This is a genomic window from Pseudomonas sp. AOB-7 (assembly GCF_003696305.1).
Lineage (GTDB): Bacteria > Pseudomonadota > Gammaproteobacteria > Pseudomonadales > Pseudomonadaceae > Aquipseudomonas.
In genome coordinates this window covers 1-112,744 of the sequence record NZ_RFFK01000008.1, presented here as the reverse complement: position 1 = coordinate 112,744, position 112,744 = coordinate 1, and the positions used below count along the sequence as shown (strand labels likewise).

Annotated in this window: 99 protein-coding genes (1 of these 99 cut by a window edge); 53 read left to right on the top strand and 46 right to left on the bottom strand. The window is 67.5% G+C overall.

The window, feature by feature from the left end; all coding sequences use genetic code 11:
- The 3 genes in view from fdhF to EA796_RS16085 are tightly spaced (at most 15 nt apart) and all read right to left on the bottom strand, a layout consistent with a single transcriptional unit that may run on beyond the window.
- Positions 1 to 2,106, bottom strand: the 5' portion of a protein-coding gene (gene fdhF, locus EA796_RS16095) for a formate dehydrogenase subunit alpha (RefSeq protein ID WP_122109334.1). It extends 738 nt beyond the left edge of the window; the window shows 2,106 of its 2,844 coding nt (coding positions 1-2,106); the start codon lies at positions 2,104 to 2,106; its stop codon lies off the left edge, out of view.
- 15 nt (positions 2,107 to 2,121) lie between these two features.
- Positions 2,122 to 3,693, bottom strand: a complete 1,572-nt coding sequence (locus EA796_RS16090; protein ID WP_122109333.1) for an NADH-quinone oxidoreductase subunit NuoF — start codon at positions 3,691 to 3,693, stop codon at positions 2,122 to 2,124.
- On the bottom strand, positions 3,690 to 4,184 hold the full coding sequence (locus tag EA796_RS16085; RefSeq protein WP_122109332.1) for a formate dehydrogenase subunit gamma: 495 nt from the start codon (positions 4,182 to 4,184) through the stop codon (positions 3,690 to 3,692). The genes EA796_RS16090 and EA796_RS16085 overlap by 4 nt, the downstream gene beginning before the upstream one ends.
- Before the next feature lie 201 nt (positions 4,185 to 4,385).
- On the opposite strand from EA796_RS16085, the gene EA796_RS16080 reads away from it, so the two are divergent.
- Positions 4,386 to 5,474, top strand: coding sequence for a substrate-binding domain-containing protein (locus EA796_RS16080; RefSeq protein ID WP_122109331.1), 1,089 nt, complete (start codon positions 4,386 to 4,388; stop codon positions 5,472 to 5,474).
- Between the two features lie 145 nt (positions 5,475 to 5,619).
- Positions 5,620 to 6,075, top strand: a complete 456-nt coding sequence (locus tag EA796_RS16075; RefSeq protein WP_122109391.1) for a YMGG-like glycine zipper-containing protein — start codon at positions 5,620 to 5,622, stop codon at positions 6,073 to 6,075.
- On the opposite strand, the gene EA796_RS16070 is transcribed toward EA796_RS16075, so the two are convergent.
- The 6 genes from EA796_RS16070 to EA796_RS16045 all read right to left on the bottom strand — a co-directional run bounded on the left by EA796_RS16070 (position 6,069) and on the right by EA796_RS16045 (position 12,831).
- Positions 6,069 to 6,839 (bottom strand): DUF4824 family protein, encoded by a 771-nt coding sequence (locus EA796_RS16070; protein WP_122109330.1) that lies wholly within the window; start codon positions 6,837 to 6,839, stop codon positions 6,069 to 6,071. The genes EA796_RS16075 and EA796_RS16070 overlap by 7 nt on opposite strands.
- Positions 6,836 to 7,900, bottom strand: coding sequence for a DUF2157 domain-containing protein (locus EA796_RS16065; protein ID WP_122109329.1), 1,065 nt, complete (start codon positions 7,898 to 7,900; stop codon positions 6,836 to 6,838). Before EA796_RS16065 ends, EA796_RS16070 begins: the two co-directional genes overlap by 4 nt.
- A gap of 63 nt (positions 7,901 to 7,963) precedes the next feature.
- Positions 7,964 to 8,398, bottom strand: coding sequence for a thioesterase family protein (locus EA796_RS16060; protein WP_122109328.1), 435 nt, complete (start codon positions 8,396 to 8,398; stop codon positions 7,964 to 7,966).
- 85 nt (positions 8,399 to 8,483) lie between these two features.
- Positions 8,484 to 9,647: an iron-containing alcohol dehydrogenase gene (locus EA796_RS16055; RefSeq protein ID WP_122109327.1), complete on the bottom strand. Its 1,164-nt coding sequence runs from the start codon at positions 9,645 to 9,647 to the stop codon at positions 8,484 to 8,486.
- A 155-nt stretch (positions 9,648 to 9,802) separates the two neighbouring features.
- Positions 9,803 to 11,593, bottom strand: coding sequence for an acyl-CoA dehydrogenase C-terminal domain-containing protein (locus tag EA796_RS16050; protein WP_122109326.1), 1,791 nt, complete (start codon positions 11,591 to 11,593; stop codon positions 9,803 to 9,805).
- On the bottom strand, positions 11,590 to 12,831 hold the full coding sequence (locus EA796_RS16045) for a 3-hydroxyacyl-CoA dehydrogenase (RefSeq protein WP_122109325.1): 1,242 nt from the start codon (positions 12,829 to 12,831) through the stop codon (positions 11,590 to 11,592). The genes EA796_RS16050 and EA796_RS16045 overlap by 4 nt, the downstream gene beginning before the upstream one ends.
- A gap of 98 nt (positions 12,832 to 12,929) precedes the next feature.
- On the opposite strand from EA796_RS16045, the gene EA796_RS16040 reads away from it, so the two are divergent.
- Positions 12,930 to 13,829, top strand: a complete 900-nt coding sequence (locus EA796_RS16040) for a LysR family transcriptional regulator (RefSeq protein ID WP_122109324.1) — start codon at positions 12,930 to 12,932, stop codon at positions 13,827 to 13,829.
- A gap of 45 nt (positions 13,830 to 13,874) precedes the next feature.
- Here the strand turns inward: EA796_RS16040 and EA796_RS16035 are convergent, their stop codons facing one another.
- The 4 genes from EA796_RS16035 to EA796_RS16025 all read right to left on the bottom strand — a co-directional run bounded on the left by EA796_RS16035 (position 13,875) and on the right by EA796_RS16025 (position 18,941).
- Positions 13,875 to 15,176, bottom strand: a complete 1,302-nt coding sequence (locus EA796_RS16035) for an NTP/NDP exchange transporter (RefSeq protein WP_122109323.1) — start codon at positions 15,174 to 15,176, stop codon at positions 13,875 to 13,877.
- A 1-nt stretch (position 15,177) separates the two neighbouring features.
- On the bottom strand, positions 15,178 to 16,098 hold the full coding sequence (locus EA796_RS16030; protein WP_122109322.1) for an aldo/keto reductase: 921 nt from the start codon (positions 16,096 to 16,098) through the stop codon (positions 15,178 to 15,180).
- A 245-nt stretch (positions 16,099 to 16,343) separates the two neighbouring features.
- Positions 16,344 to 16,511, bottom strand: coding sequence for a hypothetical protein (locus EA796_RS23305; RefSeq protein ID WP_178082569.1), 168 nt, complete (start codon positions 16,509 to 16,511; stop codon positions 16,344 to 16,346).
- A gap of 363 nt (positions 16,512 to 16,874) precedes the next feature.
- Positions 16,875 to 18,941, bottom strand: a complete 2,067-nt coding sequence (locus EA796_RS16025; protein WP_122109321.1) for a multicopper oxidase family protein — start codon at positions 18,939 to 18,941, stop codon at positions 16,875 to 16,877.
- Between the two features lie 321 nt (positions 18,942 to 19,262).
- On the opposite strand from EA796_RS16025, the gene EA796_RS16020 reads away from it, so the two are divergent.
- Positions 19,263 to 19,844, top strand: coding sequence for a hypothetical protein (locus EA796_RS16020; RefSeq protein WP_218567638.1), 582 nt, complete (start codon positions 19,263 to 19,265; stop codon positions 19,842 to 19,844).
- Between the two features lie 712 nt (positions 19,845 to 20,556).
- Here the strand turns inward: EA796_RS16020 and EA796_RS16015 are convergent.
- Both EA796_RS16015 and EA796_RS16010 read right to left on the bottom strand, forming a co-directional pair.
- Positions 20,557 to 20,982, bottom strand: a complete 426-nt coding sequence (locus EA796_RS16015) for an HPF/RaiA family ribosome-associated protein (protein WP_122109320.1) — start codon at positions 20,980 to 20,982, stop codon at positions 20,557 to 20,559.
- Positions 20,983 to 21,168: 186 nt separating this feature from the next.
- Positions 21,169 to 21,510 carry a cupin domain-containing protein gene (locus EA796_RS16010; protein ID WP_122109319.1) on the bottom strand — a complete coding sequence of 114 codons (342 nt, stop codon included), beginning with the start codon at positions 21,508 to 21,510 and terminating at the stop codon, positions 21,169 to 21,171.
- 149 nt (positions 21,511 to 21,659) lie between these two features.
- Here EA796_RS16010 and EA796_RS16005 point away from each other — a divergent pair, with 149 nt between their 5' ends.
- The 4 genes from EA796_RS16005 to EA796_RS15990 are packed head-to-tail and all read left to right on the top strand — an operon-like array spanning position 21,660 to position 25,092.
- A complete protein-coding gene (locus EA796_RS16005; RefSeq protein ID WP_122109318.1) occupies positions 21,660 to 22,799 on the top strand; it encodes an ABC transporter permease in 1,140 nt (379 codons plus the stop codon).
- On the top strand, positions 22,796 to 23,581 hold the full coding sequence (locus EA796_RS16000; protein ID WP_122109317.1) for an ABC transporter ATP-binding protein: 786 nt from the start codon (positions 22,796 to 22,798) through the stop codon (positions 23,579 to 23,581). Before EA796_RS16005 ends, EA796_RS16000 begins: the two co-directional genes overlap by 4 nt.
- The gene (locus EA796_RS15995; protein ID WP_122109316.1) at positions 23,582 to 24,499 is read left to right on the top strand and encodes an MlaD family protein; all 918 of its coding nucleotides are present in this window, start codon (positions 23,582 to 23,584) and stop codon (positions 24,497 to 24,499) included. It begins immediately after the preceding gene.
- Positions 24,496 to 25,092 carry an ABC-type transport auxiliary lipoprotein family protein gene (locus tag EA796_RS15990; protein WP_122109315.1) on the top strand — a complete coding sequence of 199 codons (597 nt, stop codon included), beginning with the start codon at positions 24,496 to 24,498 and terminating at the stop codon, positions 25,090 to 25,092. Before EA796_RS15995 ends, EA796_RS15990 begins: the two co-directional genes overlap by 4 nt.
- A 73-nt stretch (positions 25,093 to 25,165) precedes the next feature.
- On the opposite strand, the gene EA796_RS15985 is transcribed toward EA796_RS15990, so the two are convergent.
- The 4 genes from EA796_RS15985 to EA796_RS15970 form a co-directional block, all read right to left on the bottom strand.
- Positions 25,166 to 27,091, bottom strand: a complete 1,926-nt coding sequence (locus EA796_RS15985; RefSeq protein WP_122109314.1) for an ATP-dependent DNA helicase RecQ — start codon at positions 27,089 to 27,091, stop codon at positions 25,166 to 25,168.
- Positions 27,092 to 27,253: 162 nt separating this feature from the next.
- Positions 27,254 to 28,795: a phosphoenolpyruvate carboxykinase gene (locus EA796_RS15980; protein ID WP_021443470.1), complete on the bottom strand. Its 1,542-nt coding sequence runs from the start codon at positions 28,793 to 28,795 to the stop codon at positions 27,254 to 27,256.
- A gap of 158 nt (positions 28,796 to 28,953) precedes the next feature.
- Positions 28,954 to 29,841, bottom strand: coding sequence for an Hsp33 family molecular chaperone HslO (hslO, locus tag EA796_RS15975; protein WP_122109313.1), 888 nt, complete (start codon positions 29,839 to 29,841; stop codon positions 28,954 to 28,956).
- A gap of 216 nt (positions 29,842 to 30,057) precedes the next feature.
- The gene (locus EA796_RS15970) at positions 30,058 to 30,486 is read right to left on the bottom strand and encodes an RNA-binding S4 domain-containing protein (RefSeq protein ID WP_122109312.1); all 429 of its coding nucleotides are present in this window, start codon (positions 30,484 to 30,486) and stop codon (positions 30,058 to 30,060) included.
- Between the two features lie 258 nt (positions 30,487 to 30,744).
- Between EA796_RS15970 and EA796_RS15965 the strand changes: the two genes are divergently transcribed.
- A complete protein-coding gene (locus EA796_RS15965; RefSeq protein WP_021443740.1) occupies positions 30,745 to 31,215 on the top strand; it encodes an ATP-dependent zinc protease in 471 nt (156 codons plus the stop codon).
- Entirely contained in the window at positions 31,212 to 32,117 is a 906-nt protein-coding gene (rimK, locus tag EA796_RS15960) for a 30S ribosomal protein S6--L-glutamate ligase (protein ID WP_021443741.1), read from the top strand. Before EA796_RS15965 ends, rimK begins: the two co-directional genes overlap by 4 nt.
- 68 nt (positions 32,118 to 32,185) lie before the next feature.
- Here rimK and EA796_RS15955 read toward each other — a convergent pair whose 3' ends face one another.
- From EA796_RS15955 to ompR, 3 genes are all read right to left on the bottom strand, one after another.
- Positions 32,186 to 35,941 (bottom strand): EAL domain-containing protein, encoded by a 3,756-nt coding sequence (locus EA796_RS15955; protein ID WP_122109311.1) that lies wholly within the window; start codon positions 35,939 to 35,941, stop codon positions 32,186 to 32,188.
- A 99-nt stretch (positions 35,942 to 36,040) separates the two neighbouring features.
- Entirely contained in the window at positions 36,041 to 37,357 is a 1,317-nt protein-coding gene (locus tag EA796_RS15950) for an ATP-binding protein (RefSeq protein WP_122109310.1), read from the bottom strand.
- A 112-nt stretch (positions 37,358 to 37,469) separates the two neighbouring features.
- Complete coding sequence (gene ompR, locus EA796_RS15945; RefSeq protein ID WP_021443583.1) at positions 37,470 to 38,204, bottom strand: two-component system response regulator OmpR; 735 nt, start codon at positions 38,202 to 38,204, stop codon at positions 37,470 to 37,472.
- A 306-nt stretch (positions 38,205 to 38,510) separates the two neighbouring features.
- Here ompR and EA796_RS15940 point away from each other — a divergent pair, with 306 nt between their 5' ends.
- From EA796_RS15940 to rmf, 4 genes are all read left to right on the top strand, one after another.
- Positions 38,511 to 40,838, top strand: coding sequence for a Tex family protein (locus EA796_RS15940; RefSeq protein WP_122109309.1), 2,328 nt, complete (start codon positions 38,511 to 38,513; stop codon positions 40,836 to 40,838).
- Positions 40,835 to 41,221, top strand: coding sequence for a PaaI family thioesterase (locus EA796_RS15935; RefSeq protein WP_021443581.1), 387 nt, complete (start codon positions 40,835 to 40,837; stop codon positions 41,219 to 41,221). Before EA796_RS15940 ends, EA796_RS15935 begins: the two co-directional genes overlap by 4 nt.
- 102 nt (positions 41,222 to 41,323) lie before the next feature.
- Positions 41,324 to 42,904 carry a glutamate--cysteine ligase gene (gene gshA, locus EA796_RS15930; protein ID WP_122109308.1) on the top strand — a complete coding sequence of 527 codons (1,581 nt, stop codon included), beginning with the start codon at positions 41,324 to 41,326 and terminating at the stop codon, positions 42,902 to 42,904.
- Between the two features lie 240 nt (positions 42,905 to 43,144).
- Positions 43,145 to 43,336: a ribosome modulation factor gene (rmf, locus tag EA796_RS15925; RefSeq protein ID WP_021444802.1), complete on the top strand. Its 192-nt coding sequence runs from the start codon at positions 43,145 to 43,147 to the stop codon at positions 43,334 to 43,336.
- 85 nt (positions 43,337 to 43,421) lie between these two features.
- Here rmf and argA read toward each other — a convergent pair whose 3' ends face one another.
- The 4 genes from argA to EA796_RS15900 all read right to left on the bottom strand — a co-directional run bounded on the left by argA (position 43,422) and on the right by EA796_RS15900 (position 48,159).
- Positions 43,422 to 44,720, bottom strand: coding sequence for an amino-acid N-acetyltransferase (gene argA / locus EA796_RS15920; RefSeq protein WP_122109307.1), 1,299 nt, complete (start codon positions 44,718 to 44,720; stop codon positions 43,422 to 43,424).
- 67 nt (positions 44,721 to 44,787) lie between these two features.
- A complete protein-coding gene (gene argE, locus EA796_RS15915; protein WP_122109306.1) occupies positions 44,788 to 45,954 on the bottom strand; it encodes an acetylornithine deacetylase in 1,167 nt (388 codons plus the stop codon).
- Positions 45,955 to 46,170: 216 nt separating this feature from the next.
- Complete coding sequence (locus EA796_RS15905) at positions 46,171 to 47,442, bottom strand: inorganic phosphate transporter (RefSeq protein WP_031303133.1); 1,272 nt, start codon at positions 47,440 to 47,442, stop codon at positions 46,171 to 46,173.
- 39 nt (positions 47,443 to 47,481) lie between these two features.
- The gene (locus tag EA796_RS15900; protein ID WP_031303132.1) at positions 47,482 to 48,159 is read right to left on the bottom strand and encodes a TIGR00153 family protein; all 678 of its coding nucleotides are present in this window, start codon (positions 48,157 to 48,159) and stop codon (positions 47,482 to 47,484) included.
- A 111-nt stretch (positions 48,160 to 48,270) separates the two neighbouring features.
- Between EA796_RS15900 and EA796_RS15895 the strand changes: the two genes are divergently transcribed.
- Complete coding sequence (locus EA796_RS15895; protein WP_122109305.1) at positions 48,271 to 49,635, top strand: inorganic triphosphatase; 1,365 nt, start codon at positions 48,271 to 48,273, stop codon at positions 49,633 to 49,635.
- Positions 49,636 to 49,695: 60 nt separating this feature from the next.
- Here the strand turns inward: EA796_RS15895 and EA796_RS15890 are convergent, their stop codons facing one another.
- The gene (locus EA796_RS15890; RefSeq protein WP_021444163.1) at positions 49,696 to 50,163 is read right to left on the bottom strand and encodes an Lrp/AsnC family transcriptional regulator; all 468 of its coding nucleotides are present in this window, start codon (positions 50,161 to 50,163) and stop codon (positions 49,696 to 49,698) included.
- Between the two features lie 127 nt (positions 50,164 to 50,290).
- On the opposite strand from EA796_RS15890, the gene EA796_RS15885 reads away from it, so the two are divergent.
- Together EA796_RS15885 and EA796_RS15880 are read left to right on the top strand one after the other, a co-directional pair.
- Entirely contained in the window at positions 50,291 to 50,626 is a 336-nt protein-coding gene (locus EA796_RS15885) for a hypothetical protein (protein WP_122109304.1), read from the top strand.
- Positions 50,627 to 50,714: 88 nt separating this feature from the next.
- A complete protein-coding gene (locus tag EA796_RS15880; protein ID WP_122109303.1) occupies positions 50,715 to 52,499 on the top strand; it encodes a GspE/PulE family protein in 1,785 nt (594 codons plus the stop codon).
- Positions 52,500 to 52,693: 194 nt separating this feature from the next.
- On the opposite strand, the gene EA796_RS15875 is transcribed toward EA796_RS15880, so the two are convergent.
- Entirely contained in the window at positions 52,694 to 53,398 is a 705-nt protein-coding gene (locus EA796_RS15875; RefSeq protein WP_122109302.1) for a murein L,D-transpeptidase catalytic domain family protein, read from the bottom strand.
- A 129-nt stretch (positions 53,399 to 53,527) separates the two neighbouring features.
- Here EA796_RS15875 and EA796_RS15870 point away from each other — a divergent pair, with 129 nt between their 5' ends.
- The 5 genes from EA796_RS15870 to EA796_RS15850 all read left to right on the top strand — a co-directional run bounded on the left by EA796_RS15870 (position 53,528) and on the right by EA796_RS15850 (position 57,627).
- Positions 53,528 to 55,132: a murein L,D-transpeptidase gene (locus EA796_RS15870; RefSeq protein WP_122109390.1), complete on the top strand. Its 1,605-nt coding sequence runs from the start codon at positions 53,528 to 53,530 to the stop codon at positions 55,130 to 55,132.
- Between the two features lie 104 nt (positions 55,133 to 55,236).
- Entirely contained in the window at positions 55,237 to 56,172 is a 936-nt protein-coding gene (locus tag EA796_RS15865; RefSeq protein ID WP_021444759.1) for an SPFH domain-containing protein, read from the top strand.
- Positions 56,173 to 56,176: 4 nt separating this feature from the next.
- Entirely contained in the window at positions 56,177 to 56,626 is a 450-nt protein-coding gene (locus EA796_RS15860; RefSeq protein ID WP_021444760.1) for an NfeD family protein, read from the top strand.
- A complete protein-coding gene (locus EA796_RS15855; protein WP_122109301.1) occupies positions 56,623 to 57,267 on the top strand; it encodes an N-acetyltransferase in 645 nt (214 codons plus the stop codon). Before EA796_RS15860 ends, EA796_RS15855 begins: the two co-directional genes overlap by 4 nt.
- Positions 57,268 to 57,291: 24 nt before the next feature.
- Positions 57,292 to 57,627, top strand: a complete 336-nt coding sequence (locus tag EA796_RS15850) for a DUF2388 domain-containing protein (RefSeq protein WP_031302941.1) — start codon at positions 57,292 to 57,294, stop codon at positions 57,625 to 57,627.
- Positions 57,628 to 57,734: 107 nt separating this feature from the next.
- On the opposite strand, the gene EA796_RS15845 is transcribed toward EA796_RS15850, so the two are convergent.
- The 3 genes from EA796_RS15845 to desA form a co-directional block, all read right to left on the bottom strand.
- Positions 57,735 to 59,006: an OprD family porin gene (locus tag EA796_RS15845; protein WP_122109300.1), complete on the bottom strand. Its 1,272-nt coding sequence runs from the start codon at positions 59,004 to 59,006 to the stop codon at positions 57,735 to 57,737.
- A 429-nt stretch (positions 59,007 to 59,435) separates the two neighbouring features.
- Complete coding sequence (locus EA796_RS15840; RefSeq protein WP_122109299.1) at positions 59,436 to 60,407, bottom strand: sensor domain-containing diguanylate cyclase; 972 nt, start codon at positions 60,405 to 60,407, stop codon at positions 59,436 to 59,438.
- 111 nt (positions 60,408 to 60,518) lie between these two features.
- Complete coding sequence (desA, locus tag EA796_RS15835; protein WP_021443335.1) at positions 60,519 to 61,709, bottom strand: delta-9 fatty acid desaturase DesA; 1,191 nt, start codon at positions 61,707 to 61,709, stop codon at positions 60,519 to 60,521.
- A gap of 169 nt (positions 61,710 to 61,878) precedes the next feature.
- On the opposite strand from desA, the gene dibA reads away from it, so the two are divergent.
- The 7 genes from dibA to EA796_RS15800 are packed head-to-tail and all read left to right on the top strand — an operon-like array spanning position 61,879 to position 75,553.
- Positions 61,879 to 64,173: a phosphodiesterase DibA gene (gene dibA / locus EA796_RS15830; protein WP_122109298.1), complete on the top strand. Its 2,295-nt coding sequence runs from the start codon at positions 61,879 to 61,881 to the stop codon at positions 64,171 to 64,173.
- A 2-nt stretch (positions 64,174 to 64,175) separates the two neighbouring features.
- Complete coding sequence (locus EA796_RS15825; protein WP_122109297.1) at positions 64,176 to 65,297, top strand: response regulator; 1,122 nt, start codon at positions 64,176 to 64,178, stop codon at positions 65,295 to 65,297.
- A gap of 9 nt (positions 65,298 to 65,306) precedes the next feature.
- The gene (locus EA796_RS23580; RefSeq protein ID WP_122109296.1) at positions 65,307 to 68,702 is read left to right on the top strand and encodes a PAS domain S-box protein; all 3,396 of its coding nucleotides are present in this window, start codon (positions 65,307 to 65,309) and stop codon (positions 68,700 to 68,702) included.
- Complete coding sequence (locus EA796_RS15815) at positions 68,699 to 70,624, top strand: ATP-binding protein (RefSeq protein WP_122109295.1); 1,926 nt, start codon at positions 68,699 to 68,701, stop codon at positions 70,622 to 70,624. The genes EA796_RS23580 and EA796_RS15815 overlap by 4 nt, the downstream gene beginning before the upstream one ends.
- A complete protein-coding gene (locus EA796_RS15810; RefSeq protein ID WP_122109294.1) occupies positions 70,617 to 73,520 on the top strand; it encodes a CHASE domain-containing protein in 2,904 nt (967 codons plus the stop codon). Before EA796_RS15815 ends, EA796_RS15810 begins: the two co-directional genes overlap by 8 nt.
- The gene (locus tag EA796_RS15805; protein WP_021445650.1) at positions 73,513 to 73,899 is read left to right on the top strand and encodes a response regulator; all 387 of its coding nucleotides are present in this window, start codon (positions 73,513 to 73,515) and stop codon (positions 73,897 to 73,899) included. The genes EA796_RS15810 and EA796_RS15805 overlap by 8 nt, the downstream gene beginning before the upstream one ends.
- Complete coding sequence (locus tag EA796_RS15800; RefSeq protein WP_122109293.1) at positions 73,892 to 75,553, top strand: diguanylate cyclase domain-containing protein; 1,662 nt, start codon at positions 73,892 to 73,894, stop codon at positions 75,551 to 75,553. Before EA796_RS15805 ends, EA796_RS15800 begins: the two co-directional genes overlap by 8 nt.
- Before the next feature lie 20 nt (positions 75,554 to 75,573).
- Here the strand turns inward: EA796_RS15800 and EA796_RS15795 are convergent, their stop codons facing one another.
- The 7 genes from EA796_RS15795 to EA796_RS15765 all read right to left on the bottom strand — a co-directional run bounded on the left by EA796_RS15795 (position 75,574) and on the right by EA796_RS15765 (position 81,038).
- Complete coding sequence (locus tag EA796_RS15795) at positions 75,574 to 75,789, bottom strand: molybdopterin-binding protein (RefSeq protein ID WP_003242436.1); 216 nt, start codon at positions 75,787 to 75,789, stop codon at positions 75,574 to 75,576.
- Between the two features lie 88 nt (positions 75,790 to 75,877).
- A complete protein-coding gene (gene ssuB / locus EA796_RS15790; protein WP_122109292.1) occupies positions 75,878 to 76,678 on the bottom strand; it encodes an aliphatic sulfonates ABC transporter ATP-binding protein in 801 nt (266 codons plus the stop codon).
- Entirely contained in the window at positions 76,675 to 77,469 is a 795-nt protein-coding gene (ssuC, locus tag EA796_RS15785) for an aliphatic sulfonate ABC transporter permease SsuC (RefSeq protein ID WP_122109291.1), read from the bottom strand. Before ssuC ends, ssuB begins: the two co-directional genes overlap by 4 nt.
- A 75-nt stretch (positions 77,470 to 77,544) precedes the next feature.
- Positions 77,545 to 78,693: an FMNH2-dependent alkanesulfonate monooxygenase gene (gene ssuD, locus EA796_RS15780; protein WP_021445965.1), complete on the bottom strand. Its 1,149-nt coding sequence runs from the start codon at positions 78,691 to 78,693 to the stop codon at positions 77,545 to 77,547.
- 61 nt (positions 78,694 to 78,754) lie between these two features.
- Positions 78,755 to 79,720 (bottom strand): sulfonate ABC transporter substrate-binding protein, encoded by a 966-nt coding sequence (locus EA796_RS15775; protein ID WP_122109290.1) that lies wholly within the window; start codon positions 79,718 to 79,720, stop codon positions 78,755 to 78,757.
- Between the two features lie 76 nt (positions 79,721 to 79,796).
- Positions 79,797 to 80,390, bottom strand: a complete 594-nt coding sequence (gene ssuE, locus EA796_RS15770) for an NADPH-dependent FMN reductase (RefSeq protein WP_122109289.1) — start codon at positions 80,388 to 80,390, stop codon at positions 79,797 to 79,799.
- Positions 80,391 to 80,399: 9 nt separating this feature from the next.
- Complete coding sequence (locus EA796_RS15765) at positions 80,400 to 81,038, bottom strand: peroxiredoxin (protein ID WP_122109288.1); 639 nt, start codon at positions 81,036 to 81,038, stop codon at positions 80,400 to 80,402.
- Between the two features lie 127 nt (positions 81,039 to 81,165).
- Between EA796_RS15765 and EA796_RS15760 the strand changes: the two genes are divergently transcribed.
- Complete coding sequence (locus tag EA796_RS15760; protein WP_122109287.1) at positions 81,166 to 81,621, top strand: GNAT family N-acetyltransferase; 456 nt, start codon at positions 81,166 to 81,168, stop codon at positions 81,619 to 81,621.
- On the opposite strand, the gene chrA is transcribed toward EA796_RS15760, so the two are convergent.
- Positions 81,616 to 82,953: a chromate efflux transporter gene (gene chrA, locus EA796_RS15755; protein WP_122109286.1), complete on the bottom strand. Its 1,338-nt coding sequence runs from the start codon at positions 82,951 to 82,953 to the stop codon at positions 81,616 to 81,618. The genes EA796_RS15760 and chrA overlap by 6 nt on opposite strands.
- A gap of 684 nt (positions 82,954 to 83,637) precedes the next feature.
- Here chrA and EA796_RS15750 point away from each other — a divergent pair.
- The 6 genes from EA796_RS15750 to EA796_RS15740 all read left to right on the top strand — a co-directional run bounded on the left by EA796_RS15750 (position 83,638) and on the right by EA796_RS15740 (position 88,334).
- Positions 83,638 to 84,144 carry a hypothetical protein gene (locus EA796_RS15750; RefSeq protein ID WP_122109285.1) on the top strand — a complete coding sequence of 169 codons (507 nt, stop codon included), beginning with the start codon at positions 83,638 to 83,640 and terminating at the stop codon, positions 84,142 to 84,144.
- 378 nt (positions 84,145 to 84,522) lie between these two features.
- Positions 84,523 to 85,107, top strand: coding sequence for a hypothetical protein (locus EA796_RS23100; RefSeq protein WP_147459051.1), 585 nt, complete (start codon positions 84,523 to 84,525; stop codon positions 85,105 to 85,107).
- A 115-nt stretch (positions 85,108 to 85,222) separates the two neighbouring features.
- Positions 85,223 to 85,798, top strand: coding sequence for a hypothetical protein (locus EA796_RS23095; protein ID WP_147459050.1), 576 nt, complete (start codon positions 85,223 to 85,225; stop codon positions 85,796 to 85,798).
- Positions 85,799 to 85,887: 89 nt separating this feature from the next.
- Complete coding sequence (locus tag EA796_RS23090) at positions 85,888 to 86,760, top strand: hypothetical protein (protein WP_147459049.1); 873 nt, start codon at positions 85,888 to 85,890, stop codon at positions 86,758 to 86,760.
- A gap of 95 nt (positions 86,761 to 86,855) precedes the next feature.
- Positions 86,856 to 87,686, top strand: a complete 831-nt coding sequence (locus tag EA796_RS15745; RefSeq protein WP_122109284.1) for an HNH endonuclease — start codon at positions 86,856 to 86,858, stop codon at positions 87,684 to 87,686.
- Positions 87,687 to 87,779: 93 nt separating this feature from the next.
- A complete protein-coding gene (locus tag EA796_RS15740; protein WP_122109283.1) occupies positions 87,780 to 88,334 on the top strand; it encodes an SH3 domain-containing protein in 555 nt (184 codons plus the stop codon).
- A 439-nt stretch (positions 88,335 to 88,773) separates the two neighbouring features.
- On the opposite strand, the gene EA796_RS15735 is transcribed toward EA796_RS15740, so the two are convergent.
- Complete coding sequence (locus EA796_RS15735; RefSeq protein ID WP_122109282.1) at positions 88,774 to 90,093, bottom strand: OprD family porin; 1,320 nt, start codon at positions 90,091 to 90,093, stop codon at positions 88,774 to 88,776.
- Positions 90,094 to 90,622: 529 nt separating this feature from the next.
- Here EA796_RS15735 and EA796_RS15730 point away from each other — a divergent pair.
- From EA796_RS15730 to EA796_RS15715, 4 genes are all read left to right on the top strand, one after another.
- Positions 90,623 to 91,582 (top strand): aliphatic sulfonate ABC transporter substrate-binding protein, encoded by a 960-nt coding sequence (locus tag EA796_RS15730; RefSeq protein ID WP_122109281.1) that lies wholly within the window; start codon positions 90,623 to 90,625, stop codon positions 91,580 to 91,582.
- On the top strand, positions 91,579 to 92,808 hold the full coding sequence (locus tag EA796_RS15725; protein ID WP_122109280.1) for an acyl-CoA dehydrogenase family protein: 1,230 nt from the start codon (positions 91,579 to 91,581) through the stop codon (positions 92,806 to 92,808). The genes EA796_RS15730 and EA796_RS15725 overlap by 4 nt, the downstream gene beginning before the upstream one ends.
- Positions 92,809 to 92,911: 103 nt before the next feature.
- The gene (locus tag EA796_RS15720; RefSeq protein WP_122109279.1) at positions 92,912 to 93,838 is read left to right on the top strand and encodes a sulfurtransferase; all 927 of its coding nucleotides are present in this window, start codon (positions 92,912 to 92,914) and stop codon (positions 93,836 to 93,838) included.
- Positions 93,839 to 94,200: 362 nt separating this feature from the next.
- Positions 94,201 to 95,385, top strand: a complete 1,185-nt coding sequence (locus EA796_RS15715; protein WP_122109278.1) for a YeeE/YedE thiosulfate transporter family protein — start codon at positions 94,201 to 94,203, stop codon at positions 95,383 to 95,385.
- 10 nt (positions 95,386 to 95,395) lie between these two features.
- Here the strand turns inward: EA796_RS15715 and EA796_RS15710 are convergent, their stop codons facing one another.
- On the bottom strand, positions 95,396 to 96,634 hold the full coding sequence (locus EA796_RS15710) for an MFS transporter (protein ID WP_122109277.1): 1,239 nt from the start codon (positions 96,632 to 96,634) through the stop codon (positions 95,396 to 95,398).
- Between the two features lie 292 nt (positions 96,635 to 96,926).
- Here EA796_RS15710 and EA796_RS15705 point away from each other — a divergent pair, with 292 nt between their 5' ends.
- The 4 genes from EA796_RS15705 (at position 96,927) to modC (ending at position 100,255) form a co-directional block, all read left to right on the top strand.
- The gene (locus tag EA796_RS15705; RefSeq protein ID WP_122109276.1) at positions 96,927 to 97,553 is read left to right on the top strand and encodes a class I SAM-dependent methyltransferase; all 627 of its coding nucleotides are present in this window, start codon (positions 96,927 to 96,929) and stop codon (positions 97,551 to 97,553) included.
- A 135-nt stretch (positions 97,554 to 97,688) separates the two neighbouring features.
- The gene (gene modA / locus EA796_RS15700; protein WP_021443763.1) at positions 97,689 to 98,438 is read left to right on the top strand and encodes a molybdate ABC transporter substrate-binding protein; all 750 of its coding nucleotides are present in this window, start codon (positions 97,689 to 97,691) and stop codon (positions 98,436 to 98,438) included.
- A gap of 12 nt (positions 98,439 to 98,450) precedes the next feature.
- Positions 98,451 to 99,131, top strand: coding sequence for a molybdate ABC transporter permease subunit (modB, locus tag EA796_RS15695; protein WP_122109275.1), 681 nt, complete (start codon positions 98,451 to 98,453; stop codon positions 99,129 to 99,131).
- Positions 99,131 to 100,255 carry a molybdenum ABC transporter ATP-binding protein gene (gene modC / locus EA796_RS15690; protein ID WP_122109274.1) on the top strand — a complete coding sequence of 375 codons (1,125 nt, stop codon included), beginning with the start codon at positions 99,131 to 99,133 and terminating at the stop codon, positions 100,253 to 100,255. Before modB ends, modC begins: the two co-directional genes overlap by 1 nt.
- Before the next feature lie 69 nt (positions 100,256 to 100,324).
- Here the strand turns inward: modC and EA796_RS15685 are convergent, their stop codons facing one another.
- Both EA796_RS15685 and EA796_RS15680 read right to left on the bottom strand, forming a co-directional pair.
- Positions 100,325 to 101,149: a sigma 54-interacting transcriptional regulator gene (locus tag EA796_RS15685; RefSeq protein WP_122109273.1), complete on the bottom strand. Its 825-nt coding sequence runs from the start codon at positions 101,147 to 101,149 to the stop codon at positions 100,325 to 100,327.
- Positions 101,150 to 101,261: 112 nt separating this feature from the next.
- Entirely contained in the window at positions 101,262 to 101,843 is a 582-nt protein-coding gene (locus EA796_RS15680) for an alpha/beta hydrolase (RefSeq protein ID WP_122109272.1), read from the bottom strand.
- A 221-nt stretch (positions 101,844 to 102,064) separates the two neighbouring features.
- Here EA796_RS15680 and oscA point away from each other — a divergent pair, with 221 nt between their 5' ends.
- The 5 genes from oscA to EA796_RS15655 all read left to right on the top strand — a co-directional run bounded on the left by oscA (position 102,065) and on the right by EA796_RS15655 (position 106,173).
- Positions 102,065 to 102,247, top strand: coding sequence for a sulfur starvation response protein OscA (gene oscA / locus EA796_RS15675; protein WP_021444048.1), 183 nt, complete (start codon positions 102,065 to 102,067; stop codon positions 102,245 to 102,247).
- Between the two features lie 153 nt (positions 102,248 to 102,400).
- The gene (locus EA796_RS15670) at positions 102,401 to 103,399 is read left to right on the top strand and encodes a sulfate ABC transporter substrate-binding protein (RefSeq protein WP_122109271.1); all 999 of its coding nucleotides are present in this window, start codon (positions 102,401 to 102,403) and stop codon (positions 103,397 to 103,399) included.
- A gap of 82 nt (positions 103,400 to 103,481) precedes the next feature.
- Positions 103,482 to 104,300 carry a sulfate ABC transporter permease subunit CysT gene (cysT, locus tag EA796_RS15665; protein WP_122109270.1) on the top strand — a complete coding sequence of 273 codons (819 nt, stop codon included), beginning with the start codon at positions 103,482 to 103,484 and terminating at the stop codon, positions 104,298 to 104,300.
- 10 nt (positions 104,301 to 104,310) lie between these two features.
- Positions 104,311 to 105,183, top strand: coding sequence for a sulfate ABC transporter permease subunit CysW (gene cysW / locus EA796_RS15660; protein ID WP_122109269.1), 873 nt, complete (start codon positions 104,311 to 104,313; stop codon positions 105,181 to 105,183).
- 3 nt (positions 105,184 to 105,186) lie between these two features.
- Positions 105,187 to 106,173: a sulfate/molybdate ABC transporter ATP-binding protein gene (locus EA796_RS15655; RefSeq protein ID WP_122109268.1), complete on the top strand. Its 987-nt coding sequence runs from the start codon at positions 105,187 to 105,189 to the stop codon at positions 106,171 to 106,173.
- 49 nt (positions 106,174 to 106,222) lie between these two features.
- On the opposite strand, the gene EA796_RS15650 is transcribed toward EA796_RS15655, so the two are convergent.
- Positions 106,223 to 106,624, bottom strand: coding sequence for a hypothetical protein (locus EA796_RS15650; protein ID WP_021444125.1), 402 nt, complete (start codon positions 106,622 to 106,624; stop codon positions 106,223 to 106,225).
- 124 nt (positions 106,625 to 106,748) lie between these two features.
- On the opposite strand from EA796_RS15650, the gene EA796_RS15645 reads away from it, so the two are divergent.
- Both EA796_RS15645 and EA796_RS15640 read left to right on the top strand, forming a co-directional pair.
- Positions 106,749 to 107,534, top strand: a complete 786-nt coding sequence (locus tag EA796_RS15645; RefSeq protein WP_122109267.1) for a helix-turn-helix domain-containing protein — start codon at positions 106,749 to 106,751, stop codon at positions 107,532 to 107,534.
- A gap of 164 nt (positions 107,535 to 107,698) precedes the next feature.
- Positions 107,699 to 108,445, top strand: coding sequence for a hypothetical protein (locus tag EA796_RS15640; protein ID WP_031303142.1), 747 nt, complete (start codon positions 107,699 to 107,701; stop codon positions 108,443 to 108,445).
- Between the two features lie 56 nt (positions 108,446 to 108,501).
- On the opposite strand, the gene EA796_RS15635 is transcribed toward EA796_RS15640, so the two are convergent.
- Complete coding sequence (locus tag EA796_RS15635; protein ID WP_122109266.1) at positions 108,502 to 109,026, bottom strand: DUF962 domain-containing protein; 525 nt, start codon at positions 109,024 to 109,026, stop codon at positions 108,502 to 108,504.
- Between the two features lie 95 nt (positions 109,027 to 109,121).
- Between EA796_RS15635 and EA796_RS15630 the strand changes: the two genes are divergently transcribed.
- Positions 109,122 to 109,805, top strand: a complete 684-nt coding sequence (locus EA796_RS15630) for a Crp/Fnr family transcriptional regulator (RefSeq protein ID WP_122109265.1) — start codon at positions 109,122 to 109,124, stop codon at positions 109,803 to 109,805.
- A 57-nt stretch (positions 109,806 to 109,862) separates the two neighbouring features.
- Positions 109,863 to 111,812: an alkaline phosphatase family protein gene (locus EA796_RS15625; RefSeq protein WP_122109264.1), complete on the top strand. Its 1,950-nt coding sequence runs from the start codon at positions 109,863 to 109,865 to the stop codon at positions 111,810 to 111,812.
- 4 nt (positions 111,813 to 111,816) lie between these two features.
- Here the strand turns inward: EA796_RS15625 and EA796_RS15620 are convergent, their stop codons facing one another.
- Positions 111,817 to 112,584 carry a 3-hydroxybutyrate dehydrogenase gene (locus tag EA796_RS15620; protein ID WP_122109263.1) on the bottom strand — a complete coding sequence of 256 codons (768 nt, stop codon included), beginning with the start codon at positions 112,582 to 112,584 and terminating at the stop codon, positions 111,817 to 111,819.
- Positions 112,585 to 112,744 lie beyond the last annotated feature (160 nt).

The window sequence follows — 112,744 nt, the reverse complement described above, 5'->3', positions numbered from 1 at the left end:
CACCGGCGAGATGCGCCGCTCGGCGTTGGTGAAGGTGCCGTTCTTCTCCAGGAAGGAGGCGCCGGGCAGGAACACGTGGGCGTACTTGGCGGTTTCGTTGAGGAACAGGTCCTGCACCACCACGCACTCCATGGCCTTGAGCGCATCGGTGACGTGCTGGGTGTCGGGGTCGGACTGCGCCGGGTCCTCGCCCTGGATGTAAATGCCCTTGAAGGTGCCGGCATGGGCCGCAGCGAACATGTTGGGGATGCGCAGGCCCGGCTCGTCGAGCAGCTTGACGCCCCAGGCGGCCTCGAACTGCGGCCGCGCCACCGGGTCGGAGACGTGGCGGTAGCCCGGCAGTTCGTGGGGGAAGGAACCCATGTCGCAGGAGCCCTGCACGTTGTTCTGTCCGCGCAGCGGGTTCACCCCCACCCCAGGCCGGCCGATATTGCCGGTGGCCATGGCCAGGTTGGCGATCGCCATCACGGTGGACGAGCCCTGGCTGTGCTCGGTGACGCCCAGGCCGTAGTAGATCGCCGCGTTGCCGCCGGTGGCATACAGGCGGGCGGCGGCGCGCACCGAGGCGGCCGGCACGCCGGTCAGGGCTTCCATGGCCTCGGGGCTGTTGCGCGGTTCGCTGACGAAGGCGCGCCACTGCGCGAAGGCTTCGGCCTCGCAGCGCTCGGCGACAAAGGCCTCGTTGATCAGGCCCTCGGTGGCGATCACGTGGCCCAGGCTATTGAGCAGGGCGACGTTGCTGCCCGGACGCAGCTGCAGGTGATGCTCGGCGCGGATGTGCGGGCTGCGCACCAGGTCGATGCCGCGCGGGTCGGCGACGATCAGCTTGGCGCCCTCGCGCAGGCGGCGCTTGAGCTGCGAGCCGAACACCGGGTGGCCGTCGGTGGGGTTGGCACCGATCACCAGCACCACGTCGGCGGCCAGCACCGAGTCGAAATCCTGGGTACCGGCCGATTCGCCGAGGGTGACCTTGAGGCCGTAGCCGGTCGGCGAATGGCAGACCCGCGCGCAGGTGTCGACGTTGTTGTTGCCGAAGGCGGCGCGCACCAGTTTCTGCACCAGGTAGGTTTCCTCGTTGGTGCAACGCGAGGAGGTCAGCCCGCCGACCGCGTGGCTGCCGTACTGCGCCTGGATCTCCTTGAAGCGCCGGGCGGCGTGGCCGATGGCCTCGTCCCAGCTCACCGGGCGCCAGGGCTGATGGATGCTGTCGCGGATCATCGGCGTCTTGATGCGGTCCGGGTGGGTCGCGTAACCCCAGGCGAAGCGGCCCTTGACGCAGGCGTGGCCGTGGTTGGCGTGGCCGTTCTTGTTCGGCACCATGCGCACCACGGTGTTGCCCTTGACCTCGGCGTTGAACGAGCAGCCGACGCCGCAGTAGGCGCAGGTGGTGGTCACGCTGCGCTCGGCCTGGCCCAGCTCGATCACCGACTTTTCCATCAGGGTAGCGGTCGGACAGGCGTTGACGCAGGCGCCGCAGGACACGCACTCGGAGTCGAGGAAGTCCTCGTCCTGGCCGGCGGCCACGCGCGAATCGAAGCCACGGCCGTCGATGGTCAGGGCGAAGGTGCCCTGCACTTCCTCGCAGGCGCGCACGCAGCGGTTGCAGACGATGCACTTGGCCGGGTCGTAGCTGAAATAGGGGTTGGACTCGTCCTTGGCCTCGGCCAGGTGGGTCTTCACCGGGTCGTAGCGCACCTCGCGCAGGCCGACCACGCCGGCCATGTCCTGCAGCTCGCAGTTGCCGTTGGCCGAGCAGGTCAGGCAGTCCAGCGGGTGGTCGGAGATGTACAGCTCCATGGTACCGCGACGCAGTTCGGCCAGTTTCGGGCTCTGCGTGCGCACCACCATGCCCGGCTCCACCGGGGTGGTGCAGGACGCCGGGAAGCCGCGGCGGCCTTCGATTTCCACCATGCACAGGCGGCACGAGCCGAAGGGTTCCAGGCTGTCGCTGGCGCACAGCTTGGGCACGGCGATGCCGGCCTCCTGAGCCGCACGCATCAGCGAGGTGCCGGCCGGCACGGTGATGGCGTTGCCGTCGATTTCCAGGGTTACCGGGGCGCCGCTGCGAGCAGGGGTGCCATAGTCGAGTTCACGATACAGGGCCATGGGGACGCCTCCGGATCAGCGGGCTTCGGCGCTGTCTTGCGACACGCCGAAGTCCTCGGGAAAGTGGTTGATGGCGCTCATCACCGGATAGGGGGTCATGCCGCCGAGGGCACAGAGCGAGGCGCCGAGCATGGTGTCGCAGAGGCTCTTGAGCAGCTCGATACGGCCCGGCTGCGGGCCTTCGGAGCGGGCGACTATGATCTGCGCCAGCAGCTCCTCGCCGCGGGTCGAGCCGATGCGGCAGGGTGTGCACTTGCCGCAGGACTCCACCGCGCAGAACTCCATGGCGTAACGGGCCATGTCGGCCATGTCCACCGTGTCGTCGAACACCACGATGCCGCCGTGGCCGAGCACCGCGCCGAGGGCGGCGAAGGCCTCGTAGTCCAGCGGCGTGTCGAACTGCGACTCGGGCAGGTAGGCGCCGAGCGGGCCGCCGACCTGTACCGCGCGGATCGGCCGGCCGCTGGCCGAGCCGCCGCCGTACTCGTAGAGCAGCTCGCGCAGGGTGATGCCGAAAGCCTTCTCGATCAGGCCGCCACGGGCGATGTTGCCAGTCAGCTGGATCGGCAGGGTGCCGAGCGAGCGGCCCATGCCGTAATCCCTGTAATAGGCGCCGCCCTTGTCGAGGATGATCGGCACCGAGGCCAGCGAGATCACGTTGTTGATCACCGTCGGCTGGCCGAACAGGCCCTCGATGGCCGGCAGCGGCGGCTTCGGCCGCACGGTGCCGCGCTTGCCCTCGATGCTTTCCAGCAGCGCGGTTTCCTCGCCGCAGATATAGGCCCCGGCGCCGCGGCGCAGCTCCAGATGGAAGGCCTTGCCGCTGCCGAGCAGGTCGTCGCCCAGGTAGCCGGCGGCCGTGGCGCGGGCGATGGCCTCGAGCAGCACTGCCTCGGCGTGCGGGTATTCCGAGCGCAGGTAGATGTAGCCCTTGGTAGCCCCAACGGCCAGGCCGGCGATGCACATGCCCTCGATCAGCACGTAGGGGTCGTCTTCCATCACCATGCGGTCGGAAAAGGTGCCCGAGTCGCCTTCGTCGGCGTTGCAGACGATGTACTTCTGCTGGGCCTGGCAGCCGAGCACGGTGCGCCACTTGATGCCGGTGGGGAAGGCCGCGCCGCCACGGCCGCGCAGGCCGGACTCGGTGACCTCGGCGACTATCGCCTCGGGCGTCATGCCGAGGGCGCGTTTGAGGCCACGGTAGCCATCGTGGGCAATGTAGTCCTCCAGCGACAGCGGGTCGGTGATGCCGATGCGGGCGAAGGTCAGGCGCTCCTGGCGCTTGAGGTAGTCGATTTCCTCGGTCAAGCCCTGGCCCAGCGCATGCGCCTTGCCTTCGAGGAAACCGGCGTCGAACAGCCCGGCGACGTCGCGGGCCTTGACCGGCCCATAAGCGACGCGGCCGGCCGGGGTGGCGACCTCGACCAGCGGCTCGAGCCAGAACAGCCCGCGCGAGCCGTTGCGCACCAGTTGCACCTCGATACCCCGCGCCGCGGCCTCGGCGACTATGGCCTGGGCCACCTTGTCGGCGCCCAGGCTGAGCGCGGTGGCGTCGCGCGGGACGAAGACCTTGATCGACTCGCTCATGCGCGTGCCTCCTGTTCGGCCAGCAGCGCCAGCAGTTCATCGGCATCGACACGGCCGTGCAGCTCGCCGCCCAGCATGGCGTTCGGCGCACAGGCGCAGTTGCCCAGGCAGTACACCGGCTCGAAGCTGAGGCTGCCGTCCGCGCGGGTCTCGCCCAGCGGCAGGCCGAGTTTCTCCTCGAGCTCGGCGGTCAGCGCCTTGACCCCCATCGACTGGCAGGCCTCGGCCTGGCACAGCTTGAGCACCTGGCGACCGGGCGGCGTGGCGCGAAAATCGTGGTAGAAGCTGACCACCCCATGTACCTCGGCGCGCGACAGGCAGAGGTCCTCGGCGATCAGCGGCAGCAGCTCGGGCGGTACGGCGCCGAGGCGGTCCTGGATGTCGTGGAGGATCGGCAACAGGGCGCCGGGCTGGCCGCGGTGGGCGGCCAGCACCTCGCGGGCGACGGCCTGGCACTGCTCGGGGGCGAAGCGCTGGGGAAGAACAGCCATATTCGATGCTCCAGCCGGCGGAGGTCGCCGGTACTGTCGGGGAGATAATCCGCGCCAGTCACGGCTGCTGGTCGGCTTATCCCAAGCGAAGCCTTTTGGCTCGCCATATATGAAGTAAAGTTCTTATACTCGGACGCAAAACGCCCATGCACGGCAAACTAACATGGGAAATTGGCCACACAAATATGAAGTATTGAACATATGATCCGTATCGATATCCAGCCGCGCTGGCGTTTCCACCAGCGCGACGGCAGCAGCCTCGACCCGCAGGGGCTGGAATTGCTGCAGGCGGTACACGACACCGGCAAGCTGACCGAGGCCGCCGCCCGCGTCGGCTATTCCTACCGCCATGCCTGGAACCTCTTGGGCAAGTGGCAGGCGTTCTTCGGCAGCCCGCTGATCGAGCTGGAACGCGGCAAGGGCGCGCGCCTGGCGCCGCTGGGGGAGAAGCTGCTGTGGGCCGACCAGCGCATCCGCGCGCGGCTGTCGCCGCAGCTGGACAACCTGGCCGGCGAGCTGGAGCTGGAGCTGAACCGGGTGCTGCAGGCCAGCAACCCCGGCCTGCGCATCCATGCCAGCCACGGTTTCGCCGTGGCGGCGCTGCGCGAGTGGCTGGAGCGCGACCCCAGCTGGCAGTGGGAGGTGCAGTTTCGCAGCGGCAGCGAGGCGATCATCGCCCTGCATCGCCACGACTGCGAGGTGGCCGGCCTGCACGTGCCGGCCGGGCCGCTCGGCGCGCTGAGCATGGCCCGCATCCAGCCCTGGCTGCGCCCCGACCAGCGGGTGATCACCTTCGTCGTGCGCACCCAGGGGCTGATGCTCGCCCCCGGCAACCCGCACGGCGTGCGCGGCCTGGCGGACCTGGCGCGCGGCGAGCTGCGCTTCGTCAACCGCGAGCCCGGTTCGGGCACCCGCCTGCTGCTGCAGGACCTGCTGCAGCGCGACGGCCTGGACAGCGCGGCGATCAGCGGTTTTCACAACGAGGAGTTCACCCACGCGGCGGTGGCCGCCTACGTCGCCAGCGGCATGGCCGACGCCGGCTTCGGCGTCGAGGCGGCGGCGCGCCGCTTCGGCCTGGATTTCATCCCCATGGCCCGCGAGCACTATTGCCTGCTGTGCCGCGAGGACAGCCTCGAGCTGCCGGCCATGGCCGCCCTGCTGCGGGTGCTGCAGAACCCGGAGTTCCAGGCGCGCATCGGCCAACTGCCCGGCTACGCCCTCAGCCGCCCCGGCGAGGTGCTGCCGCTGACCCAGGCGCTGGAGCAGTGGGGCCGCGAGAGCCTGCTGTGAGCGCCACCCCTGCGCCCGTTTGGCGAAACCGTGAACCAGTTCCACAACCAGACCAGTGGCCGACGGGAGGTCGGGAACCCGGCATGGGCGCCGCAGGTCAATGGAGCAACTCTCGCCGCAAGGCGGCTCTGTCATCGAGGTGTTCATGAAGTCACTGCAGTTGCTCCTCCTCTCCCTCGGCCTGACCAGCGGCAGTTTCGCCCTAGCCGGCAATACCGAAGCTGGTATTGGCGGCGCACTGGGCGGCGTCGTAGGTGCCATGGTCGGCCAACAGGTCGGCGGCAGCACCGGCGCGGCGGTCGGCGCCGGTATCGGCGGCGCGGCCGGCAGCGCGGTCGGCGCGGATCGGCGCAGCCGCACCGAAGCCGCCATCGGTGGCGCCCTGGGCGCGGCCGGCGGCAACGTGATCGGCCAGCAGGTCGGCGGCAACACCGGCGGCCTGGTCGGCGCGGCGGTGGGCGGCGGCGCCGGCGGCGCGCTGGGCAACCATTTGGGCAACACCAGCTACCGCGACGACCGCCACGGCTATCGCGACGTGCATCATCACCACCACTACCACGGCAAGCGGAAGCACAAGAAGCACTGGCATCGTCATCACTGACGAACGCTGAGCACCCAGGGCTCATGGCGACGGCCGAAGGCGACTTCGACCTGCACCTTGGGCCCTGTTTCGTCATGGCCCCGCGGCCAGCCGCGAAACAGCTCGCGGTAGGCGCGGGGCAGGCTCAAGCGAGCGCCGTCCAGGCGGATACTGGCACCGTAATCCGCCTGCGCGCCGTGCCGATAGGGCTCGATCCGCCCGGACAGCAGCACCAGGCGTCGCCGATCTGGCCAGCGCCGACGCAGCGCCTCGGCATCCACGCCCGCATCCACCAGCATCAGCCGACTGGCCTGCTGCTCCTCGTATTGCAGCTGGCGGCGGCGTTCGTCGCGCTGGCGCTGCAGCTCCTGGTTGTCCGGTGCCGCCTGCAGGGCGCTTTCGGCGGCCTGCAGGGCCTGGCGCGCGCCGTCCAGCTGGCGGCGATAAGCCGGGCCGTCCAACTCCAGCACCAGCCAGACCCTGCGCGGCAACTGACGGCTTAGCGGCCGCTCGAGGTCCTCGGCACTGAAGCCCAGTTCGTCCAGCTTGGCCGCGTCCAGCCAGGGCAGCCGCGCATTGCCGGCCGCATGGCGCCAGCTCAGCCGCAGACGCAGCCCGCTGTTCTCCTCGCCGCGCAACAGGGCATCGGACACCGGCTCCAGCTCGCGCGGGCTCAGCGTCAGGCGCGCCTCGGGCTCGCCGCTGCGGTTGTACCAGACGCCGCCGAGGGCGACCGCGTTGCTCAGCAGGATCAAGCCCAGGCCCAGCCACAGCGCGCGGTTCATGCCGCACCGTCCTGGGCGCTACGCCGCCAGCGTTGCAGCAGCACCAGCAACAGCAGGGCGATCAGCCCGAGCAGGAGGAAGAACAGGTAGCGCGGCAGCAGCTGCCACCACCAGTCGAACAGCTTGGCGAACAGCATGAGCAGGGCGAAGACCAGGCCGCCGTTGACCACCTCGCCCCAGCCGCGGCGGATGCCGAGCCAGACCGCCAGGCCCGCCAGGACGAAGCCCAGCACCTGGTAAAAGGCCTCGACGCCACGCACCGGCCAGTCGAGGTAGCTGGCCTCGCCCCAGTAGGACAGCAGCAATACCGGGCCGAGCAGGTAAAGCAGGCCCAGCGCCCGATAACAGGCGGCAAACCCCGGGTAGCGGCGCTGGTCGAGCCATTGCGGCAGCAACAGCAGCAGCGCCAGCGGCATGAAGTGCTCCGGCCGCTGGCCCAGCGCCCACCAGTGCCAGCCGGCCCAGTCGCTCAGCCGCGCGGCGACGAACAGCCCCAGGCACAGCAGCGCCGCCACCAGCAGCAGGCGCTGGCGCACCGAGTAGGCCAGCAGCAGGGCCAGCGCAGCCCAGGGCAGCAGGACATTGGGCGAGGGGGTGATATTGAAGATCTGCCCGAGCAGCGTCAGGTTGAGCACGAAGCAGACGAACGCCAGCACGGCCGCCAGTTTGGCGTAGTAACCCGAGGCGTCGCGGCGCTGCAGCCAGAAGCACAGCGCCAGGCTGCCCAGGCTGCTGCCGAGCAGGATGGCGACCTGGGCCGCGGCGTCGAACAGGCCCCAGAACTGGTAGAACAAAAAGAACAATCCGGCCGCCAGAGCCAGCGCGCCGAACAGCGAGGCCAGGCGCATGCCCAGCGACAGCTGGCGGGCGCGGACATCGGCGTCGATATCCAGGGTCTGCCGGTAATGCGTCAGCAATTGCCGATGATGGGCGGCGACCGCCTGTTCCTGCACCTCGCTCAGCTGCAGCACTTGCTCGCGACGCAGCTCGGCCAGCTCCTCGGCGAAGGCGGCGATGCGCGCGGCGCGTTGCTGCGCCTGCTCGCGCTCGAGATCGGACATGGACACTACCTGGCAGATGACTGCCCACAGCCTAGCAGGCTGCTCGATCCTGGCGAACCCGGACTAGGCCACCAGCAGGCGTTCCAGCGCCGCGCGCAGGGCCGGCGGAATCGGTACTGGGCGATTGCTCGCACGGTCGACGAACACATGGACGAAGCGCCCGGCGGCGCACGCCTGCTCCTCGCCAGCCTTGAAGATCGCCAACTCGTACTGCACCGAGCTGTTGCCCACCTTGCCGACGCGCAGGCCGACCTCGATGGCGTCGGGGAAGGCGATGGAGGCGAAGTAGTCGCAGCTGGAGCTGACAACGAAGCCCACCACCTCGCCGTCATGAATATCCAGGCCACCTTCGGCGATCAGGTAGGCATTCACCGCGCTGTCGAAGTAGCTGTAGTAGGTCACGTTGTTGACGTGGCCGTAGATGTCGTTGTCGTGCCAGCGCGTGGTGATCGGCTGGAAGTGGCGGTAGTCGCCACGCAGGTGTTGGGGTTGGTTCATCGATGATCCTTGGGTTGGAATCTCGGCTTAAGCCCCTCCCACAAAGCTTGCGGATCTGTGCGAGGGGCTTTAGCCGCGACCTGAATCAGTAAGCAGCCTGATAAATGGCCAGCGCCTGCTGCTCGTTCATCTCGCGCGGATTGTTCACCAGCAGACGCTGCTGCAGCATGGCGTCCGCCGCCAGCGTGGGCAACATGGCCTCGCTCACTCCGGCGTCGCGCAACCGGGTCGGCAGGCCGCTGCGCTGACTGAAGCCGGCCAGGGCCTCGATCAACTGCTCGGTCTGCGCCGCCGCACTGCCGGCCCGCAACTGCTCGCCCAGTACCAGCGGCGCCAGCTCGGCGTAAAGCGGCGCAGCCACCGGCGCATTGAAAGTCAGCACCTGCGGCAGCACCAGGGCATTGGACAGCCCATGAGGAATGTGGAAATGCCCGCCCAGGGGATAGGCCAGCGCATGCACCGCCGCCACCGGCGCGTTGGCGAAGGCCTGTCCGGCCAGGCAGGCGCCGAGCAGCATGGCCTGACGCGCCTCGCGGTTGCTGCCGTTGCGCACTACCTCATCGAGATTGGCTGCCAGCAGACGCAGGGCTTCGCGCGCCAGCAGGTCGGAAAGCGGGTTCTTCTTCAGCGCGCTGGTGTAGGCCTCGATGGCATGCACCATGGCGTCGATGCCGGTGGCGGCGGTGACCGCCGCTGGCAGACCAAGGGTCAGGTCGGCATCGAGCAAAGCCAGATCCGGCAGCAGCAGCGGCGAAACCACGCCCATCTTGGTGGTCTCGCCGGTGGTGACGATGGCGATCGGCGTCACCTCGGAGCCGGTTCCGGCGGTGGTCGGCACCTGGATCAGCGGCAAACGCCGACCGCGGGCATTGCCCACGCCATAGATCTCGTTCAGCGCCTGGCCGCAGTCGGGATGCGCCAACAAGGCCACCAGCTTGGCCACGTCCATCGAGCTGCCGCCGCCGAAACCGACCACCAGCTCCGCCTGCAGCTCACGGGCCTGGGCCACGGCGGCCAGCACCACGGCCTCGGGCGGGTCGGCCAGCACCTGGTCGAACACCTGCACGCCCATGCCGGCGCGGGCGAAGCCCGGCAGCAAGGGTTCCAGCATGCCGAGACGGGTGATGCCGGGATCGGTGACGATCAGCACGCGCTGTGCGCCGCGCTCGCGGCACAGTTCGGCCAGACGCAGGCTGGCGCCGGATTCGCAGAGGATCTGCGCGGTGGTGGCGAAGCTGAAGGGATGCATGGGGTGCTCCTCTTGTTGTAGCCCGGATCAAATCCGGGACCGGTCAGGCAAATTTCCCGGATTGCATCCGGGCTACGCCGCTGCGCCCGTAGGAGCCGGCTTGCCGGCGATCACAACCGGCATCGCCGGCAAGCCGGCTCCCACGGACGTCTGCGCTAAAAGGCGAAACTGCCTTCATCCATGGCCATCAAACAATCCGCCCCGCCCAGCAAAGCCTCGCGATGCGCACTGGCGCGCGGCAGCACACGGCGCAGATAGAAATCGGCGCTGTGCAGCTTGGCCTGGTAGAACGCCGCCTCGCCGCTGCCCGCCTCCAGCGCATCCTGCGCCCGCGCCGCGGCTTGCAGCCAGAAACCGGCGAGCAGCACATAAGCCGAGTACTGGAGGAAATCCACCGAAGTGGCGCCGATCTCCTGCGGGTCGCGCTGACAGGCGGCAATCACTTCTGTGCTTAGCTCGCGCCATTCGCCCAGGCGGGCCTGCACCACGCTAGCCATCTGAGCCAGGGCCGGTCGATCCGCCCCGGCATCGCACAGCTGGCTGAACTCGGCCTGCAGTGCGGACAACTCCGCACCACCGTCGCCGAGCAATTTACGGCGGATATAGTCCAGCGCCTGAATGCCGTTGGTGCCTTCATAGAGCTGGGTGATGCGACTGTCGCGCATCAGTTGCTCCATGCCCCACTCGCGGATGAAGCCATGCCCGCCATAGACCTGTACGCCATGGCTGGCCACTTCCTGGCCCATGTCGGTGAAGAACGCCTTGACGATAGGGATCAGCAGCGCCGCGCGCTTGCCGGCCGCCTGGCGCGCCTCGGCCGACTCGGCGCCATGCTCCAGGTCGAGCTGGCGCGCGGTGTAGGCGGCGAGCATGCGGCTGCCCTCGACCAGGGTCTTCTGCGTCAGCAGCATGCGCCGCACATCGGGGTGAACGATGATCGGATCGGCCACCTTGTCCGGCGCCTGCGCGCCCGCCAGACCACGCGACTGCAGGCGTTCACGGGCGTAGCGCAGCGCACCCTGGAAGGCTGCCTCGCCTATCCCCAAGCCCTGCAGGCCGACCTGAAAGCGCGCGTCGTTCATCATGGTGAACATGCAGGCCAGGCCCTGGTTGGCTTCGCCTACCAACCAGCCGGTGGCGCCGTCGAAGTTCATCACGCAGGTGGAGGCACCCCTGATGCCCATCTTGTGCTCGATAGCGCCACACGACAGCGTGTTGCGTTCACCCGGTGTGCCGTCGGCGGCAGCGATAAATTTCGGCACCAGCAGCAATGAAATGCCCTTCACGCCAGCAGGCGCATCCGGCAGGCGCGCCAGCACCAGATGGATGATGTTTTCGGAGATGTCCTGCTCGCCGCCGCTGATAAAGATCTTGCTGCCGCTGACGCGGTAGCTACCGTCGGCCTGCGGCTCGGCGCGGGTGCGCAGCAGCGCCAGGTCGGTGCCGGCCTGCGGCTCGGTCAGACACATGGTGCCAGTCCACTGGCCACTGACCAGCTTGCCCAGGTACTGCTGCTTCAGCGTTTCGCTGCCGTGCTTGTGCAGCGCCAGCACGGCGCCCTCGGTAAGCCCGGAGTAGACGCGGAAGGATAGCGAGGCGCCCATCAGCATTTCGTGGAAGGCAAAGGCCACCAGCTGCGGGAAGCCCTGGCCGCCATATTCCACCGGCCCGGTCATGCTCGCCCAGCCGTTGTCCACGTATTGCCGGTAGGCCTCGGCAAAGCCCTTGGGCGTGCTGACCTGGCCATTCTCCAGGTGGCAGCCCTCCTCATCGCTGTTGCGATTGAGCGGCGCGACCTCGCCTGCGGCGAAGGCCGCAGCTTCCTCCAGCACGCCGTCGATCAGCTCGCGATCCAGGCCGCTGCCCAGGCGCCCGCAGTGGCCGGCGGCGTCGAACAGTTCGTGCAGCACGAAGCGCATATCGCGCAATGGCGCCTGATAGCTCATACCCGGCCCTCCTGTACGTCGGAGAATCGCTTGTTCTGACTGACCAGCCGCTCGATCAGCGCCGCCGGCTGCCAGTGCGCGCCGAAACGCTCGGTCAGTTGCAGCAGGCGCCGATGAATCGCCGCGACACCCTCGCCGTCGGCCCACGCCATGGGGCCGCCGCGCTCGTCGGGAAAGCCGTAGCCGTTGAGGTACACCAGATCGATGTCGCGGCTGTTGGCGGCGATGTTCTCCTCGAGAATCTTCGCCCCCTCGTTGACCAGCGCCAGCAGGCAGCGCTCGAGAATTTCCTCGGTGCCGATATCGCGGCGGGTGAAGCCCAGGCGTACGGCCTCGGCCTGCACCAGCGCGTCCACCTCGGGATCGTGCTCGGCCTGGCGGCTGCCGGGTGCATAGCGGTAATAACCCTGGCCGCTCTTCTGGCCGAAGCGACCCAGCTCGCACAGGCGGTTGTCCACCTGCACCGCCGGGTCGTCCTGGCCCTGGCCGGCCAGCTCGCGGGCGCGCCATTCCAGGTCGATGCCGACCACGTCGTACATGCGAAACGGCCCCATGGCGAGGCCGAAGCCCTGCAGCGCCGCATCCACCTGCTGCGGCCAGGCGCCCTCGAGCAGCAGCATGCGCGCCTCGCGCACGTAGGTATGCAGCATGCGGTTGCCGATAAAGCCGTGGCAGTTGCCGGCCACCACCGCCACCTTGCCCATGCGCTCGCCCAGCTCCTGCGCGGCCTGCAGCACGGCCGGCGCGGTCTTGCCGCCACGCACGATCTCCAGCAGCTTCATGATGTGCGCCGGGCTGAAGAAGTGCAGGCCCAGCACGGCTTCCGGCCGCGCGGTGACGGCGGCGATGGCATCGATATCCAGCGCCGAGGTATTGCTGGCGAGGATGGCGCCGGGCTTCATCACCGCGTCCAGCTCGCGGAAAATGCGTTGCTTGAGCTCGAGATTCTCGTACACCGCCTCGATCACCAGATCGGCGTCGGCCAGCGCCGCGTAGCCGTCCACCGCCTCGACCCGCGCCCGCCGCGCTGCGGCCTCGGCCGCATCGATACGGCCCTTGGCGACGTTGTGCGCCCAGGTGTCCGCGGCCATCGCCAGGCCCTGCTCGACCATCTGCGGGTTGTTGTCCAGCCACAGCACACGCAGGCCGGCATTGGCCAGGCTGATGACGATGCCGCGGCCCATGGTGCCGGCGCCGATCACGGCGGCACAGCGAAGCGGCGAGACGACTTGAGTCATTGTTGTTCCTCTCGGGTACGCAGGAAAAAGCTTGGGTCACCATAAGCAAGCCGCTACTATTTTTGAAATTTAGTCTTGTGATACGACGTATTCAGTAGATGAATTTCACCAACTTCGATCTCAACCTGCTGCGCGTGCTCGACGCCCTGCTGCGCGAGCAGAACGTCTCGCGCGCCGCCGAACGCCTGGCGCTGAGCCAGCCGGCGGTGAGCAATGCCCTGGGGCGTCTGCGCGAACTGCTCGGCGACCCGCTGCTGGTGCGCGTCGGCCGGCGCATGCAGCCCACACCGCGGGCGCTGGCGCTGGAGGCGCCGATCCGCAGCGCACTGCGTCAGCTGGAGCAGAGCCTGAGCGCCGGCGAGACCTTCGAGCCAGGCGAGAGCCGCCAGCGCTTTCGCATTGCCGTCACCGATTACGTCGAGCTGGTGTGCATGCCGCGCCTGCTCGACCGCCTCAGCCAGAAGGCGCCGGGCATCGGCATCGACATCCGCCACCTCAGCCCCAGCCTGCCGATGGAGGCGTTGGACAAGGGCGAGCTGGACCTGGTGCTGGGCCGTTTCGACGAGATGCCGGCGCGTTTCGCCCGTCGCCACTGGATGAGCGAGACGCTCAAGCTGGCGGTGCGCCGCGAGCATCCGCGGCTGCGCCAGGGCAGCCTGGATCTGGAGACCTTCCTGCGCCTGCGCCACCTCTGGGTGCACGGCGGGCAGACCCGCGGCATGGTCGATCAGTGGCTGGGCGAGCAGGGCCTGTCGCGGCAGATCTTCTACACCACGCCGAACTACCTGCAGGCGGCGCACATAGTTGCCGGCAGCGAGCTGGCGGCGGTGCTGCCCACCGCCCTGGCCCGGCATTTCGCCACCCTGCTGCCGCTTGAGCTGTTCGACCTGCCCTTCGCCTTGGGCCCCTTCCACCTGGAGATCGTCAGCCTGGCGCAACGTCAGCGCGACGCCGCGCTGCAGTGGCTGATCGGGGAAATCCTCGCGGTGGCCGAGTAGGTTGGGCTGAGGAACCCGCGACCAAGCCCAACGGCGCCGGCGCCATCACCACCGCCCGCTGTGCTCGGCACCAACCTGGCGATCCGCGCGGCTGCCCAGGTACCAGCCGAGCGCGCTCCATAGCGCCGCACAGAGTGCGCCGACCAGCGCCACCAGCCAGGCGCCGTGGCCGAGCAGGTCCAGCCCGGCCTTGGCCCAGCCGCTCAGCGCATCGCCGCCGCGATAGACCACTGTGTCGATAAAGTTCTTCGCCTTGTACTTGCTCTCGGCGTCCAGCGGGGCGAAGAGCATCTCGCGCCCCGGCCGGACGAAGGCGTATTCGCCGATGCGCCGCACTATCATCAGCGCCGCCAGCACGGCGAAGGTCGGCACCAGCGCCAGGCCGAGAAAACCCAGGCAGACCAGCGCCGGCACGGCGGACAGCAGCACGCGCACGCCGAGCCGCTGCGCCACCCGCCCGGTGACGAACAGCTGCGCGGTCAGCGCGCCGGCCTGCACGAGGAAATCGATCACGCCGAATACCCGCACCTGCGCGGCGCGATCCGGGAACAATTCGGCCACCAGACGCGCCTGCTCGAAGTAGAGGAAGGTGCTGACCGAGGTCAGCAGCAGGACGAAGGCGGCGATGCCCAGCAGATAGCGCGAGCCCAGCACCCGGGTCAGACCGCTGAAGGGATTGCCCGGCACCGGCCGCCGCGGGCTTTCGCTGGGCGTCGCGCCGGGGCGGCCGGCGCCGGCGCGTGCGCGCCAGGCCATCAGGTAGCGCTTGAGCGCCATGGCCGCGCCGAGCAGCAGCGCGGCCAGCAGCATCAGCCCGGCCTCACCCAGCGCGCCGATCAGCAGCGCGCTCAGCAAAGGGCCGCACAGCCCGCCGACGCTGGCCCCGGCGGCGATAAAGGCGAACAGCCGGCGCGCCTGGGCGCCGTCGAACACGTCGGCCATCAGGCTCCAGGCCACCGAGATGACGAACAGGTTGTAGACCGAGATCCACACATAGAACACCCGCGCCAGCCAGACGCTGCCGTGATCGAGGCGAAACAGCAGGACGAAAACCAGCAGGTTGAGGCCGAAGAAGCCGTACACCCAGTCGATGAAATGGATGCGCGGCACCCTGGAGTTGAGCCAGGCCAGCAGCGGCACCGCCAGCAGCATGGCGACGAAGGTGGCGCTGAACAGCCACTGCAGGTTCTCTACCCCGCCGGCGATGCCCATGGCCTCGCGAATCGGCCGCAACATGAAGTAGCCGGCGAACAGGCAGAAGAACAAGGCGAAGCCGGCCAGCACCGCGACCAGCTCCTGCGCCTCGGCATTGATCGCCCGCGCCAGGCGCCGCTCGAGCGCCGTCATCTCAGGCGAACAGCTCGGCGATGCGCTTACGCTGCGCCGCGTCGGGCAGGCGGCCCTGGCCGGCCAGCAGGTTGTCGGCCATGTAGCGCGGGTTGGAGGTGGCCGGAATCACCGCGGTCACCGCCGGGTGGGCGAGGATGTACTTGAGCATCAGCTGCGCCCAGGAGCTGGCGTCCAGCTCCACCGCGGCCCAGTCCGGCAGCGCCTGGCCGCGCACCCGGTCGAACAGGGCGGCGCGCTGGAACGGCCGGTTGATCAGGGTGGCGATGCCCTTGTCGGCGCAGTAGGGCAGCAGCTCGCGCTCGGCGTTGCGCTCGCCGATGGAGTAGTTGAACTGAACGAAATCCACCGGTTCGCGGCGCAGCACCTCGAGCAGGCGCTCGTGGGCCGAGTCGAGATAGTGGGTGATGCCGATATAGCGCACCCGCCCCTGTTGCTTCAGCTCGCGCAGCAGGCCGAGCTGGGTGGCGGTGTCCTGCAGGTTGTGCACCTGCACCAGGTCGAGGATGTCGGTCTTGAGCGCGGCAAAGCTCTCCGCCAGCTGGCGCTCGCCGGCCGCGCGACCGCTCGACGATACCTTGGTGGCGAGAAACAGCTTGCTGCGCAGCTCGTCCTCGGCCGCCAGCGCGCCGCACACCGCCTCGGCGCGGCCGTAGCTGGGCGCGGTGTCGATCAGGCTGGCGCCGCCGTTGACCAGGGTTCGTAGCACCTCGCGCAGCGGCGCCAGCGCCGCCTCGTTCAGGGCCACGTCGTGGGTGCGCGAAGTGCCCAGGCCGATCACCGGCAGCAGCTCGCCGCTGCTGGGAATCTGGCGCTGCAACAGGCTGCCGGCGGCGAATGCACCGGCGGGCAGCCAGGGCGTCAACGCGGTCAGCGCGGCGAGGCTGGCGCTGTGCTGGAGAAAGCGGCGGCGACTGGGCATGGCGTGGCTCCTCTGTGACGGGACGAACGCAGTCCGTTCGTTATAGGCACAGACGCCGCGCAGACCAAGGCGTTGCCGGGCGCGGGAGGGCAGGTGCAGGGAAACGCAAAAGGGCTACAGGCCCCTGTTCAGGGAGGCGCAGAGGCGAACGGGCGGGCAGCGGATGCAATATCCGGTAACCAAAAGCCCCGCCGCGCCAAGGGGGGAAAGGCGGCGCAGCGGTTGGGAAAAATGCGCGGGACGGCTCAGGCGGCCCGGCTGGTGGACTCGCTGATCAGCATGCCGTGGGATACCGGGTAGCAGCGGTGACCGTTCTGCAGGGTCAGCGGGCTGCGGCTGGCAATGACCCAGCCCTTGTTCAGCAGTTGCTCGATATGGGCCCGCAGGGCGGGCAGGTGACGCTGTTCCTTCATGGCCGAGTCCTTCTCAGGCGGGTTTGGCGCAAGGCAAAGTGCCATGACGCCAAGGGATTCATCCGTGACACAGTCGGCAAAAGTGTAGTGGCGCAGTGCCAGGCCGTTAAGCCGCGAAACGGCGTCAATCGCTGTAGGAAAATCGCCATGGACGGCGCCGTTCAGGAGGTCGCCAGCGCCTCGTCCTGCGCGGCGCTCGGCTGGGAAAACTGCAGGTAGCCGTCCTCCAGCTTGCCGTAGCGCAGCAGCGCCTGGCTCGCGAAGCCATCGCCGGGGAAGCGCGCAAGCGCGCCTGAACCTGGTCGGCCAGCGCGGGCGAGGCCCGGGCCGGCGTCCCCAGCGCATCGACCCGCCCGCGCCTGCCTAATCCGGCTGTCCCGGCTGCAGCGGGCCGATGCGGTAGGGGCGCATCATCTCGTTGTCCTCGTGTTCGACGATGTGGCAGTGCCAGACGAACTGGCCCGGCGTGTTGAACTGCGCCCGCAGGCGGGTGACCTGGCCGGGATAGGCAATCACGGTGTCCTTGAAACCGGTCTCCCAGGGCTCGGCCGGGGTCGGCAGCGAGCCGGGGGCGAGCTGGATCGTCTCGGCCTGCTCGTCGACGAAGATATCCTGCCGATCGATGACTTCGAACGCGACCTCGTGGATATGCATCGGGTGGGCGTCGCCGGTGGCGTTGTACAGCTCCCAGACCTCGGTCGCGCCCAGGGCCGGGTTCTCGCTGACCGGCTCCATCCACAGGCGCTTGTTCCAGGCGGCCGGGGCCTCGCCCGGATCGCCCGCCAGGGTGCCGAGCAACGCTTCGGCCGGCGCGTCGGCGAAGAACGCCGACATCTCCTCGAGCAGCACCAGTGGGCGGGTGACGCTTGCCTCTGGCAGCGGCATGATCGCCGGCAACTGCAGGAACTGCGGTGGCGTGCTCGGATCGACCGCCAGCGCCGGCACCACGCGCAACTGCATGATCTGGCCGGTGCTGTCCGGGTCGGCGATATCGAAGTCGACATCCGGCTCGCCGCCGCCGAAGGGCTCGTCCGGACCGACATTGGCCAGCACATAGTTGCCCGGCGGCACCTGGCTGAAATCGACAATCAGGTCGACCCGCTCGGCCAGGCCCATCAGCAGGCGATTGCCGTGGTCGGCCGTGAGATTGACCGGCGCGGCGAGGAAGCCGCCCTCGTTGCCTATCTGCCAGACCTCCACCCCGGGGATGGCGTTGAAGTCGAGGATCAGGAAGCGCGACTGGCAGCCGTTGAGCAGGCGCAGGCGGTAGCGCACCTGTTCGACGGTGTGGAAGGGCCAGGTACTGCCGTTGACCATCAGCATGTTGCCAAAGAACTCGGGGTTCCACAGCGGCGCGATGTCGCTGTCGGGAATGAAGGGGCCGGCGATCTCGTCGAAGAAGGCGCGGGAATCCGGGTAGAACAGCGAGCCGTCGGCGTTGAAGGAACGGTCCTGGATCGCCAGGGGGATCTCGTAGTAGGTCTTGTTCGGCGGAAACTTGTCGTTCTCCCTGGGGGCCGGCCCCGGCAGCAGCGCCGGCGTGCCGAAGCGCGTGTCGAGCAGCGCGGCGTCGCCGGCAGGGCCGCCACGGATGATGTAAAACCCGGCCGGCCCGGCATAGACGTTCAGCCGGGTCATGCCCAGGCTGTGGTCGTGGTACCAGAGGGTCGAGGCGCGGTTGAGGTTGGGGTACTGGCAGGTGGCGAAGCCCGGCCCCCAGGTCGCGCCAAATTTCTGCTGCGCCTTGCCGGCGAAGAACTGGTACCAACGGCCTTCGCGGGCGTAATCGGCGGGGATGTCGCTGGCATCGGGCAGGTACCAGGCCTCGGCATAACCGTCGCTCTCGTCGCCGACGCCGACCGCGCCGTGCACGTGGGTGACCATGGGCACCGGCCCGGTGTAGGGCGCGGGCGTGCTGCCGAAACTCGGGCGCGTGTCGCGGCCGGCGCTGCCTCCGGGCGGGTTGGCCCAGTGCAGGGTCGGGTCGACCGGCAGCAGGTGCGGGAGGAAGTTGCCAGCGTCATCCTTGAGGTCATTGATCCACTTGACCCGCACCGGGGTGTTCCAGCTGGCTTCGATGGTCAGCGAGGGGGCGTTGTGCAGCAGCAAGCCTCTTCTGCCGGCGGCCGCGACCGCGCCATAGCCCCAGACCTTGGTGGCGGGCAGGCCCGCGGGGAGTATCTGCTGGCTGAACTGCCTCAGCGCGACCTCGTAGTAGTCGACCCGCTTGCCGCCCATCTGGATGAATCGCGCCGCCTTGGGCATCACCGGCGGAATCAGCAGCGGCGTCTGGAACTTGGCGACCAGGGCCGGATCCAGCGAGCCGCCGGGAATCTGCGCGATCGCCACCGGCACGCCGAAGCGGTTGACCGCGAACAGGGTGAGGACGGTACCGCCGGTGTATTTCAGGAACGTACGTCGTGTGAACATGATGCGAACCTCTACCCGTCAAATTGCCTGAACTGCCGCTTGGGCCGTCCATCAATTCGTCGAAGGCATCCACCCGATCAGGTTGCACACGACACACTGCTGCACGACGTCCCTTGTCCCACTTGAGCCACCGCCTTACCTGAAGACCACCCGCATGAACGCGATGCTGTTCGAGAAGTACTGCGACATGGACGACAAATCGGCTGGCTGAAATCACTTCGCCAGCAAATGAAGCTTAGCTACGCCGTTACACAGCGGCGTTCCGCTGGTCGCCTGCAACCGCCAGGCAAAGCCCCAGGCCGATTTGCGCCAGAATGATCCTTGCCTGCTCTGCCAACCGTGGCGCAAGGGTGTCGATATGCTGCTGGAAACCTGGGAACTGCTGTCCTACATCGTCACCGTGGTGGCCCTGCCGTTCACGATCGCGGTGTTTCTTCTTCGAGCAGCGCAAGGAGCGAAGACACCTGGCAGCAGATCTCCGACGCCTACCTCGACTTTCTCGAGGTGGTGCTGGCCAACCCGGATCTGAAGCTGCGCAGCCAACCGGCCACCCCCGACCTGAGCGACGAGCAACGCGAGCGCATGCTGCTGATCTTCGACATGCTCATCCCGCTGTTCGAGCGCGCCTACCTGCTGGTGTACGACCAGCGCATGGACGCGAAGAGGCGCCGGCGCTGGCATTCCTGGGACGACTACATGCGCGAGTGGAGTCAGCGGGAGGACTTCCGCGCACGCCTGCCGGAACTGCTGCGCGGCGAGGATCCGGACTTTGCCGCCTACCTCCGGTGCAGGAGGCCGACGCCGGGCATTAGCCCGGGCAGAACTGACGACTGGCAGTGCGAGCCTTCACCGATCAGCATGCCGTGCATGACCAGGCAGGTGTGCGGCCGCTGCGCAACTTGAGAGGGTTGCGATCGATGATCTCCCAGCCCTCGCGGAGCATCTGGTCGATGTGCGCCCGCAGCGCGGGGAGTTTTCGCTGTTCCTTTCTGGCTATTCATGGTCGAGTCCTTTCGTCCGGTGGCAGCACCCATGCGATGGGGCTGTCAGGTCCCATCCGTGCTGTGCGTCGCAGACGCATAACAGGCTATCTGCCAGCACGTCAGCCGGGTCGCAGGCTTTTCCCTGCGACCGGAGGCCGCGCTGTGCGGGTTCCCATGTCCGCGGGCGCCAGGCCGACGCGAGGAGCCTGTCGGACTTAACGCTGTTCTACTGCGAAAAAGCCCTTCTTCATGGGTAGATGGGCCATTTTTGCTGCTCTTTCTCGTTAATGGGCATGCCGCGAGAGGCCCCCCGAATGATCAAAGCCTTCGCGGCATTCCCGCCTCCCTCATCCGGCGCTGCGCGCCACCCGCATTCGCCACATCCCTGTACCTCACCCTGCGGGCGGCTTGCGCCGTGCCAATCGGCGATACTGCCGATTGGTCTCCCGGGGAGAGAAGGAAAAGGAGGGCGTCGCTGGGCGACTTTCACGCTAAATAGCTAGCCATTCGCGGGGTGGCCCCCGCCTCGAAAGACCAACAAAACTGCACGGGGGGTCACCCCCGCAAACCGAAATGTCGGACCACGGCCTTTCCCTCGCTACGAACGGTCAAGTCCGACAGGCGCCTGGGCATCACTCCCGGCCGCGGGCTTCCTGCCTGGCCAGGAACTCTTCCTGGAGCAAGGCCTCGGTGATATGGGCGGGCTCTTCGCTGAAACGCGGATCGTCGAGATGCCCGGTCGACACGGCCTTGACCTCGAGTCGGCCGACCAGGTGCTCGAGGGCGTGCCGCATCTTCTCGGCGGCGCCGTCCACGGCGAGGTCCAGCGATGCCGCCCTGTGGGTGACCGAGATGGCTTGATGGCCCTTGGGGCGCGCCTCGATGTGGCAACGCTTGTCGTCGACACCGGCCTTGCTGCCGTTCTCGTCGGTGAGGTGAACCTCGATGCGGGTGAGGAACTCGTCGAAGCGCTCCAGGCGCTCCGTCAAGGTCGCACTGACCCAATCCTGCAGCCGGGCACTTCCTTCGATATGGTTGCTGTTCACTTGAACCTGCATAAGGTGCCTCACTTCTTCCGGTCTAGAACTTCCTGAGGGCATAGATCGCAGAGACGGGGCGATTTGTCGATGCCTGGACGAGAAACAATCGGCTCCTCGTGCAGCTCGCCGACGCCGCGCTGCGGGTCTGCATCGACGCCGGCGCGCCAGGACGCGCGCACGCGAAGAGCCCGCCGGGCGCAGTGCTCAGGCAAACACGAAGTATTTGCGCACCGTCTCCACCACCTCCCAGGTGCCGCACATGCCCGGCTCGACGATGAAGATGTCGCCGGCGCGCAGGTGGATCGGCTCCTGACCGTCCGGGGTGATGATGCAGTAGCCCTCCTGGAAGTGGCAGTACTCCCACTTGTCGTAGGCCACCCGCCACTTGCCCGGGGTGCAGATCCAGGTGCCCATGATCTTCTTGCCGTCTTCCGAGGTGTAGGCGTTGAGGTTGACGGTGTGCGGCTCGCCGTCCAGACGCTGCCACTTGCAGGCGTCGAGCACGGGAACGGGCTGGGTGTTGCGCAATACGGTGATAGGTTGCATAGGAGCTCCTTGAGACGGATGACAAAGCCCGCCCAGCCTAGGGCCGCAACCCGCAGCGCGATTGTCTGAACTCGACCTGCAACTGCCTGTAAGCGCGCTCGCCGCGCGCCACTGGCCGGGCGAGCCCGGGCAAGGCTAAGCTGTGGGCCATGACCCGGCCCTACCTAACCCCGTCCCAGAGCAGCCCCACGGATGCCGCCACCGGTCTGCGCATCGGCGGCGACTGGACGCTGGCCCACTACAGCCACCTCGAACCCCAGGTGCTGGCGCTGCGCGAGCGCCTGGCGGCCGAGACGCCCGTTGACCTGGGCGAGCTGGCGGCGCTGGACACCGCCGGCGCCGCGCTGCTGCTGGAGCTGCTCGGCAGCGCGCGTCTGCGCCAGCTGGCGCAGCAGGCCGAACTCAGCGCGCAGCGCCGCGCCCTGCTGCTGGCGGTGGCCGATGCCATGGCCGGCAGCCGCCAGACGCAACCGCCGCCGGCGCCCTCGGTGCTGCGCGAGGTGCTCGGGCATATCGGCGAGGTGGTCGAGGGCCTGTGGCACCAGGGCCGGGCGCTGCTCGGCTTTATGGGCCTGACCCTGGCCAGCATGCTCGCCATCGCCCTGCGCCCGACGCGCTGGCGCCTGACCTCGCTGGCCGCGAACCTGGAGCAGTGCGGCCTCAACGCGGTGCCCATAGTCGCCCTGCTGACCTTCCTGGTCGGCGCCGTGGTGGCCTTTCTCGGCGCCACCATCCTCGCCGAGTTCGGCGCCAGCATCTACACGGTCAACCTGGTGGCCTACTCCTTCCTCCGCGAGTTCGGCGTGCTGCTTACCGCCATCCTCATGGCCGGGCGCACCGCCAGCGCCTTCACCGCGCAGATCGGCTCGATGAAGGCCAACGAGGAGATCGACGCCATCCGCACCCTGGGCCTGAGCCCGGTGGAGCTGCTGGTGCTGCCACGGGTGTTCGCCATGCTCATCGCCCTGCCGATTCTGACCTTTATCGCCATGCTCAGCGGCATGTTCGGCGGCGCCCTGGTCTGCGCCCTGAGCCTGGACATCTCGCCGACCATGTACCTGTCGATCCTGCACGACAGCGACCTGCTGCGGCACTTTCTGGTCGGCCTGCTGAAGGCGCCGATCTTCGCCTTTCTGATCGCCCTGATCGGTTGCCTGGAAGGCTTCAAGGTCAGCGGCAGCGCGCAGTCGGTGGGCGAGCACACCACCTCGGCGGTGGTTCAGTCGATCTTCGTGGTGATCCTGCTCGACGCCCTCGCCGCGCTGTTTCTGATGGAGATGGGCTGGTGAGCCGCGAGACCGTCATCGAGGTGCGCGAGCTGTGCAACAGGTTCGGCAGCCAGGTGGTGCACCAGCACCTGGATTTCGACCTCTATCGCGGCGAGATCCTCGGCGTGGTCGGCGGCTCGGGCACCGGCAAGTCGGTGCTGCTGCGCAGCATCGTCGGCCTGCGCCAGCCCGATGCCGGCACCGTGCGGGTGTTCGGCGAAGAGCTGCTGAGCCTGCCGGCCGAGCGCCGCTCGCAGCTGGAACGGCGCTTCGGCGTGCTCTACCAGCGCGGCGCGCTGTTCTCCTCGTTGACCGTCGGCGAGAACATCGCCCTGCCGCTGATCGAGCACGCCGGCCTGTCGCGCGCCGCCGCCGAGCGCCTGGCGCGGGTCAAGATCGCCCTCGCCGGCCTGCCGCAGGACGCCGCCGACAAATACCCCAGTTCGCTGTCCGGCGGCATGGTCAAGCGCGCCGCCCTGGCCCGCGCCCTGGCGCTGGACCCGGACATCCTGTTTCTCGACGAGCCCACCGCCGGCCTCGATCCCATCGGCGCGGCGGCCTTCGACCAGCTGATCCGCACCCTCTGCGACAGCCTGGGCCTGAGCGTGTTTCTGGTCACCCATGATCTGGATACGCTGTACAGCATCTGCGATCGGGTCGCCGTGCTGGCGCAGAAGAAGGTGCTGGTGGCCGACCGCCTGGAGGTGGTGGCCGCCACCGACGACGCCTGGATTCAGCAATATTTTCACGGCCCGCGTGGACGCGCGGCCGCACAGGCCGCCACCGCGGCAGGGAGTGGATAAATGGAACCCAGAGCCCATCACGTACTGATCGGCCTGTTCACCGTGCTCACGCTGGGCGCCGCGCTGCTGTTCGCCCTGTGGCTGAACAAGGCCGGCGCCGAGCGCGCCTTCACCGATTACGAGGTTATCTTCAACGAGGCGGTCAGCGGCCTGTCGCAGGGCAGCGCGGTGCAGTACAGCGGGATCAAGGTCGGCGACGTGATCAGCCTCGGCCTCGACCCGGACGACCCGCGCACCGTGCGCGCACGCATCCGCATCGTCGGCCACACGCCGATCAAGCAGGACACCCGCGCGCGCCTGTCGATCACCGGCATCACCGGCCTGGCGGTGATCCAGCTGCACGGCGGCAGCCCGGAGAGCCCGCCGCTGCGAGGCGAGGACGGCCAACCGGGCATCATCATCGCCGACCGCTCGCCGCTGTCCCGGCTGATGGCCAACGGCGAGGACCTGGTGGTCAACATCACCCGCCTGCTCAACCGCGCCAACCGCATGCTCTCGCGCGAGAACGCCGAGCGCGTGGCACGCACCCTGGACAACCTGGAACGGGCCAGCGCCGGCCTCGCCGGCCAGCGCGACGAACTCAGCGCCGCCCTGCAGCAGGCTGGCGCCGCCACCCGCGAGGCGGCCGAACTGATGCGCACCGCCAACCGCCTGCTCGACGGCCAGGGCAGCCAGGCCCTGGACAACGCCGAGCGCCTGATGGCCTCGCTGGAGCGCAGCAGCCGCAGCATCGAGCAGTTGCTGGAAAGCAACCGCAGCGCGCTGGACAGCGGCCTGCAGGGCCTCGGCGAACTGGGCCCGGCGATCGGCGAGCTGCGCGACACCCTCGGCGCCCTGCGCAGCTTCTCCCAGCGCCTGGAACGGGACCCCACCGGCTACCTGCTGCGCAACGACAGCATCAAGGAGTTCCAACCATGAAGCCTCTGCCCCTGCTGCTGGCCGCCGGCCTGCTCGGCGCCTGCTCGATCCTGCCGCAGAGTGAGCCGCTGGACGTCTACCTGCTGCCGGCGGCGCAACTGCCGGCCCAGACTCAACGGGTCGACTGGGCGCTGCGGATCAATAGTCCCAGCAGCAATCAGCTGCTCGACGGCACGCGCATCGTCGTGCTGCCCGAGCCGGAGCGGGTCAACACCTACCAGGGCGTGCGCTGGAGCGAACGCACCCCACAGCTGCTGCAGGCGCGCCTGCTCGACGCCTTCCACGACGACGGCCGCATCCGCGCGCTGAGCAGCGACGCGCAGCGCCTGCAGGCCGACTTGGAACTGGTCAGCGAGCTGCGCGCCTTCCACAGCCAGTACCAGGGCGAGCGGCCCGAGGCGCTGATCCAGCTCGACGTGCGCCTGGTCGATGCGCGCGACCAGCGCATCCTCGCCAGCCGCCGCTTCAGCGCGACCCAGCCGGCCAGCGATAGCTCGGTACCGGCGGTGGTCGCCGCCTTCGGCCAGGCCGGCGATCGCCTGGCCCAGGAGCTGGTGGACTGGACGGTGGCCGAAGGGCAACGCCGCCGCTAAGCGCGATCCCATGGGGTGGTGCAGGACCGCTCAGGTCGTACGCAGCAGCCGGTATCGCTGCGCGCGGCGCACCCTACGAACGGGCCGCCAGCCAATCGCGCACTTCGCCGTAGGGGTAGTCCTCCAGCGCGGCGAAGCCGGCCAGCTGGCGCGCCTTGAGCTTGGTGAACAGCGGCGTGGTCACGCCGCAGAGAAAGCGCGTCAGGCATTCGCGGCTCGGCATCTGTCCAGCGTGCTGCAGGTGCGTTTCGCTAAAGGCCGCACACAGCGCCTGCGCATCGCGCCCGCTTAGCGGCGGCCGGTCTGGCGGCGCCGGCAAGGTGGCGACACGCCCCAGGCACACCGAACAATGCCCGCAGCGCTCGGGCGCCTGGGTATCGCCGAAGTACAGCGCCAGGCGCCGGCTTAGACAATCGCGGCTCTCGAACAGGGCGAGCATGGCCTGGATACGGGCGATCTCGCTGGCCTCGTGGGCGCGGAAATGGCCGTGCAGCTGCTCGGCCAGGACGACGGGGTCGAATTCGGCGTCCAGCAGGGCATAGACCTCGGTCATCTGCTTGCTTTCCAGCTCGACCCAGCCCTTCTCCTGGAAGTAGTCCAGCGCCTTGATCACCCGCGCACGCTCGGCGTCGTGGTCGCGATTCAGCGCATCGAAATCCAGGGTGCTCCAGGTGCGCGCCCGGCGCGAGCTGGAGAGAATCGCCTCGACGAACCGGCGTCGTTCGCCCTCGAACTGCGCCAGCAGCGCCGCTTCGTCCAGCAGCAGCTTGAAGCGGTATTCGGCGAAGTAGGCGTAGCGCGGCGCGATGATGCCGCGCAGCTCCAGCTGCACCAGCAGGGTCTTGAGCGGCAGCGCGCGGATATTGCTCTGTTCGGCCAGCTGGCCCAGCATCAGCTCCCACTGCCCGCCCACGCCGACCGCGTGCAGCTCGTCGAGCACGGCGCGAATGCCGCTGAGCTCCGGTGTGTCGCCATAGACGAAGTTCTCCAGCACGCTGAGGCTGTCGCGGTTGGCCAGCACCAGGCAATCCGAGGCCTGGCCGTCGCGGCCGGCGCGGCCGATCTCCTGGCTGTAGTTCTCGATGGATTTCGGCAGGTCGAAATGCACCACGTTGCGGATATCGCGCTTGTCGATGCCCATGCCGAAGGCGATGGTGGCGACGATGCACTGCAGTTCGCCGGCCATGAAGCGGCGCTGGATCGACTCGCGTACCTCGTGCGCCATGCCGGCGTGGTAGGCGCTGACCGCCAGACCGTCGCGCGCCAGGCGCTCGGCGACCTGCTCGGCGGTCTTCTGCTGGGTGACGTAGACGATGCTGGCCTGCTCGCGCCGCGGCGTCAGCCAGTCCTGCAGACGGCGCAGCTTGGCGCTGCCTGCCACCGGCTCGACCAGCAGGTTGAGGTTGGGCCGGTAGAAGCCGGTGGTGACCACGTCCGCTTCGGCGATGGCGAATTTCTCGCGCATGTCGGCGATCACCTTGGGCGTCGCCGTGGCGGTGAGCAGCAGCACCTGGGCGATGCCGAACTGGCGCTGGTAGTCGGGCAGCTTGAGGTAGTCGGGGCGAAAGTTGTGGCCCCATTCGGAGATGCAGTGGGCCTCGTCGACCACCAGCAGGGAGATCGGCACCTGGGCGATGAAATGGCGGAAGCGCTCGTTCTTCAGGCGCTCCACCGAGATCATCAGAATCTTCAGCTCGCCAGCCTTGGCCCTGGCCATGACCGCACTGGCCTGTTCGCGGCTTTGCGCCGAATCGATGCTGGCCGCCGCGATGCCGCGGGCGTGGAGGAAGGCCAGCTGATCCTGCATCAGCGCCAGCAGCGGCGAGATCACCAGGGTGAGATGGGGCAGGTGCAATGCCGGCAGCTGGTAGCACAGCGACTTGCCCGAGCCGGTGGGAAAGATCGCCGCCGCCGAGCGACCGGCGAGCACGGCGCTGACCACCTGCTCCTGGCCGGGGCGCAGCTGATCGAAACCGAAGACGCGTTTGAGGGTGGACATAAGCCGTCACTCCATTGACCGCCGAATGGCCCATGACCATAACGCGGTTCGGTAGGGTGCGCCATGCGCACCGGCAGAGTCCCGTGGAGAACGCGCGGCGCACCCTACCCGGAAATGACAAAGCCGCCCGAAGGCGGCCTTGTCGTAGCGCGCGGCGCGAGCTTAGAGCTGCGGGCCGGCGTTCTTGATGGCGTCGCTGACGTCGAACTTCTGGAAGTTGTCGATGAACAGCTTGGCCAGGGCCTTGGCGGCTTCGTCGTAGGCGTTCTGGTCTGCCCAGGTGTTGCGCGGGTTGAGCAGGTTGGTCTCGACGCCCGGTACCGACTTCGGCACGTTGAGGTTGATGATCGGCAGTTGCTCGGTCTCGGTGCCGATCAGCGCACCGCTCTGGATCGCGGCGATCACACCACGGGTGGTGGGGATGCTGAAACGCTTGCCGACGCCGTAGCCGCCGCCGGTCCAGCCGGTGTTGACCAGGTAGACCTTGGAGCCGAAGGCCTTGATCCGCTTGATCAGCAGCTCGGCGTAGACGCCGGCCGGGCGCGGGAAGAACGGTGCGCCAAAGCAGGTGGAGAAGGTCGACTTGATGCCGGCGCCCGAACCCATTTCGGTGGAACCGACCAGCGCGGTGTAGCCGGAGAGGAAGTGGTAGGCGGCCTGTTCCTCGTTGAGGATCGACACCGGCGGCAGTACGCCGGTCAGGTCGCAGGTGAGGAAGATCACCGCGTTCGGCTCGCCGCCGAGGTTCCGCTCGCTGCGCTTCTCGACGTGGGTCAGCGGGTAGGCCGCGCGGCTGTTCTGGGTCAGGCTGTCGTCGGCGTAATCCGGGATACGGTTCTCGTCGAGCACCACGTTTTCCAGCACGGCGCCGAACTGGATGGCCTTCCAGATCACCGGCTCGTTCTTCTCCGACAGGTCGATGCACTTGGCGTAGCAGCCACCCTCGATGTTGAACACCACGCCCTCGCCCCAGCCGTGCTCGTCGTCGCCGATCAGGTAGCGCGACTCGTCGGCCGACAGGGTGGTCTTGCCGGTGCCGGACAGGCCGAAGAACAGGGTGACGTCGCCTTCCTCGCCGATGTTGGCGGCGCAGTGCATCGGCAGCACGTCGGCTTCCGGCAGCAGGAAGTTCTGCACGCTGAACATGGCCTTCTTCATCTCGCCGGCGTAGCGCATGCCGGCGATCAGTACCTTCTTGGCGGCGAAGTTGATGATCACGCAGCCGTCGGAGTTGGTGCCGTCACGCTCAGGCACGCACTCGAAGTTGGCGACGTTGAGGATCTGCCACTCGGTCTTGCCCGCCGGGTTGTAGGTTTCCGGCTCGATGAACAGGCAGCGGCCGAACAGGTTCTGCCAGGCGGTGGCGGTGGTCATCTTGACCGCCAGGTAGTGCGCTTCGGCGGAGCCGACGTGCACGTGGGAAACGAAATGATCCTGGGCGTTGTTGAACGCCTCGACGCGGTCCCACAGGGCATCGAACTTGTCGGCCGGGAACGGACGGTTGATCGCGCCCCAGGCGATCTGCGCCTCGCTGCTCGGCTCCTGAACGATGAAACGGTCAGCCGGCGAGCGACCGGTACGGTGGCCGGTGCGGACCACCAGCGAGCCGTTGGCGGCCAGTTCGCCTTCGCCACGGCGGATGGCTTCTTCGACCAGTTGCGCGGCGCTGATGTCGGTGTACACGGCGGTGTTGGCTTGCGTCATGAGGGTCCCCGTCGGCCGCTGGCCGAGTCTTCCGAACGTTGTGTAGTACAGGGGCAACTGCACTACAGCGGTAAAAAAGTCGCGGGAGTATGCCAGAAAAGCGAACTGCTTGGCAGCCTCCGATCCGATAGAGAGCGGCTATCGCCCAGAAAAGTTCATCAATGACGGGTCTGCGACGGCGCCTCGCTGCCGCCACCGGCGAACAGCTGGGCGATGTCGGCGGCGTCGAAGGCGTAACGCTCGTTGCAGAACTGGCAGTCGATCACCACCTTGCCGCCCTGCTCGCCGAGCAGCAGCTCGGCATCGCTCTGACCGAGGCTGACCAGGGCGCTGGCCGAGCGCTCGCGCGAGCAGCTGCAGCGGAACTGCAGCGCCTGCTCGTCGAACAGACGCACGGTCTCCTGGTGGTAGAGACGGTGCAGCAGGGTCGGGTTGTCCAGGCCGAGCAGCTCCTCGGCGGACAGGGTGTCGGCCAGGGTCAGCAGGTGGTTCCAGCTTTCCTGACGCGCCTCCGGCTCGGTCTGCTGATGCGGCGGCAGCTGCTGCAGCAGCAGGCCACGAGCGCGCTGGCCGTCGGCCTTGAGCCAGAAGCGGGTGGGCAGCTGCTCGGAACTGGCGAAGTAGTTGGACAGGCACTCGGCCAGGTCGACGCCGTCGAGGGCGACGATGCCCTGGTAGCGCTGGCCCTTGGCCGGGTCGATGGTGATCGCCAGCACGCCGTCGGGCATCAGGTCGTGCAGGTCGGCGTCGGCCGTGACCCGCTCGCCGTCGTAACGGGCGATGCCGCGCAGTTCGCGGGCGCTTGAGCATTCCACCATCAGCAGCGACACGGGCCCCTCGGAGCGCGCCTGCAGCACCAGCAGGCCGTCGAACTTGAGGGTGCCGACCAGCAGGGCGGCGGCGGCCATCAGTTCGCCGAGCAGTTGCGCCACCGGCTGCGGGTAGGCGTGCTTGGCCAGCACATGGGCGTAGCTCTCGCGCAGGGCAACCATCTCGCCGCGCACGTCGGTGTCGTCGAAGAGAAAGCGTTGGCTGAAATCGGTCATAGCGGGCTGGCCTGCCTGGGTCTGCAAAAAAGGCTGGCGATTTTATGCACAAATGCCCGGACAACCAAGGCCCGGGTGTCGCGCAAGGGCGATAAGGGCCGAGCAACAGCGACGGGCGCCCACATCTACCGTGGGGCGGACATGCCGCAGGCTTGTCCGCCATCGCGCCGCCTGACCGGGCGGAGGACAAGGCTGCGCCATATCGACCCTACGCCCCTACTCCTCGTCCGCCCATGGATGGCGCAGGCCGCCGCCCTGCTGTTCGTTGAAGTGCTGGATCTGCCGGCGCTGTTTCTTGCTCGGCCGACCGTCGGTCTGCACGCCGAGGGCGCCGGCCTTGCGCAGCGCCGCGGCCTGCTCGCGGCGGGCGATGCTCGCCTCGGTCTCGCGATACAGCAGCTGCGCCTCCGGCGCGCCGCGGCGCACCGCCGACAGCGCCAGCACCACCACGGTGCGTTCGTCGAAGCCGGTGCGCAGCACGTATTCGTCGCCCACCCTGGGCTCCTTGCCCGGCTTGCAGCGCTCGCCGCGGTGGTGCACCTTGCCGCCCTCGATGGCCGCCTTGGCCAGCGCGCGGGTCTTGTAGAAGCGTGCCGCCCACAGCCATTTGTCCAGGCGCACCTTGTCGTCGTCTTTGTCGCTCATCTCACCTCTGCTGGGTTTGCCAGCCGGCAGAAACTGCCTGATGCAGTTGTCACACGGCGCTACTAGAATGCGCGAAATCATATCAGTCCGTTGAAAAACGTAGGCGAGGCAGCCAGTGCAAGGCAAAAACAGGCGAGGACGCGGAGTTTACGGGCTGTAAATGAGCAGTCCGAGCCTGTTTTTAACGCAGCAATGGCAACGCAGGTAGTTTTTCAACTGCCTGATAGGCCTTGTCGGCCGCTGGGGAATACCACCACCTTGAAGACCTTCGACCAGCTCAGCGTGATCGGCCTGCGCGAGTGGATCAACCTGCCCGAGCTCGGCATCATCGGCCTGCGCGCCAAGATCGACACCGGCGCCAGCACCTCGAGCCTGCACGCCAGCGATATCCAGCCGTTCCAGCGCGATGGCGAGGACTGGGTGCGCTTCACCGCCTACCTTGGCACCCAGGTGCAGCGCCGCCACCGCTGCGAGGCGCAGATGGTCTCGGTCAAACGCATCAAGAGTTCCAACGGCCTGGCGCAGAGCCGCTACGTGATCCGCACCCACCTGGCCCTGGGCGATCGCCTGTGGCCGGTGGAGTTCACCCTGGCCTGCCGCAAGACCATGCGCTACCGCGTGCTGCTCGGTTCCAAGGCGCTGATCGCCGGGCAACTGGTGGTCAACCCGGCGCTCAGCTACGTGCAAGACAAACCCACCCTGCCCTCCTCCGTTCCAGGTGCCCAATGAAGATCGCCGTGCTGTCGCGCAACCCGCGTCTGTATTCCACCCGCCGTCTGGTGGAGGCCGGGCAACAGCGCGGCCACGAGATGCAGGTGATCGACACCCTGCGCGCCTATATGAACATCGCCAGCCACAAGCCGCAGATCCACTACCGCGGCCAGGCGCTGGAAGGCTTCGACGCGGTGATCCCGCGCATCGGCGCCTCGGTGACCTTCTATGGCTGCGCGGTGCTGCGCCAGTTCGAGATGATGGGCGTCTACCCGCTCAACGAATCGGTCGCCATCAGCCGCTCGCGCGACAAGCTGCGCGCCCTGCAGCTGCTGTCGCGCAAGGGCATCGGCCTGCCGGTGACCGGCTTCGCCCACTCCCCCGACGACATCCCCGACCTGATCCAGATGGTCGGCGGCGCGCCGCTGGTGATCAAGGTGCTGGAAGGCACCCAGGGCAAGGGCGTGGTGCTGGCCGAGACGCACAAGGCGGCCGAGTCGGTGCTCGAAGCCTTCTTCGGCCTCAAGCAGGACATCATGGTCCAGGAGTACATCCAGGAGGCCGGCGGCGCCGATATCCGCTGCTTCGTGGTCGGCGACAAGGTGATCGCCTCGATGAAGCGCCAGGCCAAGGCCGGCGAGTTCCGCTCCAACCTGCACCGCGGCGGCACCGCCAGCCTGATCAAGATCACCCCCGAGGAGCGCATGACCGCGGTGCGCGCCGCCCGGGTGATGGGGCTGAACGTCGCCGGGGTGGACATCCTGCGCTCCAATCACGGCCCGCTGGTGATGGAGGTGAACTCCTCGCCGGGCCTGGAAGGCATCGAGACCACCACCGGCAAGGACGTCGCCGGGATCATCGTCGAACACCTGGAAAAGTACGCCGAACCCGGGCAGACCCGCACCAAGGGGCGTGGCTGAGCCGCGCTACGCCGGGTCGGTCGCAAACGCCCCTTATCCCCACACGGCCTGGGCGGTACCGCGCCACTCTAGCGGTGGTGCGCCTCCAGCCAGGCGAGAAACTCCGCTTCCGCCAGCGGCCGGCTGAGCAGGTAGCCCTGGCCCAGCGAGCAGCCGTGCTCGCGCAGCAGCTCCAGCTGGGCGGCGCGTTCGATGCCTTCGGCCACGCACTCCAGGTCGAGGTTGCGGGCGATCACCAGGATGGTCTGCACCAGCAGGCGGCCGCTCTCCTCGCCGTCGAGGTCGGCGACGAAGCTGCGGTCGATCTTCAATCGGTCCAACGGCAGGCGCTTGAGGTAGGTCAGCGACGAGTAGCCGGTGCCGAAATCGTCGATGGCGAAGCGCACGCCGAGGGCCTTGAGCCGCTGCATGGTGGCGATGCACTGGTCGACGTCCTCCAGCAGCACCCCTTCGGTGATCTCCAGCTCCAGCGAGGCCGGCGCCACGCCATGGCGCTGCAGGCAGGCCTGGATACGCGCCACGCAATCGGCCTGGCGCAGCTCGCGCGGGCTGAGGTTGACCGCCAGCACCAGCTGCGGCCACTGCCGATGCCAGCGCGTCAGCGCCGCGCAGGCCTGCTCCAGCACCCAGTGGCCGACGTCCTGGATCAGCCCGGTTTCCTCGGCCAGGGGGATGAACTGATCCGGGGCGATCTCGCCGCGCTCCGGGTGACGCCAGCGCAGCAGCACCTCGGCGCCGGCCACCTTGCCGGTGGCCAGCGCCAGCTGCGGCTGGAACACCAGGTGCAGTTGCTCGCGGGCGATGGCCTGGCGCAGCTCGCTCTGCAGCTGCAGGCGCTGGTCGATGGCCGCCTGCATTTCCGGGGCGAAGAAGTGCAGGGCGTTGCGCCCGGCGTGCTTGGCCCGGTACATCGCGGTGTCGGCCTGCTTGAGCACGTCGGCGGCGTTCTGCCGCTCCAGCGGGTGCAGGGCGATGCCGATGCTGGCGCTGATCGACAGCTCGTGGCCGTCGATGGTGCAGCTGCCGAGCAGGCCGCGCAGCAGCTTGTCGCCCACCGCCGCGGCGTGTTCGGCGACCACCCGCGGGTCGTCGCCGAGCGCCTCCAGCAGCACCACGAACTCGTCGCCGCCGAGCCGCGCCAGGGTGTCCTCGGCGCGCAGCTCGCGCGCCAGGCGGCTGGTCACCTCGCGCAGCAGGCCATCGCCGATCAGGTGGCCAAGGCTGTCGTTGACCGTCTTGAAGTGATCCAGGTCGATGAACAGCAGCGCACCCAGGCGGCCCTCGCGCGCCTCGCGGTCCATGGCGTGCTGCAGGCGGTCGAGCAGCAGGCGGCGATTGGGCAGCCCGGTCAGTTCGTCGCTGTAGGCCAGGCGCTCGATCTCGCGCTGGTAGCGCTGGCGCTCGGAGATATCGGTGACGCTGCCGCGGATCAGCAGCTGCTCGCCGGGCATGCGCACCAGGCGCACCTCGCAGGGCAGCTGGCGGCCGGCGCTGTCGCGGTGCAACCATTCGAACACCGGCGCCTCGCCGGCGATGGCGCGCTTGAGATGCACCTTGCCGATCTCCGCCGAGAGCTGGCCGTCGGCCTGGCGCAGCGGGCTGATCTCCAGCACCGTCTTGCCCAGCAGTTCCTCGCGGCGGTAGCGGAACAGGCGCAGGGCGTTCTCGTTGAAATCGACCATGCCGCCCTTGGGGGTGAACAGCATGATCGCCTCGGGCGCGTGCTCGACCAGGGTGCGATAGCGCGCCTCGGCCTCGCGACGGGCGCTGACGTCCTCCACCAGCAGCAGGAACATGCCCGGGCGGCCCTGGCCGTTGCGCACCGCGCGCAGGCTGAGGCGGGTATGCACCTGCTGGCCGTCGGCGCGCAGGAAGCGCTTGTCCAGCTCGAAGCCGTCGCTGCTGCCGCCCAGCACCGCATCCAGTTGCTGCTGCTCGGCGGCCAGGTCGTCCGGATGCGACAGCTCGTCCCAGGTGCAGCGCAGCAGCTCCTCGCGCGAGCGGCCGAGGATGGCGCACAGCTTGTGGTTGACCTCCTCCCAGCCGAAGGTCGGCGTGGTCAGGGCCATGCCGATCAGCGGCGCCTCGAAGAACAGGCGCAGGCGTTCGTCGCGCTCGCGCAGCTGCTGCTCGGCGCGCTTGCGCTCGCTGATGTCCTGGATCGCGCCGTAGACCCGCACCAGCGTCGTGCCGTCGCGCTCGGCCACCCCGCGCAGGCGCACCCAGCCGTTGCGCGCCGCCAGGCGCGCCTCCAGGTCGAAGTGGTTGCGCCCGGCCAGCGCCTCGGCCAGGTTGGCGCGGATCAGCGCCTGGCTGGCGCCGTCGTAGTAGTCCAGCGCCTGCTCCAGCAGCGGTGCGCCGAGCGCCAGGTCGCGGCCGACGATGCGGTAGCAGCCCTCGCTCCAGAACATGCTCAGGTCGGTCAGCTCCAGCACCCAGCCGCCGATGTCGGCGATGCTCTCGGTCTGGCTGAACAGGTGGCTCTGGCGCAGCATGGCCAGGCGCTGCTGCTCGACCTTGGCGGCCAGCTCCTCGCGCTCGGTGACGTCGTGCTGCAGGCCGACGAAGTGGCTGATGCCCTGCTCGTCGCGCATCGGCGCCAGCACCACCTCGTTCCAGAACGGGCTGCCGTCCTTGCGGTAGTTGCGCAGCACCGCATGGCCGCTGCGCCCCTCGCGCAGCGCCGCGCGCAGCTGTTTCAGGTCGCGCTGGTTGCGGTCGTCGCCGGCGAGGAAGCGGCAGTTGCGCCCCAGCACCTCCTCGACGGTGTAGCCGGTGATGCGGCTGAACGCCGGGTTGCAGTAGATCAGCGGCAGGTCGGGCTGGCGCGCGTCGGCGATGGTCACCCCCAACGGGCTGGCCTCCATGGCCAGGTTGGCGCGCGCCAGTTGCTGCTGCATCTGCGCGCTACGCGCCAGTGCCTGGCGCAGGTCGCCGAGGGCGCGGCCGACCAGCAGCGCGGCGCTCATCAGCAACAGCACGGTGAGTTGCAGCTGGCTGCGTTGCAGATCCGGAGCACCGAGGCCGAGGCCATCGCGCAGCAGCGGCAGCAGCAGGGTCGCGGCGAAGGCCAGGACCACGCCGTACAACGCCCCGGCGAAGGCGTGCCGCAGGGCCAGCACCAGCATGCAGATGCCCAGCAGTGGCAGGCCGAGCAGCGTCGGCAGGCTGCCGAGCAGCGCCGCCAAGAGCAGCAGGGCGCCGCCGGCGAACAACCAGCCCAGCGGCGAGCGGCTGAGGCTCAGCGCCGGCGCGGCGTCCGTCACGTCCTTATGCAACCAGCCACGCACGCGCAGCAGCGGGCTGGCGTAGGCCAGCAGCAGCGGCGCCAGCGCCAGCAGGCCGATGCCGTCGCTCAGCCACACCCCCAGCACGGCCAGCGCCCACTGCTCGCCGCCCTGCAGGCCGGTGAGCCACAGGTTGCCCTGCAGACCGAAGGCCACCAGGGTGGTCGGCAGCAGCACGCCGAAGGCGAGAAAGCGCAGCAGATCGGCCAGGCGGCCGAGCGCGGGGTCGAACGGCTGGCGCCGCAACAGCCACCAGCCCAGCGCCACCGCGGCGGTTTCCGGCAAGGCATAGAGCGGCGCCCACTGCCAGGGCAGGCCCCACAACGGCGTGCTGAGCAGGGCGTTGAGGTACAGCGCCGGCAGCACCCGCGGCCCCCACCACAGGCACAGCACCAGGCCGAGCAGCAGCGGCAGGTAGCACAGCGCTACCCCGTCATCCAGGCGGGTGGTCAGGGATAACCAGGTTCCCAGGTGGAAAAGCGGCAGCGGCAGCCACCAAGTCCATTTGGGCAGGCGGTCGGATAAGGCGGCGGGCATGCGGGCCTCGAGTGGGTACGCTGGCACAGCATAGCCCAGCGCCAGAGCCTCTGACCGCAGATTGCCAGCATGCCTCGGACGGCTGGTCGCCCGAGTCGCTCAGACCGCGTCGCGCGGCAGCAGCAGCCCCAGCGGCAGGCGCACGCGCGCCTCCAGGCCGCCGCCGGAGCGGTTGCGCAGCTCCACGCTGCCGCCGTGCAGGGCGGCGATGCGTTTGACGATGGCCAGGCCGAGGCCGGTGCCGCGCCCGCCGCGGGCGCGGTCGCCGCGAATGAAGGGGTTGAAGATGCTGTCCAGCTCGGCCGGGTCGATGCCGTTGCCGCGGTCCAGCACGCTGAGCACCACATAGGGCGCGTTGTGGTCGCCGGCCAGGCTGGCGACCACTTCCACGGCGTCGCCGCCGCCATGGTTGAGGGCGTTCTCCACCAGGTTGGTGAGCAGGCGCTTGATCGACACCCGGCGCAGCGGGAAGGGCGGAATGGCCTCCAGGCACAGGCGCACGCGCTCGCCGTTCTGGTTGTAGGGCGCCAGCGTCTCGCGCACCAGCTCGGCGAAGTCGGCCTGCTCCACCGGCTCGTCGCGGCCGTCGCGGATAAAGGCGAGGAACTGGTCGAGGATGGCGTCCATGTCCTCGATGTCGCGCACCATGTCCTCGGTCAGTTCGGAATCGCTCTGCATGAATTCCAGCGCCAGGCGCAGGCGAGTCAGCGGCGTGCGCAGGTCGTGGGACACCCCGGCCAGCATCAGCTCGCGCTCGCGCGCCGCCTGCTCGACGTCCTCGGCCATCTGGTTGAAAGCGCGGTAGACCTCGGCCATCTCGCTCGGCGTGTCGCTGATCGGCAGGCGCACGCTGCGCCCCTGACCCAGCTGGCGGGCGGCGAACACCAGGCGCTTGAGCGGCGCGCTGAGCTGACGGACGAAGATCCAGGCCGCCGCGGTGGACAGCAGGCCGATGCCGAGGAACCAGCCGAGCACGCTCCAGATGCGCTGGCCGCGCAGCGGGTGCGGGTACATCGGCACCCGCAGCCACTCGTCGCCCAGGCTCGGCGCGCGTACCCAGAGCGCCGGCGGCGTGGTGGCGCGCACCCGCACCTCGGTGTCCGGCCCCAGCTCGGTCTGCATCTGGCGCTGGAAGATCTCGCTGTAGGGCCAGTGCTGCTCGCTGGCCGGCACCTTGTCGCGGGGGATGCGCTTGAGCCCGGCGGCCTGGGCGATGTGTTCGCGCTCCGCGGGGTTGGCCGCCCAGTAGGCGCGCAGGGTCAGCGCCGCACCGTGGCTGTACTGGCGGTCGACCAGCACGTCCTCGTTCATCATCAGATAGACCAGGGTCAGCGCCTTGGAGAACAGCACGACGATCAGCACCAGCCAGAGGGTGCGGGCGAAGAAGCTTTGCGGGAACCAGAGCGGGGTTTTCATAACGCTTCGATGTAGGTTGGGTTGAGGCGCGCAGCGCTGGAGTCCGACGCCGGGCTATCGGACAGGACGCAGTGGGCGTTGGGCTTAGCTCCGCGCAGCGCCAACCCAGGAATCACTTATTGCCGTCCGGCACGAACACATAGCCCACGCCCCAGACCGTCTGGATATAGCGTGGCTTGGACGGATCCGGCTCGATCAGCCGGCGCAGGCGGCTGATCTGCACGTCGATGGAGCGCTCCAGGGCGTCCCACTCGCGGCCGCGGGCCAGGTTCATCAGCTTGTCGCGGGTCAGCGGCTCGCGCGCATGCTGCACCAGCGCCTTGAGCACGGCGAACTCGCCGGTGGTGAGCATGTGCACCTGCTCGCCGCGCTTCAGCTCGCGGGTGGCCAGCGACAGCTCGTACTCGCCGAAGCTGACGCTCTCGTCCTCGCTGCCCGGCGCGCCCGGCACCACCGGCGCCTGGCGGCGCAGCACGGCCTTGATCCGCGCCAGCAGCTCGCGCGGATTGAACGGCTTGGCCAGGTAGTCGTCGGCGCCCAGCTCCAGGCCCTGAATGCGGCTGGACTCGTCGCCCTTGGCGGTGAGCATGATGATCGGGATCTGGTTGTTCGCCTCGCGCAGGCGGCGGCAGGCGGACAGGCCGTCCTCGCCGGGCAGCATCAGGTCGAGCACCACCAGGTTGAACAGCTCGCGGGCCAGCAGGCGATCCATCTGCTCGACGTTCTCCACGGCACGCACGCGATATCCCTGTTCGTCGAAGAAACGCTCGAGCAGGCGACGCAGACGGGCGTCGTCGTCGACGATCAGGATCTTCTCGCCTTCGGCGGCGGGGGCGCTGTGGCTCATGGCAACTCCTTGGCTGAAGCCCGCTCGCGCGCCGCGCGGCCAGGCTGGAATGGCGGCATTATGGCTCAGGCGCCCTGGCGGGCGCTCCAGCCATTGTTAGCAGATTTTTCCCCGAACGGTTCCCAGCGCCGGCGGATGCGGTGTTTATAATGCGCCGCCGCCTCGACCTGGCAGTCGCGCAGCGCCCCTCCTCCGCCCCTCTGCCGCCATGGCATGGACGCGGGCCAGGGCGCTCACGGCCAAGTCGACTCAATTGATTCGCGCGCGCCGTGCCGCCGGCATGGCCGCCCTGTGGGTAGCTTTTTTATGGACAGCATCAACAACCGCATCGCCGAAGAACTGGGCGTGCGCCCGCAACAGGTCGCCGCCGCCGTGGCCCTGCTCGACGAAGGTTCCACCGTGCCCTTTATCGCCCGTTACCGCAAAGAGGTGACCGGCAGCCTCGACGACACCCAGCTGCGCCACCTGGAAGAGCGCCTGCGCTACCTGCGCGAACTGGACGAGCGCCGCCTGGCGATCCTCGCCAGCATCGAGGAACAGGGCAAGCTCACTCCAGAACTCAAGCGCGAGATCGCCCTGGCCGACACCAAGACGCGCCTGGAAGACCTGTATCTGCCGTACAAGCAGAAGCGCCGCACCAAGGGCCAGATCGCCCTGGAAGCCGGCCTCGGCGAGCTGGCCGATGCGCTGTTCGGCAACCCAGAGCTGAGCCCGGAAAGCGAAGCCGAACGCTTTATCGACGCCGACAAGGGCTTCGCCGATGTGAAGGCCGTGCTCGAGGGCGCCAAGTACATCCTGATGGAGCGCTTCGCCGAGGATGCGGGCCTGCTCGACAAGCTGCGCAGCTTCCTCAAGGACCACGCCACCCTCAGCGCCCGCCTGGTGCCGGGCAAGGAACACGAAGGGGCCAAGTTCAGCGACTACTTCGAGCACGACGAAGCGCTCAAGGGCGTGCCGTCGCACCGCGCGCTGGCGATCTTCCGCGGCCGCAACGAGGGCATCCTCAGCGCCAGCCTGAAGGTCGGCGAGGAGCTGCCGGGTACCCTGCACCCCTGCGAGCTGATGATCGGCGAGCGCTTCGGCATCAGCGCGCAAGGCCGCGCCGCCGACAAGTGGCTGGCCGAGGTGGTGCGCTGGACCTGGAAGGTCAAGCTGTACAACCACCTGGAAACCGACCTGCTCGGCGAGCTGCGCGAGAAGGCCGAGGACGAGGCCATCGCCGTGTTTGCGCGCAACCTGCACGACCTGCTGCTGGCCGCGCCGGCCGGCCCGCGCGCCACCCTGGCGCTCGACCCTGGCCTGCGCACCGGCTGCAAGGTGGCGGTGGTCGATGCCACCGGCAAGGTGCTGGACACCGCCACCGTCTACCCGCACGCGCCGCGCAACGACTGGGACGGCACCCTGGCGGTCCTCGCCAAGCTGTGCGCCAAGCATGGCGTCGACCTGATCTCGATCGGCAACGGCACCGCCAGCCGCGAGACCGACAAGCTGGCCGCCGAGCTGATCAAGAAGGTGCCGGGCCTCAAGCTGACCAAGGTGATGGTCTCCGAGGCCGGCGCCTCGGTGTACTCGGCCTCAGAGCTGGCCGCGCGCGAATTCCCCGATCTCGACGTGTCGCTGCGCGGCGCCGTGAGCATCGCCCGCCGCCTGCAGGACCCGCTGGCCGAGCTGGTGAAGATCGACCCGAAATCCATCGGCGTCGGCCAGTACCAGCACGACGTGTCGCAGCTCAAGCTGGCGCGCTCGCTCGATGCCGTGGTCGAGGACTGCGTGAACGCCGTCGGCGTGGATGTGAACACCGCCTCCGCCGCGCTGCTGGCGCGCATCTCCGGGCTGAATGCGACCCTGGCGCAGAATATCGTCGCCCATCGCGACCAGAACGGCGCGTTCAAGACCCGCGCCGAGCTGAAGAAGGTGCCGCGCCTGGGCGAGAAGACCTTCGAGCAGGCCGCCGGCTTCCTCCGCGTGATGAACGGCGACAACCCGCTGGACGCCTCCGCGGTGCACCCGGAAACCTACCCGCTGGTCGAGCGCATTGCCCAGGACACCGGCCGCGACATCCGCTCGCTGATCGGCGACTCGGGCTTTCTCAAGCGCCTCGACCCGGCCAAGTTCACCGACGAGCGCTTCGGCCTGGTCACCGTCGGCGACATCCTCAAGGAACTGGACAAGCCCGGCCGCGACCCGCGTCCGGAGTTCAAGACCGCCGAGTTCCAGGAAGGCGTGGAAACCCTCAAGGACCTCGAGCTGGGCATGGTGCTCGAGGGTGTGGTGACCAACGTCACCAACTTCGGCGCCTTCGTCGACATCGGCGTGCATCAGGACGGTCTGGTGCACATCAGCGCGCTGTCGGAGAAGTTCATCAAGGACCCGCACGAGGCGGTCAAGGCCGGCGACGTGGTCAAGGTCAAGGTGATGGAGGTGGATATCCCGCGCAACCGCATCGCCCTGTCCATGCGCATGGGCGATACCCCCGGCGAGAAGGTCGACGGCCAACGCGGCGGACAATCGCGCGCTGGCAACCGTGGCGGCAACGCGCCGCGCAGCGAGCGTCATTCCAGCCAGGACAAACCGGCCCCCGCCAGCGGCGGTATGGCCGCCCTGTTCGCCAACGCCAAGCAGTTGAAGAAATGAGCACGACCGACAAGGTCGGCGCCAGCAGCGCCTTTTCCCGCCTGCTCGGCCTGGAGATTCTCCAGGTCGGCGGCGGCGAGGCGCGTGTGCGCCTGAGCCTCACCGACGAGCTGCGCAACCTGCACGGCAAGCTGCACGGCGGCGCACTGTTCTCGCTGATCGACACCGCCATGGGCCAGGCCAGCCACAGCCTCGGCGATGGCGGGCCGAGCAGCGTGACCCTGGAGTGCAAGATCAACTACATCCGCCCGGTGTCCGAAGGCAGCGTGCTGTGCCACGCTAAGGTGCTGCACGCCGGGCGCCGTACCCAGGTGGTGGAAGCGGAAGTGCTGCAGGGCGACAAGCTGGTCGCCAAGGCACAAGGCACCTTCGCCTGCGTGTAATCGGCGCCGCTCGGGCTGGTCTAACCTGGGTAACCGTTCGCCCCTTGCAGAGTGCCGGGGCGATCCCCATATTGTGGCGACTGCCCAGTTAGGAAGTGCATCTTGAGCGACCTTCTCTCCCGCCGCCTGGCCCTGCTCGGCGAGCCGGCCCACCTGTCCCTGCTGGGCCAGTGCCTGCACGGCATCGAACGCGAATGCCTGCGCATCGACCAGGACGGCCAGCTGGCCCTGACCCCGCATCCGCAGGGGCTGGGCTCGGCGCTGACCCATGCGCAGATCACCACCGACTATTCCGAATCGCTGCTGGAATTCATCACCGGCACCGCCACCGACCCGGCGGCCACCCTCGACGAGCTGGAACGCATCCACCGCTTCGCCTACGCCAAGCTGGGCGACGAGCTGCTGTGGAGCCCGTCGATGCCCTGCGCCTTGCCGGATGAAGAAACTATCCCTATCGCCCGCTACGGCAGCTCCAATATCGGCCGGCTCAAGTACGTCTACCGCAAGGGCCTGGCGCTGCGCTACGGCAAGACCATGCAGTGCATCGCCGGCATTCACTACAACTTCTCCCTGCCCGAGGGCCTGTGGCAGCTGCAGCAGCAGGCCGAAGGCGACACGCAGAGCGCGCGCGACTACCAGTCGGCGCGCTATATCGCGCTGATCCGCAACTTCCGCCGCTACAGCTGGCTCTTGATGTACCTGTTCGGTGCCTCGCCGGCGCTGGACAAGGGCTTCATGCGCGGCCGCCCGCACCAGTTGCAGGAACTGGACGCCAGCACCCTGTACCTGCCCCATGCCACCAGCCTGCGCATGAGCGATCTGGGCTACCAGAGCAGCGCCCAGTCCGGCCTGACCCCCTGCTACAACGACCTGGCCAGCTACACCGACAGCCTGCGCCTGGCCGTGGCCACGCCCTATCCGGCCTATGTCGAGGCCGGCATCAAACGCGACGGCGAGTGGCTGCAGCTGAACACCAACATCCTGCAGATCGAGAACGAGTACTACTCCAGCATCCGCCCCAAGCGCGTCACCCGCAGCGGCGAACGGCCGATCCAGGCGCTGATGAGCCGCGGCGTGCAGTACGTGGAAGTGCGCTGCCTGGACATCAACCCCTACCTGCCGCTGGGCATTGACCTCAGCGAATCGCGCTTTATCGACGCCTTCCTGCTGTTCTGCGCGCTGGCGGACAGCCCGCTGCTGGAAGGCGGCGAGTGCCGCAGCTGCACCGACAACTTCCTCAAGGTGGTCAAGGAAGGCCGCCGTCCCGGCCTGCACCTGCAGCGTGACGGCCGCCCGGTGGAACTCAAGACCTGGGCCCTGGAGCTGATCGAGCAGATCCGCCCGCTGGCCGAGCTGCTCGACCGCAGCCAGGGCGGCGCGGCGCACGGCGAGGCCCTGGCGGCGCAACAGGCCAAGGTCGAGGACGCCGACCTGACGCCCTCGGCGCAGGTGCTGGCGGCGCTGCGCCAGGGCACCAGCTTCGCCGACTTCGCCCTGCAGCAGAGCCGGCGCCACGCCGAGTACCTGCGCAGCCGGCCGCTCGACACCGAGCAGCAGGCCGCCTTCGAGCAGGCCGCGCAGCGCTCGCTGGCCGAACAGGCCGAGCTGGAAGCCCAGCCGCAAGGCGACTTCGATGCCTTCGTCGCCGCCTACCAGGCCAGTATCCTGGCCCTGGCGGTGTAAGGGGGCTACCCAGCCCCCTGCAAATCGACGGCCGCACGCCCTGTGGGGCGGGCCGCAGCCCACCGCTTGCGCCCCTGACGCCCCACTCCGCGGGAGCAACGGCCGCTGGCCGGCGCCGAGCAAGATTCGTCGACTGCATCACAAAGGCCGCCAACGGAGCAAAAGCCGGGATGGGCGGCCGCGTCGCGGCGCGCCCGGGCGGCTAGCATGGCGGGTAACGGATGCAGACGAGCAGCGCCCATGGCCGACGACGCCACGCCGCAATGGAGCCTGGAGAGCCTGACCAAGGCCTACCAGCAAGGCTATATGGCCGGCCTCACCGGCCAGGCCAAAGACCGCCAACCCTACCCCGACGAAGTCCCCGCCGCGGCCTGGGAGGCCGGCTGGGACGACGGCTTCGAGCAGCTGCGCCTGCAGCAGCACAGCGCCTGACGTTCTGCACGCATCGTGGGAGGGGCTTTAGCCGCGACCGGTCAACCAAGTCGCGGCTAAAGCCATTCCCAGCGCATTCGCCCCTCTACAAGGTCTTCTCGAACACCTTGGAATTGCGCTGGTAGTTGTACAGCGAGGCGCGCGCCGCCGGCATGCGTTCGACGCTGCTCGGCTCGAAGCCGCGCTCGCGGAACCAGTGGGCAGTGCGCGTGGTGAGCACGAACAGGGTCTTGAGCCCCTGCGCCCGCGCCCGCGCCTCGATCCGCGCCAGCAGCTCGTCGCCGCGGCCGCCGTGGCGATAATCCGGGTTGACCGCCAAACAGGCCAGCTCGCCGCAGTCGGAGTCGGCCAGCGGATAGAGCGCGGCGCAGGCGATGATCAGCCCCTCGCGCTCGACGACGCTGAACTGCTCGATCTCGCGCTCCAGCACCTCGCGCGAACGGCGCACCAGGATGCCCTGCTCCTCCAGCGGGCTGATCAGCTCGATCAGCCCGCCGACGTCCTCGATGGTCGCCTCGCGCAACGACTCGAACTGCTCCTGGGCCACCAGGGTGCCGTTGCCGGTGCGGGTGAACAGCTCGCTGAGCAACGCGCCGTCGGTGGCGTAGCTGACGATATGGCTGCGCTTGACGCCGCCACGGCAGGCCTCGGCCGCGGCATCGAGCAGCTCGCCCTGGTAGTTGCTGCCCAGGCGCGCCAGGTGCGCCGGCACCTGCTGCGGGCGCAATTCGCGCACCAGCTGACCGTGCTCGTCGAGCAGGCCGTCCTCGGCGCCGAACAGCAGCAGCTTGTCCGCCCCCAGGTCGATGGCGGCGCGGGTGGCAACGTCTTCGCAGGCCAGGTTGAAGATTTCCCCGGTGGGCGAGTAGCCGAGCGGCGACAGCAGCACGATGCTGCGCTCGTCGAGCTGGCGGTTGATGCCCTTGCGGTCGATGCGGCGCACCTCGCCGGTGTGGTGGTAATCCACGCCGTCGAGCACGCCGATCGGCCGCGCGGTGACGAAGTTGCCGCTGGTCAGGCGCAGGCGCGAGCCCTGCATCGGCGAGGCGGCCATGTCCATCGACAGGCGCGCCTCGATGGCGATGCGCAGCTGGCCGACGGCGTCGATCACGCACTCCAGGGTCGGCCCGTCGGTGATGCGCAGGTCGCGGTGATAATGCGGGGTCAGCCCGCGGGCGGCCAGGCGCGCCTCGATCTGCGGGCGCGAGCCGTGCACCAGCACCAGGCGCACGCCGAGGCTGTGCAGCAGCACCAGGTCGTGGACGATATTGGCGAAGTTCGGGTGGGCGATGCCCTCGCCGGGCAGCATGACCACGAAGGTGCAGTCGCGGTGGGCGTTGATGTAGGGCGAAGCGTGGCGTAACCAGTTGACGTAGTCGTGCATGAAAGATCCGTGTGAGCGTCGAGACAGGGGGCGGGTCAAGCCGCCATGGCAGGTTCGAAGGCTTCTCTCATCGTCGCAGCACGTCTTCGCTCCGACTCAGGCAATAGTGTTGGATCAGTTGGCGCAGCAGCTGCACGGTCGGCTCGATCCGCGCCAGTTCCAGGTGCTCGCCGGGCTGGTGGGCGCAGTCGATGTCGCCGGGGCCGAGCACCAGGGTCTCGCAGCCCAGCTGCTGCAGATAAGGCGCCTCGGTGCCGAACCCCACCGCCTGCGCCGCGTGCCCGGTGAGGCGTTCGGCCAGACGCACCAGTTCGGCGTCGGCGGCCTGCTCGAACGGCGGCACCGCCGGGAACAGCGGGCCGTAGTCGATGCGCACCTGGTGCTTGAGCGCCAACGGCTGCAGCTTGCCGCGAATCGCCGCGCGCAGCTGCTCCGGGTCCATCCCCGGCAGCGGGCGCAGGTCGAACTCCAGCGCGCACTGGCCGCAGATGCGGTTGGGGTTGTCGCCGCCATGGATGCAGCCGAGGTTCAGGGTCGGTTGCGGCACGCCGAACTGCGGGTTGTTGAACTCGCGCTGCCACTGCGCGCGCAGGCCGCGCAGCTCGCCCATGACGTCCTGCATCGCCTCCAGCGCGCTATGGCCGAGACTGGGGTCGGAGGAATGGCCGCTCTGGCCGAGGATATCGATGCGCTCCATCATCACCCCCTTGTGCAGGCGGATGGGCTTGAGGCCGGTCGGCTCGCCGATCACCGCGGCGCGCCCCAGCGGCCGCCCAGCCTCGGCCAGGGCGCGGGCGCCGGCCATCGAGCTTTCTTCGTCGCAGGTGGCGAGAATCAGCAGCGGTTGCTGGAAGGGCCGATCGAGCAAGGGCCGCACGGCCTCGATGGCCAGGGCGAAGAAGCCCTTCATGTCGCAACTGCCGAGGCCGACCCAGCGTCCGTCGACCTCGGTCAGCTTGAGCGGGTCGCTCTGCCACAGGGCGGCGTCGAACGGCACGGTGTCGCTGTGGCCGGCCAGCACCAGGCCGCCGGGGCCGCTGCCGTAGCTGGCCAGCAGGTTGAACTTGCCGGGGGCGATCTGCTGGGTTTCGCAGGCGAAGCCGAGGTCGCCGAGCCAGGCGGCGAGCAGCTCGATCACCGGCCGGTTGCTCTGATCCCAGTGCGGCTGGGTGCAGCTCACCGACGGCGCGGCGATCAGCGCGGCGAATTGCTCTTGGAAGGACGGCAGCGGCATCGGTGCTCTCCTTGGACGGTGTCCCAATCATAGGGGCATCGTCGGCCAGGGGCACCTCTAAAAACTACCTGCGTTGTCATCGCTGCGTTGAAAGCAGGCTCAGAATGCTCATTTACAGCTCGTAAACCCGAATGCGGGCCCAGTGCGTTCTTCGCCTGCTTTCGCCTTGCGCTGACTGCCTCGCCTACGTTTTTAGAGGCCCCCTAACGGGAACCGTCAGACGCCGCCGAATAGCCCGCGCAGGATAAAGAAGAACAGGATCGACAGCGCCGCACCCACCGGCAGCGTGATGATCCAGGACAGGAAGATCTTGCCGATCATGCCCAGGTTCAGCGCACCGATACCGCGCGCCAGGCCGACGCCGAGAATGGCGCCGACTAGGGTGTGGGTGGTGGACACCGGCAGGCCCAGGCCGGAGGCGCTGACCACGGTGGTGGCGGCGGCCAGCTCGGCGGCGAAACCGCGGCTGGGGGTCAGCTCGGTGATTTCCTTGCCGATGGTGGCGATCACCTTGTAGCCGTAGGTGGCCAGGCCGACCACGATGCCCACCGCGCCGAGCAGCAGAATCCAGCCCGGCACCAGAGACTTCTCGCCGACGGCCAGGTCGCCGCCGCTCTGGATCACGCCGACGATGGCCGCCAGCGGACCGACCGCGTTGGCCACGTCGTTGGAGCCGTGGGCGAAGGCCATGGCGCAGGCGGTGAAGATCATCAGCACGGCGAACACCTTCTCCACGCTGGCGAAGTGGAAGGCCTTGTCGGCTTCGGCGTCGACATGAATGCGGCTGAGCAGGGCGATGCCGAGCAGCATGACGGCAGCGCCGATGCCCAGCGAGAGCATGAAGCCTTCACTGCTGGAGAGGTTCAGGCCGACGTGCTTGAGGCCCTTGGTCATGGTCATCAGCGAGATCATGAAACCGGTGAGGAACATGTACAGCGGCACATAGCGCTTGGCATTGAGGAAGGGGTTGTCGGTGTCGATGATCAGCTTCTGCACGCTGACGAACAGGCAGAAGGAGATGATCCCGGCGAGCAGCGGGGTGACCACCCAGCTGGCGACGATGGGGCCGACGCCGCTCCAGTGCACCGCATCCACCGACACGCCGACCGCGGCGAAACCGATCACCGCGCCGACGATGGTATGGGTGGTGGATACCGGCCAGCCCTTGGTCGAGGCCACCAGCAGCCAGCTGCCGGCCGCCAGCAACGCCGACATCATGCCCAGCACCATCAGGTTGGGGCTGATCAGCGAAGCATCGACGATGCCGTTCTTGATGGTTTCGGTGACTTCGCCGCCGGCCAGGTAGGCGCCGCAGAACTCGAAGACCATGGCGATGATGATCGCCTGTTTGATAGTCAGTGCGCGCGAGCCAACGGATGTACCCATAGCATTGGCTACATCGTTGGCCCCAACACCCCAGGCCATGAAAAAACCGAAAAGGCAGGCAAGAACGAGCAGAATCAGCCCGTAGTCCGCAATCAGAGACATAAGTTAGTTTTCCGTAGATCCCAGAAAGGACACTGGCGCTTAGCGCGCCAGCAGTTGTTCCAGTCGGTTGCCCACACGTTGGGCGCGGTCGGCGACATCGCCGATCCAGTCGATGATCTGATAGAGGAACATTACATCGACCGGGGGAAGGTCCTTCTCCAGCTTGAACAGGTTGCGGCGCACCTCGATCTGCAGGCGATCGGTGTCCTGCTCGATCACGCCCAGCTCCTCGATCAGGGTCTCCACCAGCACCGCCTCGCGGCCGGCGAAGCCGGTTTCCAGCAGCTCGTCCAGCTCGTTCATCGCCTTCAGCGCCTGGGCGCTGGCATCCACGCTGCGCTGCACGTAGGTGCGCATCAACGGCTGCAGCGCCTGCGGAATGGCCATCTGGCGGCCGAGCATCAGCCCGGCGATGTCCTTGGCACGGTTGGCGACTTTGTCCTGTACACTGAGCAGCTCCAGCAGGTCCGAGCGCGGCACCGGCAGGAACAGACTCTTGGGCAGGTGCAGGCGCACGCTTTTCTTCAGCTTGTCGGCCTCGTGCTCGAGCCGGGACATCTCCTGTTGCACCTGTTCCACCCGATCCCAGTCCTCGGCCATCACGGCCTCGAAGAAGGGCACCAGGTTCGCCGCGCACTCATTGGCCTTGGCGATATGCTGTTGCATGGGGCCGATGGGTGAACGACCGAACAGGCTGACAAAGGGATTGATAGGCATAGGGTAAGCCCCCGTTTTGAGAAGGCGGCAAGTATAGGGATCGCCTTCGTCTATCGCCAGCGCGCGTCATCGGACTGTCATATTTTCATACAAGGCACCTCGCTTCCGACCATGGTCAAAGAAACCGAAATCAAACTGCGCGCCAGCCGTGCCACCCTGGCCGCCCTGCGCGAACACCCGCTGCTGAAGAAGCGCAACAAGAGCGGCTGGCAGCGCGCCGAGTTGTTCAACCAGTACTACGACACCCCGGCCCGCGAGCTGGCCGGGGCCCGCGTCGCGCTGCGCCTGCGCCGCGACGGCGAGCAATATATCCAGACCCTGAAGACCCGCGGCCAGAGCGTCGCCGGCCTGTCCGAACGCAACGAATGGGACTGGTACCTGGCCAAACCCAAGCTGGACCTGAAGAAGCTCGATGACAGCTGCTGGCCGGCCAGCCTGGCCGAGTTGGACAAGAAGACCCTGCAGCCGCTGTTCACCACCGATTTCGTTCGCGAGAAGGCCAAGATCGCCTGGGGCCGCGGCAAGGCCAAGGTGGTCATCGAGGCCGCCCTGGACCTGGGCAAGGTGATCGCTGGCGAGGGCGAGGAAGAAATCTGCGAGCTGGAGCTGGAACTGCGCCAGGGCGAACCGACGGCGCTGCTGGAGCTGGCCTGCGAACTGGCCGCCGAGCTGCCGCTGATGCCCTGCGACATCAGCAAGGCCGAGCGTGGCTACCGTCTGTTCGACGCCGGCAGCTACAGCCTGAGTCTGCCGGCGCCGCAGCCGAGCGCCGAGACAACCCTGGACGATGCCTTTGCCGCCCTCGCCTGGCACCTGCTCGGCGCCAGCCAGCGCCTGGCCGAGCAATACCGCTTCAACGGACACTGGAGCCTGCTGCAGGACTGGCTGCAGCAACTGGTCGACCTGCGCGCGCTGCTCGCCAGCCTCGGCCAGGCCGCGCCGCGCGCCAGCTCGCGGGAACTGCGCGAGCAGCTCGACGCCCTGCTGGCCGACTGGCGCCCGCGCCTGGCCGCCGGCCAGCTGGACGACAGCATGCGGCGCAACGCCCCGGCGCTGTTCGCCGCCGAGCTGGACGGCTGCCGCTGGGGCCTGCTGTCGCTGCAGCTGTCGCACTGGCTGCTGAACCGCGGCTGGACCGCCGCGCGCAACAACCGCGGCAACCGCCAGGGCGGCGCGGCGCTGGGCAACTGGCTGCCGACCCTGCTCGCCGAGGAAGGCGCGGCGCTGCAACTGCGCCGCTACCAGCAGCAACCGGAAGACCTGGCCGAGCAGCTGCCGCGCCTGGAGCGCCTGCTGGTCTGGCTGCGCCTGGCCCGCGGCGTGCTCGAGGTGGCCGAGGTCGACCGCCTGTACGGCGAGCTGAACAAGTTCCAGCTGCTGGCCCAGCAGCCGCTCGACGACGAGCAGCGCCAGCTGCGCGCCAGCCAGGCGCAGATCCTGCAAAGCCTGAAGCCCTGGAAGGCGCTGGTGAAGTAAGCCGCGGATCGCATCCGGGCCGCCTCCGGGCGCCCGGATCAGGCGGCCGCGCAGCGCCGCCTAAGCCAACGGCAAGCTGGTGGTGGACTTGATCTCCGACAGGGCGACGATGGAGTTGACCTCCTGGATGCCCGGCACCAGCGACAGCTTCTCGAAGAAGAAGCGCTCGTAGGCCTCGATGTCGCGGGTGACGATACGCAGCATGAAGTCCACCGCGCCCATCAGCACGTGACACTCCAGCACCTCGGGAAACTCGCGCATGGCCTCGGCGAACTCGGTGAGGTTGGAGCGGCCGTGGGCGTTGAGCTTGACCTGGGCGAACACCTGGGTGTGCAGGCCGACCTTCTTGCGCTCGAGCAGGGTCACCTGGCGGCGGATCACCCCCTCCTCCTTGAGCCGCTGGATGCGCCGCCAGCAGGGCGATTGCGACAGGCCGACGCGCTCGGCGATCTCGGCGGTGGAGAGGCCGGCGTCCTCCTGCAGCAGGGCGAGAATGCGCTGGTCGTAAACATCCAGGGCGACGGACATAAAAATTCCTCGATAACGGCAGTCAACGGCAAGACTATCCACAAAATCCGGGTTTTCACAGAAATCCAGGCAGAACTTTCGCCGCGCGAAGGGCGAAACTGGAGCAAATCCACCGCGAGATGCCGCCATGCCCGACGCCACGCCCTTCCCCGCTCCGCACAGCCGCCGCGATCCCTGGCAGGATCGCCCCGAGTCGGCCGTCGAATACCGCCTGCGCACCGAGGCCGAGGCCGACGTGCTGTGTCGCCTGCTCGGCCTGTTCGCCCAGTTGCAGCTGCTGCCGCAACAGCTGCAGGTGCAGCGCCAGGACGGCGACCTGCAGGTGCGGCTGCAGCTGCAAGGTCTGTCGCTGCATCGCGCCAGGGTGCTGGCGGAGAAACTGCGCGGCCTGGTGTGCGTCTGGCAGGTCGACTGGCGGCAGCTGGATCACAGCCCGGAGCAGGCGGCGCTGCGCACTGGGTAATGGGTCACGCCGGGGCCTTAGCCCCGTCCGCGCTTTTCGGGCATCCTAGCGGCTACGCTTGTTCAGGCCGAACCACCGAGGAGCCCGCATGTCCGCCTTCGCCACCACCGCCCAAGACCGCGTACTGGATCTCGGCGACCTGCTGCGCGAGCTGGTCGCCCAGGGCCGGGTCGGTCAGGACGCGGCCGAGCAGTGCCTGGCGATTCGCCGCAGTTCGCTGAACCACCAGCAGCACCCACTGGAGTTTCTCGCCGCGCAGCAGGTCGACGACCTCAGCCGCCCGGGCAAGAAGCTCGACCTGGAGAGCCTCACCGTCTGGCTGGCACAGTTCGTCGGCCAGCCCTACCTGCGCATCGACCCGCTGAAGATCGACGTGCCGGCCATCACCCCGCTGATGTCCTACGCCTTCGCCCAACGGCACAAGATTCTAGCCGTGGCGGTGGATGCCGAGAGCGTGACCATCGCCAGCAGCCAGCCGCTGGTGCACAGCTGGGAAGCCAACCTGGTGCACGTGCTCAAGCGCCCGATCAAGCGGGTGGTGGCCAACCCGGCGGACATCCAGCGCTTTACCGTGGAGTTCTACCGCCTGGCCCGCTCGGTCAGCGGCGCCACCTCGGTGGATCAGAAGATCAGCGGCGTCGGCAACTTCGAGCAACTGCTCAGCCTCGGCGCCCAGGACCAGGAGCCGGACGCCAACGACGCGCATATCGTCAATATCGTCGACTGGCTGTTCCAGTACGCCTTCCAGCAGCGTGCCAGCGATATCCATATCGAGCCGCGCCGCGAACAGGGCAGCGTGCGCTTTCGCATCGACGGCGTGCTGCACACCGTCTACCAGTTCCCGCCGCAGGTGACCATGGCGGTGGTCAGCCGCCTCAAGTCCCTCGGGCGGATGAACGTGGCGGAGAAACGCAAGCCGCAGGACGGCCGGGTCAAGACCAAGACCCCGGACGGCGGCGAGGTGGAGCTGCGCCTGTCGACCCTGCCCACTGCCTTCGGCGAGAAGATGGTGATGCGTATCTTCGACCCCGAGGTGCTGCTGAAAAGCCCGGACCAGCTGGGTTTCTCCGCCGACGACCTGCGCCGCTGGGAGAGCATGACCCGCCAGCCCAACGGCATCATCCTGGTCACCGGGCCGACCGGCTCGGGCAAGACCACCACGCTGTACACCACGCTCAAGCAGCTGGCCACCGCCGAGGTCAACGTCTGCACCATCGAGGACCCGATCGAGATGATCGAGGGCGCCTTCAACCAGATGCAGGTGCAACACAATATCGACCTGACCTTCGCCAGCGGCGTGCGCGCGCTGATGCGCCAGGACCCAGACATCATCATGGTCGGCGAGATCCGCGACCTGGAGACCGCGGAAATGGCGATCCAGGCGGCGCTCACCGGCCACCTGGTGCTGTCGACCCTGCACACCAACGACGCGCCGAGCGCCATCAGCCGCCTGCTCGAACTGGGCGTGCCGCACTACCTGCTCAAGGCCACCGTGCTCGGCGTCATGGCCCAGCGCCTGGTGCGCACCCTGTGCCCGCACTGCAAGGCGCCGCTGCAACTGGATGAGGACGGCTGGCAGAGCCTGACCAAACCCTGGAGCGCGCCCCTGCCGACCAGCGCGCAGCAGGCCGTGGGCTGCCTGGAATGCCGCGACACCGGCTACCGCGGCCGCGCCGGGGTGTACGAGATCATGCTGCTCAACGATGCGATCAAGCCGCTGATCACTGCCGACACCGACCTCGTCGCCCTGCGCCGCGCGGCGTTCAAGGAAGGCATGCGCAGCCTGCGCCTGTCCGGCGCGCAGAAGGTCGCCGCCGGCCTGACCACCATCGAGGAAGTGCTGCGGGTGACCCCGCAGAGCGAGCAGAAGTGACGCATCCGGGGCGCAACGCTCGGCTGGCGGCTCGATACCGCCGTTTGCGGCGGCTTGAACGGGTGCATGGCCTGCGCTTAGCCCAACGGGCGATGCTCGACGTAACGCCGAAACCGGGCTAGGCAGGGGTGCTGGCGGACGCCGGGCGGAGTGCTGCGCACTCCCCGTTGGGCTTCGCTACGCTCAGCGCCAACCTACCCCTCGCCGGCGCGGCTCAATGCCGCCATCTGCTGCGGCTTGCACGCCAGGTAGGCCGAGCCCGCCAGCCAGCGCGGGTCGGAATGCCAGGCGAAGAGGAACTGGCCGCCCTTGAGCTGATCGACCACCAGCCGCGCCACCTCGCGGCGCACCGCCGGACAACCCAGGCTGCGGCCGATGCGGCCATGCTGTTGCACCCAGCGCGGGTTCACGTAGTCGGCGCCGTGGATGACGATCGCGCGTTCGCGCGCCAGGTCGTTGAGGCCGGGCTCCAGGCCATCCATGCGCAGCGAATAGCCATGCTTGCCGCGGTAGCTCTCGGCGGTGCGGAACAGGCCGAGGCTGGTCTGGTGGCTGCCCAGGTCGTTGGAGAAGGCCTCGGCGAAGTTCTCCCCGGAGCGCCGGCCATGGGCGACGAAGTCGCGCAGCAGCAGGCGCTTGCGCTGCAGGTCGAAGATCCACAGGCGGCGCTCGGTCGACGGCCGCGAATAGTCGATCACCGCCAGGCGCCGGGCATCGCCGGCCCCATGGTTGACCGCGCACTGCATGGCCGCCAGGGCGTGGCGCAGCGCCTGCGGCTCGAGCCCGGGAGCCTGCCGCGCCAGCTCGGCGAACAGCCCATCCTGCGCCGCGCTCGCCCACAGCGGCGCACCGAGCAACCACAAACCCGCCAACCAGCACCGGCCGATACGTCCAAACATCTGCGTAATCACCTCTGCGCACAGACTCCGGGACGTCCTGTCGCTGAATCCCATGGCGGCCCGCCTATACTGGACGCGCGGCGCCGACCCGGGTAGCGCCTTTTCTGAGCCAAGGACTGGAGCAGTATGTTGTTCAAAAAACGTGCATCTTACCTGAGCGGCCTGCTGCTCACCCTGCCACTGGTCGCCGCCACGGATGCCGCCACCAGCGCCGACCTGCGCCCGTTGCTGGAGCAGCTGCCGCAGCACTGCGCGCCCTTACCGACAAATCTAGACGATAACGCGCGCCAGCAACTGCGCGACTTCTACGCCCAGCGCGAGAACCAGCCGGCCTGGGCCGACGCCAGCCGGCGCCGCCAGCTCGCGGCGCAGCTCGCCGACCTCGCCGACGACGGCCTGGAGCCCGACGAATACGCCCTGCCCGCGTACGACGGCCCGTGCAGCGAGCTGCTGCACAGCCACAGCTACCTGCAGGCGCTGCTCCATCTGCGTCGCGGGCGCCTGCCGCCGCCGCCTCAGGAAAGCCTGTGGCATTCGCCCGCCAACCCGCTGCCGGACCTGCGCCTGGCCACCCTGTCGCTCGCCCTGCTGCACCTACAGGCACCGGCCGAGGCCTTCGCCGCGGCGCGCCCGGACGGCATCGCCTACCGCCGCCTGCGCGCCGCCTACGCCGAATTGCGCCAGCGGCCGCTGGCCGACTGGCAGCCCCTGGCCGACGGCCCCCTACTCAAGGCGCAGCACCGCGATGCACGGGTGCCGGGGCTGCGCGAACGCCTGCGCGCCGAGGGCTACCTGAGCGTGACGACGGTTGCCGGCGAAGCCTTCGACCCGGCCACGGTCCTGGCCCTGCAGGCCTTCCAGGACGACCACGGGTTGAATCCCGATGGCATCCTCGGCCCGGCCAGCCTGGCCGAACTGAACGTCGCCGCGCCGATGCGCCGCGCCCAGCTGCGCATCAACCTGGAGCGCCTGCGCTGGCTGGCCGACGACCTGGCCGCGACCGAGGTGCTGATCAACGTCGCCGCCGCCGAGCTGCTGGTGCTGCGCCAGCAACGGGTGCTGTGGCGCACCCGCACCCAGGTCGGCCGCGCCGGCCGCGAAACGCCGCTGCTGGCCTCGCGCATCCAGCGTCTGACGCTCAACCCGACCTGGACGGTGCCGCCGACCATCCTGCGCGAGGACAAGCTGCCGGCGATCCGCGACGACCTCGCCTACCTCGCCCAGCAGGAGCTCAGCGTGCTCGATCGCGACGGCCAGCCGCTCGACCCGGAGCTGGTGGACTGGGACAACCCCGGCGCCATCGTCCTGCGCCAGGCCGCCGGCACGCGCAACCCGCTGGGCCGGGTGGCGCTGCGCTTCGCCAACCCCTTCGCGGTGTACCTGCACGACACCCCCAGCCAGCGCCTGTTCGACAAGTCGCCGCGGGTGTTCAGCTCCGGCTGCGTGCGCGTCGAGGCGGTGGGCACCCTGCTGGCCTGGCTGCTCCGGCCGCAGGAGCTGGAGCCGGTGCAGCAGCGCATCGCCAGCGGCAAGACCCAGGAATACCGCCTGCAGCAGCCCGTGCCGCTGCTGATCGCCTACTGGACGGTGGAGGCGCGCAGCGACGGCACCCTGCGCTACGCCCCCGACATCTATGCCCGCGACGCCCAGCTGATCGCCGCCCTGGCCCGCGCGCAAGGCCTGAGCGCTGCATCTCAGCCCGATATGCAGCGCGCCATCGCCGCCGGGCAGTGAGAAGGGGTCGGCGGCAATTGGCCAGCGGCTATGCTTAGATGCCGACAAGGCCGTTCGTCACGTCGCGACGGTCAACTGCACGCACGCAAGAGGGAGATCGCTTTATGGAAATCGGTGGCGTCCTGCTGCTGTTCGTCGGCCTGGCTCTGGCCATCGTCTACATGGGCTTCAAGGTGGTGCCGCAGGGCTCGGAGTGGACGGTGGAGCGCTTCGGCCGCTACACCACCACGCTCAAGCCCGGGCTCAACATCATAGTGCCGGTGATGGACCGCATCGGCCGCAGGCTCAACGTCATGGAAAGCGTGCTGGACATCCCGCCGCAGGAAGTGATCAGCGCCGACAACGCCATAGTGCAGATCGACGCGGTGTGCTTCTTCCAGGTGATCAACGCCGCCCAGGCCGCCTACGAGGTGAACAACCTGGAGCACGCCATCCGCAACCTGGTGATGACCAATATCCGCACCGTGCTCGGCTCCATGGAGCTGGACGCCATGCTCAGCCAGCGCGACGCGATCAACGAACGGCTGCTCAAGACGGTCGACGAAGCCACCGCGCCCTGGGGCATCAAGATCACCCGCATCGAGATCAAGGACATCAGCCCGCCCGCCGACCTGGTCGAAGCCATGGCCAGCCAGATGAAGGCCGAACGCCTCAAGCGCGCGCAGATCCTCGAGGCCGAGGGCTCGCGCTCGGCCGCCATCCTCACCGCCGAAGGCCACAAGCAGGCCGAGATCCTGCGTGCCGAGGGCGAACGCCAGGCCGCCTTCCTCGAGGCCGAGGCGCGCGAACGGGCGGCCCAGGCCGAAGCCGAGGCGACCCGCGTGGTGTCCCAGGCCATCGCCAGCGGCAACGTGCAGGCGGTCAACTACTTCGTCGCGCAGAAGTACATCGAAGCGCTCGGCCAGCTGGCGGCGGCCGACAACAGCAAGGTGGTGCTGATGCCGCTGGAGGCCAGCCAGGTGATCGGCGCGGTCGGCGGCATCGGCGAAATCGTCAAGGCCACTTTCGGTGCCGGCGGCCCAGGCGAGAAGCAGGGCTGACGTCATGATCTATTACCTGCAACACCTATCGTTCTGGGACTGGCTGGCACTGGCCACCGTCCTGCTGATCCTCGAAGTCTTCGGCGCCGGCGGCTACCTGCTGTGGATCGGCCTGGCCGCCGCCTGCGTCGGCGTGCTCACCTACCTGTTTCCGGAGCTGCCCTGGGTCTGGCAATTCTTCCTGTTCGGCCTGCTGGCGATCCTCACCGCCGTGCTCTGGTGGCGCCGCCAGCGCAGCGCCACGCGCCCCAGCGACCAGCCGGGGCTGAACCAGCGCGGCAGCGAACTGCTCGGCCGTCGTTTCGCCCTGCACGAGGCGATAGTCGGCGGCCGCGGCAAGATCAAGGCCGGCGACAGCCTGTGGCTGGTCAGCGGCCCCGACCTGCCGGCCGGCAGCTCGGTCAAGGTGGTGGCCCAGGATGGCGTGATTCTGCGGGTCGAACGCGACGCATGAGCGAGGTGCGCCTGGCGCCGCTGCCGGCGGCGCAGGCCGACGCGACCCTGGCGCTGCTCGATGCGGCCTTCGCCGACGACCCGAGCCTAGGCTGGTACCTGATGCGCGAGCGCCCCGGCTTCGGCGCTAGACGCCGCGCGTACCTGCAGGCCTACCTGGCGTTTCATCGTGACAATCGCCTACCGGTTCTCGCCGCCTGGCGCGGCTCGGTGCTGTGCGGCCTGAGCCTCTTTGATCTGGCCCAGACACCCAGCAGCGATAGCGTGCATGAGCTGGGCCGACGCATCGCCGACACCTGCGGTGCGGACTGCCTGGCGCGTCTGGATCGCCTGCTCGCCGCCTTCGACCAGCAACTGCCGGAGGGTTGCGCCCGCCTGGAGTTTCTCGCCGTGGCCCCGCACAGCCAGGGACAGGGCCTCGGCGGCGCCCTGCTGCAGGCGACGCTGCAAGCGATGGCCGCCGCCGGCTGCAGCGCCGCAGCCCTGGAAACCGGCGTCGAACGCAACCTGGCGCTGTACCGGCGCCATGGCTTCGAGCTGCTGGGTCGCGCGGATTCCGACGCGCTGCGCCAGTACAGCCTGTGGCGACCAACCATCGCTCAGGTGGAACCCGGGGCAGCCACCGGTACTCCTATCAGGTGAGTAAACCCACAGGAGTACCACCCCATGCGTGTATCGAGCCGAGCAGCCCTGGCATTGGCCGCCTGCCTGATCGCCCAAACCGCCGCAGCCGACAGCCTGCTGCGCGACATCCTTTCCTCCGGGGCGACCACCGCCTCCACCTACCTGACCTTCAAGGACAAGAAGCTGGTCGTCGCCGCCGAGGAAGACGCCAGCAGCTTCGTCGCCAGCGCCGGCGAGATACGCGGCCCGCACCTGGAGGCGGCGCTGCAGCGGCTACGCAGTGAAAACCCCGAGCTGCAGGGCGCCGACGATATGGAACTGGCCAGCGCCATTCTCGCCGCCTCGGCCGGCCCGCTCGAGGCCAGCGACGCCCGCTAAGCCCAACGCGCGCATAAAAAATGCCCGCATCCGGAAGGATGCGGGCATTTTTCTTATCGCGCTCGGGACGACAGGCCTGATGAGCCTGTCGAACCTCCGTCGGCTGATTACATCAGCGGCAGGGTGTAGCTGACGATCAGACGGTTCTCGTCGATGTCGTTGGCGAAGTTCGAACGCACACTCGCATTGCGCCAGCGTACGCCGAGGTTCTTCAGCGCGCCTTCCTGGAACACGTACATCAGCTCGGTGTTGCGCTCCCACTCGCGGCCTTCGGATACGCCAGCACCGCGGTCGACGTTGTCGCCGGTCAGGTAGCGGGTCATGAAGGTCAGGCCCGGGATGCCGATGGAGGCAAAGTTGAAGTCGTAGCGCGCCTGCCAGGACTTCTCGTCCTTGTTGGCGAAGTCGCTGATCTGCACGTAGTTGACCAGGAACGGGTCGGTACCGTTGATGTAGGCGAAGCCGGTGTCGCCGCTCATCTTCTGGTAGCCCAGGCCGAAGGCGTGGCCGTCCAGGCCGTAGGTGACCATGGCGCCGAAGGCATTGTTGTCGACGTTGCTGCGGTTGCCGTCGTCGGTGGAACGGGCATAGCGGACGTCGGTCTTCAGGCTCTGCTTGTCGCCCAGCGGCAGCACGTGCACGGCGTTGAAGGAGTGCTGCTTGTACAGCTCGTCCAGGTTGGAATAGTAGTAACCGGCGGTCAGGTCATTGGTCAGCTTGTAGGTGCCGCCGATAAAGTCGAACGAATCGGCGGTGGCGCCGCCAGAAGTGGCGATGCCGCGACGGCCGCCGCTGGTGATGGCGATATCTTCGTAGTCGCCGGAGTCACGATGGTTCACCTCGCGCACGTGCGCGGCTTCCAGCATCAGGCCGTCGATTTCCTGGGATACCAGGTGACCGGCTTCGAACACCTGCGGCAGCAGGCGGGCGTCGCTGGAGGCGATGGCGGCGTTCTTGAACTGCATCTGGCCGACACGCAGGGTGCTGTTGGAAATCTTGGCCTTGGCCGCTACGGCCAGATCCGAGTAGTTGTCCTGCGAACCGCCCGAGGAACGATCCGGGACCAGCAGACCGCTGCCGGCGGTGCCGTCGCCGGAATCCAGCTTGAAGCCGAACATGCCGATGGCGTCGGCGCCGAAGCCCACGGTGCCCTCGGTGAAGCCGGAGTTCATGCGCAGGATAAAGCCCTGGGCCCACTCTTCGGACTTGGAACGAGTGGGGGTTGGCGTATCGTTGTGCCCCTGACGGAAATCACGGTTGAAGTAGAAATTGCGGGCTTCCAGGCTGACCTTGGTGTCGCCGATCAAATCGGCAGAGGCCACTTGGCTCAGGCCCAGGGTGCTGGCGGCTACGGCCAGTGCCAGGGAGGTCTTTCTCATTATGTTTCTCTCCAGTGTGTTTAAGGTGACGCATCGCCCGAACACCGACTTCGGCACGAAGAGGCAGGCTCGGGACGAATCAGGCGAACGCAGGCGCGCGCGGGCACGGCAGGGCCCTCGCTGGCGCGGGTGCGTGGCAAACTCAGGAAGAACGGGACAACGGCGGACGCAACGGGGCCAACGGACGGGAACGGGCAGGACGACTCATGGGAGGGCTCTCGCGTCGTTGTTATTGTGCGCCGGCATCCGGGCCGGCATCTTGACGTGAGTTCAGGCAGATAGCGTGCCAGCTCTTCCAGAGCGCCGTGCAACGCCTCTAGAACGGGAGGTTAACGCTTTTTGGCAGGGGCGTTACCGCTCTATTACGCTACGCGACCGGCAATTTTCCGCTTATGCGACGCGTCGCTCAGGCGGAAAATCGCCAACGCCTCAACCCAGCACGATCTGGTTCTTGCCCTGGCGCTTGGCCAGGTACATGGCCGCGTCGGCACGGGCGTACAGCGCCTCCAGGTTGGCGTCGGCGGCGCGCAGGCTGGTCAGCCCCTGGCTGACGGTGATGCCGAAGCTTGCGCCGTCGTGCTGGAAGTTCAGGCGCTGCACCTCGCGCTGCAGACGCTCGGCCACCTGCAGGGCGATATCCGGCTCGCAGCCGGGGAACAGCGCAGCGAACTCCTCGCCGCCGATGCGGCCGAACAGGTCGCCACGGCGCAACGCGTTGGCACCGCACTGGGCCAGGCGCTGCAGCACCTGGTCGCCGAGCTGGTGACCGTACTGGTCGTTGATCTTCTTGAAGTCGTCGAGGTCGAGCAGGAGGAAGGCCAGCGGGCTGCCGTACTGCCGCGCATGCTCGAACTCGCGGCGGGCGCACTCGAAAAAGTGCCGGCGGTTGCTGCTCTGGGTCAGCACATCGGTGGTGGCCAGGCGATGCAGCTCGCCCTCCAGGCGTTTCTTCTCAGTGATGTCCTCGGCGATACCGACTATCACCTTGCCCTGAGCCGAGCCGGGCCGCGGGCTGACGAAGCACTTGTCGCTGAGCCAGCGCAGCTGGCCGTCGGCGCGGATGATGCGGTACTCGCGAAACTCCACCGCACCGGTTTCCAGCACCTTGGCCAGGCTTTCCGCGGCGTACTCCACATCGTCGGGGTAGATGCTGTTGCGCCACTCGCCGTAATCGGCCAGCAGCAGCGCGGCGGAGCGGCCGAAGATGCGCTCGTAGGCCGGGCTGACGTAGATCACCCGTTGTTCGTCCCAGTCGAACGCCCAGAGCGCGGCGTTGACGCTGCCCAGCAGGCTGCTGAACAGCTGCTCGCGCTCGCGCAGGCGCTCCACCTCGGCCCGGCTGTGCAGCAGGGCCAGGGTCAGTTCTTCCAACTCGGAAACGGCGTTGCCTTGATCGTCCATTACAGCGGCCATCCAATCCCTCGCATCAGCATTGCAATGAGCATAGTGCGAGCTGTTGGACAAACACAAAGGCCCGCCGTTCGGCGGGCCTTTGCAGGAAACGCGCGGCGATCAGGCAGCGGTTGCGGCAGGGCGCAGCGAGTAGGTCTTGAGCTGCTCGGCGAACTCGCGCAGCGACTGGATGCCGCTGGCCTCGGCCTCGTGCACCCACTGCTTCATCGCCTCGAGCATGTCGTGGCCGTTGCTGCTGGTCTTGACCCAGATCTGTTGCAGCGCCAGGCGCTTCTCGTAGATCACCTTGAGCGCCTGGCTCTGCGCCAGCAGCTCGCTGATGCGTGCCTGGTGCTGCTCTTCCAGCAGGCTCGGCTCGCGCGACAGCAGGCGCTTGGCGCGGCGGAACAGGTGGCGCACCGACTCGTCGGCCTTGGCCACTTCCTGCTTGACCAGCGGCGCGATCACCAGCTTGCGGTACTGCGCCATGATCTGGAAGCGGTTGTTGAGGATGGCCATGGCGGTGTCCATGTCCAGGCTGCGCTTGCCCTCGACCCGGTGGGCGATGGGCGCGACGCGCTGCACCTGGGCCAGGCCGAGGAAGCTGAACAGCTTGATCCAGGCCCAGCCCATGTCGAATTCCCACTTCTTCACCGACAGTTTGGCGCTGTTGGGGTAGGTGTGGTGGTTGTTGTGCAGCTCCTCGCCGCCGATCAGGATGCCCCAGGGCACCAAGTTGGTGGCGGCGTCGCGGCACTCGAAATTGCGGTAGCCGACGGCATGGCCGAGGCCATTGATGACGCCGGCGGCCCACACCGGAATCCACATCATCTGGATCGCCCAGACGGTGATGCCGAGCACGCCGAACAGGGCCAGGTCGATGATCGCCATCAGCGTCACGCCGCCAATCGGATAGCGGCTATAAACATTGCGTTCGATCCAGTCATCCGGGCAGTTCTTGCCGTAGATGCGCAGGGTTTCCTGGTTCTTCGCCTCTTCCTGATAGAGTTCGGCGCCCTTGCGCAGCACGGTGCCCAGGCCCTTGACCACCGGGCTGTGGGGGTCGTCGACGGTTTCGCACTTGGCGTGGTGCTTGCGGTGGATGGCGGTCCACTCGCGGGTGTTCTGGCCAGTGGTCAGCCACAGCCAGAAGCGGAAGAAATGCTTGAGCGCCGGGTGCAGTTCCAGTGCACGGTGCGCGGAGTAGCGGTGCAGATAGACGGTGACGCTGACGATGGTCACGTGCGTCATCAGCAGGGTCGCAGCCACCAGCTGCCAGACCGACAGGTCGAGTAAACCGTTGTACCACATGGACACTGTTGCCTCTTGAAAGGAAAACGCGGCCTGTCCTACAAGGACGAGCCTGGGCGCATTATCCCTGACCCAAGGCAGAAAACCAGTTGGTCTTTTAGATAAGAATGTTTCAGCCTCTAAGGCATCTATACTGCCCAGCATTTACAGGGAGCGTAGCCGCTTGCCCATGCGTATCGACACCGCCGCCTTGCGCCTGACCCTGGGCTATCTGCTGCTCGCCGCCTCGTGGATTCTCCTCAGCGACCAGCTGCTGGCCGCCCTCGGCCTGTCCGCGGCCCAGCAGGACCACCTGCAGTCGTTCAAGGGTCTGCTGTTCGTCGCCCTCACCGGCGCCCTGCTGTACCTGGTGCTGCAGCGCCACGCCCGGCACCATCGGCGCGCGCGGCTGCAGCTGGCGGACAACGAGGAACGCCTGCGCCTGGCCCTGGACGCCACCCGCGACGGCCTGTGGGACTGGGACTTCGCCAGCCAGCGGGTGTTCTTCTCCGACGGCTACGCCGCCCTGCTAGGCCTCACCCCGCAGGCCCTCGGCGATACCCGCGAGGCCTGGGTCGCGCGCCTGCACCCGGAGGATAGCGAACGCGCGCTGCAGGCGCTCGACGCGGAAATGAGCGGCGCGCAGTACGAGAACATCTACCGCATGCGCCACGCCGACGGCAGCTACCGCTGGCTGCACTCGCGCGGCCGCCTGCTGCGCGACGAGGCCGGTCAGCCGCAGCGCTTCATCGGCGTGGCCAGCGACATCACCCAGCGCCGCGCCGACGAGGACAGCCTGCGCCAGGCCGCCGCGGTGTTCGACGCCACCCAGGAAGGCGTGCTGGTCACCGACCCCGAGCAGCGCATCGTCCACGTCAACCCGGCGTTCAGCCGCATCACCGGCTACGCCGCCGAGGAAATCCTCGGCCAGCAGCCCAGCCTGCTCAAGTCCGGCCGTCACGACGCGGCCTTCTACCACAGCCTGTGGCACGCCCTGCAGAGCCGCGGCGCCTGGAGCGGCGAGGTGTGGAACCGGCGCAAGAGCGGCGAGATCTACCCGCAGTGGCAGTGCATCCGCGTCATCCACGACGAGCAGGGGCGCATCAGCCACTATGTCGCGGTGTTTTCCGACATCACCGCGCTCAAGCGCTCGCAGCGCGAGCTGGACTACCTGGCCCACCACGACCCGCTGAGCAACCTGCCCAACCGCCTGCTGTTCACCGAGCGGGTCGCCCATGCCCTGGAGCGCAGCGCCGGCGAACAGCTGTGCGGCGCGGTGCTGCTGATCGACCTGGACCACTTCAAGCACATCAACGAAAGCCTCGGCCACAACGTCGGCGACCTGCTGCTCAAGGAGGTCGGCGAGCGCCTGCTGGCGGCGGTGCCGGCCGGCAGCACCCTGGCGCGCCTGGGCGGCGACGAGTTCGGCCTGCTCTGCGAGCACTGCGCCGAGGCGACCCAGGCCGCGGAGCTGGCGCAGCGCCTGCTGCGCTGCCTGGATGCGCCGTTCCGCCTGCACGGCCACGAGCTGTACATCGGCGCCAGCATCGGCATCAGCCTGTTCCCGGACGACGCCGCCAGCGTCGAACAGGTGCTGCGCAACGCCGACTCGGCGCTGTTCAAGGCCAAAAGCAGCGGCCGCGAGGGCTACGCCTTCTACGTCCAGGAGCTGACCGACTACGCCCGCCAGCGCGTGGAGCTGGCCAGCAGCCTGCGCCACGCCCTCGACAACCAGGAGCTGCGCGTTTACTACCAGCCGCTGCACGATTTGCAGGACGGCAGCGCGGTCGGCATGGAGGCGCTGGTGCGCTGGCAGCACCCGCAGCGCGGCCTGGTGTCGCCCGCCGAGTTCATCCCGATCGCCGAGGACAACGGCCTGATCGGCGCCATCGACGCCTGGGTGCTGGAGCAGGCCTGTCGCCAGATGGTGCGCTGGCACGCCGCCGGCAGCGCGCTGCGCTTCGTCGCGGTGAACGTCTCCAGCCGTCTGTTCGGCCGCGGCGAACTGGAGCAGCGCGTCGCCCAGGTGCTGGCCGACACCGGCCTGGCGCCGGCGCAACTGGAGTTGGAAGTGACCGAGAGCGCGATCATGGAAGACCCCGACGCCGCCCTGCTGCTGCTCACCCGCCTGCGCGGGCTCGGCGTGCGCCTGGCCATCGACGACTTCGGCACCGGCTACAGCTCGCTGGCGCGCCTCAAGCGCCTGCCGGTGGACAAGCTCAAGCTCGACCAGAGCTTCGTCCGCGGCCTGCCCGACGACGCCGAGGACGCCGCCATCGCCCGCGCGGTGATCGCCCTCGGCCACAGCCTGGGGATCAAGGTGCTGGCCGAAGGCATCGAGCAGGCCGCGCAGGCCGATTTCCTCCGAGAACTCGGCTGCCACTACGGCCAGGGCTACCATTTCGGCCGCCCGCAGCCGGTGCCCAGCCAGCCCATCGGCGTGCCCGAAGCCACCCAGGCTGAGCGGGCCAGCACGGGAGACTGAACATGCGCGTGCTGATCCTCGAAGACGATCCCTGGATCGCCGACCTGCTCAGGCAGATCGTCCTCAGCCTGCGCCCGGGGGCGCGGGTCGACTGCCGCACGCGGGTCGCCGACGCCCTCGCCGCCTGGCAGCAGGAGGCGGCGCAGCTGGTGATCTGCGACTGGAACCTGCCCGACGGCAGCGGCACCCGTCTGCTCGAGGCGGTGCGCCGCAGCGACCGCGCGGTGCCACTGCTGATGGTGACCTCGCGCGCCGACCGCGACAGCGTGCTGGAAGTGCGTCCGCTGGGCATCAGCGCCTTTATCAGCAAGCCGTTCCAGGTGCCCAAGGTGCTCGACTGCCTGCAGCGCCTGCTGCCCGCCGACGACGCCGCGCCGGCGGCGTCACACAGCGACGACGACTTCGTTCGCCACCTCGGCGAGCTGCCGGCCGAGGCCCTCGACCTGCCGCTGCGCGACGAGCTGTACCAGCAGCTGCACGGCGCCGCAGGCGCGCCGAGCAGCCTGCAGCAGCTCGGCGAGCACTGGCAGCAGGACCCGGCGGTGCAGGCGCGGCTGATCGCCGCGGCCAACAGCACCGTCTACAACAGCGCCGGGCAGCCCTGTATCAGCCTGCCAGAAGCCGTCCAGCGCCTCGGTACGGCCACCGCGCTGAATCTGATCCAGGGCCTGGCGCTGCGCCCGGCGGCGCGCCTGCAGGACGCCGCGCTCCAGGCCCTCGGCCAGGCCCAGGTGCAGGCGCTGCTGCACCTGCACCAGCGCGTCGGCGAACTGGCCGGCGCCTGCCGCCTCGCCCCGGCGCCGCTGCAAAGCGCCGCCCTGCTGCAGCGCATGGGTGAGCTGGCCGTGCTGCAGCAGGCGCAACTGTGGCGCCAGCGCGACCTGGCGCTGAGCGACGAACAGCTGCAGCAGGCGCTGCGCCAGCACAGCGGCGAACTGGCCAACCGGCTCAAGGCGCACTGGCGCCTGCCCATAGCGCTGCGCGAGCTGATCGGCGCCTGCTACGGCCTGGCGCCCGGCAACACCCGCCGCGAGCCGATCCTGATGCGCCTGGCCAGCGCCGAACTGCAGGGCGCCGACGACCAGGAACTGCAACGCCTGCGCCGCCTCGCCGGGCTGGCCTGAGCCGTGCGGATGAGACGCCTGGCCCTGCTCCGCCACCGGCTTGCCAGCCGCTGGAATGCCAGCCACTGGGACGCCAGCCGCTGGGTAGTGATCGGCGGCAGCCTGTGCCTGGCGCTGTTCTTCGCCTTTCTCGGGCGCCAGGCGCTGGACGAGCGCGAGACCCTCTGGCAACTGCAGATGAACAAGCAGGCGGAAGTCCAGCGCATGGCCCTGCACAGCACCCAGCACGGCCTGCAGGAACGCGCCCAGCTGCTCGCCGAAACCATCGCCGCCGACGCCTGGGTGGTGGAGCTGGTGCGCCAGGCCCACGCCCTGCCGGCCACCGAACTGGACGCCCTGGCCAGTATCCGCAGCCAGCTCTACACCCGCCTGGCGCCGCGCTGGCGCAACCTGCAGGCGCACCAGGCGTTTCGCCTCTACGTGCACCTGGCGCCGGACATCAAGGTGCTGCTGCGGGTGCACGAACCCGAACATTTCGGCGACCTGCAGATCGGCTGGCGGCCGATGGTGCTGGAAGCGCTGCGCAGCGCCACCAGCCAGGCCGGCCTGGGCCTGAGCCGCGGCAGCATCGGCATGCGCGCCATCGCCCCGCTGCTGGTCGAGGGCGCAGACACGCCGCTGCAGGTCGGCGCCATCGAGGTGGCCATGGGCGTGCTCGACGACCTCGCCCAGCTCGACCGCGACCTCGGCAGCGGCGTCGCCCTGCTGCTGCGCGAGGAGCTGCTGCTGGGCACCGACAGCGGCGAGGAGCTGCGCAGCCTGGCCAGCGACCCGCAGCGCTGGCGGCTGATGGGCGCTTCGCGGCCGCAGGTGCGGACCTGGCAACGCCAGCAGGCGCTGCCGCCGCCGGCCGCCGGCGATGCGGTGCGCCTGCTGGCCGACGGCGAACGCCACTACCTGCTCAACCAGATCGTCCTGACCAGCTACCGCCAGCGGCACGACCCGACCGCCGCGCCGCAGGCCGTGGCCCTGGTGTGGCGCGACGTCAGCGAGCAGTTCGACCTGCACCGCAGCGACAAGCGCTGGCTGGTGGTTAAGTGGCTGCTCGCCTGGTGCGGCGCCGAGGCCCTGCTGCTGGTGCTGCTGCGCACCACCAAGCGCAGCACCCAGCGCCTGATGCAGCGCCAGCAGGCGGCGGTGCGCGAGGCGCGCGCCTACCTGCAGGCGCTGCTCGATTCGGCCACCGGGGTGTCGATCATCGCCACCGATCCGCAGGGCCGCATCAACCTGTTCAATTCCGGCGCCGAACGCCTGCTCGGCTATAGCGCCGCGCAGATGATCGGCAAGCACACGCCTGCGCTTATTCACCTCGAGGAAGAAATTCAGGCGCGCGCCGCCGAACTGAGCGCGCAGGCCGGCCGCCCCGTCGAAGGTTTCGAGGTGTTCGTGCACAACGCCCGCGGCGGCGAGCCGGAAACCCGCCAATGGACCTACCGCTGCCAGGACGGCAGCCTGCGCCCGGTCAACCTGACCGTCAGCGCCATGTTCGACGGCAGCGGCCGGATCACCGGCTTCCTCGGCATCGCCAGCGACATCGGCGAACTGCAGCAGGCCACCCGCGCGCTGCAGAAGAGCGAGAGCCGCTTCCGCGGCCTGGTCGCCAACCTGCCCGGGGTGGTCTACCGCTGCGCCAACGACGCCGACTGGAGCATGCGCTACGTCAGCGAGGAGATCCTCAGCCTCAGCGGCTACCCGCCCAGCGACTTCATCGACAACCGCGTGCGCAGCTTCTCCAGCATCGTCCATCCCGACGACCTGGCCATCACCTACCGCGCCGGCGAGGCCATCGAGCGCCAGGAAATCTTCGAACTGACCTACCGCCTGCGCCACGCCGACGGCCACAACGTCTGGGTGCGCGAGAAGGGCCGCGGCGAGTACGACAGCCAGGGCCGGCTGCTGTGGGTCGACGGCTTCCTCTGGGACATCAGCGAGCGCCAGGCCATCGAGGACGAGCTGCGCCTGAGTCAGCAGCGCTTTCGCAATGCCTTCACCACCGCACCGCAGGGCATGGCCCTGGTCGCCCCGGACGGCCGCTGGCTGGAGGTCAATGACGCGCTGTGCCAGATGCTCGGCTACCCGCGCGAGGAACTGCTGGCCACCTCCTACCAGTCCGTGACCCATCCCGAGGACCTCGAGGCCGACCTGGAGAACGCCCAAGACCTGCTGGCCGGACGGATCAATGCCTACCAGATGGAGAAGCGCTACCTGGACAAGCAGGGTCAGGTGCTCTGGGTGCTGCTCAGCGTGTCGCTGGTGCGCGACGGCGAGGGCCGGCCGGTGCACTTCGTCGCGCAGATCCAGGACTTCAGCGACCGCGTCGCCGCCGAACGCGCGGTACGCGAGCGCGAGCACTACCTGCGCACCCTGCTCGACAACGTCATCGACGCCATCGTCACCATCGACGAGGCGGGCCGCATCGAGACCTTCAACCACGCCGCCGAGCACATCTTCGGCTACCGCCACGCCGAGGTGGCCGGGTGTAACGTCAGCCTGCTGATGCCCGAGCCCTACCGCAGCGCCCACGACGGCTACATCCAGCGCTACCTGCGTACCGGCGAGGCCTGGGTGGTCGGCCAGAGCCGCGAGCTGGAGGGCCTGCGGCGCAGCGGCGAGCGCTTCGCCATGGAGCTGGCGGTGTCGCAGATCAGCCACCAGGGCCAGCGCCGCTTCATCGCGGTGATCCGCGACATCGCCGAGCGCAAGCGCATCGAGCAGATGAAGAACGAATTCGTCTCCACCGTCAGTCACGAACTGCGCACCCCGCTGACCGCCATCGCCGGCTCGCTCGGCCTGATCAACGGCGGCGCCCTCGGCGCGGTGCCGGACACCATGCAGCAGATGCTGGCCATCGCGCAGAGCAACAGCCAGCGCCTCAACGAGCTGATCAACGACCTGCTCGACATGGACAAGCTGGTGGCCGGCAAGATGCACTTCGAGCTGCAGGCGCAACCGCTGCAGCCGCTGCTGGAGCAGGCGCTGCTGCACAACCAGCCCTACGCCGACCAGCACCGGGTACGCCTGCGGCTGCAGGTCGAAGGCGACGCGGCGGTACGCGTCGACGCCCAGCGCCTGGCCCAGGTGATGGCCAACCTGCTGTCCAACGCGGCGAAGTTCTCGCCGCCGGGCGGCCAGGTCGAGGTGCGCCTGCAGCGCTGCGCCGAGGTGCTGCGGGTCGCCGTCACCGACCACGGCCCGGGCATCCCCGACGCCTTCAAGCCGCGCATCTTCAGCAAGTTCTCCCAGGCCGACGCCGGCGACACCCGGCAAATGGGCGGCACCGGCCTGGGCCTGGCAATCTGCAAGGAAATCGTCGAACGCATGGGCGGGCATATCGGCTTCGACTCGCGCGAAGGCCGGGGCGCCTGTTTCTGGTTCGAACTGCCCATCACCGGGAGCGAGACATGAGCCAAGCGCCGATACCCCACAACGAGCAGCAGCGGCTGGCCGCGCTGCAGGCCCTGGAGCTGCTCGACACCCCGGCCGAGACGCTGTTCGACCACATCACCGCGCTGGCCGCGCAGATCTGCGCCACCCCCATCGCGCTGATCTCGCTGATCGACGCCGAGCGCCAGTGGTTCAAGAGCCGGGTCGGCCTGGACACCGAGCAGACCGCGCGCGAACTGGCCTTCTGCGCCCACGCCGTGGCCGCCGACGCGCCGCTGGAAGTGGACAACGCCCTGGAGGATGCGCGCTTTCGCGACAATCCGCTGGTCACCGCCGCGCCGCATATCCGCTTCTACGCCGGCATGCCGCTGCACGACCGCCACGGCCTGGCCCTCGGCACCCTGTGCGTGATCGACCGCCAGCCGCGCCACCTCGATGCGCACCAGCGCCAGCAGCTGCAGCACCTGGCGCGACTCACCGGCGAGCTGTTCGAGCTGCGCCTGCAGGCGCGCCGCCAGGCCGAGCAGAGCGCCATGCACCAGGCCATGCTGGACAACGCCGGCAGCGCGGTGCTGGTGCTCGACCCGCAGGGCCGGGTGCTGCGCAGCAACCCCGAGGCGCAGCAGCTGCTGGAGCATTCGGCCGCGGCCCTGAGCGGCCAGCACATGCCGCGCCTGCTGGTCGAGGCCGGCCAGTTCGAGCGCCTCTGCGCCGCCTGCGCCAACGGCCCGCAGAGCGCCGAGGGGCGCCTGCGCACACGCGGCGGGCAGAGCCTGCCGGTACGCCTGAACCTGTCGCCGATCCGCGCCGAGGAGCAGGCGCTGCAAGGCTACCTGCTGGTGGCCAACGACCTCAGCCAGCGCGACGAGGCGCGCCTGCGCCTGCAGCGCATCGCCGCGCAGCTGCCGGGAATGGTCTACCAGTACCTGCTGCGCGCCGACGGCAGCAGCTGCTTTCCCTATGCCAGCGCCGGCATCCTGGATATCTACGGCTGCGCCCCCGAGGAGGTCGCCGAGGACGCCGCGCCGGCCCTCGCCCGCCTGCACCCGGACGACGCGCCGCAGGTGCGCGCGGCCATCGCCCGCTCGGCGCAAGACCTGAGCACCTGGCACCAGGAATACCGCGTGCTGCACCCGCTGCACGGCCCGCTGTGGGTCGAGGGGCGCGCCGCGCCGCAGCGCCTGCCCGGCGGCGACGTCCTCTGGCACGGTTTCATCAGCGACATCAGCGAACGCAAGCGCGGCGAGCAGCTGCAGAACGAGTTCGTCTCCACCGTCAGCCACGAGCTACGCACCCCGCTGACCGCCATCGCCGGCTCGCTCGGCCTGATCAACGGCGGCGCCCTTGGCGCGGTGCCGGAGGCCATGCGGCAGATGCTGGAGATCGCCCAGAGCAACAGCCAGCGCCTGCGCAAGCTGATCGACGATTTGCTCGACATCGACAAGCTGGTCGCCGGCAAGATGCGCCTCGAGCTGCAGCCGCTGGCCCTGCGCGCGCTGCTGGCGCAGGCGCTGCAGAGCAACCAGCCCTATGCCGAGCACCATCGGGTGCAGCTGCGCCTGCTGCCCGGCGCCGACTGCCAGGTGCTGGCCGATGCCCAGCGCCTGGAGCAGGTGCTGGCCAACCTGCTGGCCAACGCCGCCAAGTTCTCCGCCGCCGGCCAACGTGTGGAGCTGAGTGCCGCGCCGCGTCAGGGCTGGGTGCGGATCAGCGTGCGCGACCATGGCCAGGGCATCGCCGAGAGCTTCCAGCCGCGCATCTTCAGCAAGTTCGCCCAGGCCGATGCCGGCGACACCCGCCAGCAGGGCGGCACCGGCCTCGGTCTGGCGATCAGCAAGGAGCTGGTCGAACGCATGGGCGGGCAGATCGGCTTCGACTCGACGCCGGGCCAGGGCAGCACCTTCTGGATCGACCTGCCGCTGGCTGGGGGCAGCCATGAGTAACGCCAACGGGCTGCGTCTGCAACTGCTCGGCCAGCTGTTCGGCCGCGCCAATCTGCTGGCCTGGGGCGTGCTGGCGCTGGCCCTCGGCGCCACGCTGCTGGCCTGGCACAACCTGCGCCAGAGCCAGAGCGAAGCGGCCGCGCGCCAGCTCGAGCTGCTCGCCGACGAGCTGAGCGAAGCCATAGTCCAGCGCATGCAGAATCAGGAAAGCATCCTGCTCGGCGCCGCCGCCTTGCTCGACACCAGCGACGAGGTCAGCCGCGACGATTGGCGTCGCTATGCCGAGCGCCTGCGCCTGGGCGAGCGCTACCCGGGCATCCAGGGCCTGGGTTTCAGCCAGGTGCTGCGCGCCGAGCAGTTGCCCGCCTTCGAAACCGCGCTGCGCACCGAGGGCTTTATCAACTTCCGCGTGCGCCCGTTCGGCCAGCGCCCGCTGTACAGCGCCATCCGCTATATCGAGCCGTTCGCCGGGCGCAACCTGGTCGCCTTCGGCTTCGACATGCTGTCTGAGCCGGTGCGCCGGGCCGCCATGCTGGATGCCGCGCGCAGCGGCCAGAGCCGCCTGTCCGGGCGGGTCACCCTGGTTCAGGAAACCCACGGCCGGGTGCAGCCGGGCCTGCTGCTGTACGTGCCGGTGTACTGGCCGGGGCAGCCGCTGGACAGCCCCGAGCAACGCCTGGCCGCCCTGCGCGGCTTCGCCTACAGCCCCTACCGGGTGCACGACCTGATGCACGGCATCCTCGGCGGCCGCCAGCGCGAGCTGGACTTCGAGCTCTACGCCAGCCCCGCCGCCGCGGCCGGCGAGCTGCTCTACAGCAGCCGCGGCGATACCCCGGCCAGCACACCGGCCGCCGCCCAGCGCCAGCTGGAGCTGTTCGGCCAAAGCTGGCGCCTGCACTTTCACCATGCCCCGGGCTTTCTCGCCGACGCCCACCGCGGCGAGAGCTCGCTGCTGGCGCTCGGCGGCTGCATCGGCCTGCTGCTGTTCTTCCTGGTCAGCAGCCTCAGCCAGCGCCGCGCGCAGGTGCAGCAACTGGCCGACCGCATCACCGAGCAGCTGCGCCTGAGCGAGGAACGCCTGGCCCTGGCGCTCAAGGGGAGCAACGACGGCTGGTGGGACATCGACCTCAAGGCCGGCAGCTTCTTCGCCTCGGCGCGCGGCTGGCAGATGCTCGGCCACCCCGAACAGGGCCCGCCTGGCTTCGCCGACGACCCGCTGGGCTGGGAGCGCCTGGTGCACCCGGACGACCTGGCGGCGGCGCGTACCAGCCTGATGCAGGCGCTGCGCCAGGGTGCCACCTACTTCACCATCGACTGCCGCCTGCTGTGCGTCGACGGCACGCCGCTGCCGGTGCTGTTGCGCGGCTATATCCAGCGCGGTGCCGACGGCTATCCGCTGCGCATCACCGGTACCACCATGGACCAGAGCGAGGCCAAGCGCATCGAACGGCTGAAAAGCGAGTTCGTCTCCACCGTCAGCCACGAGCTGCGCACCCCGCTGACCGCCATCGCCGGCTCGCTCGGCCTGATCAACGGCGGCGCCCTCGGCGCGGTGCCGGCGGGCATGCAGCAGATGCTCGGCATCGCCCAGGCCAACAGCCAGCGCCTCAGCCACCTGATCAACGACCTGCTGGACATGGACAAGCTGGAAGCCGGCAAGATGCAGTTCGACCTGCAGCCCTGCGCGCTCGACGAGCAGCTGGCGGAGGCCCTGGCCAGCAACCAGGCCTATGCCGCCCAGCACCAGGTGCAGCTGCGCCTGGCCGAGTGCCCGCCGCTGCGGGTGCGGGTCGACGCCATGCGCCTGCAGCAGGTGCTGGCCAACTTCCTCTCCAACGCGGTGAAGTACTCGCCGCCCGGCGCCGAGGTGCTGCTGCACGCCGAGCGCCGCGGCGCGCGGGTACGGGTTGCGGTCAGCGACAGCGGCCCGGGCATCGCCGCGGCCTTCCGCGAGCGCGTCTTCGCCAAGTTCTCCCAGGCCGACGCCAGCGACAGCCGCAAGAAGGGCGGTACCGGCCTCGGCCTGGCGATCAGCAAGGAGCTGATCGAGCGCATGGGCGGGCAGATCGGCTTCGACTCCGTCGAGGGCCAGGGTGCCAGCTTCTGGTTCGAGCTGGCCCTGCTCGCCGATCCGCCTACAGCGGCCACCGATGGCGCGCATCCCGGCCTGCTGGTGGTCGAGGACGAACCGGACATCGCCGCGCTGCTGCGTCAGCTGCTGGAGCATGCCGGCTACCGCGTGCGCCTGGCGCACAGCCTGGCCGAGGCACGCCGCGCCCTGGCCGCCGAGCGTCCGGCGGCGATCAGCCTCGACCTCAAGCTGCCGGACGGCGACGGCCTGCAGCTGGTGCGCGAGCTGCGCGCCGATGCGCGCTACCGCGAGCTGCCGATCCTGGTAGTCTCGGCCGCCTGCGAACAGGGCCGCCTGGCACTCGGCGGCGGCGTGCCGGCGCTGGACTGGCTGAGCAAGCCGATCGACCCGCAGCGCCTGCTCGACAGCCTGGCGCGCGCCCTGCGCGGCCTGCCGGAAAGACCGCGGGTGTTGCACGTCGAGGACGACCACGACCTGCGCCAGGTGGTCGCCGAACAGGGCCGCGAACTGGCCGAGTTCGTCGCCGCCGAGAACCTCGCCCAGGCCCGCCGCCTGCTCGCCGGCCCACCCTTCGACCTGGTCCTGCTCGACCTCGGCCTGCCCGACGGCAACGGTCTGGAGCTGGTCGAGGAACTGCGCCGCAGCCAGCCGCAACTGCCGGTGGTGGTGCTCTCGGCCAGCGAGCTGGATGGCGCCCAGCTGGCCAAGGTACGCGCCGCGCTGGCCAAATCGCGCAACGATGGACAACACTTGCTGCAGCTGCTCACCCGCCTGCTACCCGCCAAGGAGACCGGCCATGACTGAACTCAAGCGCATCCTCCACGTCGAGGACGACCCGTCGATCCAGGCCGTGGCCAAGGTCGCCCTGGAGGCCGTCGGCGGCTTCCAGGTGCTCAGCTGCGCCAGCGGTCAGGAGGCCCTCGACCAGGTACAGGGCTTCGCCCCCGACTTCATCCTGCTCGACGTGATGATGCCCGGCATGGACGGCCCGCAGACCCTGGAGCGGCTGCGCGCGCTGGTCGACATCGGCGAGATCCCGGTGGCCTTCATGACCGCCAAGGTGCAGCCCGGCGAAGTGGCGCATTACCGCAGCCTGGGCGCGCGCGACGTGATAGTGAAACCCTTCGACCCCATGCAGCTCGCCGCCCAGGTGCGCCAGATCTGGAGCCAGCGCCATGGATAAGCACGAAGGCAACGTCATTCCGCAGGCCCTGCAGCAGCACCTGCAGCAGCTCGGCCAGCAATTCGCCGAGCGCCTGCGCCAGGAGCTGCCGCAACTGGCGCAGCAGGCCGGACAGTTGCTCGACGCCGCCGGCAACGAGCGCCAGCGCCTGCTGCAGGCCCTGCGCGACCAGCTGCACCGCCTGGCCGGCAGCGCCGGCACCTTCGGTTTCGTCCAGCTCGGCCAGCAGGCGCGCGAGCTGGAGCAGCAGGCCGAGCGCTGGCTGGAACGCCTGCAGCGCCAGCAGCAGGGCCTCGGCGAGTTCGTCGCGGCGCTGCAGCAGCTGGGCAGCCAGCCGCTGGCCGCGACCGCCGTCGGCGAAGCGCCGCGCCCGACGCGCAAGGCGGTGCGCAGCGATGACGGCAGCCGGTACATCTACATCCTCGAGGAAGAGGCCGCGGCAGGCGAAAGCATGCGCCTGACGCTGAACAACTTCGGCTACCGGGCCGAGCACTTCAACTCCATCGCCGGCCTCGACGCCGCCCTGCAGCAGCACCTGCCGGATGCGCTGATCGTCGACGTCAACCTGCCCGGGGAAAGCTGCAGTGGCCTGGACTACGCCGCGCACCTGCAGCAGCGCCTGGACGCGCCGCTGCCGCTGCTGGTGCTGACCCAGCAGGACGACTTCGCCACCCAGCTGCAGGCAGTGCGCGCCGGCGCTCTGGGCTTCTTCGCCAAGCCGGTGGACATCCCGCAGCTGGAGAGCCGCCTGGAGCGCTGCTTCGCCCAGCAGCACGGCGAGCCCTACCGGGTGCTGATCGTCGACGACGACCAGGACCTGGCCAGCCGCTACAGCCTGGTGCTGCGCGGCGCCGGCATGCTGGTGGAGGTGCTGCGCGAGCCGGCGCAGATCTTCGCCCACCTGCGCGACTTCAACCCCGAGGTGGTGCTGCTCGACGTCAACATGCCCGACTGCACCGGCCCGGAGCTGGCGCAGATCATCCGCTGCAACGACGACTGGCTGCGCATCCCGATCATCTACCTGTCGGCGGAAACCGACATCGCCAAGCAGATGAGCGCCCTGATCAAGGCCGGCGACGACTTCGTCACCAAGCCCATTTCCGACAACGCCCTGGTCGCCACGGTGTTCTCCCGCGCCCAGCGCGCCCGCCTGCTGTCCAACGCCCTGGCCCGCGACAGCCTGACCGGCCTGCTCAAGCACGGCGACATCAAGGAACAGGTGGCCATCGAACTGGAGCGCGCGCTGCGCAGCGGCGACCGCGCCAGCGTGGCGATGCTCGACATCGACCACTTCAAGCGGGTCAACGACAGCCACGGCCACGCCGCCGGCGACAACGTCATCCGCGCCCTGGCCAACTTGCTGCGCCAGCGCCTGCGGCGCATCGACAGCCTGGGGCGCTACGGCGGCGAGGAGTTCCTCGCGGTGCTGCCGGACTGCCCGCCGGAGCAGGCCAGGCTGATCCTCGACGAGATCCGCCAGCGCTTCGCCGAGCTGCGCTTTATCGCCGAGGGCGGCGAATTCTCCTGCACCCTCAGCGCCGGCATCGCCGGCACCGACGTGCACAGCGACGCCGAGCAACTGCGCGAACGCGCCGACAAGGCGCTGTACGCGGCCAAGCACGGCGGCCGCAACCAGGTGCGCCTGGCCGAATGAGCCGCGCCCGACACGGGCCCTCAGAGCTTGGCGATGGACACCTCGGTGGACTTGACGAAGGCGATCACCTCGCTGCCCACCTGCAGTTCCAGCTCGCGCACCGAGCGGGTGGTGATCACCGAGGTGACGATGCCGGCGGCGGTCTGCACGTCGATCTCCGACAGCACGTCGCCGATGACGATTTCCTTGATGCTGCCCTTGAACTGGTTACGCACGTTGATGGCTTTGATGGTCATGGTGTTGCTCCTGATGGTCGACTGATGTAGCCCGGATGGAATCCGGGGGAGTCTTGGGGCCGCCCCGGACAGAGTCCGGGCTACGGGTTTAAAGCGCCCAGCGCAATTGCGTGGGCAGGGGTGATAGGGGGTCGGGCGGCGTCGGCAGCTCCGGCTGCGCCAGTACCCGGTCGAGCACGCGCGCTTCCAGCGCGGCCAGCAGCGGCGAGCCGTGCGGGCGCGGACGCAGCAGTTGCACATCCAGATCGAGGCCGATCTGGCCGTCCTCGATCAGGATCACCCGATCCGCCACGGCCACCGCCTCGGCGACGTCGTGGGTGACCAGCAGCACGGTGAAGCCATGCTGCTGCCACAGGCGCTCGATCAGTTGCTGCATCTCGATGCGGGTCAGCGCATCCAGCGCGCCCAGCGGCTCGTCGAGCAGCAGCAGGCGCGGGCGATGGATCAGCGCCCGGGCCAGCGCCACGCGCTGCTTCTGCCCACCGGACAGCGCCGCCGGCCACTCACCCGCGCGGTCGGCCAGGCCGACCGCGTCCAGGGCTTCCTCGGCCTGCTGACGCCAGTTGCCGGAAAGGCCCAGACCGACGTTGTCGATCACCCGCTTCCAGGGCAGCAGGCGGGCGTCCTGGAACATCAGGCGAATGTCCTCGCGCACCGCGTTGAGCGCACCGCTGCCGGCCAGCAACTGGCCGCCGCTGGGCTGATCCAGCCCGGCCAGCAGGCGCAGCAAGGTGCTCTTGCCGCAACCACTGCGGCCGACCACGGCGACGAACTGGCCGGCCGGGATATGCAGGTCGATGCCCTTGAGCACCCGGCGCTCGCCGAAGGATTTCTCGATCTTCTCGATCGCCAGGGGAATGCCCTGACGAATGCTGTGCAGTGCGGTCATTGCCCACCTGCCTTGGCCTGGTAGGCCGGGTGCCAACGCAGCCACACGCGCTCCAGGCCCCTGGCCGCGACGTCGGCCAGCTTGCCGAGCAGCGCATAAAGCAGGATCGCCAGCACCACCACGTCGGTCTGCAGGAACTCGCGGGCGTTCATCGCCAGGTAGCCGATGCCGCTGCTGGCGGAGATGGTTTCCGCCACGATCAGCGTGAGCCACATAAAGCCCAGGGCGAAGCGCACGCCGACCAGGATCGAGGGCAGCGCACCGGGCAGGATCACCTGGCGGAACAGGGCGAAGCCGGACAGGCCATAGCTGCGCGCCATCTCCACCAGCGCCGGGTCGACGTTGCGGATGCCGTGGTAGGTGTTGAGGTAGATGGGGAACAGGGTGCCGAGCGCGACCAGGAACACCTTGGCCGCCTCGTCGATGCCGAACCACAGGATCACCAGCGGGATCAGCGCCAGGTGCGGCACGTTGCGGATCATCTGCACCGAGCTGTCGAGAAAGCGCTCGCCCCATTTCGACAGGCCGGTGATAAAGCCCAGCAGCAGGCCGATGCCGCCGCCGATGGCGAAGCCGATGCCGGCGCGCTGGCCGCTGATCGCCAGGTGCTGCCAGATTTCGCCGGAGGCCAGCAGCTGCCAGCCGGCGGCGAGCACCGCGCTGGGCGCCGGCAGGATGCGGCTGGACAGCCAGCCGCTGGCCACCGCCAGCTGCCAGGCGGCCAGCAGCCCCAGGGGCAAGGCCCAGGGCGCGGCGCGCAGGGCCAATGTGTTAAGGGTCGTGTTGCTCATGGTTGCCTCGAAGAATCCTGTGTTTCTGTTCCCGGATTGCATTTGCGGACCGCCGTGGGAGCGAGCGGGATGCTTTCAGCTCGCCGAAGCCGCCTTCGGCAAAATGTCGCTGGAGATCATTTCGCCGAACGGGCTGACGTAGCCGCGACTCTCCGGACGCGCAGGCGCGGCCACGTCCAGGTGCGGGAACAGCAGCTCGGCGACGCGGTACGACTCCTCCAGATGCGGGTAGCCGGAGAAGATGAAGGTGTCGATGCCGAGCTCGGCATACTCCTTCACCCGCGCCGCCACGGTCGGGCCGTCGCCGACCAGCGCGGTGCCGGCGCCGCCGCGCACCAGGCCGACACCGGCCCAGAGGTTCGGCGACACTTCCAGGTTGTCCGTCTTGCCGCCGTGCAGGGCGGCCATGCGCTGCTGGCCGACCGAGTCGAAACGCGCCAGCGAGGCCTGGGCGCGGTCGATGGTGTCCTGATCCAGATGGCTGATCAGACGATCCGCCGCGGCCCAGGCTTCCTCGTTGGTCTCACGCACTATCACGTGCAGGCGAATGCCGAAGCGCACTTCACGGCCCTGCCTGGCCGCCTTCTCGCGCACCTGGGCGATCTTCTCGGCCACCGCGGCCGGCGGCTCGCCCCAGGTCAGGTATAGCTCGACCTGCTCGGCGGCCAGGTCCTGCGCCGCGTCGGAGGAACCGCCGAAATAAAGCGGCGGACGCGGCTGCTGGATTGGCGGGTAAAGCAGCTTGGCGCCCTTGACCTGGATGTGCTTGCCCGCGTAGTCGACGGTTTCGCCTTCCAGCACGCGGCGCCAGATACGGGTGAATTCGACCGACGCCTCGTAACGCTCGGCATGCGACAGGTGCAGACCGTCGCCGGCCAGCTCGTCCGGGTCGCCGCCGGTCACCAGGTTGAACAGCGCACGGCCGTTCGACAGGCGATCCAGGGTCGCCGCCTGGCGCGCGGCCACGGTCGGCGAAATGATCCCCGGGCGCAGCGCGACGAGAAACTTCAGGTGCTGCGTCACCGGGATCAGCGAGGCCGCCACCAGCCAGGAGTCCTCGCAGGAACGCCCGGTGGGGATCAGCACACCGCCGTAGCCGAGGCGGTCGGCGGCCTGGGCGATCTGCGCCAGGTAGCCGTGGTCGACGGCGCGCGCGCCTTCGGCGGTGCCCAGGTACTTGCCATCACCATGGGTAGGCAGGAACCAGAAGATATTGAGGCTCATGGAGGGGTCTCCTTGGATTCGCTCCCCTCTCCCGCCGGGAGAGGGGCTGGGGGTGAGGGTTCTATTGCGCCTGGGCGACCTTGGCCGGCTGCCGCCAGATCACCTCGGCAATGCTCAGGCGCTTGGGGATCAGCTTCAGCTCGCTGAAGGTGTCGGCGATCCTCTGCTGCGCACTCACCACCTCGGCGGTGATCAGCTGCGCGCCGTAACTCTGCCGCTGCACCGCAGTACGGGTGATCTCGGGGGACAGGCCCAGCAGCGGTGCAACCTGGGCGGTGGCCTGGTCGACGTTGGCGCGGGTCCACTCGCCGGTCTTGCGGATTTCGTCCACCAGGGCGACCACCACCTCGGGATGCTTTTCGGCGAAGGGACGCGCGGCCAGGTAGAACTGGTGGTTGCTCACCAGGCCCCGACCGTCGCGCAGGGTACGGGCCTGCAGCTGCTGTTCGGCGGCTGCCTGGAAGGGGTCCCAGATCACCCAGGCATCGACGCTGCCACGCTCGAACGCGGCGCGAGCATCGGCCGGCGGCAGGTACACGGGGGTGATATCGGTGATGCTCAGACCGGCTTCCTCCAGTGCGCGCACCAGCAGGTAATGCACGTTGGAGCCCTTGTTCAGGGCGACCTTCTTGCCCTTGAGCTCGGCCACCGTTTTGATCGGCGAATCCTTGGGCAGCAGAATCGCCTCGCTGAGCGGCGCCGGCGGCTCGAACGCCACGTAGAGCAGGTCGGCACCGGCGGCCTGGGCGAATACCGGCGGCGTCTCGCCCGTGGTGCCGAAGTCGATGGAGCCCACGTTGAGCCCTTCGAGCAGCTGCGGGCCGGCCGGGAACTCGGTCCACTGCACCTTGACGCCCTGTGCGGCCAGGCGTTTTTCCAGCGCACCGCTGGATTTGAGCAGCACCAGGGTGCCGTATTTCTGATAACCGATCCGCAGCGTCTCGGCTTGAGCTTGAGTGATGGCGCCGAAGGAAATGGCCGCGGCAAACAGGGCGACCAGACTCCGACGCAAAGTGTTGGCGCCCATGGCGACCTCCTTTGCAAGTTGAGTGTGGGCCTGCTTGCCCGTTGGCGGGCGAGTAAGGCGGGGTATTACGGGTGGATCAAATACTCCAGCGGGCGTTTACCAGCCGGTCGTTCAACAGCTTCGGATCGATCGGTTGCGGCCGCCGCGCCAGTGCGGCGAGCAGCTGTTCGACCGACTCGTCGAGGCGTTCGCGCAGCTCCTCGTCGAGCTGCGCAGGCTCGCCGCCTTCCGGGTAGGCGATCTGCTGGTCCACGGCGAACACGCCGGAGAGCATTTCCTGCGCCTTGAGCGCGGCCAGCACCGGCTTGAGGGCGTAATCCACCGCCAGCAGGTGCGCCGGGCTGCCGCCACTGGCCAGGGGCAAGACCACCTTGTGCGCCAGGGCCCGCTCGGGCAGCAGGTCCAGCAGCACCTTCAGCGCACCGGTGAAGGACGCCTTGTACACCGGCGTGCCGACCACCAGGCCATCGGCGCTGGCCACCACGGCCTGCAGCTGCTGCACCGCCGGGCTGCCTGCGCGCGCATGCAGCAGGTCCTCGGCGGGGAAATCGCGCACCCGCAGCAGGCTCACCTCCACCTGCTGCGCCTCCAGCCGCCGGCGCACATGGTCCAGCAGCACTTCGGTGCGCGAACGCGCCGCGGGACTGCCGGACAGCAACACGACATGCATGGTCAGTCCTTAGCGATTCGGCTGCGGGGTCAGGCGCAGGTAGGGTTTGACCGCGCGATAGCCCTTGGGGAAGCGCTCGGCGATCTCGGCCTCGTCCTTGAGCGATGGCACTATCACCACCTCGTCACCGTCCTGCCAGTTGGCCGGGGTGGCCACCTTGTAGTTGTCGGTCAGCTGCAGCGAATCGACCACGCGCAGGATCTCGTGGAAGTTGCGCCCGGTGCTGGCCGGATAGGTGATGGTCAGGCGCACCTTCTTGTGCGGGTCGATGACGAACAGCGAACGCACGGTCAGGGTGTCGTTGGCGTTCGGGTGGATCAGGTCGTAGAGGCCCGAGACCTTGCGGTCGGCATCGGCGATGATCGGGAAGTCGACCGCGGTGTGCTGCGTCTCGTTGATGTCGTCGATCCATTTGAGGTGCGAATCCACCGGGTCGACCGACAGGGCGATGGCCTTGACCCCGCGCTGGGCGAATTCGTCCTTGAGCTTGGCGGTAAAGCCCAGTTCGGTGGTGCACACCGGGGTGAAGTCGGCCGGGTGGGAGAAGAGGATGCCCCAGCTATCGCCCAGCCACTCGTGGAAACGAATGCGGCCTGCGCTGGAATCCTGTTCGAAGTCGGGGGCGATGTCGCCCAGACGAATGCTCATGGTGGCGCTCCTGTGCCAGTGGCTTGCGTGGGGCTCACTATGCTGAGGAACGCAGAGAAACAAAAAGAATAAATAAAAATTTATTTATAACTTAAAGCTATTTAAACGAAACGGATGGAACCGCCCCATGCCCAACCCGAGCCTGCACAGCGTCCCCGGGGACCAGGCGCCGATGCACCTTTTGCTGGAAGCCGATCCCAGCGCTGAGGCGATCGCCGGCTATCTGCACGACTGCCACTGCGTAGTGGCACGCCTGGGCCGAACAACCGTCGGCGTCTACCTGCTCAAAGCGCTGACGCCCGACACCTGGGAGCTGATGAACATCGCCGTGGCGCCCGAGCACCAGGGCCAGGGCATCGGCCGCCTGCTGCTGGACCACGCCATCACCCAGTCCCGACTACTGGGCGCGCGGCGCCTGGAGCTGGGCACCGGCAGTTTCGGCCACCAGCTGACCTTCTACCAGCGCGCCGGCTTTCGCGTGGTGGCGGTGGAGCCGGATTACTTCCTCACCCACTACCCCGAGCCGCTGTTCGAGCACGGCCTGCAGCACAGGGACCGGCTGCGCCTGGCATTGACCCTATAGCAGCAGATGCACCGCCAGCCCGACCAGGGCGCAACCGGCGATGGTCTCGATCACCCCGCGCTTGAACATGAACAGGGCCAGCGCCGCGCCCAGGGCGATCAGCGCCGAAGGCCAGTCGAAGCGGCCGGCGAAGCCCTCCGGCCAGAGCACGTGGTAACCGAAGAACAGCGCCAGGTTGAGGACCACCCCGACCACCGCCGCGGTGATGCCGGTCAGCGGCGCGGTGAACTTCAGCTCGCCATGGGTCGACTCCACCAGCGGCCCGCCGGCGAGGATGAACAGAAACGACGGCAGGAAGGTGAACCAGGTGACCAGGCAGGCCGCCAGCGCGCCACTGGCGAACGCCGAATCGGCGCCGAACACCGGCTGCCCATAGGCGCCGACGAAGGCGACGAAGGCCACCACCATGATCAGCGGCCCCGGTGTGGTCTCGCCCAGGGCCAGGCCGTCGATCATCTGCGTCGGCGTCACCCAGCCGTAATGGCCGATGGCGCCCTGGTAGACGTAGGGCAGCACCGCGTAGGCGCCGCCGAAGGTGAGCAGCGCGGCCTTGGTGAAGAACCAGCCCATCTGCGTCAGGCTGCCGTCCCAGCCGAACAGCGCGGTGAGCAGGCCCATGGGTAGCAGCCACAGCGCAGCGCCCACCAGCAGGATCAGCGCCAGGCGCGGCCAACGAAAGCGGGTATGCGCCGGCGGTGGCGTGTCGTCGTCGATCAGCGCCGCGCCGTAGGACTTGTCCGCCGCGCCGTGGCCGCCGCCGACGGCGAAATGCTGCGGCGCCAGGCGCCCGCCGAGATAACCGAGCAGCGCGGCGCCGAGCACGATCAGCGGGAACGGCAGCTGCAACACGAAGATGGCGACGAAGGCCGCCGCGGCAATCGCCCACAGCCAGCGATTCTTCAGCGCCCGGCCGCCGATGCGCCAGGCCGCCTGCACCACGATGGCGGTCACCGCCGGCTTGATGCCGTAGAAAATCCCGGCCACCAGCGGCACGTCGCCGAAGGCGATATAGACCCAGGACAGGACGATCAGGATCAGCAGCGACGGCAGCACGAACAGCACCCCGGCGATCACCCCGCCCCAGGTGCGGTGCAGCAGCCAGCCGATATAGGTGGCCAACTGCTGCGCCTCCGGCCCGGGCAGCAACATGCAGTAGTTCAGCGCATGCAGAAAACGCCGCTCGGAGAGCCAGCGGCGCTTCTCCACCAGCTCCTGGTGCATGATCGCGATCTGCCCGGCCGGCCCGCCGAAGCTGATCAGCCCCAGCTTGAGCCAGAACCAGAAGGCCTGCAGCAGACTGACGGGGGCGGGTCGCTCACCAGCATCGGACATCGAATGCACTCCACGGGGTAAAAATCGGCCGATCACTATAGCCGCTCGCTATGCCACAAGCATGACCCTGCACGGAAAATCACCAGCGCCGCGCAGCCCCGATGCCGCCTGGCCCGGCGCGGTTTTCCCGCATCTTATCCACAGCGCTTTCCCCAGATTCTGTGCATGAGCGCGCGGACCGCCTCATGGCCACCCGCCACTGTTGAAAACTCGGGGCAAGGCATTGATCCACAAGGATATAGCGCCTGGCGATAACCCTTATGAGGCGCCCTTGAACAAAAACTGCACGGCCCCCGCCAGCCCGCCTGAGCGCTGGCCGGCAGCGGCTTTTGCGCAGTTTATCCACAGCTCTGCCAACAGATTCTGTGGGTGGTAAGGGATGCCTCGATCCCTGCCCTTCCAGGCAGATACCGATAGTGACGCAGGCGCAATGGCATTTCGCCCACCCGGCATGGACAGGCTCGCCCTGGATGGACTAGTTTCGGGCGTGAATCTGCTGGCGCAGTCGATCCAGCAGCTTGGGCTTGCCGTCATCCCTGTCGCGTTTCTCCCTGAGTGCTGTCGCGTTTGCCGCGACCATCTTCAGGCCAGACAAGGACTTGCAGGACGACAAGGAAGGTTATGCGACAGCTGTCGTGGGCAAACGCGGCAGCCGTGTCGTCTAATTAATAGTTAGAGGCAAACATGGAAAAGCAATGGATGCCGCCTCTTGTTGGTGGATTCTCTGATGGAAAGGTTACATGGCAGCGTTTAGAGGAAATTGATTACGATCTTTTAGGCTTCTTACTGAGCTGCCACCTAATTATTGAGCATTACCTAGAGCACTTCATAGCTACTTATACCCGAGCACCTTTTCAATGGGAGGGTGCCAAGCTTACCTTTGGGCAAAAAATAACGCTCATATCAAAGCTTCCCTTTAAAGACCCATACAACTTACCTCCCACCATTAAGCACCTGAACACCTTAAGAAATAAATTTAGCCACAACATTAATACAACGCTGACCGAGCAAGACTTGTTGCCATTCAGGCAATTTCTCGAAAAGTGCACAGAAGATAAAAGCAAAGTGCCTAGCGAGCCAAAAGAGCTACTTAGCATGTACATGAGTATTGTTTGCGCATATTTTGCAAGTTCAATTTCACATGCGGCGCAGTTTATTAGCAGCCCAACCGACGGCGCAGCCTCTAACTAGTGGTTCAAATCGTTCGCTTCGCTCACTGGGACGGGCTAAAGCCCGCCCCTTAACCAAACGTTGGGCGGCAAAAATCCTTCGCCCTGCAAACGATTGCCAGCTTTCTAATGCACCGCATAGATAATTGCCCTTGAAAATGCTAACTGAAACCGAGCTTCGGATACGATACGCAGAGCTATCTTGGGATTACGAATTCCCTGAGTATGTGGAGGATGCGCTAGAGGCAGACTTTATCTCAAGCCCAGAGATGTATAGCGAATCAACAATGAAAAGCATCTTGGCCTTACTACTCATAGACCCGAACCCGGAAATATCCGACCTACTTTCCTTGGTGCGGAAAAATAAAATTTAAGCCTAGACTCTAAAAAGACACCCATTATGATAAAGAAAATCTTAACCAGCTTTACCTTGCTGCTAACCGTGACCGTCACAACGTCCGAAGCCGCACGACTTACTGATTCGGAGTTGGCCGAATTACCAGCTAGCGCCAAGAAGCTTGTCTTATTTAATCGAGACATCATAGATAGAGGCGGGAAAGGCACTAAATCTATTTCTTTCAAAGACACAAACTACCAATTTTCGATTACTGCCATCTACGACGCAAAAAACAATGAACCTCCAATGCACATAGTCGTCGTTTCGTCTGACGGAAATGAAGCCAACATAGGCTTCAAAATAGTTAGAAAGTGCACCCTCACAGAACAGGGAGACCCACTGATCAATCGCGTAATTCGTGTTGATGGGACTAATATCTCTGCAGCAATGGGCTGCGGTAAAGATCCCAGCAATCAAGGTGTGACTCAGGAAGTTTTCGTGCTCAAAACGCAAGCTGGAAAAGCTTACGTTCAAAAGCAGTTCTCTGAGAATCCCTACGTTTTTGTCGACTTTGGTAGTGGTGAAGTGCCCTTCGCCACTGATGGATTTAATGCACTGTGGCAGCGCACAGATGAGCCGGCATTGTAGCCCCCCTATAGCGCGTGCAATTGCCGCCCAACAAATGGTTCAAGCCGTTCGCTACGCTCACTGGGACGGGCTAAAGCCCGCCCCTTAACCAAACGTTAGGTTTCAGGAAGCGCCAATGACACCTGTTGACATTGCATCAATCGCTAGCGCGATCTTTGCCGGTATGTCCGCACTTGTAGCCGCTGCGGCAATTTACTTTCCTTGGCGGTCGCAACAAAGCCAAGAAATATTAAATCAAGCTGTTCACTCGTTAGAGCGTGCATATGAATCGCTTTCTAACAGCGGGGAACAAGTTAGCCCTCCAGCACCTAGCCGTCTTAACTGGTTAACAGCTGCTCGACATATTGAACAGTACAAAGCACTAAAGAAAAAAATTACCTCCAAAACACATTCCATCGTATGCGAGGAGCACGAGGAGTACTGGCGGCATCGATTTTATCTATGTCTAGACATACCAAACATACAGCAACCCAGTTACTACGCAGAAAGACACGAACCTCAACGTCAACTTGGCATAGAGCCAAGATCAGCAATTATTATTTATCACTTTGCTAGTTGGCCCGATGGAAGACCAGACCCCATTGGCTCTGCAAATATCGAAGAAATGCTTCAAGATGGTCGCCTCTTAAACGGAAATCCTGGTTTGAGACACTACCTCAACGGTTTTCAACAATATCGAACTGAAACCTAACCAGTGGTTCAAACCGTTCTCTTCGCTCACTGGGACGGACTAAAGCCCGCCCCTTAACCAAACGTTAGCAACCAACTGGGGATTCCGAGATGGACCTTAGAATTTATGCCAAAGGCACCTCATTTCCTGAGGATGGAATTTATGACCTTCGGCATCTTGAGAGTCTAATCAGCAGTCAGCGGAAAATTCTAGACAAGCTGACCTTTATCTCGCTCGGAATAAGCGAATCAAACAAAAAATTCAAAGAAGAGCTAGATTACCGGGTTAAAGTAAACCCCGGCTCTATTGAACTACTAATTGACTTCGCTTTAAATCACAAAGAATTATTCGCCACATTATCAATTGATGGAGGCCAGTCACTAGCAAAGATCGTTGTTGATCTCTGGAGAGATGCGGTATCTCTGAGAGAAAAAGCAGCCCAAGCGCTAGAAAAAGGCCTAAAAATAAATATTGCAATAAACGCAAATATTGGCTCAGGCACGCAAATAATTAACGCTTCAAATGTCGTCGCTGACGAGAGTTCTGGAAATATCCAGATATCAAGTCCAAAAATCTACATGGCTGCACTTGCAACCCGCCCTTCAGTAAATCAAACCATTCAAATGATTGATGGCAAGGCTGTAGAGTTTATGGAAATTCAAAGCCTTAACTCTGAGCTAAAGTTAACGCCTGAGCATCGCGCAATTTTAGGGCGGCACCGTGAGGAGTTATTAGTCTCCATGGAGATAATCGGCCGATTAGACATGGTCGCATTCTCATCCCACAAGGGAGTAATAATATCTTCAGGGCAACGATATCAGTTGTCTTGGGATGAAGAACAAAGACAAAAAATGCAAAAATACGTTGACACTGAGGGCGTCATTTTCAAAGTCAGGCCAATTATCGACCATGCCCGCCTCACTCAAGATGCAATCGCTTTTCGCTTGGTTGATTGCTACGAACCACAAAATAAATTGCTGTAGGTTGCTAACAACTGGTTCAAGCCGTTCGCTCCGCTCACTAGGGACCGGCTAAAGCCGGCCCCTTAACCAAACGTTACAAGGCATAAGGACGTACCGTGTTCGAAATTGGAAAAGAGTACAACCGTAAGTCCGACATACACGAGATATACAAAGGACAGGCTCAGGGTGGGATAGCTACACCAAAAGATTTTCCAGTAGTTTTTATATTCACATCAGATACTGGCGAGCAGCATGGATATAGAGACGAATACCGGGATGATGGTGTCTTTTGGTATACCGGTGAAGGTCAAGTCGGCGACATGAAAATGGAGGCCGGTAACAAAGCCATCCTGAAGCATGTCAAAAGCAAGAAAATAATCCACGTTTTCGAGTACACAAGAAAGGCGCATGTTCGCTTTCTCGGCACTGCGGAATGTCTTGGTTATCACGAAGAAACCAGACCTGATCGAGATGGCCAAGATCGTAAAGTATTTGTATTTCATCTCGACATAGATTCCGCTCCTGGAAATATTCAAGTTTCAGAATACAAAGCAGTCTACGGGTCAAATAAGCTAAAAGATTTACGAAATAAAACCATAGAAGAACTGAGGGATGCAGCTTTAAGCAAAGCCCCGCTCACCGCAAGTGCAAAGGAAAAACGAGAGGCTGCATATTATCGTTCTGAAGCACTTAAAATTTACGTCATAGTACGATCCAAAGGCTTGTGTGAAGGTTGTAGCTCCGAGGCTCCGTTCCAAACAAAAAAAGGCCCCTTCTTGGAGTGCCACCACGTGCATCGTCTTGCCGATGGCGGCCCAGATCATCCACAGAATGTTGTTGCACTTTGCCCAAACTGCCATCGCCGTGCGCACTACGCAAAAGACTCTGCTGAATTCAATAACAAATTAAAAGCAGTAGCCGTCACGGCCGAGAAAAATGCCGTGTAACTAGTGCTTCAAGCCGTTCGCTTCGCTCACTCGGGACCGGCTAAAGCCGGCTCCTTAACCAAACGTTAGGCCTTTTATTGGAGTGCGTCGCACATGAACAAAATCGTATTGTTGTTGGCCCTTTGCTTTACCGGGTTTGCGCACTCAGCTGCGGATAGTCCTGGAAATTATTTCGCTTCAGCCGATAGCTTGAAAGAACTACTTGCACCTGCCGCAAATGCAGCAGTAACAAATACCATCTACAAGGGGCAATCTGTCGAAGTTTTTGAAGTAAAGAATGGGTGGGCTAGGGTTTCAAAATACTATGACGGCGCTATTGAGGGAACATCTGGTCAAGTTGCGCGATGGGTGTCCGCTCAATACCTGAGCGATGAAAAGCCCACTCCCGCTTCTGTGGCAGTTGACAACAAACTTGAGCAAGCCATCAAAGGGTCGGATGATTTTTCTAAATACCGCCCGGGGCTCGTAAAGGGGTCGCAAGAGCTAATAAGTTCCGGCAAATGCACCTTGGCGGATTTCACAGAAATGGGTGGCTGGATGCGTTCCGTGAACCACAAGCCTAAGCCTGTATATTTCACTTACTGTGGTGGAATGAAGCTGTCCAATAAAATTTATCTGAATGTACAGACAACTGAGATATTTAAGTAACTCGGCAGAAAAGGCCTAACAACTGGTATATGGACTCACCCCGCAAGTTGCGAGCAAAACTTTGCTTTTGCACCTGTCGTCATCGCGGCTGCATTCGTATATCCGGCCTTGAGTCGGGCATCGCCCTGGCCATTCGGTAATTCGCGCAGCGGGAGCCAAGCGTTCAATCGATCACGCAGATCATGATGGTTATCGGCCTTGTTCCGCTGCAGGACTCGTTTGTTTCGACAGCGCGTAGGCTGGGTTGAGCAGCGTAGCGACGAAGCCCAACGCCTTCCGCCCACCCCTTCCGGCCCTGTTGGGCTTCGCTGCGCTCAGCCCAACCTACGCGCCTGAAAGACGCCAAAAAAAATCGGGCCATCGGGCCCGAAAAGTACTCCACCTTGAAGAGTTCGTTGCCGGCCCGTTGGCGGGCCGGTCAGGAGATGTCGCAGCTGGGTTACAGCAGGGTCAGGGTGTAGCTCAGGATCAGGCGGTTCTCGTCGGCATCGGTGGTGACGTTGCCGCGCTGGGTTGCGTTGCGCCAGGACAGGCCGAGCCCCTTGAGCGGGCCGTCCTGCAGGGCGTAGTCGAGACGGAAATCGCGCTCCCATTCCTTCAGATCGCCCGTGGCGGAATCGACGTTGTCGCCCTTGAGGTAGGCGACGCTGGCCTTGAGGCCCGGCACGCCGAGCTTGGCGAAGTCGTAACCGTACTCGGCCAGCCAGGTACGCTCGCCGGCGTTCTGGAACTTGCCGATCTGGCGGTCGGTGATCAGGTAGGACGAAGAGCCGCCACCCTGGTTGAGGAAGGGGAAGGCGCTGTCGCCTTCGACCTGCTGGTAACCCAGACTGGCGAAGTGACTGCCCAGGCTGTAGGTGAACAGGGCGCTCCAGGTCTGGTTGTCGACCTCGCCGGTGCTGCTGTCGCCGGCACGCCAGAAGCCGGCGCTGCGGTAGCCGTCGGCGCGACCGGCGGCGCTGCCGTTCTTGCCGTCGGAGCCGCTGTCGAAGTAGCGCAGGTCGGTCTTCAGCGCGCCCGGGCCGATGGCCCAGCTGTGCACCAGGCCGAGGAAGTGCTGTTGGTAGAAGTCTTCCAGGTTGCCGTAGTAGTACTGCAGCGTCAGGTCCTTGCTCAGCTTGTAGTCGCCGCCGGCGAAGTAGAACTTGTTGCTGTCGGCGTCGCCGCTGGCCCCGGCGATACGCAGGGCGATGTCGTCGGTGGAGCTGCGGGTCTTGGTGCTTTCCAGCTGGCCGGCGGTCAGGGTCAGGCCGTCGATCTCGTTGGAGGTGATCTGCCCGCCTTCGAAGGTCTGCGGCAGCAGGCGACCGTCGTTGAAGGTCACCACCGGCAGCTTCGGCAGCAGGGTGCCGAGGCGTGCCTCGGTCTTGGACAGGCGCACCTTGGCGGTCACCCCGGCCTTGCTGTAGTCGTCCACGGCGCTGCCGTCGCTATCGAGCGGGAACAGCTGGCCGGGGGTGCGCTCGCGGCCGGCCTTGCTCGCGGTGCCGCCGGAGTCCAGCTTCACCCCCAGCAGGCCGATGGCATCGAGGCCGAAGCCGAGGGTGCCCTCGGTGAAGCCGGAGCTGTAGTTGAAGATAAAGCCCTGGCCCCACTCGCTGGCCTCGCCGTTGTTGTTGGCGGTGTTCTTGGTATTGAGGTCGTAATAGAAATTGCGCAGACCGATGCTGGCCTTGCTGTCTTCGATGAAACCGGCGGCGGTCGCTTCACTGGCCAGTGCGGCCAGGGCGACGGCCAGCGCCAGATTGGACTTGTTCATGCTCGATGCTCCAGGTGCTGTGTGTGCTGTTATGGGTTTGGCACTGCACAGGGGCTCGGCAGGACAGCGTACTTGGCGCAGGCCTCGGCGGGTTGGCATTAGAGCCCCTGATTCGGGCCCGATGCGGTGGTCCGCTGTCGGCTGGTGGCTAATCTACGAGACGATTGCTAATCCCTAAAAAGAATTATTTTTTACTTTGTAATTCCAAAAATGCATATAAGTTCACGAGATGCGGGTAGGGCGTACCGGGTGGCGATCCGTTCGCATAGCAGTACGCCGTGAATGCTTCGCGGCATCGGGGAAAAACCTGCAGCCAGCAAAAGGCGGACTACTGGCTGCACTACGAGCAGCTGGCGTCCCGGGCCGGCCTGCGCGCTGCTCCTAAGCTAATTCCTAAAAATTATTTATTGCTGGTTTTTTAGATCGTCTAGCTTCTCCTCACCGGATCACCGGACTTCTTTCCCTAAAACTGAAGTACGCGTGATCCGCCGCCCCCCATGGCCGGCACGTGTTCGTAGCGAGAGCCGCCATGTCCAACACCCATTCCAAACGCAGCACACTGATCGCCGCCTCCCTGGCCATCGGCCTGCTTGCCGCGCCACTGGCCGATGCCGCCGAGCAACTGCGCATCGGCTACCAGAAATCCTCCACGCTGATCAGCCTGCTGAAGAGCCAGGGCACCCTGGAAAAGGCGCTGGCCGATCAGGACATTGCCGTCAGCTGGCATGAATTCCCCAACGGCCAGCCGCTGCTGGAGGCGCTCAACGTCGGCAATATCGACCTGTCCGCCGATGTCGCCGACACCGTGCCGGTGTTCGCCCAGGCGGCCGGCGCCGACCTCGCCTACTTCGCCCAGGAAGCGCCCTCGCCCCGCGCGCAGGCGATCATCGTGCGCGAGGACTCGCCGATCAAAACCCTGGCCGACCTCAAGGGCAAGAAGGTCGCCGTGACCAAGGCCGCCGGCGTGCATTACCTGCTGATCGCCGCGCTGGCCCAGGCCGGGCTGAAATTCAGCGATATCGAGCCGGCCTACCTGACCCCGGCCGACGGCCGCGCCGCCTTCGAGAACCGCAAGGTGGACGCCTGGGTCACCTGGGAGCCCTTCCTCAGCGGCGCCCAGCAGCAGCTGCCGACGCGCATCCTCGCCGACGGCCAGGGCCTGGCCGACTACCAGCGCTATTACCTGACCAGCGCCACCTTCGCCAAGCGCCACCCGCAGGTGCTGCAGACCGTGTTCGCCGAGCTGGTGAAGAGCGGCGACTGGCTGCGCGCCAACCCGCGCCAGGCGGCTGAAATCCTCGGCCCGCTGTGGGGCAACCTCGACCCGGCCATCGTCGAACAGGCCAACGCCAAGCGCAGCTACCGAGTGCGCCTGGTGCAGCCGGGCAGCCTCGCCGAGCAGCAGAAGATCGCCGATGCCTTCTTCAATGCCAGCCTGCTGCCCAAGTCGGTGGATGCCCGCGACGTGAGCATCTGGAGCCCCAAATGAGCGCCCAGGCCCGCCTGCATCCCAGCCTGCGCGACGAGCCACTGTTCGCCGCGCACCTGTTCCCCGTGGATTTCGGCAGTCGCACGGCCAAGGTCGAGCGCCTAGCCCGGCGTCTGGCCGCCAGCGCGGTGGAGCGGGATCGCGCCGGTGGCAGCGCGCCAGCCGAGCGCGAGCTGCTGCGCGACAGCGGCCTGCTGAGCCTGGCCGTGCCGCAGCAGTACGGCGGCCAGGGCCTGGTGTGGCCGGAGATCTACCGCATCGTGCGCTACCTGGCGGCGGTGGACAGTTCGCTGGCCCACCTGTTCGCCTTCCAGCACCTGCAGGTGGCGACCATTCTGCTGTTCGGCAGCCCCGAGCAGCAGCGCCACTGGCTGACCCGCACGGTGCAGCAGCGCTGGTTCTGGGGCAACGCCACCAACGGCCGCGACACTGGCCTGACGCTCAGCCGGCGCGAGGAGCATTACGAGCTCAACGGCAGCAAGTCGTTCTGCTCCGGCGCGCTCGGCGCCGATGCCCTGGTGGTCAGCGCGCCACGCGGCAAGAACCCGGAGGATCGGGTGTTCATCGTCCTGCCCAGCCAGCGCGACGGCCTGGCGATCAACGCCGACTGGGACGGTTTCGGCCAGCGCCAGACCGACAGCGGCACGGTGCAGTTCGAGCAGGTGTTCGTCGACGCCAGCGAGCTGCTCGGCCCGGTCGGCGCCAGCCCGCGTACCACCCTGCGCGCCTGCCTGTCGCAGCTGATCCTCACCCAGCTCTACCTAGGCAACGCCCAGGGCGCGCTGGACGCGGCGCTGCGCTACACCCGCGAACACAGCCGCGCCTGGCCGGCCTCGGGGGTGGCGCAGGCCAGCGACGATCCCTTTATCCAGCAGCGTTACGGCGAGCTATGGCTGCGCTACCGCAGCGCCCTGCCCTTGGCCGAGCAGGCCGCCCAGCGCCTGCAGAGCGCCTGGGAAAAGCCGGCGCTGACCGCCGCCGAGCGCGCCGAGGTGGCGCTGGCCATCAGCGAGGCCAAGGTGCTGGCGGTGCGCGCCGCGCTGGAGATCACCAGTCAGGTCTTCGAGGCCATGGGCGCCCGCGCCACCAGCTCGCGCTACGGCTTCGACCGCTTCTGGCGCAACGTGCGGGTGCACAGCCTGCACGACCCCGTCGACTACAAGGTGCGCGACCTCGGCCACTGGCTGCTCAGCGGCCAGGGCCCGCGGCCGTCGCTGTACGGCTGAGCAGGAGGTGCGAACCACAGGGAATATGCATAGGAAAAAGCGTTATCTCGCATCGAACAGGGCTAACTAGCCTGAAAACTGCCCCCTCAAGAGGTCATGCACCATGAAGATCAAGTCCCTCCTCGGCGTCGGCCTGCTCGCCGTCGCCGCCCTGCTGCAGGCGCTACCGACGCAGGCCGCCAGCGAATACCTGGTCAGCACCGACTGGCTGGAGCAGAACCTGAACGATCCCAAGCTGCGCATCGTCGAGGTCAGCGTGGTGCCCGGCGTCTACGAGCGCGGGCACATTCCCGGCGCGGTCAATTTCGCCTGGCACAGCGACCTGGTCGACCCGGTGCGCCGCGACATCGCCAGCCAGGAGGCCTTCCAGGCCCTGCTGCGCAAGGCCGGGGTGAACGACGACAGCACCACCATCCTCTACGGCGACAACAACAACTGGTTCGCCGCCTGGGGCGCCTGGGTGTTCGACGTGTATGGCGTCGATAACGTCAAGCTGCTCGACGGCGGCCGCGCCAAGTGGGAGGCCGAGGGCCGCGCCCTGGACAGCCGCGCCAGCACGCCGAGTGCCGGCAATGTCACGGTGAAGGCCGCCAACAAGGAGCTGCGCGCCTTCCTCCCCGACGTGCTGGCCGCCGCCGAGAAACGCAGCGACGTGCAGCTGGTGGATATCCGCTCGCCGGACGAGTACAGCGGCAAGGTGTTCGCCCCGCAGGGCGTGCAGGAGCTGGCGGTGCGCGCCGGCCACGTGCCCGGCGCGGTGAACGTGCCCTGGGGCCAGGCGGTGGCCGCCGACGGCACCTTCAAGTCGGCCGAGGAGTTGAAGAAGGTCTACGCCGCGGTGGGCATCGACGGCAGCAAGCCGATCATCACCTACTGCCGCATCGGCGAGCGCTCCAGCCACAGCTGGTTCGCCCTGAAGAAGATCCTCGGCTACGAGGTGCGCAACTACGACGGTTCCTGGACCGAGTACGGCAACGCCGTGGGCGTGCCGGTGACCAACCTGGCCGGCACGGTCTGGGGCGGCCAGTAAGCGCGCCGCCGGCCGAGCTCAGCCTGGGGTGGATCACGCCGCACCGATCCACCCTAGGGAAGCGCTGAGAAAGCCGTCATTACTCGCTGCGCTCGCCTGTTCGGGCCGCACTGAAGTGCGTTCAGCGCAAGCGCTGTCCCGCGCAGGCGGGACAGCAGCTTTATCACTGAACAGCGCTTGCGCTGGGCCGAAGGGGGATAATCCAGAACCTGCGAATTTCCTGGGCTCCCGCCTTCGCGGGAATGACGATAAATGGCTTTTTCAGATGACCCCTAAGGCTCGGGCGGCAACTTCGGCGTAGACAGTGGCCCTGGTCTGAAGCCCAGGGCCGCTCCCGTCATTAGGGTCGGCAAGGACAACCCATGACCGCCAGCCTTTCCTCCCCTCGCGCAACGCTACCCATCGCCCTGTCAGGCCTGCTCGCCCTCGCCCTGCTCGCCGCCGCCTGGCAACTGGCCGACGGCAGCAACCAGGGCCGCGCCTTCAGCTTCTCGCTGCTCGGCGGCGCGCTGTTCGGCCTGCTGCTGCAGCGTTCGCGCTTCTGCTTCTTCTGCATCAGCCGCGACTTTATCGAACGGCGCATACCGGACGGCCTGCTCGGCCTGCTCGCCGCCCTGGCCGTCGGCACCCTGGGCTATCACGCGGTGTTCGGCGCCTTCCTGCCCGATCCCTTCTCCGGCCGCCTGCCGCCGGACGCCCATATCGGCCCGCTGAGCTGGGTGCTGGCGCTGGCGGCGACGGTGTTCGGCCTCGGCATGGCGATTTCCGGCTCGTGCCTCAGCGCCCACCTGTATCGCCTCGGCGAGGGCAATTTCACCTCGCTGGCGGCGCTGGCCGGCGCGCTGCTCGGCTTCGCCCTGGGTTTTCTCAGCTGGAACCCGCTGTACCTGGCCGCGCTGCAGCAGGCGCCGGTGCTCTGGCTGCCCGGCAAGCTCGGCTACGGCGGCTCGCTGCTGCTGCAACTGGCGCTGCTCGGCGCCCTGGCCACCTGGCTGCTGCGTTATCGCCAGGCGGGCAGGCCGGCCGAGGCGCAGGGATTGTGGGCGCTGCTGTTCGGCGCGCGCTGGCCGACCTGGGTCGGCGGCGTGCTGATCGGCAGCCTGGCGGTGCTGGCCTATTTCCGCGTCGGCCCGCTGGGGGTGACGGCCGAGCTGGGCAGCCTGGCGCGCACCGGTGCCGACGGCCTGGGCTGGCTGCCGGCGCGTCTGGAGGGGCTGGACGGTTTCGCCGGCTGCGCCACGGCGGTCAAGCAAACGCTGCTGTCGAACAACGGCCTGTTCGTCGGCGGCCTGGTGCTCGCCGCCTGGGCCAGCGCCCTGGCCGCGGGCGATTTTCGCCCCAGCGGCGGCGCGCCCCGCGACTGGCTGCGCGGCCTGCTCGGCGGCGTGCTGCTGGGCTGGGGCAGCCTGCTGGCGCTGGGCTGCACGGTGGGCACGCTGCTCTCCGGGATCATGGCTGGCGCGGCGTCGGGCTGGCTGTTCGGCCTGTTCTGCCTGCTCGGTATCGTCCTCGGGCTGAAGCTGCGGCCGTTGTTGCGGTTGGGATAAGGCGCTCGCGCTACGCCGTCTTGCCCGGCGAGGCATCCTCGAAGCGGTCGACCTGGCGCAGGCTCTTGAAGCCGAGCAGCCAGCCGCCGGTGACGGTCAGGGTGCAGGCGCAGCCGATCAGCGCCGCCGGCACCACGCCGAACCAGGCGGCGCTGGTGCCGGCGCGGAATTCGCCGAGCTCGTTGGACGAGCCGATAAACAGCATATTCACCGCGTTGACCCGGCCGCGCATGGCGTCCGGGGTGGAGAACTGCACCAGCGAGGAGCGGATGTACATGCTCACCATGTCCGCACCGCCGGCCACCACCAGCGCGGCGAACGACAGCCAGAACAGGCTGGACAGGGCGAACACCAGGTTGGCCACACCGAACAGCGCCACCGCGGCGAACATGGTCAGGCCGACCCGGCGGTTGAACGGCTTCATGCTCAGGTACAGGCCCACCGTGACCTCGCCGATGGCCATGGCGCTGCGCAGCAGACCGAGGCCGGTGGGCCCGACTTCCAGCACCTCCTGGGCGTAGATCGGCAGCAGCGCCACCACACCGCCGAGCAGCACGGCGAACAGGTCCAGGGAGATGGTGCCGAGGATGATCGGCCGCGAACGGATAAAGCCGATGCCGGCGGTGAAGCGCGCCCAGGCCGTGGATTCCAGCGCCTGCATCTTCTCCGCATAGCGCACCGGCACCAGCGGCAGCAACGCGGCGCCGGCGAGGAAGCCGAGCAGGCACACCGAGTAGGTCAGCCCGCCACCGCCGATGGCGTACAGGCCGCCGCCCAGCACCGGCCCGGAGATGGTCGCGCCGCGCATGATCATGCTGTTGGCGGCAATCGCCGCGGCCAGGCGCTCGCGCGGCACGATCTGCGGCAGCAGGCTGGACAGCGCCGGCCCGGTGAAGGCGCGGGCACTGCCGTAGAGCACCAGCACGGCGTAGTACCAGCTCACCGGCGCCTCGCTCAGCGACAGCCAGAGCAGCGCGGCGGCGCACAGGCCTTCCACCAGCCAGCTGAGCAGGAGGATCAGCTTGCGGTCGAAGCGGTCGATCAGGTCGCCCGCCGGCATCAACAGCAGCAGCATCGGCACGAACTGCGCCAGGCCGACGTAGGCCAGCGACAGCGGGTCGCGGGTGATGTCGTAGACCTGCCAGGCGACCACTATGGCCTGGATCTGCATGGCGAACATCGCCAGCAGGCGCGCGGCGAGAAAGGGCAGGAAACCGGGGAGGCGGTAAACGGAAACGGCAGCGGACACGGTGCGAGCCTCGGGGCATGACCGGCGGGTGCCGGTCGAGGTGAGCCGGGCAATCTAAGACAAAGCGCAGCAGCGGGGCAAACGGGCGAACAGGCTGTTGCGCAGGTTGCGCCGTGCAGCGGCGAGGTGGCTTCACCCTGGTCGCGGCTGAGGCCGCTCCCGCAGCGCCAGCCATGGGAGGCGCTTTCGACCCTGGCATCCTTGCCTCCCTGCAGTCGCAGCGGCGAGGCACGCGCGGCTACCCCGGCCGGCCGGGAGCGGGTTTAATGCCTGTATTTGCCGGATCATCACCATGCCCCTGAGCCCCGCCGAACTCGCCCGGATCAGCGCCCTGACCCTGGCCCATTACCAGGACTGCGCCGAGGATTTTCGCGAGGGCACCCGCGATCACGACGTCAGCCAGAACGTCGCCGCGCTGCTCGCGCATATCCAGGCCGAGCCGCCCTACCGGATTCTCGACTTCGGCTGCGGCCCGGGGCGCGACCTGCGCACCTTCGCCGCCCTCGGCCACCAGCCGGTCGGCCTCGACGGCTGCCCGCGCTTCGTCGAGATGGCGCGGGTGGACAGCGGCTGCGAGGTCTGGCTGCAGGACTTTCTCGCCCTCGACCTGCCCAGCGCGCGCTTCGACGGCATCTTCGCCAACGCCAGCCTGTTCCACGTGCCGGACCAGCAGTTGCCGCAGGTGCTCGGCCAGTTGCATGCCGCGCTGAAACCCGGCGGCGTGCTGTTCAGCTCCAACCCGCGCGGCGACAACCAGGAAGGCTGGAACGGCCCGCGCTACGGCGCTTACCACGACCTGGCGCACTGGCGCGCACGGCTCGAGGCCGCCGGCTTCGTCGAACTGGAGCACTACTACCGCCCCGCCGGCCTGCCGCGCGAGCAGCAGCCCTGGCTGGCCAGCGTCTGGCGGCGGCGCTGACACGGGCTTGACTTGCCGGTCAGCTATTGCCCAAGATGCCGCCTCCCCCTCAGCCAGCGCACCAGGGCCGATAGCCCTTGGCGGCGTCGCAGGCCACGCGCTATATAGAAAACTAAACAACGCCACGGAGGCGCCATGTTCAGCTCCCGCCATCTGCTGTTCGTCCTGCTGCTCGCCGGCGCCGGCCCGGCCCTCGCCGCCGAGGTGCAGGTGGCCGTGGCCGCCAACTTCACCGCGCCGCTGCAGGCCATCGCGCCCAGGTTCGAGCAGGCCACCGGGCACAAGCTGGTCGCCTCCTTCGGCGCCACCGGGCAGTTCTATGCGCAGATCAAGCATGGCGCGCCCTTCGATGTGCTGCTGGCCGCCGACGACAGCACCCCGGCCAGGCTGGAGAGCGAGGGCGATGCCGTGCCCGGCTCGCGTTTCACCTACGCCATCGGCAGCCTGGTGCTGTGGTCGGCCGACGTCGACACCCTCGACGGCAGCCCCGCCGCCCTGCACGCCGGCGCGTTCACCCACCTGGCCATCGCCAACCCGCAGGCCGCGCCCTACGGCCTGGCCGCCATCCAGGTGCTGGAAAAACTGGGCCTGCACGAGACGCTGCGGCCCAAGCTGGTGGAAGGCCAGAGCATCGCCAAAGCCCTGCACTTCGTCGCCACCGGCAACGCCGAGCTGGGCTTCGTCGCCCTGTCCCAGGTGTACCGGAACGGCCAGCTCAGCAGCGGCTCGGCCTGGATGGTGCCGCAGGCGCTGTACGATCCGATCAAGCAGGACGCGGTGCTCCTCAAGCAGGGCGCGAACAACCCGGCCGCCGCCGCGCTGCTGGAATACCTCAGGGGCCCGGAAGCGGCCGCGATCATCGAATCCTTCGGCTATAAGCTGTAATCGGAACCCCGCATGCCGCTGTCCAAGCACGACCTCGACGCGATCTGGCTGACCCTGCAGCTGGCCTCGCTGACCACCCTGCTGCTGCTGCTGATCGGCACGCCCATCGCCTGGTGGCTGGCGCGCACCCGCTCGCGGCTGAAGCAGCCGATCGGCGCCATAGTCGCCTTGCCGCTGGTGCTGCCGCCGACGGTGATCGGCTTCTACCTGCTGGTGAGCATGGGGCCCAACGGTTTCATCGGTCAGCTGACCCAGAGCCTCGGCCTGGGCACCTTCACCTTCAGCTTCACCGGCCTGGTGATCGCCTCGGTGTTCTACTCGCTGCCCTTCGTCGTGCAGCCGCTGCAGAACGCCTTCGAGGCCATCGGCCGCGCCCCGCTGGAGGCCGCCGCGACCCTGCGCGCGGGGCCCTGGGACGCCTTCTTCAGCGTGGTGCTGCCGCTGGCCCGCCCCGGCCTGATGACCGCCGCGGTGCTCGGCTTCGCCCATACCGTCGGCGAGTTCGGCGTGGTGCTGATGATCGGCGGCAATATCCCCGGCAAGACCCAGGTGGCCTCGGTGCAGATCTACAACCACGTGGAAACCATGAACTACGCCCAGGCCCACTGGCTGGCCGGCGGCATGGTGCTGTTCTCCTTTATCGTGCTGCTCGCGCTCTACTCCGGGCGCGCCGGCAAAGCGAGGCTGTGGTGATGTTCGCTTTCGCCAGACCCGCGGCCCCCGCCGTGACGGACGACGGGCGCATTCGCGCGCGCTTCGTGGTGCAGCACCCGGGCTTTCGCCTGGACGTCGACCTCGACCTGCCGGGCCGCGGCGTCAGCGCCCTGTTCGGCCATTCCGGTTCGGGTAAGACCAGTTGCCTGCGCTGCTTCGCCGGCCTGGATCGCCCGCAGCAGGGCTATCTGCAGGTGGCCGGCGAGCTGTGGCAGGACAGCGCCAGCGGCCATTTCCTGCCGGCGCACCGGCGCGCCATCGGCTACGTGTTCCAGGACGCCAACCTGTTCCCCCACCTCAGCGTGCGGCGCAACCTGGAGTACGGCCAACGCCGCATCCCCGCCGCGCAGCGCCAGGTGGCGCTGGAGCAGGCGCTGGAGCTGCTCGGCATCGGTCATCTGCTCGAGCGTTTGCCGGCCGGCCTGTCCGGCGGCGAACGCCAGCGCGTCGGCATCGCCCGCGCCCTGCTGACCAGCCCGCGCCTGCTGCTGATGGACGAGCCGCTGGCCTCGCTCGATCTCAAGCGCAAGCTGGAGGTGCTGCCGTATCTGGAGCGCCTGCACCAGGAGCTGGAGATTCCGGTGCTCTACGTCAGCCACGCGCCGGACGAGGTGGCGCGCCTGGCCGACCACCTGGTGCTGCTCGACGAAGGCCAGGTGCGCGCCAGCGGCCCGCTCAAGGAAACCCTGCTGCGCGCCGACCTGCCCTTCGCCCTGGAAGACGACGCCGAGGCGGTGATCGACGGCCGGGTGGCGGGCCACGACGCCGCCTACCAGTTGCTGGAGCTGCATCTGCCCGGCAGCGAGGCGCGCCTGCGCCTGCCGCATGCGGCGCTGCCGGTCGGCCATGGGGTGCGGGTGAAGATCAAGGCGCGCGACGTCAGCCTCGGCCTGCAACGCGCCGAGGGCAGCAGCCTGCTCAACCTGCTGCCGGTGACGGTGGACGACTGGCGCGCCCTCGACGCCCAGGTGCTGCTGACCCTGCGCCTGGGCGAGCAGCGCCTGCTGGCGCGGATCACCCGCTACTCCTTCGACCAGCTCGGCATCCAGGCCGGCCAGGCGCTGTGGGCGCAGGTGAAATCGGTGTCGCTGCTCGCGCCGTAGCCCGGATGCAATCCGGGGGCGTTCGAAGGATTTCCCGGATTGCATCCGGGCTACGGCGAGCGTCGCCAGTTACGGCGTGCCGGGCAGCTGCAGGTGCTCGGCGCCGATCTCGGCGCTGCCGGCCAGCAGCAGGGCGAAGTGGATGACGTTCTCCAGCTCGCGGGTGTTGCCCGGCCAGGGATGCGCCTCCAGCACGCTCTGCGCTGCGGAGCTGATCGGCGGGATGGCCAGGCCCAGGCGCTGGGCATGGCTGCCGAGGAAATACTCGGCCAGCGGCAGGATGTCGCCGACCCGCTGGCGCAGCGCCGGCAGCTCGAGCAGGCCGTCGCCCAGGTAGGCGTACAGGCGCTCGTCGAAGGTGCCGGCGGCCACCGCGCGGGCCAGATCGATGCTGCTGGCCGCCACCAGCCTGACGTCCACCGGCAACGCCTGACCGGCGCCGACGCGGTACAGCTCGCGGGTTTCCAGCGCGGCGAGCAGCTTGCCCTGCAGCGGCCGCGGCAGGTCGGCGATCTCGTCCAGGTAGAGCGTGCCGCCGTTGGCCGAGCCGAACCAGCCGGCGCGGCTGCTGGCGCCACCGACATGGGCGCCGGCGACGTGACCGAACAGCTCGGCCTCGCCCCATTGCGGGCTGATGGCGCCGCTGCTCACCGCCACGAACAGCCCGCCGCGCTCGCTGTGGCGGTGGATGTAGCGGGCCAGCAGCTCCTTGCCGGTGCCGGTCTCGCCGCGGATCAGCAGCGCCTGATTGCCCGGCGCCAGGGCCTCGGCGCGCTCGCGCAGCTGGCGCGAGCGCGGGTCGACGAACACCAGCGCCTTGGCGCGGATGCTCAGCGGGCTCTTGTCCGACTCGGCAAAGGTCAGCGGCGGTGAGAGGTTCGGTGGAAAACTCATAACGTGCAGCTCCAAAGCCGCACCTCACTCGGCGCAGCCTGTACGCGAATAAAAATGAGGCGGGCGGCTGCCTGGCCCGATCCCGCCTCGAAGAGTGTCTAGGGCTGACCAATCAGGCGCGCAACCGCGCCTGCTGCTCGATCCGCCCCTGCAGGCGATACAGATAGCCGAAGCCCTGCTCCCAGTGGCGATGCCCGGACTTGACGTTGATATGCCCGGCACCGCGCAGGATCGCCGCTTCGCTGCCCCACTGCCGGGCCAGCTCGAGGGCCCGCGCGGCGCTGGCCGCGGCGTCGTTGTCGGAGCCGATCAGCAGGCTGGGAAATGGCAGCAGATCGCGCGCAATGGGCGCGAAGTTCCGCAGCGCTTCGGGGCAATCGGGCCGCTCGACATCGGCCGGCGCCACCAGCAAGGCGCCACGCACCCGGCGCAGCAGCTCGAGCGGTGCCTGCGCCGCCCAATGCGCCACGGTGACGCACCCCAGGCTGTGGGCGATGAGGATGGTCGGGCGCGGATCGGCCGCCACGGCCAGGCTCAGCGCCGCCACCCAATCGCCACGTCGGGGGTTGAGCCAGTCGGCCTGCTCTACTCGCGCGCTGTTCGGCAGGCTGCGCTGCCAATGGCTCTGCCAGTGCTCCTCGGGCGAGCCCTGCCAGCCCGGCAGGATCAGATAACGGATTGCTTCGCTGCCCATGACGGCACCTCCTGAAGTCGAATGGCGCCAGTCTAGGCAGCATGGATCAACTCTAAAAAGAATAAGAATTTATTTGCTTATTCCATTAAGTCGGAAATCTAAATATTCCAAAAAGATCTATAAATGTTCTTAAACAATATTTTTAAGAATATTTCGGCCTCTCTACTATCCGCTCCACGCCAGCCAGACGCTGCGGCGCCCGACAACCTAGGAACCTGGAAATGACCGCGACGCTGAGAAACCTCGAAGGCCAGGACGAAGCCGTGATCCTCCGCGAGATCCAGACTGCCCTGCAGGGCCTGAAATTCGGCTCGGTGGAAATCACCGTGCACAACGGCCAGGTGGTGCAGATCGAACGCAAGGAAAAGTTTCGCCTGCAGCCGCCCGGCAGCAAGAACGCCTGAACCAAGCAAGCAGCCCGACTGGACCACCGGAGGGCGTGACCATGAAAAGCGCCCAGCCATGAACACGCACCGCCACCGTTGCTGTCGCCCGCGAATGTGCGACTGACCGCCACGAACCAGAACCAAGATAAAAATCCAGTTAGGAGCTGCACCATGTCCATTCGTCGTTTTGCCCTGGCCGCGCTGGCCAGTGCCCTGATCGCCGGCCCGGCCGCCGCCGCCCAGACCCTGCTCAACGTGTCCTACGACCCGACGCGCGAGCTCTACAGCGAATTCAACGCCGCCTTCAACCAGCACTGGCAGGCCCAGGGCAACGAGGCGGTGACCATCCAGCAGTCCCATGGCGGCTCGGGCAAGCAGGCCCGCGCGGTGATCGACGGCCTGCGCGCCGACGTGGTGACCCTGGCCCTGGCCGGCGACATCGACGAGCTGTACAAGCTCGGCAAGCTGATCCCGGAGAACTGGCAGGAGCGCCTGCCGGACGCCAGCACCCCCTACACCTCGACCATCGTGTTCCTGGTGCGCAAGGGCAACCCCGAAGGCATCAAGGACTGGGACGACCTGGTCAAGCCGGGCGTGGAAGTGATCACCCCCAACCCGAAGACCTCCGGCGGCGCGCGCTGGAACTTCCTCGCCGCCTGGGCCTACGCCCAGCAGAAGTACGGCAGCGAAGCCGAGGCCAAGGCCTTCACCGAGAAGCTCTACAAGAACGTGCCGGTGCTGGATACCGGGGCGCGCGGCTCGACCATCACCTTCGTCAACAACGGCATCGGCGACGTGCTGCTGGCCTGGGAGAACGAGGCCTTCCTGGCGCTCAAGGAAGAAGGCGGGGAGAACTTCGAGATCGTCGCGCCGTCGCTGTCGATCCTCGCCGAACCGCCAGTGAGCGTGGTCGATGCGAACGTCGACAAGAAGGGCACGCGCCAGGTCGCCGAGGCTTACCTGAACTACCTGTACAGCGAGCAAGGCCAGCGCATCGCCGCCAAGCACTTCTACCGCCCGCGCAACCAGGCGATTGCCGCCGAGTTCGCCCAGCAGTTCCCGCAGCTCAAGCTGGTGACCATCGACGGTGACTTCGGCGGCTGGAAAACCGCGCAGCCGAAGTTCTTCAACGACGGCGGCGTGTTCGACCAGATCTACCAGGCCCAGTGATGCGCAAGGGTGGGTGGGGCTGAAGCCTGCCCACCCTTGGTTTGTTAGAGCGTTCCAACGCCAACCGATTTAAGGACAGGCCATGTCTCGCCGTACTTCCCCCGTCATACCCGGCTTCGGGCTGACGCTGGGTTACACCCTGGTGTACCTCAGCCTGTTGGTGCTGATTCCCCTGGGTGCCATGTTCGTCCACGCCGCCCAGCTCACCTGGGAACAGTTCTGGGCAATCATTTCCTCGCCACGCGTGCTGGCCGCCTTGAAGCTCAGCTTCGGCACCGCCTTGCTCGCCGCCGTGATCAACGGTGTGATCGGCACCCTGCTGGCCTGGGTGCTGGTGCGTTACACCTTCCCCGGCCGCAAGATCATCGAGGCGATGATCGACCTGCCGTTCGCCCTGCCCACCGCGGTGGCCGGTATCGCCCTGACCGCGCTCTATGCGCCCAACGGTTTGATCGGCCAGTTCGCCACGTCCCTGGGTTTCAAGATCGCCTACACCCCGCTGGGCATCACCCTGGCGCTGACCTTCGTCACCCTGCCCTTCGTCGTGCGCACCATCCAGCCGGTGCTGGCCGACATCCCCCGCGAGGTCGAGGAAGCCGCCGCCTGCCTGGGCGCCAAGCCGCTGCAGGTGGCTCGCCACGTGCTGCTGCCGGCACTGCTGCCGGCCTGGCTGACCGGCTTCGCCCTGGCCTTCGCCCGCGGCGTCGGCGAGTACGGCTCGGTGATCTTCATCGCCGGCAACATGCCGATGAAGACCGAGATTCTGCCGCTGCTGATCATGGTGCAACTGGACCAGTACAACTACGCCGGCGCCACCGCCATTGGCGTGCTGATGCTGGTGGTGTCGTTCATCCTGCTGCTGCTGATCAACCTGCTGCAGCGCCGCATCAGCCGTTCCTGAGGAGCCGGGCATGACTTCCACGACCCTGACGGCCAGTGCCGTCAACAACGCCGCCCGTCGCGGCAACGCCCTGGGCCGGCGCCTGCTGATCCTGGCGGCCTGGCTGGTGTTCGCCTTCTTCCTGCTGCTGCCGCTGTTGGTGGTGGCGAGCGAGGCGCTCAAGCAGGGCGCAGGCACCTTCGTCGCCGCGATCCTCGAGCCCGATGCGCTCAGCGCGCTGAAACTGACCCTGCTCGCCGTCGGCATCGCCGTGCCGCTCAACCTGGTGTTCGGCGTGGCCGCCGCCTGGTGCGTGAGCAAGTACGAGTTCCGCGGCAAGAGCCTGCTGGTGACCCTGATCGACCTGCCGTTCTCGGTGTCGCCGGTGATCGCCGGGCTGATCTACGTGCTGCTGTTCGGCGCCCAGGGCTTCTTCGGCCCCTGGCTGCGAGAGCACGACATCCAGATCATCTTCGCCCTGCCGGGCATCGTTCTCGCCACCATCTTCGTCACCGTGCCCTTCGTCGCCCGCGAGCTGATCCCGCTGATGCAGGAGCAGGGCACGCAGGAGGAAGAGGCCGCGCGCCTGCTCGGTGCCAACGGCTGGCAGATGTTCTGGCACGTGACCCTGCCCAACATCAAATGGGGCCTGATCTACGGCGTGGTGCTGTGCACCGCGCGGGCCATGGGCGAGTTCGGCGCGGTGTCGGTGGTGTCCGGGCATATCCGCGGCTACACCAACACCTTGCCGCTGCACGTCGAGATTCTCTACAACGAATACAACCACGTCGCCGCCTTCAGCGTGGCCAGCCTGCTGCTGCTGCTGGCGCTGCTGATCCTGCTGCTCAAGCAGTGGAGCGAGTCCCGTATCAACCGCCTGAAAGCCAGCGCCGGCGAGGAATAAGCCATGAGCATCGAAATCCGCAACGTCAGCAAGAACTTCAATGCGTTCAAGGCGCTGAGCGACATCAACCTGAACATCCAGAGCGGCGAGCTGGTCGCCCTGCTCGGCCCCTCCGGCTGCGGCAAGACCACCCTGCTGCGCATCATCGCCGGCCTGGAAACCCCGGACAGCGGCAGCATCCAGTTCCATGGCGAGGACGTGTCGAACCACGACGTGCGCGATCGCAACGTCGGCTTCGTGTTCCAGCACTACGCGCTGTTCCGCCATATGACGGTGTTCGACAACGTCGCCTTCGGCCTGCGCATGAAGCCCAAGGGCCAGCGCCCGAGCGAAGAGGTGATCAAGCGCAAGGTGCACGAACTGCTCGACCTGGTGCAGCTCGACTGGCTCGGCGACCGCTACCCCGAGCAACTCTCCGGCGGCCAGCGCCAGCGCATCGCCCTGGCCCGCGCCCTGGCGGTGGAACCGCGCGTGCTGCTGCTCGACGAGCCGTTCGGCGCCCTCGACGCCAAGGTGCGCAAGGAGCTGCGCCGCTGGCTGGCGCGCCTGCACGAGGACGTGCACCTGACCAGCGTGTTCGTCACCCACGACCAGGAAGAAGCCATGGAAGTGGCCGACCGCATCGTGGTGATGAACAAGGGCGTGATCGAACAGATCGGCTCGCCGGCCGAGGTCTACGAGCACCCGGCCAGCGACTTCGTCTACCACTTCCTCGGCGACGCCAACCGCCTCTATGTCGGCGAGGGCGACCATCATGTGCTGTTCCGCCCGCACGAGATCCACCTCTCGCGCCAGGCCGAGGAAGGCCACCAGGCCGGCGAGGTACGCGACATCCGCCCGCTCGGCGCCATCACCCGGGTGACCCTCAAGGTTGCCGGCCAAGCGGAGCCGATCGAAGCGGAAGTGGCCAAGGACCACCTCAGCCTGGCCGGCCTGAGCCGCGGCGAGACGCTGTACTTCAAGCCCAAGGCCGGGCAGCCGACGGCCTAAGGCCGGGCGGCTACCGCGCAGCCTGGGCTTCGCGGTGGCCGCCGGGCTCTCAGAGCGTCGCCGCCCGCGAATACTTCAGCCCATACCACTGCAGCTCGGCGAGCAGCGCCACCGCCACCGCCTGGGCGACGACGAAGGCGTAGCCGAACAGGTTCGGCGAGACCCAGCCGATCACCAGCAACAGCAGGCTGTCGATCACCCAGACGACATTGACCGCGAGCACCGCCCACACCGCCGGGCGGCTCAGTTCGGCGCGGTTGGCCAGCCATACCAGCATGGCGGCAAACGGCAGCAGCGCGCTGCCGGCGACCAGCAGGAGCATACGCGGCAGTTCGAGAAAGGCGCCCAGCCAGCCGGCGGCCAGGACCAGCAGCAGGCCGGTGACGCCGCTAAGCAGGCCGTCGACCAGCAGGGCATTGCGCAGCAGCGGAGAAGGTTGCAGTGCGTTCATGGCGAATCCTCCAGAAGGCGGCACCGGAGCGGTGCCTGGCGCACAGATTTCGCCGAATCGTGCCGGGCGTCGATTACCTGCCAGGTAATGGCCGGCATGACGCCGCTGGACTATCGTGCTGACCATGAACGATTCCCAGACCGCCGGCGCCCTGCTGCGCCAATGGCGCCAGCGGCGCCGCCTCAGCCAGCTCGACCTCGCCTGCGAGGCGGAGATTTCCACCCGCCACCTGAGCTTCGTCGAAACCGGCCGCGCCCAGCCCAGCCGCGACATGCTGCTGCACCTGGCCGAGCAGCTGGAGATTCCCCTGCGCGAACGCAACCGCCTGCTCGGCGCCGCCGGCTACGCGCCGCTGTACAGCCAGCACGACCTGGCCGACCCGGCGCTGGCGCCGGCGCGCCAGGCCATCGAGCAGTTGCTCAAGGCCCACGAACCCTACCCGGCGCTGGCCATCGACCGGCAGTGGAATCTGCTGGCGGCCAATGCCGCCGTGGGCGCCTTCCTCGCCGGCATGCCGGCGTTCCTGCTCGGCCCGCCGCTCAACGTGATGCGCCTGTCGCTGCACCCCGAGGGCCTGGCGCCGCGCATCGCCAACCTGGCGCTGTGGCGCGCGCACCTGCTGATGCGCCTGCAGCGCGATGCCGAAATCAGCGGCGACGACAGCCTGTTTGCCCTGCTCGAAGAGCTGCGCGGCTACCCCGCGCCGGCGGAAGTCGCCGCGCCGCCGAGCGACGCCGTACTGGTGCCCCTGCAGCTGCACAGCGAACGCGGCGTGCTGAGCCTGATCAGCACCATCACGGTGTTCGGCACGCCCAACGACGTGACCCTGGCCGAGCTGGCGCTGGAAACCTTCTTCCCCGCCGACGCCTTCACCGCGGCCTATCTGCGCGAACTGGCCGGGCGGCCGTAGCGGCCACCGGCGCACGGGCTTCTGCAACGGCCGCTCTGCCGCGCCGCCGGCCTTTTTCCGACGAAATCACACTTTCGGGTCATGCTTCGCGGCCTGCGACGCAGTAGTCTTGACGCTGCGCCTTTGACGCCGCCCGCTCACAACAATAACAAGGAGCACCCCGGATGCGCTGTAAAGCATTGTTGCGCCACGTTTTTCTCTGGACGCTCGGGCTCTTCGCCGGGCTCTCGCCACTGGCCTTCGCCGAAGCGGTCAGCCCCCAGGAACAGATTCAGGTGCATGCCAGCCGTGCTACCAGCAGCCTCATGCTGTTACGCGGCGAAGGCTTCCAGAAGGTTCATCAGCAACGCCTGGAAGCCGACCTGGCCGCTCTGGCCGGGGCCATGCAGAGCCTGCCGCAGGGCAGCGCCGAACTCTCCAACGCCCACCAGACCCTTGTTACCCAACTGCGCGCCGGTGTTTCCTATGGCCCCGGCGAGGAGAACGTGCCCTGGCGTTTCCCGGAAGACCTCAGCCGCGCCCTGCGCGATTTCCTCAGCGCCGCCCGCGCCCTGCCGGGCGGCGAGGGGCAGAGCGAGCTGGCGGCCAAGGTCGAGTACCTCGGCGTGCAGTACCTCAGCCGTGCCTACCTGGGCACCTTCGAGATCGCCCGCGAGCAACCCGATACCTACCTGGGCCAGGACGAACGCCTGCTGCTGCCGGCCATCGATGCCGAGCTGGGGGCCCTGGACAAGAAGGCCAACCCGCAGCTGAGCAAGCTGCAGACCCGCTGGAGTTACCTGCGCGCCGCCCTGGCCGACATGAACAGCCAGAGCAATGCCCTGGAAAGCGTCTCCGGCCGGCCCTTCGCGCCGATCACCGTGGATCGCCACGCGCGCTCGCTGACCGCGCAGTGGATGGCGATGTTCTAGAGCCTTAGGCTGCGCCGTGCGCACCGCCTGGAGGGTACGCACGGCGCAGCCTGAGATCAGGCCAGCGACTTCTTCTCGCGGATGCAGGTCGGCCCGGCGATGTCCACCACCGCCCGCTCCACCTCCTTGCGCAGGCCGAGCAGGAAGGCCGCCTCGGCGGCGACGAACAGCGGGCCGATCACCAGCCCCGTGATATCGTCGACGAAGGCCGGCTTGCGCCCCTCGTAGTAATGACCGACGAACTGGATGATCCAGCCGACCACGAACAGGCCGATGCCCGCGCTCAGCCACAGCGCGGTGGAGGCCGCCGCCAGGGCCGCGCCGGCCCACAGGCAGAGCCCCAGCAGCAGGCTCATGAGCAGGCCGAAGCGGGTGTCCAGGCGCAGGTAGAACAGGGCCGAGGCCAGTGCCAGCAGCGTCGCCGGCGCCAGCCACAGGCCGAGCAGCTCGAAGCCGGGGCGCGACAGCAGCACCGCCACCGCCAGCACTATCATGGGAATACCGATGAAATGACTGGCGATATTGCGCCGGTCACGGTGGTAGGCCGCATATTGGGCCAGGTGATCGACTAGGGTTTTCATGTGGTTGCGGTCCTTTTTCACGACAGGCCCTGGCATCATCGCGCCCCGCTCGTCCGCCACTCTGTCAGCTAGGCGACAAAGCCCAAGGAGCCTCGATGCACGACCCCCACTCCTTCCTCGCCCGCCTGCAGCAGGGCCACTGGTTCGCCGGCCTGCCCGGCGAGCTGCAGGGCGCGCTGCTGGACATGGCCCAGGTGCTGCAGCTGCAACCCGGCCAGCGCCTGTTCCGCCGCGGCGACAAGCCCAGCGGGCTGTATGCGGTGGTCGAGGGGGCGATGCGCATCGGCGCGGTCAGCGAGAGCGGCAAGGAGGCGCTGCTGACCCTGGTCGAGCCGCCCTACTGGTTCGGCGAGATCTCCCTGTTCGATGGCCTGCCGCGCACCCACGACGCCTTCGCCGAAAGCGCCAGCAGCCTGCTGCTGCTGCCCCAGGCCGAGCTGCTCGCCCTGCTCGAGGCGCAGCCGCGCTACTGGCGCGACTTCGCCCTGCTGATGAGCCAGAAGCTGCGCCTGGCGTTTATCGCCCTGGAGGAGATGAGCCTGCTGCCGGCCGCGCCGCGCCTGGCCCGGCGCCTGCTGCTGATCGCCGAGAACTACGGCGAGGGCGAGCCGCGGCGGGTGCTGCATCTGGCCCAGGAACAGCTGGCGCTGATGCTGGCGGTGTCCCGGCAGACCACCAACCAGATTCTCAAGGAGCTGGAGGCCCAGGGCATCGTGCGCCTGAGCTACGGCGAGATCGAAGTGCTCGACCTCGAACGCCTGCGCCGGGTCGCCGGCTGAACCGCTGGCGCTGTGCCACTGTCGATAACCTGTCCACTTGACCGAGTCTGCCGTCCGATGCCGTCCACCGCCGCCTCCACCCTCCCCGAGATACTCGCCGGCCCGCTGCTGCGCCGCCTGGAACCCGGCCGCCTGGTGCTGTGGCTGGTGGCCAGCCGACCGCTGAGGCTGCAGCTGTGCCTGCAGCCCGAGGGCGAGGCCGAGCAGCGGCACGCCCTCGACGAGCATTGCCGGCAGCTGCCGCTGGGCCGCCACGCCGTGCTGCACCTGATCGACCTGGCGCTGACGCAGCCCCTGCCGCAGGACGTGCGCATCGCCTACGACCTGCAAATTCTCGGCGACCCGGCGCCGCGCGGCCTGGCCGACTGGGCGCCGCATCTGCTGTACGACGGCCGCAGCCGCGCCGACTTCGTGCTCAAGGCGCGCATCGACCAGCTGCTCCACGGCTCCTGCCGCAAGCCGCACCACAGCGCGGCCGACGGCCTGCTCTGCGCCGACCGCCTGCTGGCCGCGCAGCCCGAGGCGGCGCAGCGCCCGGCGCTGCTGCTGATGAGCGGCGACCAGGTCTACGTCGACGATGTCGCCGGGCCGATGCTGTGCGCCATCCACCAGCTGATCGCCCGCCTCGGCCTGTTCGACGAGCGCCTCGAGGGCGCGGTGGTCACAGGCAGCCAGGCGCTGTACGCCGACCCGGTCGGCTACTACCGGCGCGCCGAGCTGCTGCCGGCGCTGAAGAGCAACCAGACCCTGCGCGACAAGTTCTTCGGCGGGGTGGAGAAGCCGATCTTCACCAGCAGCAACGCCGACAACCACCTGGTGACCTTCGCCGAGATGATCGCCATGTACCTGCTGGTCTGGTCGCCCGTGCCCTGGAGCCTGATCGAGGAAGAGCAGCCGCCGCTGGACGCCGAGCAGCAGCGCCGCTACGCCGAGCAGCGGCCGTGTATCGCGGCCTTCCGCCAGTCGCTCGGCCAGGTGGCGCGGGTGCTGGCGCACCTGCCGACGCTGATGATCTTCGACGACCACGACGTCACCGACGACTGGAACCTTTCCGCGCGCTGGGAGCAGACCGCCTACGGTCACCCCTTCTCCAAGCGCATCATCGGCAACGCCCTGCTCGCCTACCTGCTGTGCCAGGGCTGGGGCAACGACCCGGATGCCTTCGCGGAGCCGCTGCACGCCTGCGGCGAGCTGCTGCAGCAGCGCCAGGACGACCAGCTCGACGCCCGGGCGCAGGACGCGCTGATCGACGCCCTGCTGCAGTTCCAGCACTGGCACTACGTGCTGCCGACCACCCCGGCGCTGCTGGTGCTGGACACCCGCACCCGCCGCTGGCGCAGCGAGGGCCGCCTGTCGCGGCCGTCCGGGCTGATGGACTGGGAGGCGCTGTGCGAATTCCAGCAGGCGCTGCTCGATCACCCGGCCTGCATCATCGTCTCGCCGGCGCCGATGTTCGGGGTCAAGCTGATCGAGGGCATCCAGAAGCTGTTCACCTACGCCGGCCACCCGCTGCTGGTCGACGCGGAGAACTGGATGGCCCACCGCGGCGCGGCCAGCGTGATGCTCAACATCTTCCGCCACTCGCGCACGCCGGGGGATTTCGTCGTGCTCTCCGGCGACGTGCACTACTCCTTCGTCTACCGCGTGAGCATCCGCCACAAGCGCGCCAGCCCGACCATCTGGCAGATCACCAGCAGCGGCATCAAGAACGAGTTCCCGCCGCGCCTGCTGGACTGGTTCGACCGCCTCAACCGCTGGCTCTACGCGCCCTGGTCGCCGCTGAACTGGCTGACCAAGCGCCGGCGCATGCGCGTCAGCCCGCTGATCCCCGAGCGCAGCCGCGCCGGCGAACGCCTGTGGAACGGCGCCGGCCTCGGCCAGGTGTTCTTCGACGAGCAGGGCCGGCCCGAGCGCATTCTCCAGCTCAATGCCGACGGCTCAAAGCCGGTGGCCTTCGTCGCCGAACGCGACGAGCCTCAGCCGCGCGAGATTCCCGCCAGCCCGTAGCGTCTCACTGCGCCAGCCAGCCGCCGTCGATGTTCCAGGCCGCGCCGCGCACCTGCTGCGCCGCCGGGCTGCAGAGGAACAGCGCCAGCTCGCCCAGCTGCTGCGGGGTGACGAAAGCCTGCGACGGCTGCTTCTCCGCCAGCAGCGCCGTGCGTGCCTGCTCGGGTGACTCGCCGGCGGCGATGCGCGCGTCGATCTGCCGCTGCACCAGCGGGGTGAGCACCCAGCCGGGGCAGATGGCATTGCAGGTGACGCCGCTCAGGGCGGTTTCCAGCGCCACCACCTTGGTCAGGCCGAGCACGCCGTGCTTGGCCGCGACGTAGGCCGCCTTGCCGAGGGAGCCGACGCTGCCGTGCACCGAGGCGATGTTGACGATGCGCCCCCAGTCCTGCGCGCGCATGTCGGGCAGGGCCAGGCGCGTGCAATGAAATACCGCGCTGAGGTTGAGCGCGAGGATCGCGTCCCAGCGCTCGGCCGGGAAGTCCTGCAGCGGCGCGACGTGCTGGATGCCGGCGTTGTTGACCAGGATATCGACCCGGCCGAACTCGCGGTGGGCGTAGTCGAACAGCGCCTCGATCTGCACCGGGTCGGCGAGGTCGGCGGCGTGGTAGCCGATGCGCCCGTCGTGGCGGGCCAGCTGCTCGGCCGCGGCCTGCCAGTCGCCGAAGCCGTTGAGAATCACGTTGGCGCCGTTGCGCGCCAGCACCTCGGCGATGCCGAGGCCGATGCCGCTGGTCGAGCCGGTGATCAGGGCGGTCTTTCCACTGAGCATCTTGGGGTTCCTTGTCGTTTGAGATGAAGGTGCAGCGGCCACGGCGCACCGCTCTCGCTTGCCGGGAAAAAGGCCGGGCCACGCTGGCCCGGCAAGGCTTTCACGAGGAGTAAGCGCAATGCGTGGGCGCGGCCTTACCAGAGCGGCAGGCTGTAGCTGA

Excerpts from the sequence above, each read along its gene's own strand:
- EA796_RS16090 (WP_122109333.1), bottom strand. The coding sequence starts at position 3,693 with ATGAGCGAGTCGATCAAGGTCTTCGTCCCGCGCGACGCCACCGCGCTC.
- EA796_RS16085 (WP_122109332.1), bottom strand. The coding sequence starts at position 4,184 with ATGGCTGTTCTTCCCCAGCGCTTCGCCCCCGAGCAGTGCCAGGCCGTC.
- EA796_RS16080 (WP_122109331.1), top strand. The coding sequence starts at position 4,386 with ATGATCCGTATCGATATCCAGCCGCGCTGGCGTTTCCACCAGCGCGAC.
- EA796_RS16075 (WP_122109391.1), top strand. The coding sequence starts at position 5,620 with ATGAAGTCACTGCAGTTGCTCCTCCTCTCCCTCGGCCTGACCAGCGGC.
- EA796_RS16070 (WP_122109330.1), bottom strand. The coding sequence starts at position 6,839 with ATGAACCGCGCGCTGTGGCTGGGCCTGGGCTTGATCCTGCTGAGCAAC.
- EA796_RS16065 (WP_122109329.1), bottom strand. The coding sequence starts at position 7,900 with ATGTCCGATCTCGAGCGCGAGCAGGCGCAGCAACGCGCCGCGCGCATC.
- EA796_RS16060 (WP_122109328.1), bottom strand. The coding sequence starts at position 8,398 with ATGAACCAACCCCAACACCTGCGTGGCGACTACCGCCACTTCCAGCCG.
- EA796_RS16055 (WP_122109327.1), bottom strand. The coding sequence starts at position 9,647 with ATGCATCCCTTCAGCTTCGCCACCACCGCGCAGATCCTCTGCGAATCC.
- EA796_RS16050 (WP_122109326.1), bottom strand. The coding sequence starts at position 11,593 with ATGAGCTATCAGGCGCCATTGCGCGATATGCGCTTCGTGCTGCACGAA.
- EA796_RS16045 (WP_122109325.1), bottom strand. The coding sequence starts at position 12,831 with ATGACTCAAGTCGTCTCGCCGCTTCGCTGTGCCGCCGTGATCGGCGCC.
- EA796_RS16040 (WP_122109324.1), top strand. The coding sequence starts at position 12,930 with ATGAATTTCACCAACTTCGATCTCAACCTGCTGCGCGTGCTCGACGCC.
- EA796_RS16035 (WP_122109323.1), bottom strand. The coding sequence starts at position 15,176 with ATGACGGCGCTCGAGCGGCGCCTGGCGCGGGCGATCAATGCCGAGGCG.
- EA796_RS16030 (WP_122109322.1), bottom strand. The coding sequence starts at position 16,098 with ATGCCCAGTCGCCGCCGCTTTCTCCAGCACAGCGCCAGCCTCGCCGCG.
- EA796_RS23305 (WP_178082569.1), bottom strand. The coding sequence starts at position 16,511 with ATGAAGGAACAGCGTCACCTGCCCGCCCTGCGGGCCCATATCGAGCAA.
- EA796_RS16025 (WP_122109321.1), bottom strand. The coding sequence starts at position 18,941 with ATGTTCACACGACGTACGTTCCTGAAATACACCGGCGGTACCGTCCTC.
- EA796_RS16015 (WP_122109320.1), bottom strand. The coding sequence starts at position 20,982 with ATGCAGGTTCAAGTGAACAGCAACCATATCGAAGGAAGTGCCCGGCTG.
- EA796_RS16010 (WP_122109319.1), bottom strand. The coding sequence starts at position 21,510 with ATGCAACCTATCACCGTATTGCGCAACACCCAGCCCGTTCCCGTGCTC.
- EA796_RS16005 (WP_122109318.1), top strand. The coding sequence starts at position 21,660 with ATGACCCGGCCCTACCTAACCCCGTCCCAGAGCAGCCCCACGGATGCC.
- EA796_RS15995 (WP_122109316.1), top strand. The coding sequence starts at position 23,582 with ATGGAACCCAGAGCCCATCACGTACTGATCGGCCTGTTCACCGTGCTC.
- EA796_RS15990 (WP_122109315.1), top strand. The coding sequence starts at position 24,496 with ATGAAGCCTCTGCCCCTGCTGCTGGCCGCCGGCCTGCTCGGCGCCTGC.
- EA796_RS15985 (WP_122109314.1), bottom strand. The coding sequence starts at position 27,091 with ATGTCCACCCTCAAACGCGTCTTCGGTTTCGATCAGCTGCGCCCCGGC.
- EA796_RS15980 (WP_021443470.1), bottom strand. The coding sequence starts at position 28,795 with ATGACGCAAGCCAACACCGCCGTGTACACCGACATCAGCGCCGCGCAA.
- hslO (WP_122109313.1), bottom strand. The coding sequence starts at position 29,841 with ATGACCGATTTCAGCCAACGCTTTCTCTTCGACGACACCGACGTGCGC.
- EA796_RS15970 (WP_122109312.1), bottom strand. The coding sequence starts at position 30,486 with ATGAGCGACAAAGACGACGACAAGGTGCGCCTGGACAAATGGCTGTGG.
- rimK (WP_021443741.1), top strand. The coding sequence starts at position 31,212 with ATGAAGATCGCCGTGCTGTCGCGCAACCCGCGTCTGTATTCCACCCGC.
- EA796_RS15955 (WP_122109311.1), bottom strand. The coding sequence starts at position 35,941 with ATGCCCGCCGCCTTATCCGACCGCCTGCCCAAATGGACTTGGTGGCTG.
- EA796_RS15950 (WP_122109310.1), bottom strand. The coding sequence starts at position 37,357 with ATGAAAACCCCGCTCTGGTTCCCGCAAAGCTTCTTCGCCCGCACCCTC.
- ompR (WP_021443583.1), bottom strand. The coding sequence starts at position 38,204 with ATGAGCCACAGCGCCCCCGCCGCCGAAGGCGAGAAGATCCTGATCGTC.
- EA796_RS15940 (WP_122109309.1), top strand. The coding sequence starts at position 38,511 with ATGGACAGCATCAACAACCGCATCGCCGAAGAACTGGGCGTGCGCCCG.
- EA796_RS15935 (WP_021443581.1), top strand. The coding sequence starts at position 40,835 with ATGAGCACGACCGACAAGGTCGGCGCCAGCAGCGCCTTTTCCCGCCTG.
- rmf (WP_021444802.1), top strand. The coding sequence starts at position 43,145 with ATGGCCGACGACGCCACGCCGCAATGGAGCCTGGAGAGCCTGACCAAG.
- argA (WP_122109307.1), bottom strand. The coding sequence starts at position 44,720 with ATGCACGACTACGTCAACTGGTTACGCCACGCTTCGCCCTACATCAAC.
- argE (WP_122109306.1), bottom strand. The coding sequence starts at position 45,954 with ATGCCGCTGCCGTCCTTCCAAGAGCAATTCGCCGCGCTGATCGCCGCG.
- EA796_RS15905 (WP_031303133.1), bottom strand. The coding sequence starts at position 47,442 with ATGTCTCTGATTGCGGACTACGGGCTGATTCTGCTCGTTCTTGCCTGC.
- EA796_RS15900 (WP_031303132.1), bottom strand. The coding sequence starts at position 48,159 with ATGCCTATCAATCCCTTTGTCAGCCTGTTCGGTCGTTCACCCATCGGC.
- EA796_RS15895 (WP_122109305.1), top strand. The coding sequence starts at position 48,271 with ATGGTCAAAGAAACCGAAATCAAACTGCGCGCCAGCCGTGCCACCCTG.
- EA796_RS15890 (WP_021444163.1), bottom strand. The coding sequence starts at position 50,163 with ATGTCCGTCGCCCTGGATGTTTACGACCAGCGCATTCTCGCCCTGCTG.
- EA796_RS15885 (WP_122109304.1), top strand. The coding sequence starts at position 50,291 with ATGCCCGACGCCACGCCCTTCCCCGCTCCGCACAGCCGCCGCGATCCC.
- EA796_RS15880 (WP_122109303.1), top strand. The coding sequence starts at position 50,715 with ATGTCCGCCTTCGCCACCACCGCCCAAGACCGCGTACTGGATCTCGGC.
- EA796_RS15875 (WP_122109302.1), bottom strand. The coding sequence starts at position 53,398 with ATGTTTGGACGTATCGGCCGGTGCTGGTTGGCGGGTTTGTGGTTGCTC.
- EA796_RS15865 (WP_021444759.1), top strand. The coding sequence starts at position 55,237 with ATGGAAATCGGTGGCGTCCTGCTGCTGTTCGTCGGCCTGGCTCTGGCC.
- EA796_RS15860 (WP_021444760.1), top strand. The coding sequence starts at position 56,177 with ATGATCTATTACCTGCAACACCTATCGTTCTGGGACTGGCTGGCACTG.
- EA796_RS15855 (WP_122109301.1), top strand. The coding sequence starts at position 56,623 with ATGAGCGAGGTGCGCCTGGCGCCGCTGCCGGCGGCGCAGGCCGACGCG.
- EA796_RS15850 (WP_031302941.1), top strand. The coding sequence starts at position 57,292 with ATGCGTGTATCGAGCCGAGCAGCCCTGGCATTGGCCGCCTGCCTGATC.
- EA796_RS15845 (WP_122109300.1), bottom strand. The coding sequence starts at position 59,006 with ATGAGAAAGACCTCCCTGGCACTGGCCGTAGCCGCCAGCACCCTGGGC.
- EA796_RS15840 (WP_122109299.1), bottom strand. The coding sequence starts at position 60,407 with ATGGACGATCAAGGCAACGCCGTTTCCGAGTTGGAAGAACTGACCCTG.
- desA (WP_021443335.1), bottom strand. The coding sequence starts at position 61,709 with ATGTGGTACAACGGTTTACTCGACCTGTCGGTCTGGCAGCTGGTGGCT.
- dibA (WP_122109298.1), top strand. The coding sequence starts at position 61,879 with ATGCGTATCGACACCGCCGCCTTGCGCCTGACCCTGGGCTATCTGCTG.
- EA796_RS15825 (WP_122109297.1), top strand. The coding sequence starts at position 64,176 with ATGCGCGTGCTGATCCTCGAAGACGATCCCTGGATCGCCGACCTGCTC.
- EA796_RS23580 (WP_122109296.1), top strand. The coding sequence starts at position 65,307 with ATGAGACGCCTGGCCCTGCTCCGCCACCGGCTTGCCAGCCGCTGGAAT.
- EA796_RS15815 (WP_122109295.1), top strand. The coding sequence starts at position 68,699 with ATGAGCCAAGCGCCGATACCCCACAACGAGCAGCAGCGGCTGGCCGCG.
- EA796_RS15810 (WP_122109294.1), top strand. The coding sequence starts at position 70,617 with ATGAGTAACGCCAACGGGCTGCGTCTGCAACTGCTCGGCCAGCTGTTC.
- EA796_RS15805 (WP_021445650.1), top strand. The coding sequence starts at position 73,513 with ATGACTGAACTCAAGCGCATCCTCCACGTCGAGGACGACCCGTCGATC.
- EA796_RS15800 (WP_122109293.1), top strand. The coding sequence starts at position 73,892 with ATGGATAAGCACGAAGGCAACGTCATTCCGCAGGCCCTGCAGCAGCAC.
- EA796_RS15795 (WP_003242436.1), bottom strand. The coding sequence starts at position 75,789 with ATGACCATCAAAGCCATCAACGTGCGTAACCAGTTCAAGGGCAGCATC.
- ssuB (WP_122109292.1), bottom strand. The coding sequence starts at position 76,678 with ATGACCGCACTGCACAGCATTCGTCAGGGCATTCCCCTGGCGATCGAG.
- ssuC (WP_122109291.1), bottom strand. The coding sequence starts at position 77,469 with ATGAGCAACACGACCCTTAACACATTGGCCCTGCGCGCCGCGCCCTGG.
- ssuD (WP_021445965.1), bottom strand. The coding sequence starts at position 78,693 with ATGAGCCTCAATATCTTCTGGTTCCTGCCTACCCATGGTGATGGCAAG.
- EA796_RS15775 (WP_122109290.1), bottom strand. The coding sequence starts at position 79,720 with ATGGGCGCCAACACTTTGCGTCGGAGTCTGGTCGCCCTGTTTGCCGCG.
- ssuE (WP_122109289.1), bottom strand. The coding sequence starts at position 80,390 with ATGCATGTCGTGTTGCTGTCCGGCAGTCCCGCGGCGCGTTCGCGCACC.
- EA796_RS15765 (WP_122109288.1), bottom strand. The coding sequence starts at position 81,038 with ATGAGCATTCGTCTGGGCGACATCGCCCCCGACTTCGAACAGGATTCC.
- EA796_RS15760 (WP_122109287.1), top strand. The coding sequence starts at position 81,166 with ATGCCCAACCCGAGCCTGCACAGCGTCCCCGGGGACCAGGCGCCGATG.
- chrA (WP_122109286.1), bottom strand. The coding sequence starts at position 82,953 with ATGTCCGATGCTGGTGAGCGACCCGCCCCCGTCAGTCTGCTGCAGGCC.
- EA796_RS15750 (WP_122109285.1), top strand. The coding sequence starts at position 83,638 with ATGGAAAAGCAATGGATGCCGCCTCTTGTTGGTGGATTCTCTGATGGA.
- EA796_RS23100 (WP_147459051.1), top strand. The coding sequence starts at position 84,523 with ATGATAAAGAAAATCTTAACCAGCTTTACCTTGCTGCTAACCGTGACC.
- EA796_RS23095 (WP_147459050.1), top strand. The coding sequence starts at position 85,223 with ATGACACCTGTTGACATTGCATCAATCGCTAGCGCGATCTTTGCCGGT.
- EA796_RS23090 (WP_147459049.1), top strand. The coding sequence starts at position 85,888 with ATGGACCTTAGAATTTATGCCAAAGGCACCTCATTTCCTGAGGATGGA.
- EA796_RS15740 (WP_122109283.1), top strand. The coding sequence starts at position 87,780 with ATGAACAAAATCGTATTGTTGTTGGCCCTTTGCTTTACCGGGTTTGCG.
- EA796_RS15735 (WP_122109282.1), bottom strand. The coding sequence starts at position 90,093 with ATGAACAAGTCCAATCTGGCGCTGGCCGTCGCCCTGGCCGCACTGGCC.
- EA796_RS15730 (WP_122109281.1), top strand. The coding sequence starts at position 90,623 with ATGTCCAACACCCATTCCAAACGCAGCACACTGATCGCCGCCTCCCTG.
- EA796_RS15725 (WP_122109280.1), top strand. The coding sequence starts at position 91,579 with ATGAGCGCCCAGGCCCGCCTGCATCCCAGCCTGCGCGACGAGCCACTG.
- EA796_RS15720 (WP_122109279.1), top strand. The coding sequence starts at position 92,912 with ATGAAGATCAAGTCCCTCCTCGGCGTCGGCCTGCTCGCCGTCGCCGCC.
- EA796_RS15715 (WP_122109278.1), top strand. The coding sequence starts at position 94,201 with ATGACCGCCAGCCTTTCCTCCCCTCGCGCAACGCTACCCATCGCCCTG.
- EA796_RS15705 (WP_122109276.1), top strand. The coding sequence starts at position 96,927 with ATGCCCCTGAGCCCCGCCGAACTCGCCCGGATCAGCGCCCTGACCCTG.
- modA (WP_021443763.1), top strand. The coding sequence starts at position 97,689 with ATGTTCAGCTCCCGCCATCTGCTGTTCGTCCTGCTGCTCGCCGGCGCC.
- modB (WP_122109275.1), top strand. The coding sequence starts at position 98,451 with ATGCCGCTGTCCAAGCACGACCTCGACGCGATCTGGCTGACCCTGCAG.
- modC (WP_122109274.1), top strand. The coding sequence starts at position 99,131 with ATGTTCGCTTTCGCCAGACCCGCGGCCCCCGCCGTGACGGACGACGGG.
- EA796_RS15685 (WP_122109273.1), bottom strand. The coding sequence starts at position 101,149 with ATGAGTTTTCCACCGAACCTCTCACCGCCGCTGACCTTTGCCGAGTCG.
- EA796_RS15680 (WP_122109272.1), bottom strand. The coding sequence starts at position 101,843 with ATGGGCAGCGAAGCAATCCGTTATCTGATCCTGCCGGGCTGGCAGGGC.
- oscA (WP_021444048.1), top strand. The coding sequence starts at position 102,065 with ATGACCGCGACGCTGAGAAACCTCGAAGGCCAGGACGAAGCCGTGATC.
- EA796_RS15670 (WP_122109271.1), top strand. The coding sequence starts at position 102,401 with ATGTCCATTCGTCGTTTTGCCCTGGCCGCGCTGGCCAGTGCCCTGATC.
- cysT (WP_122109270.1), top strand. The coding sequence starts at position 103,482 with ATGTCTCGCCGTACTTCCCCCGTCATACCCGGCTTCGGGCTGACGCTG.
- cysW (WP_122109269.1), top strand. The coding sequence starts at position 104,311 with ATGACTTCCACGACCCTGACGGCCAGTGCCGTCAACAACGCCGCCCGT.
- EA796_RS15655 (WP_122109268.1), top strand. The coding sequence starts at position 105,187 with ATGAGCATCGAAATCCGCAACGTCAGCAAGAACTTCAATGCGTTCAAG.
- EA796_RS15650 (WP_021444125.1), bottom strand. The coding sequence starts at position 106,624 with ATGAACGCACTGCAACCTTCTCCGCTGCTGCGCAATGCCCTGCTGGTC.
- EA796_RS15645 (WP_122109267.1), top strand. The coding sequence starts at position 106,749 with ATGAACGATTCCCAGACCGCCGGCGCCCTGCTGCGCCAATGGCGCCAG.
- EA796_RS15640 (WP_031303142.1), top strand. The coding sequence starts at position 107,699 with ATGCGCTGTAAAGCATTGTTGCGCCACGTTTTTCTCTGGACGCTCGGG.
- EA796_RS15635 (WP_122109266.1), bottom strand. The coding sequence starts at position 109,026 with ATGAAAACCCTAGTCGATCACCTGGCCCAATATGCGGCCTACCACCGT.
- EA796_RS15630 (WP_122109265.1), top strand. The coding sequence starts at position 109,122 with ATGCACGACCCCCACTCCTTCCTCGCCCGCCTGCAGCAGGGCCACTGG.
- EA796_RS15625 (WP_122109264.1), top strand. The coding sequence starts at position 109,863 with ATGCCGTCCACCGCCGCCTCCACCCTCCCCGAGATACTCGCCGGCCCG.
- EA796_RS15620 (WP_122109263.1), bottom strand. The coding sequence starts at position 112,584 with ATGCTCAGTGGAAAGACCGCCCTGATCACCGGCTCGACCAGCGGCATC.